The organism is Undibacterium sp. RuTC16W (genome assembly GCF_049339445.1).
GTDB lineage: Bacteria > Pseudomonadota > Gammaproteobacteria > Burkholderiales > Burkholderiaceae_D > Undibacterium.
Genome location: NZ_JBMPPE010000003.1, coordinates 57,672 through 173,014, shown reverse-complemented (window position 1 = coordinate 173,014; position 115,343 = coordinate 57,672). Strand labels below are relative to the sequence as shown.

The following is a 115,343-nucleotide window of genomic DNA, read 5'->3' as shown; positions in this document are numbered from 1 at the left end:
ACTCCGTCATGCTTGGATGCAAAGCAAACGTACGTCCTGTCTGCGTCGAATTTGGCGCGATAGGAAGAACACCGCCAGTCGTACCGACGGCGGGCAAGGCAATTGAACCAGCTTCGTTAGTCGTGCGCACTGATAAATATTGCGACCAGGATGTACTGTCGGTTGCTAACACGGTATTCGCATGATCATTCGCGCCAAACATAAACAGGCAGACCAGTGCCTTGTAGTCGTTTGGTACGGTTTGCGCGGCTGCTGACGCCATGGTTGCCAGATTCAGTGCAAAAGGTGCACCTGCGGCGCCCACGACGGACAGGGCTGAGGACATGCGCAGAAACTCGCGGCGTGACGTATTGATTTTAGAAGTCATCTTATTCTCCGGATTATTTTTGCGTCAGGTATTCTGGTGATGCCATCGTCAGGAAGATACTGAGATAGACACGATTTTTTCTGGCGGCATCAGCATTGGTTGTGCTGTTAGTCGGTATCACTACCGAATTTACGGCTGTCAGTATCTGATTGCGTAACGTTGTGCTCATCTGATTTGCGGTGAGTAGCAGGTTGATTTGATCCAGTAACTTATCTGGCGTGTCTGCGAGAGCAATCAGGCTTGTGTAGTCTGCCTTGACGTCGCGGGTTGACGTGCTGCCACTTTGTACAACACCACTTGACGAACCCACACCATTAGGGATTACGTCACGCATGAAATTGAGATAGCCGACCACTGACGTCTCACCGGTAATTTGAAATTCCGGTGCAACTAGATTAGCGCTGGCAATCGTCGTGTTCGGTGGTACGTAACCGGGGCGATAAAAATTAAATACGGTTGGTGATCGCATCGGGGTCTGACTGATTGCACTTAGTGGATCATCCAGATTGGTCAGAAGGAATCGTGTCGTCGTTGACTTTGCGCTGAAGGACCTCATCCAGTTGGCTAAACGTAAAACAGGCTCACGCAGTTTTCCTGCACTTGTAGTGGTAGGACTGGTATCTGTTCTAGCCTCTGTATCTAGTAAAACGGCCTTGATTACAGCCTTCATGTCGCCACGAACACCTTGTCCGTTATTAGCGAACACTGCGGCAACCCGTGATACATACTGTGGGCTGGGATTGCTTGTTACCAGGCGCTGAATCAACTGTTTTCCAATAAAAGGACCGACATTCTCATGATTGTAGAGTTGATCTAATGCGATTTTTAAACTTGCTTCAGGATTGGCGGCTGTCTGAGCGGGTATCGTCACTCCCAAAAATGTTTTGTCAGAAGTTGAATGATATTTGGGATAACTTTGCATAGGCTTCCAGTCCCTGTCGGGATCTGCATTACCGCCGAAAAAGCGGGTGTCGCTTTTATCTGGGCCAGCCCAGCTCCAGCCTGTAAATACTTTTGCCAAACCGGTAATGTCTGCATTGGAATAGGTTTCCAGCGGTTTGCCATTATTGAGTTTAGGTGTGCCATCCTGATTTAGTTGCGTCAGGCCGATCGTGAAAAGCTGCATCACTTCTCTAGCATAATTTTCGTCTGGAACTCGCGTTCCAGATTCTTTTTGGTTACGCAGGGAGGTCAGATAAATTCCCATCATGGGATGAAGCGAAACATTTTCCAGCAATACACGAAAATTTCCAAAAGCGCCGCTAGCCAGTGTGTCGTAGTAAGAAGCTACGCCGCGAGGATAATTGTTGACAGTACTATCTTGGAATGACACAACAAATATCTGTGACAGTGCATACGTGACCCGTTGACGTAACTGGTCGTCGCCCGTAATAGCCTGTTGCCAGAATGACTCAAAGAATTGATTTTGACTAAGTGATGTACTGGCTGGCAAAGTCGCACTAGTCGTATCCATATAGCTACGGTGCATTTTTTGCGGGGAATTAAATTGTGTATCGATCCAGCTACTGTAACCACTGGCAATAACTTTGTTGATATCGTCACTTGTTACACCAAAAGTGGTTTGGCCAAGGAACCTTGCTGCCTGCGTTGATGTCAAGGGTACGACAGGATCTGGGGTTGGCGTTGGTGTGGGAGTTGGATTCGTACTGCCGGTGCTGCCACCGGTAGCCGGACTGGTGGATCCGCCGGAACCACCGCCACATGACGCCAATAACGCGATGACCGATGTGATAACAAAAAATCTGATCAGACTGGACGACATTATTTCTCTCCGCGAGGTTTTGGCAAACTTAGACAAAATGATATTGAGTAGTTTTACAGCATGACTGGTCTAACTACGCTGTTATGTTGGTGATTTATCGTGCCGCCAAAACAGGCAAGATTAATTTCACGGCACTCTGGTTAACATAGTAAGGGTAAAACTTTGTGTCGATAAACTCTTGAAGTGTAATAAATGGTAAGTGCGATATGCTCGCCACAACCGCTTATTCTGTCTCCGCAAGAGTCTGATGAACAAATGCCGACAGGATTAATTTCGCTTGAGTCGGTACATCGATAAACTCAAATCCATGTCGGTATTCATCGCCTGTTTCAGTTGGGCTGACTGAGCGCAATATGACTTTTAAAACCAGAAACTCATCGTTGCCTGCGGCATTAACTTTGAATTTTATTGTGCCGACGTCATTCTTTTTGCCAAGTGGCTTTTTGATCACGCCTGAGGTGCCACCCATGCTCAGATCGCCCAGCGTGGCAGCTGCTGTTTGCTCCGGTTCACCTATGGTTACTGCCGCGATGATTTTTACGGTGGCGCGCGAATTCTGGCGAATTGTGGTGGAGCGTACCTGTTTTGGATATGTTAAATGCAAGTATGCATGCGGGCTAAAAACAGATTTCACTGCCGATGTAGTAAAGGCGTAAGCTCTTTTGCCAGGGAAGGCTCGGACAATAAATGTTTGGCCATCTCTGATGAGCGCGCCTTTTCCGTCGATCATGGGCGCAGTGACCAGAATTGATTTGTTTTTGACGAAGCCAATCAGCCGAACGGTGTAACGTAAATTGGCATTGTCATGCACCTGAAGATAAAAAATTTCACCTACGTGCCAACGTACGCTGTCGAGCTCAATCATTGCTTCTTTATTGAGTTCGGATGTGGGTTTTTCAGGTGCTGTTTCGGATTTGCTGTTTATCGCCGTAGCCACCGTAGTGATGGCTTTTTTTTCAACGTCAGTCCAAAGGGTATCTGAACAATAGCCGTTTTCTAACAAATCATTGAGTTGTGCTTCGTTTGACACGATGGCGCCAGATTCCAGCAACAAATTTCCCCAGGCATCGTACACTGGCCAAGGAACTGCCTGACCAATTTTGATTTCAGCTGGATTGACGGGAGTTAACGAGGACAATTCATTCATGTATCAACTTTGACGCTTATATAGAATTGGATTTTATTGTATCCTGAAATTAGCTACATCATGACGGCACAGACTTAACAGGTGTGTATAAAAAAAGCACTTGTACACACAAGTGCTTTTTTATTTGACTCCTGATTGTGCTCTGTCAATCATAGAAATAATCGCACAAATTCAATCAATCGTTATGAAGCTAATTCTGCACCAGCTTGCACGCAGTCGACAAAGTAGCCTCGTTTGCCATTGACTTCTGCCTTGACCAGACCGTGACAGTCCGTCTCGAAGCCAGGGAATTTCTCGTTGAAATCACGTACAAAGCGTAGGTAATCAACGATGGTTTTATTGAAGCGCTCACCTGGGATCAGCAGCGGAATGCCCGGTGGATAAGGGGTTAACAGGATTGCCGTCACACGGCCTTCCAGCTCTTCAATCGCCACCCGTTCGATCTCTTTGTGCGCCATTTTCGCGAATGCATCTGATGGCTTCATCGCGGGCTGCATGTCTGAGAGGTACATTTCTGTCGTCAATCTTGCTACGTCATGAGATTTGTAGGCCTCATGGATACTCTGGCATAAATCACGCAGTCCCATTCCCTCATAGGTCGGGTTGGCCGTTGCAAATTCAGGCAAGATACGCCACATTGGCTGGTTCTTGTCGTAGTCGTCCTTGAACTGTTGCAGGGCAGTCAGCAGCGTGTTCCAGCGGCCTTTCGTAATGCCGATCGTAAACATGATGAAGAAGGAATACAGACCGCATTTCTCAACGATCACGCCGTGTTCTGCCAGATATTTCGTGACGATTGATGCCGGAATTCCTGACTCCCCGAATTTGCCTTCTAGCGACAGACCCGGAGTGACAATCGTAGCTTTAATCGGATCCAGCATGTTGAAGCCCGGAGCAAGCTTGCCGAAGCCATGCCAGTCATCTTCCGCATGGATCATCCAGTCATCACGTGATCCTATGCCATCTTCTGACAGGGCATCTGGCCCCCACACCTGGAACCACCAGTCTTGTCCCCATTCCTGATCGACCTTGCGCATGGCGCGGCGGAAGTCGAGTGCTTCCAGAATCGACTCCTCGACTAATGCGGTACCGCCCGGGGCTTCCATCATCGCTGCTGCGATGTCGCAGGATGCAATAATGGAATATTGCGGGGAAGTCGAGGTATGCATCAGATAAGCTTCATTGAAGCTATCTCGGTCCAGTTTGACCGTTTCTGATTCACGTACCAGAATTTGCGAGGCTTGTGAAATACCTGCCAGCAATTTGTGTGTCGATTGAGTGGAAAAGATCATCGATTTTTTGGCGCGTGGACGGTTTTGACCAATCGCATGCATATCCTTGTAGAAGTCATGGAAAGTCGCATGTGGCAGCCACGCTTCATCGAAATGCAGGGTGTCGATTTCGCCATCCAGCAATTCTTTCAAAGTCTCGACGTTGTACAGTACGCCGTCATAGGTCGATTGTGTGATCGTCAGAATACGAGGTTTTTTATTCTTGGCTTCACGTGCGAACGGGTTGGCTTCGATCTTTTTACGGATACTTTCCATGGAAAATTCTTCCAGCGGAATCGGTCCAATGATGCCCAGATGATTACGCGTTGGCATCAGGAAAACCGGGATCGCGCCGCACATGATGATGGAGTGCAAAATCGATTTGTGGCAGTTACGATCAACGACGACGATGTCGCCTGGTGCTACCGTGGAGTGCCATACCATTTTGTTCGAGGTGGAGGTGCCGTTGGTCACGAAGTAGCAGTGATCGGCATTAAAAATACGTGCAGCATTACGCTCTGACGCGGCCACCGGACCCGTGTGGTCGAGCAACTGACCGAGTTCTTCTACCGCATTGCAAACGTCGGCGCGTAACATGTTTTCGCCAAAAAACTGGTGAAACATTTGTCCGATAGGCGATTTCAGAAATGCGACGCCGCCGGAATGCCCGGGGCAATGCCATGAGTATGAGCCGTCATTGGCGTAATGCACCAGCGCACGGAAAAACGGTGGAGCCAAGCCATCCAGATAAGACTTTGCTTCGCGGATGATGTGGCGGGCGACGAATTCCGGCGTGTCTTCAAACATATGAATGAAGCCATGCAATTCACGCAGGATGTCATTTGGGATGTGGCGCGAGGTGCGTGTTTCACCGTACAGGTAAATAGGGATGTCGGCGTTTTTGTAACGGATCTCTTCGACGAAGGCGCGCAGGGATTTTAGTGCGTAATCGGTTTCTTCGGTCGAGCCGCCACCGAACTCTTCATCGTCGATGGACAAGATAAATGCGGAGGCGCGTGATTGCTGTTGGGCGAACTGCGACAAATCACCGTAACTGGTGACGCCGAGTACTTCCATGCCTTCTTTTTCCATCGCGTCAGCAAGTGCGCGTATGCCGAGGCCAGAGGTGTTTTCAGAACGGAAATCTTCGTCAATGATGACGATCGGGAAGCGGAATTTCATGAGGTCTCCAGAGAGCTTGTTACGAGGGAGACGCCTGGGCAAGTGAAGCCGGTAGATAAAACAAATTGCCGACTTAGATCAACCGCTTGCGCGCCGAAAAATTCAAAAAGCGAATTTTCTCAGATATGGGGGCGAAGATGTGAAAAAAAATCCTCAATCATGGGCGATGGACGAAAATTTCATCCACGCGTCATATTGAGGACTCGTATTGTCAGCTTTGAGCCACGTCAGAAGCGGTAACTTGCTGCTGAAAAAATGGTAACTGGTGTTTTTTGAAACACAAAAGGGCTCTTGGCGGCATCGCCAGTCAGGTATTTTACCGAAGCGCCTGTGGTCAGTGACCAGTTCGAATCGATACTCCAGTTCCAGCTTGCGCCGACCTTGACGTCTGTCAGGCCTGCGGTTGGCGTGTATTGGTTGTATCCACTCGCCGCGGATTGTGTTGCGTTCACACCAAAATAGGATTGTGCAAATGAGGTATTCGCCCAGTTTGCACCAAAACTCGCAGACAAACGATGTTGCGTATTCAAGGACGTCGTTGCTCGTCCGCCAAGACTGAGCTGCAGTCCGTTGTGGTCAACACCGGAACCGTAACGGATAGACGAGGTGAGTGAGTAATTCTGATTAACGATGTAGTTCAGGAAGGCACCAGGCTCAATCGCAGTGCCCACATCCCCAAGTCCATGCAGTCGGTCTGAACGAGATTCATCGCGCGCAGCTTCAACGGTCATTCTGAGGCCGTATTGCAGGCTGGGGTCTTTTGAAAAATTGTAGCCGATGCCAGAAATCGTACTGGCAAAAGCACCGTTTCTCCATTGAGCATCGATTAAAGGATACGCAGCAAGGCGGCGCTCATCAGAACCAGTATAGCGAGCGGCAGAAAAAGCAGCCGCACCTAGCGAAAAATTCACATCTTTCGGTAAATAAGGACTGGGAACCAGTTGTGCATACTCTGATGTCTGTGCATGAGCCGCAAAGCTGACACAGATGAGTAGCAAGGGTAAGAGTTTTTTCATGTTATGCCCTGAATCAATCGCTTAGATATGTAACCAGGCCAGCACTGCCAATACTACACCTACTCCAGCAACGCCATATGAGGCAAATTGTAACCATTTCTTTTTGGTCAGCAAGGTAATGGCTGCCAGTGAAATGGCAATCTGTACACCGGTCATTGCTTGCGCCCAGCGATGATGCTGATGCAATGCACCCTCGGATTTGTGATCCCATTCTTGTGATTCTGCCTCTAATTTTTCGGCATTGACCTTGATCGCTTCTTTTTCGGTTTCGTATCTTGCGACCTTTGCCTTGTATTTTTCTATATCGGCACCGGGCAAGACCATCGCTAATTCGGCCAGGTTTTGCTTGCTCGACTTAGCTTGATAATAATTCCATTGATTGGCTGCCTCGGTCTTCTTGATGGCAGCCTCATTTTTGAACATTGCGGCATCGTTTTGTGTTGCACCACCTTGGTACCCAAACAAGGCACCGACGGTTGCCATAATGGCGGTCATAACCGCGATTTTGCTAGCGAAATCATCGTTACCGTGTGCTGCGTGCTCAAGTTCGTGATCATGGGGGCCGTGTACGTGAAAACCTTCACTAGACATAATGGTGATTCCTCTTTGTAATTGTTATTGACGTGGTTTATTGCTATTGCTTATGGGTATGAGAGTATGAGTTGCGTGCGTTAATTAGTCGGACTAATGACTGGGACTAACGGCGTGACTAATTATCAGGGCACGCTACAAGCGCTGATAAGTAACAAAAGCATAAGCTAATTGATTCTTTTCTGATACGAATTCTTCTCTCGCCACTTCTTTCCATTCTGCGTGATTGATTGCCGGAAAAAAAGCATCGCAATCAAAAATTTGTTGTATTTCCGTCACGATCAGGCAATTTGCCAGCGGTAGCGCTTGTTGGTAAATTTCCGCTCCTCCGATAATAAATGCGGATTGTCCCGCCACCAATGCCTGAGCCGCCGCCAATGACGCTACGGATTCGACACCGTCATGCTGCCAGTCAGAATTGCGGGTGATCACTATATTGCGCCGGTTTGGTAAAGGTCTGCCGATCGATTCAAAGGTCTTGCGTCCCATCACGATAGGGTGACCGCTGGTAGTGCGTTTGAAATGGGCAAGATCCTCAGGCAAATGCCAGGGCAGGGCGTTATTGATGCCGATGCCATTCTGGCGATCCGTCGCTACGATAATGGTGAACGATGACATAGTGATGAAATGAACTGAGTTTGACTGTAGGCGGATGCAGGCGGCGCGAATCTAAACGGCAACCGGCGCTTTGATGTGCGGATGAAACTGATAATCCATGAACTCAAAATCATCAAATTGGTAGTCAAAAATAGACTCTGGCTGACGTTTGATTTTAAGTTTTGGCAATGGCAAGGTGTTGCGTGACAATTGCTCGGCTACCTGATCCATATGATTTGAATACAGATGGCAATCACCTCCCGTCCAGATGAAATCCCCCACATCCAGCCCTGTTTGTTGAGCAACCATGTGCGTCAGCAGCGCATACGAGGCGATATTAAATGGCACACCAAGGAAGATATCGGCACTGCGCTGATACAACTGGCAGGATAATTTGCCATCAGCAACATAAAACTGAAACAGAGCGTGGCAAGGTGGTAATTTCATCTGAGGAATATCCGCGACATTCCATGCAGAGACAATCAGGCGGCGAGAGTCGGGATTGCTTTTGATCTGAGCGATTAACTGGCTGATCTGATCGATATGCTGGCCATCTGGCGCAGGCCAGTTACGCCATTGCGAGCCATAGACCGGGCCCAGATTGCCGTTTTCATCCGCCCATTCGTCCCATATTGAGACGCCGTTTTCTTTCAGGTATTTTGTGTTCGTCGAACCTGCCAAAAACCAGATTAGCTCGTGAATGATGGACTTGAGGTGGAGTTTTTTTGTCGTCAGCAGGGGAAATCCTTCCTGCAGATTAAAACGCATTTGATAGCCAAAAACAGAGACGGTACCAGTGCCGGTGCGGTCTGTTTTGGTGGTGCCATGTTGTTGCACATGGCGCATAAAGTCGAGGTATTGGCGCATGATCAGCTTTGAAAAAATTTGTGAGATTGTAACGGGTATTCGTGTCCTTGGTGCTGTGCAGAGGGCGGCTGCTCAATAGTTGATGACGAATGTACGAGGAATTTGCGATCAATTCGAGATGAGTTAGTGGTGACTAAGTGGCGATTTAGCTGTGATTAAGCGGTGAATGTCAAATACTCCCCTGAATATTCAGAGAAATACCCATCTATCCGCATATTTTATATAGGTGTTGAAAATATACTTGGTGGGAGTATGTTCAATTGTTCAGTAAAGGATCTTGCGACTCTATTTGCCCTGGAGCTGTCAGCGGAATGCTGATTTCAAAGCGTGCACCCTGACCAGCTGTGCTGGTCACACGGATTTCTCCGCCCAGTACATTGGTGATGATGTTAAAAGTGATGGAAAGACCGAGGCCGCTGCCACCCTGGCCGAACTTTGTCGTGAAAAATGGTTCAAAAATACGTTTGATAATCTCTGGCGGAATACCTTTGCCGTTATCTTCAAACACGATCAGTACATGATCGCCCTGGCGCTGCGCCATACAACGCATGTGACCTTCTGTGCATCCGTCCAGGCCGTGTGATACAGCGTTATTGACCAGATTTGTAAATACCTGACCAAGCGGGCCGGGATAGCTGTCGAGTTCTATATCCGCCGGGATATCCAGCTCCAGAGTGAATGGTGTTTTACGTAAGCTCGAGTTCAGCAGGGCGGCAAGCTCTTGCAGCATGATCAGCAGGCCAAATTGTCGCCGTTGGGCGCTCGACTGATCAACTGCGACCTGTTTAAAATCACCAACCAGACGTGCTGCATGTTGCAGTCCACGTAGCAGTAGTTTAGTCGATTCACTCGCCATCGCGGCGTAACGGGTCAAATCCGATTTCCGCATGCCGCCTTCGTCCATCATGCGGTGCAAATGCCGTGTCTCTTCTTCCAGTGTACTGGCGACCAGCAGACAATTACCCAGCGGCGTATTTAGCTCATGCGCAACACCCGCCACCATCGATCCCAGTGCCGCCATGCGCTCAATACGTGCGAGTTCGTTTTGGGCGCTGTTGACGTTGGTCAACGCCGTTTCCAGGGTCATATTCACGGTTTCGAGCTCTTGCGTGCGCTGTCTGACTTTGGACTCAAGCGTGCCGGAGTATTCAAGCAATTGCTGATTCTTCACTTCCAGTTCAGAGAATGAGCGCTGTAAGGCTTGTCTGGTCGCTTCCAGACTTAAGGCCAGGTGGCCTAACTCATCTTCCCGTTTGAGAGATATAGGCTCATTAAGCTGGCCGTTAGCGAGCCGGTCAGACTCGCCCATCAAGAGTTTGATCGGTTCAACCAGACGCCACTGCAATACCATCAAAATAAACACCACCGCAACGACCAGAGACACCAGCGCTGAGCTGGCATAGCGTTTAAATTCCGAGGCAAGATTCTCACGCAGAATGTCCTCTGCGAGGGTTAGTTCGACTTCGCCGATGATCTGTTCACCATGCTTGATCTCGCGTTTTTCGACTTTGAAAGGACCTTCCTGCGTTTTTCTGCGAATATTGTTTTTGATAAATTCTTTATGATCGGGCAGGGTAACAACGCGAATTTCTGCGACCCGAGGATCCGAGTACACCACTTCGCTGGACACATTCGCAATTTCTGGTGTGATTTGCCACAGCGGCTCACTCAAGATGACCGCAAGAATATCGGCCAGCCGCTTATGATCTGCATCAGTACGTTCGCGTGCGACGTGTTCAATACTGGTTTGATAATAGGGAATCAGCACAACAAAAGGAGCAAGAAGGCCGAACACGACAGCAAGGATGATGGCAAGCCTGAGCGTGAGCTGGCTGCGGATTGCAGATAGTAGATGTCGAAACTGCATTGCAAGATCCTTGTACATCACTTCTTGTTAGCGAGTGCTGGAGGCGTTTCTCGAAGCGTGGATGACGTGTCAGCATCAACCCGGAGCGCGCAAGACTGGCGTGCGTCTACCCTCTATGCCAGGCAATACAAATGCCGCTTTGCAGCAGATATATCAAAGGCCTTTTGATATTAAAATATTTTTTGCGCTTAGGCAAGACGCGGGTTCGATCTCCGCGGTGTTTTGCGGGTTTTTACCACTTACGGAATTATCTGGTTTCTTCTATCCATGCCATTTGTATGGCTTCCAGAATTTTTTCACCAGAGTGATTCGGATCATCGTCAAAGCCATCAAGCTCGCAGACCCAGCGATGCAGGTCGGTGAAGCGTATCTTCAGCGGATCGATACCAGGAAACTTGTCGTACAAGGCTTCCGCGATTTGAAAAGTATCTATCCATTTCATACTCGTCTCCTGCTGTTGCTCTCTGTGAATCACATCGTTCTAGTGATTCTCGCGCGCGTGATTGATGGTGTATTTAGGGATTTCGATCGTGATGTCCTCCTTGCCTAATTTTACCTGGCAAGACAGGCGTGACGTCGCTTCTAAACCCCAGGCGGCATCGAGTAAATCCTCCTCATCATCGGTGGATTCATTCAGTGATTTGAAGCCTTCACGGATGACCACATGGCAGGTAGTGCAGGCGCATGACATTTCGCAGGCATGTTCGATTTCAACATCGCTTTCGACCAGTGCTTCGCACAAGGATTTACCTTCGGCAGCGTTGATCACGGTTCCTTCAGGGCATAAAACCGGGTGAGGCAATACGATAATTTGTGGCATGGTTATCTCAATTCTTTCTTCATTCAATCTGCACCGTTATCTGATGCGCCATCACTTAATACGTCGACAGGTCGATGATTCGTATCAAACCTCATTCATTCCTTGTGCTCCTTGCTTCAGGTATGAATGAGTGACACTTAAATATCATCCAGTTTTTTACCTGCCAGAGCAGTACGCACGCTTTGATCCATTCTGCGGGCAGCGAATTCTTCCGTGCCATCAGCCAGTGCACTGATCGCTGCTTTCAGGCGATTGTGATCATGGCCTTGAGTCTGCTCGCGCACGACTTGCATCAGTCCGGTAATACTTGCGTGTTCTGCGTCACTGAGTAATGCAGAGTCACCATCTAATGCCGATTGTGTCGCTAACAAAATTCGTTCGGCTTCTACTTGTTCTTCTTTTAGTGCGCGTTGTTGCATATCCTCAGATGCCGACGCAAAAGAGTCTTGCAGCATGCGTGCAACCTCATCATCACCCAGTCCATACGACGGTTTGACGCTGATGGATGCTTCAACGCCGGAACGCAATTCACGAGCTGATACCGACAACAATCCATCCGCATCAACTTGATAGGTAATTCTGATACGGGCGGCGCCAGCTGCCATTGGCGGAATGCCACGCAGCTCAAATCGCGCCAGTGAACGACAGTCGCTGACCAGTTCTCGCTCACCCTGAACAATATGAATTGCCAGCGCTGTCTGACCGTCTTTGAATGTAGTAAATTCCTGGGCGCGAGCGCAGGGGATAGTTGAATTGCGGGGGATAACTTTTTCTGCCAGGCCGCCCATGGTTTCTACACCCAAAGACAACGGGATCACGTCCAGCAACAGCCAGTCATCGCCGGCGGCGCGATTGCCTGCCAGCAGATTCGCCTGTATCGCAGCGCCAAGGGCTACTACCTTATCCGGATCAATATTGGCCAGCGGCGTAGTCTGGAAAAAATCACCAACTACTTTGCGCACGTGTGGCATGCGGGTTGCGCCGCCCACTAACACTACGCCGTCAATATCATCGGCAGATAATTCCGCGTCACGCAGCGCTTTGCGACAAGGTGTGATCGTTTTCACGACCAGATTCTGCGTCATCTCGGAGAATACGGCGGCGCTGATTTGCAGATGAACGCTTTCGCCTGAGCTTAATTTGGCGTCGATGAAGGTTGATGGTTTGCTCGACAAAATTTCTTTGGCTTCACGCGCTTTGACCATCAGCAGGCTGGTATCTTCGTCAGATAGCGGCGCTAATCCGGCTTCCTGCAAGATCCAGCAAAACAAGCGATGATCAAAATCGTCACCGCCAAGCGCAGAATCACCACCTGTCGACAAGACTTCAAAAACACCTTTGCTCATTTTCAGAATCGAGATGTCAAAGGTGCCACCGCCGAGATCATAGACTGCATAGGTGCCTTCCGATGCGTTATCGAGACCATAGGCAATTGCTGCCGCCGTCGGTTCGTTGAGCAAGCGCAAGACATTCAGTCCTGCCAGTTTGGCAGCATCTTTGGTTGCCTGCCGCTGGGCATCGTCAAAATATGCAGGGACGGTAATGACAGCGCCAACCAGGTCATCGCCAAGCGCATCTTCCGCTTGCTGGCGCAAAGTCGCCAAAATCTGAGCAGAAATTTCAACCGGACTTTTAAGACCCGCAATCGTCTTGATCTGTAGCATCCCTGGCTCGTCATGAAAATCGTAAGGCAGATTTTCTGCGTAGGCGATATCTTTTAAGCCGCGCCCCATAAATCGCTTTACGGAGACGATGGTGTTCTTAGGATCATTGCTTTGTTCCGCCTGTGCCTTGAAGCCGATATGCGCATGGCCATTGGGCAGATAGCGCACAATCGATGGCAAAAGCGGACGACCTTCCTCATCGTTCAAGACTTCAGGAATACTATTGCGGACGGTCGCTACCAGGGAGTTAGTCGTGCCGAGGTCGATGCCTACTGCCAGTCGATGTTGGTGCGGGGCGGTGGACATGCCCGGTTCAGAAATCTGCAGTAATGCCATGATGGTATGGTGATGATGGCGAGCCATCGAAATAGGGCAATAAAATTGCCAGGTTATTCGAAATTACTTATTTGGATTATTTGTACTGATTGCTTTAGATCGCATTAGATTTCGTTCGACCGCATTAGTGATGTGAGACATGACAGAGTTAATAAAAACCCTGCAGCGAATCAGCCAGTTAATCTTCTAAGGCAGCAATGTCAGCGATATCGGCGATGAATTTTTCCAAAAACATGCAGGCACGAATCTGTTGCGCTGCCAGATTAAAGTCATGCGCATCCAGTGTGGTGCCGACCAGAATAAGTTGCTGTTTCAATGCTGCGCGCAGTTCGTTTTCTAGCCTGTCCATTGCTTGCACATCACTTGCCTGCCTCGCATCATCGAATGCTTCGCGCCATTCCATTTGCTGCATCAGGAAGGCCGCAGGCATGCTGGTATTCGATTCCGTCTGTAAATCAACGCCTTGCAGTTCACACAAATACGTCGCACGCTTTAACGGTTTTTTTAACGTTTGGTATGCTTCATTTGCGCGTGTTGCCCATTGCATGGCAACACGTTTTTCTGCATCGCTTGCCTGCACGAATTTATCGGGATGTACTTTGTTCTGCACTTCTCGATAAGCGGCGTTCAGCTTGTCCTGATCTATGACAAATTGTTGCGGCAACTGGAACAGCTCGAAATGATTCTGCATCCGCTATGAACTTTCTATTGCAGTAGCTTACAACCAGGTTAAATACGGAAACTCTCGCCGCAACCGCATTCGTCTTTGACATTGGGGTTGTAGAACTTGAAGCCTTCGTTCAAGCCCTCGCGTGCAAAATCGAGCTCGGTACCGTCGATGTAAGGCAGGCTCTTAGGATCGACAAATACTTTTACGCCATGCGATTCAAATATTTGATCATCGCTGCCGATTTCGTCGACGTATTCAAGTTTATACGCCATCCCGGAACAGCCGGTTGTACGCACACCAAAGCGCAGGCCTATCCCTTTGCCACGTCTTTCCATATAGCGGCTAACATGTTTTGCCGCTTTTTCTGTCAATGTGATTGCCATGATGGCTCCTGTACTTGATGCAAAAAATCAGGTGCTTTGTTCTGTGCCGTGCTTGGTTTTGTAATCGAGTACAGCGGCTTTGATCGCGTCTTCTGCCAAAATCGAGCAATGAATTTTGACCGGCGGTAATGCCAGTTCTTCAGCGATCTGAGTGTTCTTGATATCCAGCGCCTGATCCAGCGTTTTGCCTTTGACCCACTCGGTTACCAGAGAGGAGGACGCAATGGCGGAGCCGCAACCATAGGTTTTAAACTTGGCATCTTCGATGATGCCGTTTGCACCAACTTTGATTTGTAATTTCATGACGTCGCCACAGGCTGGCGCGCCGACCATGCCAGTACCGATAGTGTCATCACCTTTGTCGAACGCGCCGACATTGCGTGGATTTTCGTAGTGATCCAATACTTTTTCTGAGTAAGCCATTTTGATGCTCCTGACAAATCTGTTGATGCAAATATAAATACAAATAAGTACAAATGGTGCAACTGAAGCAGACTACATCGCCTGCATGAAATCAGTTGCGTTATTTAATGTGCTGCCCACTGGATAGTGCTGATGTCTATCCCGTCTTTGTACATATCCCACAGTGGCGACAGTTCGCGCAATTTAGCGACTTTGGTTTTCAGCAGATTGATCGTGAAATCAATATCTTCTTCTGTCGTGAAGCGGCCAATAGTGAAGCGGATCGAGCTGTGCGCAAGTTCATCGCTGCGGCCAAGAGCGCGCAATACATAGGATGGTTCCAGACTCGCTGATGTACAGGCGGAACCGGAGGACACAGCGATATCTTTAATCGCCATGATCAGGGATTCGCCTTCAACATAATTAAAACTGACATTCAGGTTGTGTGGGACACGATGTTCCATGTCGCCGTTGACATAGGTTTCTTCAATGTCGCTTAAGCCTTTTGCCAGACGGTCGCGCATGCTTCTGACATGAGCCAGTTCGCTGTCCATCTCTTCTTTCGCCAGGCGGAATGCTTCGCCCATGCCGGCGCATTGATGTGGTGCCAATGTGCCGGAGCGGAAGCCGCGTTCATGTCCGCCGCCATGCATTTGTGCCTCCAGGCGTACCCGTGGTTTGCGGCGGATATACAGGGCGCCGATACCTTTAGGGCCATAAGATTTGTGGGCGGAGAACGACACCAGATCGACTTTAGTATTTTCGAGGTCGATCACCACTTTACCTGTTGCCTGTGCAGCGTCCGAGTGGAACACAATGCCTTTTTCGCGGCACAGTTCACCGATTTCGGCGATGGGCTGGATGACGCCGATTTCATTATTGACCCACATCACGGATACCAGAATCGTATCCGGACGAATTGCTGCTTTGAGCTGTTCCAGCGTAATCAGACCATTATCCTGAGGTTGCAGGTAGGTCGCTTCAAAACCCTGGCGCTCCAGCTCACGGACCGTATCCAGCACGGCTTTGTGTTCGGTTTTTACCGTGATGATATGTTTGCCTTTGGATTTGTAAAACTGAGCTGCACCTTTGATGGCGAGGTTATTGCTCTCTGTCGCTCCTGAGGTCCAGATAATTTCGCGTGGATCAGCTTTGACGAGTGCGGCAACGTGACCGCGCGCTTCTTCAACGGCTGCTTCTGCGTCCCAGCCATACATGTGACTGCGTGATGCTGGATTGCCGAATTGCGCACGCAAGAACGGAATCATTTTGTCGGCAACGCGGGGATCCACTGGCGTGGTCGCCGAGTAGTCCATGTAGATAGGGAAGTGCGGTGACCTGATTGTGTCAATCAAGCTTTTTTCCAACGGGGCATTCATGCGTTACTCCAAAATGGCAACATGGTTAAGACGAATAATTTAAGAGGCAATGTGCAGATTCGGTACAGTTTTATGCTGTACCAGCACGACATTTTTTTCTGCGTTTCTCTGTTGCTGCTGATTCACTAAATCTTGTAAGGACACAGAATCCAGATAGTCGACCATCTTCACATTCAGGGTTGCCCATAATTCATGGGTCATGCAATGAATGCCGTTACTGTGATCGCTGCCGTGACAAGAGCCTTTGCCGCCGCATTGGGTGGCGTCCAGTGGTTCATCAACGGCGATAATGATGTCTGCTACGGTAATTTTTTGGGCTTTGCGTGCCAGGGTATAACCGCCGCCAGGGCCGCGCACCGATTCGACGATCTCGTGGCGACGTAATTTGCCAAACAACTGCTCAAGATACGATAAGGAAATATCCTGCCTCTGGCTGATGCCTGCCAGCGTGACAGGTCCTTTGTCCTGGCGTAATGCCAGATCAATCATTGCTGTCACAGCGAAACGGCCTTTGGTAGTCAGGCGCATGAGTGGTTTGCTCCAAGCGAAAATTCACAATACCCTGAGTGGTTGAGTATTTTATTCAAGTATAGCAAACTTGAGTGATTCTGTCAGGTATAGGCCAAAAGCGGAGTTTGCGGGAGTGAGGCCAGGAGGCTTGACGTCATAAGGAATAGACCTTTTAGAGGCTTCCAAAGAGCAAGACGCATATTGTATGCGCCTCACAGCGTGATTATAGCCTGAGAGCCTTATGGATGCTGCGGTAGGGGATACTTGTGAGCAAGCTGAGGCGTACTCGATTTGCTGACTCAACTACTTCAACGCTCGCCCGAGTGCAGATACATCTGCTCCACTTTTTCTCTGGCCCACGGTGTTTTACGTAAAAATTTCAGACTGGATTTGATGCTGGGGCCAGAGGTGAAGCAGCGGATGCTGACCTGCCTGGCCATTTCTTCCCAGCCATATAGTGCGACCAGATGAGTCAGGATCGCTTCGAGGGTGATGCCTTCAAGTGTTGGCTTTTGTGTAGTCTGGTTCATGATTGCTGATCAAATGCCTGCATGCTGAGATAGCCGGTTTGCTGTTCTACTCTCTGTAACCAAGCCCTGATTGCCGGATACGCATCCAGATCAAAGCCTCCCTCATGGGCGACGTGTGTGTAGGCATACAGACCGATATCTGCAATGGTGTAACGCTCTGCGACGAAGAACTGGTACTGTTTCAGGTGTTGCTCCATGACGTACAGAGCGTGATAGCCCGGGGTCATTTTTTGTTGCAGGCGTTCTTCATGTTCTGCCGGACGTCCAAGATAGCGCACGATGTAGCGGGCGGTCGCGATATAGGGTTCATGGCTGTACTGTTCGAAAAAAAGCCATTGTAATATTTGCGCGTGATGCAGGCGCTCGTCTGGTAGCAAAGATGAGCCTTCGGCCAGGTAATGCAAAATCGCGTTCGATTCAGCGAGGCAGGTGCCGTCGGCGAGTTCGAGCAAGGGGACTTTGCCATTCGGATTTTTTTGTAAAAAACTGTCGGTCTGCGTTTCATTATTCAGAATATTGATGCTGACCCAGTCGTGCGGAATATGAAGTTGGGTCGCCGCCAGCTTAATTTTGTAGCAATTGCCTGAATAGATATCGCCGTAGATTTTAATCGTCATGATGAAGGTGTGGGTAAATGAGCTTTGCGCTCGTTAGTGTAATCCCACCATGGCAAGGCAGGAGCACCTTCCATGAATCTGACTGCTGAAATAAAAGTATCGATCACGCAGGGATCGTGCCTGGCATTGGTCAGAATGCAGAGATCTTCATACATCACATAGGGATCGCGGCCTTTGAGTTGCTCTGGCTGGTGAATGCCTAGCAAGCGTAAATCTGCTGCGCAGGCTTTGCCAATATTAGGAATCTGTTCGAGCTGACGAGCGTCCTGGCATTGTGTCGCTTTTTTCATCGTGAGTAGTCGTGCTTGAAGGAGTGCTTCATGATGTTAGTTCACTTACTGTCGGGGTGATACCAGAGCTCGGGGCGATTAAAGGGCGCTTTGTCAGTCTTCAACAAAGGATTGTGCAGCTCAATGACGGTTCTTTGTTTAATGTCTGCGTTTTTTAGCGGGATACCTAAATGCTTCTGAAAAGTTTTTTCAAAGCTGCCATTCTTAATCATTTCTTCGAAGCCAATTTGTAAGGCCTCCGCCATTTTAGGCTCTCTTGGCGAGACGAAAAAATACATGGCAGAGGGATAGTGCAGAACAATGTTTTTATCAATGAATAAATCTAAACCCTGGTGCGTGTCAAACTCGGCCTGAATTTCAAAAATAGAGCGCGGAAAATAATCGAACCGGCCAGCTTTTAGCATGGAGAAAAGAGGCTCATACGAGTTGGAGGTTTGCACCCGCAACTCGTTATTTCTTAGTATGGATACATCGGGCCAGTCGAAACCTTGTCCTGCTGAAAATGCGCTTAAATCTTTTAGGGATCTGACCTCATGCAGCAGGTTCTTATTTGCTGTCGTAACGAAGGGAATGCGCCAGCCAATCAATCCTTTATCAATGGGTACTTTGATGGCAATGAGCTGGGATTCCCGTTCATCGGTAGTCATGGTCCACATGATGTCAATACTGCCGAGGCCTGACACCATTTCATAAATTGCCCGCGCTTGTTGCATGGGATCGTTATTGGGTACAAGCCGGTAGGACTGGCCGCTATATTTGATCGCGAGTTGTAGCAACTCAACAATATATTCGCCGTGCGGATCGGCATTTACCGACAGACGTGGATAGCGTATCGGTTTTGCTGTGTCGGCGGATACTTGGAAACACGTCGTCAGACACAGCAGCAGTATTGCCAATGACAATAACTTTCTGATTTTCATCTCATGCCACTTATGGTTATCTTGTTATATGTGTAATTTTTGAATTGGCGTTAGTAGTGTATGTCGTTCGTCTGGTGATAGCGAATTATTTGTATCTCCTATTTTGGCTTGTCTAAAAGAAAACCGCCAGCAGAGTGGCGGTTTTGTGTGCTCAATTAACATCAATCATTGTCATCGAATATTGTCATCGAATGATCATTGATCATGTTGCCTAAATATCAAAGCTAATTCCCTGCGCGAGTGGCAATGCATTGCTGTAGTTGACGGTATTGGTCGATCTGCGCATGTAGGCTTTCCATGAGTCGGAACCTGATTCGCGACCGCCGCCGGTTTCTTTTTCACCACCAAAAGCACCGCCGATTTCAGCGCCGGAAGGACCGATGTTGACATTGGCGATACCGCAATCACTGCCGCTGTCGCACATGAAGCGCTCTGCTTCACGCATGTCGGTGGTGAAGATGGACGACGACAAACCTTGCGGCACTTCGTTGTTCCAGTCGATTGCCTGTTGCAAATCGGTGTAGCGAACAATGTACATGATCGGTGCGAAAGTTTCGTGATGCATGCTCTGGGTTTGCGTTGGCATTTCTACCAGCGCTGGCTTGACGTAAAAACCGTTTTCACACCCCTCGACGATCACGCGCTCACCGCCAAATACCTGTCCTTGTTCGCTGCTTGCTGTTGCTAATGCAGTTTGCATCGCGTCAAATGCGGCGCTGTCGATGAGCGGGCCGATCAGCGTTGATTTAGTGCCAGGATTGCCGATAGGCAGACCTGCATAGATTTTTTTCAGACGCGGTACCAGTGTGTCATAGACGCTGTTGTGGACGAACAAGCGGCGCAAGGTAGTGCAGCGTTGACCTGCAGTGCCGACGGCGGAGAACGTTATTCCGCGCACGGCCATCTCCAGATCGGCGCTAGCCGTCACGATCATGGCGTTGTTACCACCCAGTTCAAGAATGGTACGTGTGAGGCGTTTGGCACATGCTTCCGCTACCTGGCGACCCATGCGGGTGCTGCCTGTTGCGCTGACCAGAGCGACACGCTTGTCGTTGACCATTTGTGCGCCGGTATTGCGGTCGCCGATGATCAGTTCTGCTAAGCCTTCTGGTGCGTCGCTGCCGAATTTAGCAACGGCTTTCATGAATAAAGCATGAGTTGCTAAAGCGGTCAGTGGTGTTTTTTCTGATGGTTTCCAGGTCACGCTATTGCCGCAAACGAAGGCCAGTGCTGCGTTCCAGGCCCATACGGCAACCGGAAAGTTGAAGGCGGAGATCACGCCGACGACGCCGAGCGGATGCCAGACTTCCATCATGCGATGGCCGGGACGTTCAGAAGCAATCGTCAGGCCATACAGTTGGCGTGACAAACCGACCGCGAAATCGCAGATGTCGATCATCTCTTGTACTTCGCCCAAGCCTTCCTGAAGAATTTTTCCGGCTTCCATCGTAACCACCAGACCGAGAGCTTCTTTGTGCTGGCGCAATTCTTCGCCAAACAGGCGGACTAATTCGCCGCGGCGCGGTGCCGGGACATTGCGCCATTGTAAAAACGCTGCTTGTGCACGGGTAATTTTGGCATTGACCTGATCGGCATTGTCAGCGCGCAAAGTCGCGAGAGTCGTGCCATTGACTGGCGATACGCTAGGGATGTCCTGCCCCTGATAGTCGGCGAGATTGACGCCAAGCTGGCTCAGGACGGTGGCGATATTCATGTTTTCCATAGTGGTCTCCAAAATGGTCTATCTGGTTCCGGCAGCGCATCTGGATAAGAGGTGCTGAGTGGAGTGATTGTGAAGGTGCTTGCTAAGCTTTGATATCTTTTACATATCAAAGAAGCGCTAACTAAGCAGGGTGAGCATTGTCATACAGTGCTCACCCATAGCGGCGATATTGTAATCGCTAACGACTCATTGCTCGTCGCCTTACGATTATTTATTGGCTTGTATTTACTAGCTTGCTGTCAGCTGACTATAGCTAGCAAGCCTCTGCCTTTATCTAGACGGCGTAGTATTGTCCGAAACGGTTTGCCAGGAAATCAGCCAGATTGGCTTGTTCCTGACGGACCATGCCGTGCTTAGGTAACTGACCGTTGACAACCATATCGACCATCGCGCAAATGCCGGATGCCGTAGTCAACTGGATCGCAGACAGCAACTGACCGTTAACAACTTGTGCGTAAATTTTCTTTGCATAGGATTCTTGTTCCAGGCGACCATCGCGCATGCCGACGACGCTGACAAAAACCAGTACCACGTCTTGCTTGGTCATCGGGATTGATGTTTCCAGTACGTCTTTCAAGATAGGGCGACGTTCGAGTTTGCCCAATTCCAGATCGCGAATCAGCATTTTGACGATATCGCGGTGACCTGGATAACGCACGGTTTTGTAGTTCAGGTTTTGTACTTTACCTTGCAGGCTTTCGCATAATGTGCCCAGACCGCCGGAGGTATTGAAGGCTTCGTAGTCGATACCGTCGAGAGAGAAATGTTCGATTTCTTCCAGTGCAGCGGTTTCGCGCAATTGACCATCAACAATCGCTTCGCATGGATTGCAGTATTCGTTGATCAGGCCGTCGGTGCTCCAGGTCAGATTGTATTTGAGCGCATTGTTCGGGAAGGTTGGCAGCGCGCCGACGCGCATACTGACATCACGCAGACTGTCGAAACGTTTTGCGACATCATTTGCAACGATGGAGATGAAGCCCGGTGCAAGGCCACATTGCGGAACGAAGGCACAATCAGCGCCTTCTGCAAGTTGCTTGACGATGCGTGTGCTTTCTACGTCTTCGGTCAGATCGAAATAGTGAGAATTCGCCGCTTTAGCTGCATTCGCGATGATTGGTGTCAGGAAATAAGGGCAGGCCGACAAAGTGACTTGGTGGCCGCGAATCAATTCAGTGACCGCGTTTTTATCGCCAAGATCCAGTTGTACGGTTTTGACGTTCGGAAAGCCTGCCTGATCTACGTATTTGAGACGTTCGACGTCACGGTCGGCTACGGTAATCAAATAGTCGCCTGTGTGGGACAGCAGGTTCAGGATGGCATCGCCGATTTTGCCTGCGCCGAGCAGAATGAGTTTAGTTGTCATGGTGTCTCCAGAGATTGTTGGGTTTAAGTCAAAACAAATCGATGGAGTGAGTTTAAAAGCAATTTTTGTCAGATAATAGAGTGTAAATTATCGTCATATTGAACTATATAACTACATTTTGACTAAAAATTACTGCAAATTGACTAAATGGTGAATGGATGAAGCCGACTCTGGATGAGATTGATAACAAAATTCTTGCTTTGTTGATGGATAACGCACGACTGCCCGTCAGTACGATTGCCAAGCAAGTCGGGATTGCCAGAACTACCGTGATTGCCCGTATCGGTGCGCTGGAGAAGCGAGGTGTAATCGCGGGTTATGGTTTGAGACTGAGTCAGACCATGTATCAACCTGCGGTGCGCGCTTATGTGGGTTTGTCAGTAGAGGCGCGCATGGCACCGGGCTTGATGAAGTATCTGCAGCAATTGCCTGAAGTTGAGACGCTCTGCGCGGTCAGTGGTGCAATTGACTATATGCTGACCCTGCGCTGCGCGACGACAGAAGTTCTGGACAAGTTGCTTGATCAGATTGGCGCGCAAGACGGTGTCAGACAAACATCGACATCGATTATTCTGAGTAAGCGCATAGACAGGGCGGCGTTGTAACGGGTAATGTCTATATACTCATCCAGAGTATATTTTAAAAGCCTTGATAAATAAGCGTGAATGAGCTTATTTTTGGTAAATGTTGGGGGAGTATGTAGTCTTATACGATATTCAGCGACCAGTGAACCAAATATCACCAGCGACATAAATCAAAAAAGGGAATGGATATAGGTAAGGCTGAATTACCGTCTCAGCAAACTTGTCAGGCAATAGTCACAATTGATTACTGTTGATGAAGGTATCGCCGGCATGGCGAAAGGTGTGGTGTCTGTTATGTCTGCAACTTCAAACCGGAAGCACATCAAGGAGCGCACATCAATAGAAGTACATCAAGAATTATTTGCTGGTTTCAGCGTCGCTTTTTTATCTTCACCAGGCAATTTCTTCGGTGTATTGCTATCGGCAAAATGCGGTGAGGTTTGCTGCAAAATCTGCAAATGTACCGAGGCTCTGTCCATACCGCCACGTTCCAGCATCACCGGTGATTGCGCGGACGCACTCGCTGCTGAGCCTTCTTGCGCCTGGCTGCTGGATTGCACTGTCGGCGCAGAGATCGCCATCGAGGCAGAATCCTGACTGAACGTGATGCCAGCCAAAAATGCCAGTGTTGCAGCGCCGAAGTAGGTAGTGTGTTTTAACATGATTGCCTGCTATTTTAAATGAATTGCGATCAACAAAACGCCTCAATGCAAAACTTTGTTACTAAATTATCTTTGATCTGGAATCTGCCAGAGATTAAACGGATTGCTGTATCGTTTTTGCGTACTTAGCTGCTGCCTGACGTTGTGCGAGTGTATCTCTGTCCATTGCGAGCTTTTGCTCTGTATTCATGCGCTTGGCAGAGATCATGACTGTCTGGATGCCAGATGCTGATTGCAGATCATACGCGAGTTTTTCATCTGCATTCAGGCGTTTTGCCGCAATCGTGACGGTTGGAATGGCCATATCGCTGTTGCTATTGATATTGCCGGATGCCGGTGCTTTGTAAGCGGACGATACGGCCAGAACGCTGGCGATCACTGCGACGGAATAGATAGCTGTACTGAATTGATTGAATGCGTTCATGATAATGCTCCTATGTATGAATGTGTGAATGTGTGAACTTGAGGTTAATTACTAAAATTGACATCTCGTGTTGCGATGTCAGCACTTTAGGCAAGTGCCCCTGTTCTTGCCAGTTACATGCGATGAAATGCATAAACTCGGGGATAAAGTAGGGTAAAAGCATGCTGGATTGCGACAGCTTCGTTAAAAAAAATGAATGAAAATAAACAAAACTGCAGGAATTGCCGGGATTTTTCTGCATTGATTTGTTTTGCATCAGCCTTGTGACGATGTCCACTAGTCCACTAGTTTTCCTTACAGAAGAGTGAAGACGATGCAATCCTCCAATCAAATCCATAAGAAATCCTTGATACAGGTCAAGTCGTTTTAATTTTAGATGCAATTGTTAATCGTTCTCATTTATAATTGCATCATTACGCCAGCCAAGAGATTCACTATCTAGCCAACAGACTCTTCTCCCAGCCAGCCATCACCTTGTTTATTGAATTGCTGAAATCGCTGACTATGAGAAAGATGTCTATGAAGTTTCCTGTTGTTACTACCTCCGCCTCCCCCATCGCTTTGCGTTTCCGTCCTGCACTGTTGCCAGCTTTGCTCGCCAGTGTCGTCATTCCTGCTTTTGCACAAACTGCTCCGGCCGCTTCATCGGATGCCACATTGCCAGAGGTGAAAATTACTGGTGCAGCAGAGCAAAAGTACAGCGTGAAACGCAGTGCTACCGGCACCAAAACAGATACCCTGCTGCGTGATACGCCGCAAGCCATCACTGTCGTGACCAAAGAGCTGATGCGCGACCAGGCAATGCAGAGCATGGCCGATGTGATCCGCTATGTTCCAGGTGTGGTCACCGCGCAAGGCGAAGGCAATCGTGACACCGCTGTATTTCGCGGTAATAGTTCGACAGGTGATTTCTATGTGGATGGAATTCGCGACGACGTTCAGTACTATCGCGATTTTTACAATATCGAGAGCGTTGAGGCCTTAAAAGGCTCAAATGCGATGATTTTTGGTCGTGGCGGTTCCGGCGGCATCATCAATCGTGTGACCAAGCAAGCCGAATGGCGCAGTATCCGCGAAGCATCGCTGACGCTGGGATCATGGAACAATCGTCGTGCTACCGCAGACGTAGGACAAGCGATCAATGAAACAGCCGCTTTCCGTGTCAATGGACTCATCGAAAATTCGGATAGCTATCGTAATGGATTTACTCTGAAGCGTTCTGGTATCAATCCAACCTTATCGATACGGGCAGGTGCCGATACCAGCGTGGTGCTGGGCTATGAACATTTTAAAGACGAACGCACAGCTGATCGTGGCGTACCGTCATTTAATGGCGTGCCACTGAATACAGATCCTTCGACTTTTTTTGGTAATGCTGCACTGAGCCAGACCTGGTCCAAAGCCGACGCTTTCACTGCGCTGATCGATCATGATTTTGGTAACGGCGTGACTTTGCGTAACCGCACCCGCTATGCGGATTACGATAAGTTTTATCAAAACGTATTTCCTGGTGCGGTGAATGCGGCTGGCACCAGCGTGGCGATCTCGGCCTACAACAATGCAACCCAGCGAACGAATATCTTCAACCAGACCGATGTCATGTTCAATCTGAACACGGGTTGGGTACAGCATAAGTTGGTCGCCGGGCTAGAACTGGGGCAGCAGACTACGGATAATTTCCGTAATACCGGTTATTTCCTGTCTGTCGGTGCGAATGCGACATCGATCAATGTGCCGGTATCAAATCCGGTAACGAATGCCACCATTACATTCAAACAAGCGGCGACCGATGCGAACAATCACGGTACGGTGACGACCAAGTCAGTGTATATCCAGGATCAGATCGAATTTTCGCCGCAATGGCAATTGATTGCGGGTGTGCGTCGCGATAATTTTGACGTTGACTTTACCAATAATCGCACCGCTGAAAATATTAAAACCACTGACACACCGGTATCGCCGCGCGTCGGCCTGGTCTATAAACCGATGACGGATGTTTCTGTTTATGCGAGCTACAGCATTGCGTTTGTGCCGCGTGCAGGGGATCAGTTGTCCTCCTTGACGGCGACCAACAAAGCCTTTGATCCGGAAGAATTTAAAAATCTCGAAGTCGGCGCCAAATGGGACATCAGTCCTGATCTGAGCACCAGTGTCGCGATCTATCAGCTTGATCGCAGTAACGTTGCGATCACCGATCCGGCGGATGCCACTAAAACGATTCTGGTCGACGGCCAGCGCAGCAAAGGTGTCGAATTCGGCATCAGCGGCAAGCTCACACGCGAGTGGAGTGTCATGGGCGGTTACGCTTATCAGGACGCTAAAATCACCAAAGCACAATCTGCAACAGTGAAGGCCGGTGCGATTCTGGCGCAAGTGCCACAGCATAGCGCATCACTCTGGAATCGTTATGATTTCAGCTCGGTTTGGGGTGCTGGCTTAGGTATCGTCTATCGCAGTAAAATTTATACCTCTACGGATAATACAGTCGTGCTCCCAGGGTTCATGCGTCTTGATGGTGCCGTGTATTACGTCGTGAATAAGAATATTAATCTGCAAGCAAATATCGAAAATTTGCTGGATAAAAAATATTACGCATCGGCGAACAGCAATAACAACATTACGCCAGGCTCGCCGCGTGCTTTGCGTGTTGGCTTAAATATGAAGTTCTGATTGGGCAAGGTAATTTAGCTCAGTGAGTTAGCTCATCAAGCCAGCTCGCTAAGCCAGCTCGCTAAGCCAGGCCGCTGGCTTGCCAGAGGTCCTGGCTATCCCAACTCTCTACTCCTCACTCTCAGCCCTCCCGTGTACGCGAGGGCTGTTTGTCTCGTCGTCTAAAACATGCCGGATAAAGTACAATCGGGTCAACCCTCTTTGATCTCCGTTATTGATCCCATCATGAAGCGTCCTCGTTTTTTACCCGACAACATGACCTTGTTGTTATTCGCTGTAGTTCTGACAGCAAGCATTTTTCCTTGTACTGGCAACGTCGCCATCGGTTTCGACTACCTGACTACGCTGATGATCGGCCTGCTGTTCTTTATGCATGGCGCTAAACTGTCGCGCGAGGCCGTCGTGGCGGGAATCACTCACTGGCGTTTACATCTGACGGTGCTGTTGTTCACCTTCGCTGTTTTTCCTCTGCTGGGGCTGCTGTTGAAACCGCTGATGCTATGGATGATTACGCCGGAGCTGTATGTCGGTATTTTATTTTTATGTGTATTGCCATCGACCGTGCAATCGTCCATTGCCTTTACTTCGGTGGCGCGGGGCAATGTCCCTGCGGCAGTGTGTAGCGCCTCAGCATCGAATCTCCTGGGTATTTTTTTGACGCCTATGCTGGTCAGCCTGATTGTAGTGGCGCATGGTGACCGTCATTCTTCCTTCGATGCGGTATTGAAAATCGTCTATCAATTGCTGGTGCCGTTTGTGCTTGGCCAAATCGTCCGGCCCTGGATTGCGGCATGGATTACCCGTCACCAGAGTGTGCTGAAAATGGTAGACCAGAGCTCTATTCTGCTAGTGGTCTACGTTGCCTTTAGTGAGGCAGTAGAGCAGGGCTTGTGGAAGCAATTGCCACCGGTGATGTTACTCAGTCTGCTCCTGATCAGCGCAGTGCTGCTGGCATTGATTATGCTGACGACGACCTATGCCAGCCGGCGTTTTGGCTTCACTAAAGAGGATGAAATTACCGTGGTATTTTGCGGATCGAAAAAAAGTCTGGCCAGTGGCGTGCCGATGGCCAAAGTCTTATTTGCCAGCCATGCAGTCGGCATGGTATTGCTCCCTTTAATGTTATTTCATCAGTTGCAGCTCATGGTCTGTGCCGTCCTCGCGCAGCGTTACGCGCGAAGACCCAAGACCCGTTAATCAGCCCGATCCAAATTTGAATAAGTCGAAGGAGTAAGGATGCCACGTTTTGCCGCCAATCTCAGCATGATGTACAACGAACATGCATTCATTGATCGCTTTGCCGCTGCCGCAAAAGATGGTTTTGCCGGCGTCGAATATCTGTTCCCTTATGAGGTCCCTGCTGCGCAATTACGCCAGCAGCTCGATGGCCACGGCTTGCAGCAAGTCTTGTTTAATCTGTCGCCGGGCGACTGGAGCAAAGGCGAGCGGGGTATTGCATCGCTTCCCGGACGAGAGGATGAATTTAAACAATCGCTGGATCAGGCACTGACCTATGCCCGTGTCTTAGGCAATGATAAGCTACATGTCATGGCGGGTTTGCTGGAGGATGAAAATGACAGGCCGCGTCATCGTGCCGTGTATTTAAAAAATCTCGCTTATGCTGCTTTACTCGCCGCCAAAGAAAACATCACGATCTTGATTGAACCTATCAATACACGTGATATTCCGGGCTATTTCCTGAATCGTCAGGATGACGCACAAGAAATCTGCGCCGAAATCGGGGTAGAGAATTTGCAGGTGCAATTTGATATCTATCATTGTCAGATTGTTGAGGGCGATATTGCGCTCAAGCTGCAGCGCGACATGCAACGCAAACATGGTGGGGTCGGCCATATTCAAATAGCTGGTGTACCGGATCGTCATGAACCTGATCTTGGTGAAATCAATTATCCCTATTTATTTACACTGATCGACCAGCTCGATTATCAAGGCTGGGTCGGTTGCGAGTATCGGCCGAAAGCCGCTACATCCGCCGGTTTGGGGTGGCTTCAGTCATGGCTTGCAAAATGAAGCGGGTCTAAACATATGGACATGTCAATTACAGGTGGTAAAGAAGAGCGTACGAAATTAAAACAATTTCATATTATGTTGAATCATGCAAACATTGTTCCAGAGCAGAGTTACCGAATGTCCGGCACGATATACCCATTAGTTTGTTATGTGAACAATATCGTAGCTTTATACGGTAGTAAAAATTATGAAGTAAGTCCAATTTTTATTTCGCGGGTGATCAATCACATGGACGATCATCCAGCCCCTCCGGCGGCATCTGCTTACTACGATATGATTGCTCGATATATACGTCAAATGACATATGTGCTAAAAAATTACTCTGAGATCAGAATTGAGACGCTAGAGCTCTTTGTTCCTGCTGAAGTTTTGCATGCGGGATCGCAAGAAATTCTTGCAAATGATGTTGGTATCCCAAAAGAGTTTTAGTTGTTAATGACGATCAATAAAAACAAAAAGTCCTTACTCAGGCGAGTAAGGACTTTTTAAATGTAAGGTACGATTAATTCAAGGCTTTAATTCAGCAGCGATTTTTATGTTATTCCTCGCCAACCTGCAGTATCAGTTTGCCGAAATTTTTACCTTCAAACAGCATCATCAAGGTGTCTGGGAACGTCTCTATTCCTTTAACGATATCTTCGCGTGTATGGAACTTTCCTTGTGCCATCCATGCGCCCATTTCTTTGACTGCATCGCCATAGCGTGCTGCATAATCGAATACGACGATACCTTCCATACGGGCACGATTGACCAGCAGGGACAGATAATTTGCAGGGCCTTTGACCGGTGTTGTGTTGTTGTACTGAGAGATTGCGCCGCAAATAATGATGCGGGCTTTCATGTTGATGCGGGTTAACATCGTATCCAGAATCTCGCCGCCGACGTTATCGAAATAAATATCGACGCCACTTGGACAATGTTCTTTCAAGCCATCTTTGACCGAACCGTTTTTATAGTCGATACAGGCGTCAAACCCTAATTCATTGACGACGAAATCGCATTTGTCCTTGCCGCCGGCGATACCGACAACGCGGCATCCCTTTTGTTTGGCGACCTGACCAACCGTCTGACCTACCGCACCGGCTGCACCGGAGACCACGACGGTCTCTCCGGCTTTTGGCATGCCGACATCGAGCAAGCCAAAGTATGCTGTCATGCCTGGCATGCCGAGAGCATTCAGATATTTTGGCAGCGGGGCGAGTTTTGGATCTACCTTGTAGAAGCCGGCGTATTTATCATCCGCTGCGCCAACCCAATAGTTTTGTACGCCGATACTGCCAGACACATAATCGCCGACCGCAAAGCGTGGTGATTTTGATTCGACTACCTTGCCCAAGCCGCCTGCACGCATGACTTCATTGATTGCTACCGGCCGGATATACGATTTGCCTTCGTTCATCCAGCCGCGCATTGCCGGGTCGAGCGACAGATAGATGGCTTGCACTGCGATTTCGCCGTCGGCAATTTCGCGTACTGGCTCGGAGGTAAATGTCCAGTCGCTATGCTTCGGCGTGCCTACCGGACGTGCGGCTAATCTAAATTGCTGATTGATACGTGTTGTTGTCATGATGTCTCCAGATTGATGGCGCAAATAGAGTGGTCTGTAAAAAACTCAATGAATTGAGGTGTACTACTATACATCAATTAGAACGGTCGTGCTTTTTAATTCGATTCTTGTTGGCTCATGCGACAATACGGCATGGCGGTATAGCGGGATGGTGATATTACGGCATCACCTTATCCCGCGTTTCCTGGAATGCACAAGATCATCAGGATCAATACAAAGCACACGTTGCCGTGCCTGTGATTACCGGCAATGTCTGCGAGTGGCTGACAAAGGGCTTACCAAGCCGCTTGTTGCCAGCTCAACTGACGTCAACAGATTATGCAGGCATCAAGCCAAACTCATTTATATTGAATTATTAACTACGCATTATGCACCCAGAATATATCCTCACCATCTCTTGTCCTGATCAGCGCGGCATTGTTCATAACGTTTCCGGTTTCTTGGCGAACCACGGTTGCAACATCATCGATTCCGCCCAGTTTGGCGATGCGCAGTCCGCATTGTTTTTTATGCGTGTCCATTTCGCGGCAGAAGATGCCAGCTTTGGTGACACGGTATTGCGTACGGATTTTGCGGCATTGGGAGTGCAGTTCAAGATGGACTGGCAATTACATGATGCGCGCCACAAACCTCGTGTGATGCTGATGGTGTCTAAAATTGGTCACTGTCTGAACGATCTGCTGTTCCGTTATAAAAGTGGATTACTGCCGGTTGAGATCAAGGCAATCGTGTCGAATCACACAGATTTTTACCAGCTCGCTGCCAGCTACAATATTCCATTTCACCATCTGCCGCTCGCTACAGGTTCGGGCGCTGATGCCAAACGTGCGCAAGAACAAAAAGTCCTGGATATTGTCAACAGCAATGACATCGAACTGGTCGTACTGGCGCGCTATATGCAAATCCTGTCGCCGGAATTATGCAATGCCCTCAAGGGTAAAGCGATCAATATTCATCACTCTTTCCTGCCGAGTTTTAAAGGCGCAAAACCTTATTATCAGGCGCATGAGCGTGGCGTTAAATTGATCGGCGCAACGGCACATTTTGTGACAGGCGACCTTGATGAGGGACCGATTATTGAGCAAGATGTCGAGCGCGTTGATCATGCGATGGAACCGGAGGCACTGACCGCTATCGGGCGCGATGTTGAATGCGTGGTATTAGCCCGGGCTGTCAAATGTTTTGTAGAGCATCGTATTTTATTGAATGGTCATAAGACGGTTGTATTCAAATAAGCATTGAATAACTAAGTCAGGGCTTACGTACAACGGTATTTGCTTAGCCCTAACCATATGAACACACAGACTGGATGCGGCTTCCAAGGGTTTTTCATGCCAACAGGCGCATTCTGCTTGCGGAGTCGTTTTGATTTTACTGTTCCGTGGGGCCGCATACTCAGACCTTTTCTCTTTATGTCTGTGGTAAGGGGAGGGCGTAGTCCTGTCAATAATGCTGTTTTTTCGATGCGCATACTTTGTTGCGTATCACTACCGGGGTGGTCTCCACCTCTTTTGTTTTTTCTAATAAAGTAGAAGTTGCATGGCACTCAAATCCACCATTTATAAAGCTGATCTGAATATCTCTGACATGGACCGCGGCTATTACGCGGATCACAGTCTGACGATTGCCCGTCATCCCTCCGAGACAGACGAACGCATGATGATACGGGTACTGGCGTTTGCTATCCACGCGAGTGAAAAACTTAGCTTTGGCAAAGGGATCTCCGATACCGAAGAACCGGATCTCTGGGAAAAAGATTACACCGATGCGATTCAGTTGTGGGTCGAAGTCGGGCAGCCTGACGATCGTCGTCTGCTCAAAGCCTGTGGCCGTTCCGAGAAGGTACTGGCGTACAGCTATGCCAGCACTAGCGATATCTGGTGGAAGCAAATGAACAGTCGCCTTGATCGCGCAAAAAATCTGCGCGTGATGAATGTGCCTGCCGCAGCCAGTCAGGCATTGGCAAAAATGGCGCAGCGAAATATGCAGCTTCAATGCACGATCCAGGATGCACAGATATGGATGACAGCAGGCGAGGACTCGGTACAGATCGATCTGGAAACGTTCAAGGCTGACTAAGTCATGCCGGATCGCATGATGCAATTTCCACCAGTGACCACGTCGGAAGACGATGGTGTACGCTTTTTGCATCTGGGTACACCGATGGTGCAGGGGGCAATGCGCTTGCGTAAGCCGGATGCGATTGAGCTCGAATATGTGCAGAACATGATGGTCTGGATGTTGTTTCAGCACACTCCTGCACATGTCGTGCAGCTTGGTCTGGGTTCGGCAGCGCTGACCAAATTCTGCTACCGCCAGTTCACGCAAAGCAAGGTCACTGCCGTTGAATTGAATCCTGCTGTCATCGCAATATGCGAAACCATGTTCGCATTGCCGCAGAATGACAACAGACTGCGCGTATTGAATGCAGACGCGATGGACTTTGTACTGGATCAGGCGCATCACGATTGCATCGACATTCTGCAGGTCGATTTGTATGATGAAATTGCGAATGGTCCCGTACTCGATAGCCCGGAGTTTTATCAGGCATGTTTCGATTGCATGACGCCGGACGGCATCATGACGACCAATGTATTTGGTGACTATGCGAGTTACGAAAAAAATATTCAGACCATGGAGCTAATATTCGACGCCGTCGTCTGGCTACCCGCTGTCGATGAAGAGAATTTGGTCGTTATCGCTTTTAAAAGCGCCCCACAAATAGATTTCAGTGACCTCTACGAGCGCGCAGGCCAGATCAAGAAAAAATACAATCTACGCGCCAAGGTATGGGTCGATGGGCTAAAGCAGTGGATGAAACTACATATGACTGAATAAACGGCGCAATGTTTCGTTGGTGCGCTGATGCACTGATCAGGCAGGGCTGACCGGATGTAAATGCGCAATCAGCGCCTCGCTCACCAGACGATTGGACGGCATCAAGGTATGCATGACGGATAGCAGAATTTCTTTCTCTGCCCACGGCGCATAGGCTTCTGAAATCGAGACCACGCCGTCGTTATCTTCATCGCCAAACGGACTATATTTACCCTTAATACCTTTATTGCCGACGATGGCGATGGTCGGTACGCTGACGGCGCCAATGGCAGACATGCGCTCTGGATTTGACAGCAATTGCCCGCAGTCGCCACTGATCAGTTGAAACGGCAGGAGATTGCGGATGCGACCGGCGACCCGTGATGCCGTGACTGGCGAACCTAGCAGAAATAATTGCCGGGGCTGACGTGTTCCCTCAGGTAGTGCATTGAGTGCGGCGCGTAACAGGACACCGCCGAGCGAGTGTCCAATCACGATGTAGTCACCTTTGGCGGCGATTGCGCTGATCTGCCTGATGAGCCGGTCTTTTATCGTCGCAAAACTTTCCAGGGCAACGAAGTAATGAAAGCCATACGTCTGCAAGCCGTGGTCGCGCAATCGTGACAGCAAGGGAAATGCAGACAAGGGCGTGCGTCCCATGCCGTGGACAAACAGGGCTTGTAAGGGCTTGCCGACTGGTTTGTTCTCTGATGGGGTCATAGACTTGTATTCTGTACATATAAAAAAGCGGGAGTATATGTAAAAACATACCGATTCCCGCAATTTTTATCTAGGTATTTAAAAATACTCTATCGGAGTATAGGTATTGTCCGAGATGCCGGCATCTGCCTTGTATGCAGCTAACCATTCAGATAATCATTCAGCGAATCATGCGCTTAAGACCTTCTTTAACCACGCGCTGATATCGTCGATTTCTTCCTGACAGACCGAGTGTTGCATCATGTATTCATGCCATTCGACCGGATAGCCCAGGGTCTTGAGCAGATCCCGTGATTGTTCGGCGCGGTCAATGTGAATCACCGGATCAGCGCGACCATGCGCAAGGTAAATCGGTGTGTGCTGGTTGGCGGCATGGCGCTCGCTGGCCACCACATCGCGCAGAGGAACATAACCAGACAGGCACAGCAGACCGGCAAGTTTTTCGGGATAACGCAATCCGGTTTGTAGTGTCATCGCGCAGCCTTGTGAAAAGCCTGCGAGGAGGATGCGGTTCGCCGGAATGCCACGGTTTTTTTCACGCTCGATCAATTGTTCTACGGCGACCTGAGAACTGCGCAAACCTTTTTCATCTTCGCGCCGGGCGATGTCTGTGCCAAGAATGTCGTACCAGGCGCGCATCACATAGCCACCGTTGATCGTCACTGGCATGGTCGGTGCGTTCGGGAACACAAAGCGGATCGCCGGACAGCCTTTGAGATTAAGCTCTTTGACGATAGGCACAAAATCATTGGCATCGGCACCGAGGCCATGCATCCAGATAATGGCGACAGTCGGGTTCGGTGCGCTTTCGAGTTCTATGGTGTCGAGTAGTTGGCTCATGTTGGACTTTGACGTAGGTTTGTTGAGGGGACGTTGTTTGATTTTGCCTGAACCAGACGTGTTTGTCTGCGCATCAGCCGTGAAGGCGAGGGTAGCGCCGGCACCGGCGCCAACACTGCCCAAGGCTAGAGCGGCAAGCCAGCGTCGTCTGGCTAGATTAAGACTGGTTTTGTTTCTCATGAACGTATCAGACTTAGTGCTGGTTGCATGGCGGTAGGGCGAGAGAATGGTCGGAGCGCAAAATTGACATCAGATAGCAGGATCAGATAGCAGGATCAGATAGCAGGATCAGATAGTCGTATCGGATAGCCGCATCCGGCATCAAGACTTGACGCGAATCGCTGATTTCGGACGAAACGCTTTGCACACCGCTTCATGTGTTTCGATATACGGGCCGCCAATCAGATCGATGCAGTAAGGAACCGCAGCAAAGATGCCGGACATCAGTTGCTTGCCATCGGCGTCTTTTAATCCTTCCAGCGTTTCTTTGATCGATTTTGGCTGACCTGGCAAATTCAGTATCAATGCCGCATGTTCGTCTGTCTCGCGTATCACCGCGACCTGACGTGACAAAATCGCCGTCGGCACGAATTGCAAGCTGATCTGACGCATCTGTTCGCCAAAACCCGGCATCTCTTTGCTTGCTACTGCGAGCGTCGCTTCCGGCGTAACATCACGACGCGACGGACCGGTGCCGCCAGTGGTGATCACCAGATGGCATTGTGCCTGGTCGACCAGCTCAATCAAGGCTTGCTCTATCGCGGCGCGTTCATCGGGAATCAGGCGGGTTTCCATGCTCCATGAACTGCTTAGCGCCTGTCCAAACCAGTCTTGCAGGGCTGGTAAGCCCTGATCTTGATAAATACCTGCCGAGGCGCGGTCAGAAATCGATACCAGACCAATTTTCAGATGATCTGGTCCATGACCATCCGCGCTGCTGCCGGAATCAGTCTTCATGCTGCTCGTGATCGCCGTCAACATCGTCAAACTCTTCTTCGTCATCGGCATCGTCAGTGTCGCCAGCATCACCAGCGGCTTTTTTCTGCGCGGCACGCTGGGCGACCTGAATTTCTTTCAGAATCTGAAAAATCTCACGATAGGCTTTTGGTGGCTTGTTCTCGGCTTGCTCTTTACGTGCATTGCGAATCAATGTGCGCAGATGCTGTACGTCGAGTTCTGGATTTTGCTCTAGCAGCTCGGTCAGGGCTTTATCATCTGTCAGCAACTTCTCGCGCTTGCGCTCCAGCGCATGCATGGCAGCCGTGTCGGATTTGGACTTACCTTTCCAGCTATCGATGGTTTTCTGGATCAGCGCGACTTCGGCTTCATCCAGAGTGCGCATTTTTTTACCGACAAACTGCAACTGGCGGCGACGGCCTTCGTGATCCTTGATCGTCTGGCATTCGAGAATCGCATCGCGCACATCTTCAGGCATCGGTACGCGTTTAACGCGGTCACGTGGCTGATCGATTAATTCTTGCCCGAGTTTTTGCAATGCATCGCTCTCGCGTTTGAGCTGGGATTTGGACGGGCGTTCGTATTCTGGCTCGAATTCGCTGGATTGGTAGCCGCACGAGCCTCTATTTGGATTTGGCATAATGTATGCGCCTTTATTCTATAAACTAATGAAACGGCTGCTATGATACCCTTTTTATCTTCGACTCCAAAGAAACCCAGCCTATGAGCAAGCCAGTTTTTACCCATACGCAAGATCAATTAAAGCAAATTGCACAAGATGTTTTGCGCTTTTCCCGCGAAAAAGGGGCTTCTGACGCCGCAGTCGAGATTAGCGAAGGTGGCGGTTTGTCGATCAGTGTACGTAAAGGCAAGGTCGAAACCATCGAGCAAAATCGCGACAAGGGCATTGGTGTGACGGTGTATATCGGGCAAAAACGCGGCAACGCGAGTACCTCCGATTTTTCCAGCGCATCGCTGCAAGCCACCGTCGATGCGGCTTACAACATCGCTCGCTTCACTGCTGAGGATGATTGCGCAGGGTTGCCCGAGGCAGACTTGCTAGAAAAACATCCGCAAGATTTAAAGCTCTGCTATCCCTGGCTGATCAGCGCCGAAGAAGCGATCGACCTCGCTGCCCGCACCGAGGCAGCAGCTTTTGCAGTGGATAAGCGGATTACGAATAGCGAAGGTGCCGGCGTCTATGCGCAGCAATCGCATTTCGTCGCAGCGAATTCACGCGGCTTCATGGGCGGCTACCCTTTTTCACGTCACACGATCTCAGTTGCACCGATTGCCGGTAAAGGCGCACGGATGCAGCGTGACGACTGGTATTCATCGCAACGCAATGCAAAAAAACTCGCATCGCCAGAAACGATAGGACGGTATGCTGCGGAGCGTGCTCTGGCACGCCTGAATGCACGTAAGCTCGATACGCGTAAGTGTCCTGTCCTGTTTGAGGCTCCTCTGGCGGCAGGCTTGCTCGGTACCTTTGTGCAGGCGGTTTCCGGCGGCGCCCTATATCGTAAATCGACGTTTTTGCTGGATAGCCTGGGGACACAGGTGTTCCCCTCACACATCGAAATTACCGAAGACCCGCATGTCATCGGCGCGGTGGGCTCGTCACCGTTTGATGATGAAGGCGTCAAGACGCAACGTCGCGATGTCGTGAAGAACGGTATCGTGCAAGGATATTTTTTATCAACCTATTCAGCCCGCAAGCTGGGAATGAAAACCACGGGTAATGCAGGCGGTTCGCATAATTTGTCGATGACATCGGCACTCACCCAGCGTAGTGATAACTTCAAAGCCATGCTGAAAAAAATGGGCACAGGCTTGCTCGTCACAGAACTGATGGGCGAGGGCGTGAATTATGTGACCGGCGATTACTCACGCGGTGCCTCCGGTTATTGGGTGGAGAACGGCGTGATTCAGTATCCGGTCGAAGAGATTACGATTGCCGGCAATATGCGCGACATGTTCCAGCAAATCGTCGCGATCGGTGCCGATACGCTGACACGCGGCACCAAACAAACTGGATCGATTTTGATCGAAAGCATGATGGTTGCCGGGAATTAGGTTCACTTCCGGCGCTATAAAAAAATAAAAACCGCTCACCACAGAGGTATGTGGAGACAGAGAAAAAGCAAGAGTTGAAACAGAACTATGCTTGTCTATCTGACTAAGCCAACGTGGTGGGGCCAGTGATCGTCGTAAAGCTTGCCGTGATCAATAAAATGATTCCGGCAACGATTATTTCCATCACAATGGATCGCCGCAATTGCGTAATGGCGCTTCGCTCACCACGCCGTAACTGAGGCGTCAGCTGGAATTTATTCCTAGCCGCGAGACCTAGCAATACCGACACGGAGATTAATTTTAGTAGTATCAATTGACCATACTCAGCTTGCCAGGCTTTTGCAGAAAACCCCTGTAGCAGGCACAACAAACTTATGCCGGCGAGTAGCAGAGTGCCGACGATGATTACGGCAAGCTTGCCAAACTGGTGGGTGATTGCCGCGACCTTGAATGTATGATGGTCATACGTAATGTGAAATAGTGGCCATAATGCGCCTACCCAAAAACTCACTGCCAGCAAATGCAACGTAACGAGTAATTGCGCCACTAGTCTGGTTGCCCCGTCTAATTCATGTACATGCCCTACTGTACTAAATGATACGGATATCAGAATGGCGGATAGCAATGGCACAGCAGGGTGTATCTTTCGTTCTCCGGCGTATGTCCATATTGCCAGCAAAAACAAGCTGGGCAAACGCAAGCTCAGGGCCAGTCCTTCCTTGGATCCCAGTACCATCTTCAGAAATTGAACATCCCACATGCCTCTGAGATCATCACTCAGCATACCGCTCATCATAAAAATCCGGGCGATTGAAAGTGCCGCAGCAATGAGCGCCATGACGCTAGTAAAGCGTTTCATGGTTTTTACTTCAGCCGCATCCAGGTAAGCAGCAAAAATCATCAAAAAAAATACGCCTCCGCTTACTGTCAGGCAGGTGGCATAGGTCATGACCTTGATCAGGATAGTGCAGATTTGCCATCCATCGATGCTGGCGAATAAATGCAGGAGCGGGGAATCCAATTTTATTTTCCGGTGACAGTAAACATGATGCTTCCTTTCATGGCGTGGCCATCATCAGACAACGTACTCCATGTGACAACGTACTTCCCCGAAGTTAAAGCCGGTAGTGGAACAGAGAAGGCTTTTGCGCTTTGTCCATTGTCTATAGTCAGCGGGATGCTCTCCTGACCTTTAAGCAATTTCAACATAGCTAACCTGGTCGGATGCCCAAAATTCAGCTGGATCGTTTTTGGTGCCACAGAAAGTATGGCGTTGTTAGCAGGTGAGGTGCTTTCCAGCATTGCATGGGCATGGGCGTGCCCTGAATTCATCAGACAAGCAGTAGCGATGACGATCAATATGCGCTGTATCATTTTTTACTCCATTCATTTTTTTGTGATTTATTTTACGGTCAGTCATGTGTGTCTTCCAGAGTCTCATCCCAAGAAGCGAGTGAGTCACTTCAGACAGGTCATGTGTCAATCATTCACTTGCTTGTGGTCGCTTACCTGCCGTCTTCGCAATAACAAATACACCGCGGGTACTACAAACATCGATAATAAAGGGGCGGTGATCATGCCACCGACCATCGGCGCTGCAATACGTTTCATGACTTCTGACCCTGTCCCTTCACCCGGCATGATCGGTACCAGGCCCGCAATTATCACGGCAACGGTCATGGCCTTAGGACGTACCCGTAAGACCGCGCCTTCACGAATAGCATCTAATAGATCCTGCTGACTATGCTGTCCGGCTTTGAGGCGATCATCCCATGCGTGCTTCAGATATAAAAGCATAATGACGCCGAATTCTGCAGAGACACCAGCCAGTGCAATAAAGCCGACGCCACTCGCTACCGATAAGTGATGGCCTAATAACCATAACAACCAGATACCGCCAGCCAGCGCAAATGGTAAGGTCGCCATAATCAGCACTGCTTCATCAACCCGTTTGAACGTCAGGTAAAGCAACACAAAAATAATTAGTAAAGTCGCAGGCACGACTATTTTTAACTTGGCAGTTGCCCGCTCCAGATATTCAAATTGTCCTGACCAGGCGATGGAATATCCGGCGGGTAATTTAACTTCTCTGGTGACAATTTCCTGCATTTCATGGACGGCGGAACTCAGATCGCGGTCACGGATATCGACGTAGACCCAACCGGACAGCCGTGCATTCTCACTCTTCAACATCGGCGGCCCGTCATTGACGCGGATATCAGCAACGTCCCCCAGGTGTATTTGCGCACCACGCTCTGTTAATACCGGTAATTGACGCAATTTCTCGACCGAATCACGCACTTCACGAGGGTAGCGCACATTGATCGGAAAGCGCTGCAAGCCCTCAACTGTTTCACCAATATTGTCTCCGCCGATGGCAGCCGATACGATACTTTGTACTTCCGTGATAGTCATGCCGTAGCGTGCGGCAGCATCCCGATTGATATTGATGTCGATATAACGACCACCGTTCAAACGTTCTGCCAGGGCTGACGACACGCCAGGTACATTCTTGATGACACGCTCGATGTCACCTGTAATTCGATCAATTTCTTTCAGGCTGGCTCCGGCAACTTTGACGCCAACCGGGCTTTTAATCCCGGTCGCCAACATGTCGATACGGTTGCGGATAGGCTGTACCCAGATATTCGACAGCCCAGGTATTTTGACGATGCGATCCAGCTCCCCGATTAACTTATCCGTTGTCATTCCAGTACGCCATTGCTCGCGTGGCTTGAATTGTATGGTCGTTTCAAACATCTCCAGTGGTGCGGGATCTGTCGCTGATTCAGCACGTCCTGCTTTACCAAAGACACTGAGAACCTCAGGAACAGTCTTGATTAGGCGATCGGTTTGTTGCAGTAGTTCAGACACCTTGCCAGCACCAATTCCCGGGAGAGCGGATGGCATATACAACAAATCTCCCTCATCCATCGGCGGCATGAATTCGCCTCCCAGCTGCGTTATTGGCCATACCGTGACGACTGCAATCAAGGCTGCAATGACCAGGGTTACTTTGGGAAAGCGCAGAACCGCTTCCAGCAAAGGACGATATAAGGTAGTGAGAAGGCGATTCAGGGGATTCCTTTGTTCATCTGGTATCTTCCCGCGGATCAGGTAGCCCATGAGTACCGGGATCAATGTCACTGCCAATCCTGCAGCGGCGGCCATCGCATAGGTTTTGGTAAAAGCGAGTGGGGCAAATAAGCGTCCCTCCTGAGCCTCCAGTGTAAATACCGGAATAAACGATAAGACGATAATCAGCAGAGAGAAGAATAAAGCAGGTCCCACCTCTGCCGCTGCATTGCCGATCACATGCCAATGTTCTTCGCCCGAGAGTTTTTCGTCGGGGTGGGCGTGATGCCAGGCTTCGATATGTTTGTGGGCATTTTCTATCATCACTACGGCCGCATCCACCATGGCCCCTACGGCAATCGCAATACCGCCCAGCGACATGATATTGGCGTTCACTCCCTGGTAATACATGATGGTAAAGGCAATCAAAATACCTGCCGGTAAGGTGATAATGGCAACCAGCGCCGAGCGCAAATGGAACAGAAAGGCCGCACAGACAATAGCGACGACAATGAATTCCTCAATTAACTTCTCTTGCAGATTTGTAACGGCACGCTTGATCAGGTGTGAGCGATCATAGGTTGTCACGATCTCCACCCCTGGAGGAAGGCTGCTTTTTAGTTGATCGAGTTTTGCTTTGACTGCGTCAATAGTCGCCAGGGCGTTTTTGCCAGAGCGCATGACGATGACGCCTCCGGCGACTTCGCCTTCACCGTTGAGATCTGCAATGCCACGCCTCATTTCCGGTCCGATCTGAATACGTGCGACATCACCCAGTTTTACGGATACACCTGCTTCTGTCGTTGTCAAAGGAATTTTTCGAAAGTCGTCGAGAGAGGCAAGATAGCCCGAGGCGCGTACCATGTATTCTGCCTCACCTAGTTCCAATACCGAGCCACCGGTTTCCTGATTTGATTTTTGTATTGCATCGATCACTTTGCCATGCGTGATGTTGTAGGCACGCAGCTTGTCAGGATCAAGCTGAATCTGGTATTGCCGTACCATGCCGCCAATACTTGCTACCTCGGAGACGTTTGCAACCGATTTCAATTCATACTTTAGGAACCAGTCCTGGAAGGCGCGCAACTGTGACAAATCCATCTTGCCGCTGCGATCGACCAGTGCATATTCATAAACCCAACCCACGCCCGTGGCGTCGGGGCCGAGTGAGGTTTTTGCCTGAGGCGGTAAGCGTGACTGCACCTGATTGAGGTACTCTAAAACACGTGAACGTGCCCAGTACAGATCCGTCCCATCTTCAAACAGGACATACACAAATGAATCACCAAAAAAAGAATATCCCCTTACGGTTTTAGCTCCCGGCACCGATAGCATAGTAGTCGTCAGCGGATAAGTAATCTGATTTTCAACGATTTGCGGCGCTTGTCCGGGATAGCTGGTACGGATGATGACTTGTGTATCGGATAAATCAGGAATCGCATCGAGTGGTGTGTGAGACAACGACCAGATACCCCATAGCGTCATCATCAAGGTAGCCAGCAAGACCAGAAAACGGTTGCTGATCGACCAGCGAATGAGTTTGGCGATCATTTTTTACCTCGCGATGATTTTTTCGATTCTGCCGACGGTATTGCCGTCGTATTTTTGGCGGCAGGTGCAGCAGCGTCTGCCAGCGGTGAGATCGCAACGATCTGATAAGTACCGCTTTTGATTTCAGAGATGTCAAAATTGACGTTGTCACCTACTGCGATATTGCGAGGTAAACCCGTAGCGGGCAGCACAAAGTCCATCGTCATGGCTTCCCACTGTAGGCTCATCATTGGCCCGTGCGACAGTGTAATCACATCTTTGCTGATTTTTTCTACTTTGCCGTTGCCATGATGAATGTTCGCTGGCACTTTCGTCTCCATAGCAGGTATCGGGTTCGACGGTACGTCCCCCATCCGCGTTGCTGTTCCCTTTAGACTGGCTTCTGAGTCAATCAGGAATTGACCGGAGATCACTACCTTTTGACCAGACTCTAATCCATTGCGGATTTCGGTCTGACCATGAGCCTCTTGTCCTGCCTCAATTGTGACCGGCAGATAGTGGCCTTCACTTTGCATCACCATCACAACGGAACGTGTCCCTGTCTGAATAATAGCCTCGGTCGGTATCAGCAGAACTTCTTTACCAGAGTCCGTGCTGAAGCTCAGTGTAGCGAACATTCCTGGCACTAACTGGCCGCCGGGGTTCGTTAATTCAACCCGGGCTTTTAACGTCCGTGTCGTTAGGTCTACCTGAGGCAGGATGGCGCTGAGTTTGCCTTTAAAGACCGTGCCCGGTAAGGACGGCGTGCGTGCTTCGACAGCAATACCTGTGCGCACCTGGGCGCTGAGGCTTTCAGGAATGTCGGCGTTGACCCAGATACTGCTCAGACCATTGATGCGAAACAAGGGTGCGCCAGTCATTACCGTCGAGCCTTCGCGTGCGGAAAGTTCTGCGATGACACCACTGATTGGTGCGGTAATAGCGATACGCGGGTATAGTTTGCCACTGACTTCGACGAGCTGGATTTGTTCATCACTCATGCCGGCAAGACGCATGCGTTGTTTTGCGCCGTCTAGCAATCCGCTGATGACGGAGGATGGCATCCGTTTCACGGTGAGAAATTCTTCCTGGGCGGCGACCCAGTCCGGAACATAGAGTTCAGCCAGAACCTGTCCTTTTTTGACCGGATCCAGTGGCGCACGGACATACAGTTTTTCAATAAAGCCATTGCTACGAGCCTGCACCAGTGCGACGTCGCGTTCGTTGTAGGCCACGCTACCCACTGCCACTATCGCCGATGACAATTTTCCTTTGGTGACTTCAGCGGTGCGAATGCCTAAATTCTGCTGAACACGGGGACTGATACTGATAGCGCTGTCATCACCTTCATCCGCATAGACAGGCACTAATTGCATATCCATAAAGGGTGATTTGCCCGGTTTATCGAATTTCTGTGCTGGCACCATAGGGTCATGCCAGTACAGCACTTTTTTGTCGCCGGTAACGCTGCCAGCACTGGCACTGGCGGGAGCTGAGGAAGCTTGTATTCCCTGTGCTATTCCAAGCCGATAGAGTCCATAACCGCTGCTTGCTAGCACGCCTGCAGCAATGAGAAACAGGAGGATGTGCTTGTGCTTCATGGTTGGTCCTTGCTCAGGGATGAGGTCATATCGTTGCTTTGCACGTCGACAGGAAATAGAAAATTAAGTTGTGCCCACAAACGTGCCGTATCCGCCTGTAGTTGCAAAAGTTGAAGCCGGATATCGACTTCAGCGCGGCGGGCAGCCAGTAGTTCCGTTAAGCTGGATTTGCCGCCACGATAGGCAGCAATAAGTGCCTGCGTGCGCTCTTGTGCTAGCGGTATCAATTCTTTTTCATAGCGGATTGCACGTTCACGGTTGGTTTGCCATTCATCGACCGTTGTTCTTGTTTCTGCAACGTGGGCGCGTAGCTGTTCATCGCGCTCAGCTTTGGTTTGCTCGGCCATCGCAAGCTTGGCTGATAACTCCCGGTTCTGGCGATTCTTCTGATCCCATTGGAAAGGGAGTGATAAACCAATAGAGATCATGTTCGAATAGGCAGGTCCCCGCTGCTGGAATGCGATTTCGACAGACCAGTCAGACTTCTTGTTTGCTTCAGCCAGTTTAACCTCAGCGTCGGCGATATCGGTCTGCCTGCTCAGCATGGCGATCTGAGGATGATGTGCTAATGTTGTCTCTAGTGATGCCAGGTCAAGACGGATGGTGTCGATGGCTGGTATGTCACCTAAAGCGACATCAGAGGGCAAGCCGGTCCAGCGAGATAACATCGTCTTCGCATTACGTAGCTTGCGCTGGATTTCGCTGGTGCGATCGTCCAATAGACTTAATGCACTACGGGCGACAAAGATATCTGCCTGACTGCCGCGGCCTGCGCGGTAGCTGCCTTCAGCTGCGTCGATTTCAATCCTGGCCTGCCCCCCTTGTTCTGCTACCAGATCCGCGATGCGTTCCGCGTAGTATCTGTCGAGCCAGGCAATGGCGGTATCGCGCTGAATAGTTGCGATGAGGGTATTTTTTTCTGCGACGGATTTATCGGCAGCCCGCTCAAAACGCGCAGCGCGCCATTGTCGTTTATCACTATCAGTGAATTCTTGCATAACACCGACACGGCGCATCGTCATGAAATCACTGGTCAGGCTGCCGCGATCAGGGCCATTGATAGGCAGATTGTCGATACCTACTTTGAGCACCGGATCGGCAAGTTGTCCGGTCGCCACCGCCATCTCACGCGAGGCAACAATTGCCTGATTTTGGGCGACGATCTGCCGGGACCGGGCAACAGCGAGTTGCTGTGCTTGCCCCAAACTTAAGGGTGACTCCATGGCCAGGGCAGAGAGCGACGATAAAACGAGTAGTCCTGTTACAAAGGCTCTACCAACAGGGAAGGGCCGCACACCATATGGTGCGGAGAGGGGAACTAACATGAAACCTCCAGACGACAGTCAATAACAGCATGCGTCAACGTAATGTGACGGCGGTAGATGAAAGGGACCGGAAGTTAAATACGGAAACAGCAGTGACGAATCGCGATGGGTGGTGCCGTGCTACGGGTGAGAAAATTAGGAGGGCCGGAAGCGTCAAGCGAGTTCGAGGGGGCGACTACCTCATCAGCGAGGTTGACCAGTATGACGATGCCGTTACTGAGGAATGGCGGAACATCCGGCAATTGCGGTTGATCGAGAGATTGCTTACTCAATGGATCTTGAGCATGGGTATGGCACAGAGCTGGCTGATCCTTATCCATCCCTGTGCAACCCGTCATCTCCATACTGTTCATCGTCGCCGATCCCGGACATGTATAAGCCGCCAAGGATAGCTGCATAAACAGCAGGCTCCACAGCATGATACATACAGCAATGATCCGTGATGGACGGGATATTTTCATAAGGGGGAAATAGTTAATCAGATCAATTATAACGATTTCTTGTTAGAGTAGCCGTAGTTGTTGATTAATCATTTCAGTGGTAAAACTTTTTAAGCGCTGACTGAACCGTATCGACTCATTTAATGTCCGTGTCCATGATGCAGATCAGGCGTATGCGGGTGCCGGTGTACCAGTGGTTCATGTGTATGTCGATGGTTATGCGCTCCTCGCGGCATGACCTCATGCGTGTGCGTATGGTGACCGTCATCATGGGTATGAGCATGTTCATGCTCTGCATAGTCGTGTTCATGGTCATGTTCGTGTTCTTCCACCAGATGTAAAACGACACCCGCAATCATCAATAGGGCTCCGCCAATCAGTAGCGGGCTGGTTTGCCTTTCGCCGAGTCCAAATGCGATGGCCGCGCCGATGAACGGTGCAGCAGCGAATATTGAGCCCGTCCGTGCTGATCCAAACTCTCGTTGAGCCAGCAAATAAAAACGCAGGCTTAAGCCATAGCCGATACCGCCGATCAGGAACAGGCCGACTCCAGCGTAAAGCGACACAATCGTTTGCCCCAGAGCTAGCGCGATGAGTAGTGAGCAACTAGCACCTACAACCGCCTTACCAAAAATGACCTGACCCGGGTTGACATCAGCCAAAGCGCGCGACAGCGTGTTGTCAATACCCCATGCAATCGTCGCTGACATCACTGCCAGTAATCCGATCATCTGCGATGTGCCCGTATCAGATTGATCAACTACTAAAAGAGCACCGCCAGCAGACAATAAGAAGACGGCCAGTAAGACTCTCTTACCTATCTGTTCACGATATAGTAAGTACGATAGTAGAACGGTAAATACGGCCTCCAGCGTTAACATCAGTGATGCTCCTACACCATTGGTATGCTGCAATCCCCAGGCAAGCGCCGCTGGTCCTGCTACCGCACCAAACAGGGCCATCAGAAACAATCTGGGCCAATGCTGTCTTTGTAGCGATGCTTCCGTCGCCTGGTCTGAGCGTAGTAAAAAACCTGCCGTGGCAGCGCCTGCATATAACAAGGCTGCCGTCATCCATCCGCCAATGCCGACGCCGATACCTTGTACGAACGGCGTACTGGCACCGAACAGGATTGCCGCCAGTAGTGCGAATATGGCACCTTTGAGTGCAGGAAATTTTTTAAATTGCATAAGGTGATGCCAGTAAAAAAGGGAAGGGCTTAATGTGATAGCTGATTTTGAGAGAAAATCGGTATTTATTTGGACTTGCGCGATGACCAATGCAGATGCGTGATCAACCATGTATCGCCTGATTTTTGCAGAAGTGCGGTTTCAGTACCTAATATCCTGACATTTTTTCCTTTGAGCTTTGCTGTCGTTTCGGTCTCTTCCCAGATCATCGCGAACTTACCGTCAATGCGCTGACTATGCTGTAATACCTTACGCATCGATGTCTTGGCAAAAGCGATATCTTCCGGTAGATGATGTCCCGCATATTCTGCCCGTGTACGTTCAACATAACCAGATTCATAGATCGTGACATCAGGGGCAAGCAGCTCTGTGGCTTTAGCCTGATCTCCTGTGGTCAATGCCGTGTAGAAAGCCGCTAACGCTTCTTGCGGCTCGCTGGCATAGCTCAAGTTTGTCAGCAAAACTAAGATAAGCAGAGGTAATACTTTACACATGTTATTCATCTCCGGATTTGGATAAAAACCTTAGCCGAGTTTGCACTGGTGGTGATTTAGTTGGATAAGAGTTACTGCAAAGAGTATTTCACGATTTACTTAAATGGTGAGTATTTGGCCTCCTGAGCGATAGAATTTGACCAGTCACAGGCGACAGCTTAGATGAGCATAGCAAAAAAGGTTTGAATAATGACTGCTTCCTCAAAAATCAGTATCGGTCTGCACTTACGCAAAAACTCAAACGGCTTATCATAGAGATACAAAAAAGAGGCGTAAGCAGTTCTGTGATACATCGATATTAAAATGAATCCGCAAGCGGAATGCGCCTGCTGGAACGAAAATGCCTTTGGTGGCCGCATATAGCGGACGGCTTATTTGTATGGTGACAGGCAATTTGTCGTTTTTCGTAAGTCCTATTGGTCTGTTGAGTGTCGTAGTTTGCGATACGTAGAAATACGCAATGCTAAACACATAGTAATTTGTTGACCATATTCTTGTTTTCTTAAGCTATTGAATTAATTGAATTTTGTATGAATTGCCAGATAAGTATTATCAGCCAGGCCGTGAATGAAGTTGGCATTTGTTGCGTTGCAATATGGACATTGATTGCGGCTTAACGGTCACGCCCATAGAATGATTTTCGGTTTTTAATTTGCTATTCATTTGCATCTTATGGCCGGAAATTTGTCCGGAGTCCTTCTCACATTGGAGACAGCATGGAACGTCGTTCCTTTCTAAAAAAAGCAGCCGTAGGCGCATCCGTCGGAGCAGCAAGCCTGCCCGCACTCGCAGCAGATACCCCGACGCTCAACTGGCGTCTGGCATCCAGCTTCCCTAAAAGCCTGGATACGATTTTTGGCGCAGCAGAAGTGTTTTGTAATCGCGTCAAAGAATTGACCGATGGTAAATTTAATATTCGTCCCTTTGCCGGTGGTGAGATTGTGCCAGGAACACAGGTTCTGGATGCGGTACAAAATGGTACGGTAGAGATCGGCCATACTGCGTCTTACTATTATTTCGGTAAAGACCCTACATTCGCTTTTGACACTGCGGTGCCTTTTGGCCTGACCTCACGTCAGCAAACTGCGTGGATGATGCACGGTAACGGCATGAAGCTGATGCGCGAATTCTTCGCTGACTATAACGTAGTGAATTTTTTGGGCGGAAATACCGGCACGCAAATGGGCGGCTGGTTCCGTAAAGAGATCAAAACGGTTGAGGATCTCAAGGGTTTGAAATTCCGTGTTGGTGGATTCGCCGGTAAAGTCATGACCAAGCTGGGAACTGTACCGCAGCAAATCGCCGGTGGTGATATTTATCCCGCCTTGGAAAAAGGCACGATTGATGCTGCCGAATGGGTAGGTCCTTACGACGATGAAAAACTTGGTTTCTACAAAGTCGCCAAGGTTTATCACTATCCTGGCTGGTGGGAAGGCGGCGCCCAGTTGTCTTTCTATGTTGGTAAGAAAGAATGGGAGAAATTGCCAAAATTATTCCAGGCAGCGATTGAGGTAGCGAGTCTGGAAGCGCATCTGGATATGCAGGCTAAATATGATGCAAAAAATCCGGCCGCTTTGGGACGCTTGTTGCAAAACAAAATTTCACTCAAACCTTTCCCGCAACCGGTGATGGAAGCCTGTTTCAAGGCAGCGCAGGAAACTTTCACAGAAGAAGCAGCCAAGAATCCTAAATTCAAAAAAGTGTACGATGACTGGGTTGCCTTCCGCAATAATCAGGGACAATGGTTCAACGTCGCTGAGCAGTCATTTGCACGTTTTAGCCTGGCACGCGCGATGAAATAAGGCTTTGCCGGTAGTGACAAAAAAACCGCACCTGGTGTGCGGTTTTTTATTACCTGAGCGATAGCGTATCAGGTGATGTCATGCTTATTCTTGATTGACCATGATCAGTTTTGATGTATCGAATCCGAGAGATTTCGCCTTATCGAGTAAGCGTTGCTGAAGTGCCGGATCTAGTCTCGGTGTACGGGATAGTAACCAGAAATAGGACTTGTCCGGGCCGCTGACCATCGAATATTGGTAGTTCGGATCCAGATCAAATACGATGTAAGAACCATAGAACGGACCGAAAAAAGAAACTTTTAAAAATCCCTGATCTGCCTGCTGTACAAAGTAGGCTTTGCCTATGGATTCTTTCCAGACATTGTCCGCTGTATTAAAGCCACGATTGAGCACCTTTAAGCCGCCATCGTCACGCAAGCTATATTCAGCACTGACTTTGCTCAGGCCCCTCTCAAACGAATGCTCCAGTCGTGCAATTTCATACCATTTGCCAAGATATTTGCCAGTATCGAAGTGTTCAACCGGTACGACATTGTCTGGCCGTGTGACACAGGCACTAAGTAAGATACATAGCAAGAGTAAGATTTTTTTCATGAAGTAATAGTCAGTTAGGGATACAGGTACGCGTTTGCTCAGATTGCAGGAAACTCAACATAAAACGTAGAGCCGACACCGACTTCTGATTCAAAGCCGATTTTTCCGTGCATTTGTTCCACCATGGTTTTGCAGATACTGAGACCTAATCCGGTGCCGCCTTTTTTCTTGATGTTCGAGCCATCGACCTGGGAGAATTTTTGGAAAATTTTATTATAAAAATCCTTGGGAATACCACAACCCTGATCATTCACAGCGATTCTGGCAATACCATTCACTCTACTTAATGAGACACTCACAGCACCACCGGCGGTTGAAAATTTGATCGCGTTTGAGATCAGGTTAATGATGATTTGCGTGAGCCGGTCTTTGTCTACATTGATCATGGAATTTTGCTGATCGGACGAATCTGGTTCTGCGCGTAATGTCACGCCATATTGTTCGGCAAATGAGCTGCTGGCAGCGATACTATCTTGCAGAATCGGTTGTAATTCGGTAGGTCGTAGTTCAAATTTCATACTGCCGGATTCGATTTTTTCAATATCGAGAATGTCGTTGATGAGTCGTAACAAGCGCTCTGAATTGCGAGATGCAATGGCGATCAGGTCTTTGGTTTTTTCAGTCAGTGTGCCAGCTAGTCCGGCGCCGATCAGGCGCAATGCACCGTTGATTGATGTCAGCGGTGTACGTAATTCATGGCTGACGGTGGCGACGAATTCGCTCTTCATTAATTCAATTTTTTTTCTTTCGGTGATGTCAAATGTCATTGCATAAAAACCTTCGACATCGCCTGCCTGATTTTTTGCCGGTATGTAGTTGAACTGGTAAGAGTGCGGGATGCCACCCACAATACGATTACTTTCAAAACTTACCGCTTCACCACCTAGCGCTGCCTTAATGTAAGGAGAAAATTCCGTATAGCGTTCTTCCCCGTTAATCTCACGCAGAGTTTTGCCCAGTAGCTCTTCTGGCTGCGCATCGTACATCGTACTGATATAAGCATTGACAAATACATGGCGCTCATTCGCATCGATATAAGTGATGATCGAAGGTAGATTGTCTGCGATGGCTTGCAGCCTGTTTTGGGCGCTTTGCTGTCGGAGTAAGGATTGCTCCAGTTCTTGCGCTTTTCTGGCGATTTCTCTGGTCCGGAGTTCTACGGTCGATTCCAGTTTTTCATTAATATCCACAAGTGCGAGCCGGCTATTTTCCTGTGCTGCGACCATGTCGGATAAAGTGACCGATAATAAATGTGCCTCATGAAAACCATAGACGATAGGAATCGTGGAGGGCAGTTGATTTGCTGCCCGGGTTTCTACGGCAGAGCTCAGCAGATTCAGCGGTTTTGACAAGCGGCGCGACAAGAAAGAGGCCAGTGCCGCCATCACCAGTCCGAGCAGGCCACCAAGTAGCAAAATATTTTTTTGTAATTGGTATGAATTTGCCATCGCGAGTGACTCGCTCTGGCGCACTAAGACGGTCCAGTTCAGACTTGGATAATTGTTGCTCTGACCTGTTTGTGCATAGCCAATCAGATAGTCTTTACCATCGGCCCATCGTTCAGATGTCGTGCCGGTTACTTTAGATTTAATATGAGTCAGGATGCCGGGGCTGAGCTTGGTTTCCTCCATCGATTTTGGCCCTAGGATCACAGCGCCATCTTCACGGATAATCAATATTTCTACGGCATATTGGCTATCGACAGGCGCGAGCAGCTTGTGTGCTGTCTCTCTCGCCCATGCCCAGCTCAGATGAACGCCCATTACACCGCGGTAGGTACCGCTTGAGTTTGTGATGGGAATTGATACGTCGACAAATCGCCATGGCTCTACACTGTAAGGTAACTTTTTTTCTAGCAGAAGCGCCGGATGATAGTCGCCTGTGTAGAGGGATTTTTGTCCATTCTTAAACCAGGGACGCTGGCTGACATCCTGATTTTCTAACAGGCCTTGTGTTGCGACCAGTACTGAGCCTTTAGGGTCTGCCAGACCGATCCAGGCATATGAAGGAAAGGTCTTTTGCAGATTGTTCAGCAGCTTTCTTGTCTCCGTCAGATCGCGGACATCTTTTACCTGGCTGAGATTGGATAATAGTTGCACATCACCGACGGCTTTTTGCATGACCAGGTCGAGAGAGTCGCGCATTTGCCACGCTAATTGCTGCAGTCGTTGTTCCGCTTCTTTTTGCGCGTAATTAAAAGCGAAATGGCTGACCAGAAGCAGTAACGAAAAAACCGTCAGTAATACGGTCGTAAAGATGCTGATCGTCAGTAAAACTGGCAGGCGTAATAGCGGAAAAGATTTTTTGATCAACATAGAATCAGGTGATGATGCCTTAGGGTATGTTAAGTAGTTCTTACTTTTCACTATTGAGTGCATGCAAATTGCTTGCTACACCTTACGCGTGACGTCACGCCTGTGCCACTCAAATACTAATATATTCAGATGAACAGCATAGCATGTGATTGAGCACTTGCCGTGTCGATTGTGTGTCCGTTCGTTATCCATGATCTACTGCTGGCAAGGGATAAAGAAAAAACCCGCCGTAGCGGGTTTGAATATCCGATGAGACTGTGGAAGCTTTTTTATTGCGTGAACTTTGGCGTTGGGGCTTCTTCTTGTTTTTCCTCTTCCTGATTATTGGCTCCCGGCGGCAAGTTAGTTACCTCACCGTTATCAACCGGTGCCTGAATATTTAATTGCACCTCTTCTTTCATATTCGATTTTTTATCGACGGAGACAATGTTAGGGAAGGTAATAATCAGCGATACCATCACCACCTGAGCAACTACGAAAGGTACGGCACCCCAGTATATGTGTGATGTTTTGACTTCTTTCGGTGCGACCGAGCGCAGATAAAACAGGGCAAAACCGAATGGTGGATGCATGAATGATGTTTGCATATTCACGCCTAGCAAGACACCGAACCAGATCAGATCTATCCCCATTTTTTCTGCCACCGGGCCGACTAGCGGCACCAGGATGAACGCCAGTTCAAAGAAATCAAGGAAGAATGCCAGCACGAAGAACAGGATATTGACCACGATCAGGAAGCCCGTATTGCCGCCTGGCAGGGAGGTTAATAAATGCTCAACCCACAGGTCGCCATTGACACCGCGGAACACCAGCGAAAACACGGTAGAGCCAATCAGGATAAACACCACAAAGCAGGACAGGCGTGAGGTCGAATTCATTGCTTGCCTGGCCAGATCCCAGGATAGACGGCGGTTCATAATCGCCAGTACCATCGCGCCAAATGCGCCCATACCACCACCTTCAGTCGGTGTCGCAATGCCGACAAAAATAGTACCGAGTACCAGGAAGATTAATGCTAGCGGCGGGATCAGAACAAAAACCACTTGCTCAGCCATTTTGGACAACAAGCCGATTTTTAATTTGCGATTGATCAGCGCCAGAACAAACGCACCGGCAATCCCTATGCCTGCGGAATAAATACCGACTTCATCGGTTGCGGCCTCTGGATGTGTCGTTCCATAATATTTGGCAAACGTAAAACTTGCTCCGACGCTAACCATGATCAAGGCCAGCAAGGACAAGACGCCGCTGTCGCCGTTTGGCTGACGCAGATTACGCGCCTCTGGCGGCAATGCCGGTACCCATTGCGGCTTGACGATGGAGATAATCAGGATGTAAACGGCATACATTAAGGTTAGCAATAAACCCGGTGCAAAAGCGGCCTGATACATATCGCCTACAGAGCGTCCCAACTGGTCTGCCATCACGATCAGGACCAGCGAAGGCGGAATGATTTGCGCCAGTGTTCCCGAGGCTGCAATCACGCCGGAGGCAACTTTTTTATCGTAGCCATACCGCAGCATGACCGGTAAGGAAATCAAACCCATCGAGATCACCGATGCGGCAACTACACCAGTGGTCGCTGCCAGTAAGGCACCGACGAAAATCACGGCATATGCGACACCGCCGCGCAGCGGGCCGAATAACTGACCGATGGTATCGAGCAGATCCTCCGCCATACCCGAACGCTCTAAAATCAATCCCATAAAGGTAAAGAAAGGAATCGCCAGCAAGGTGTCATTCGACATAATGCCAAAAATCCGGTTCGGTAAGGCTTGCAGCAACTCAGGCTTGATCAGACCAAACTCAATTCCGAGAAAGCCAAAAAATAAACCGTTCGCCGCCAAAGAAAAAGCGACAGGAAATCCCGATAACAGAAAGATCACCAGAGTGGCGAACATGATCGGTGCCATGTTCGCAATAATAAATGCCGTCATTTGTATTGTCTCCGCTATGCTTTTTTATTTGAGATTATTGGCGGCTTTGATCGCCTCAATTTCTTCTGCTGGCGTGCTCGCGTGTTTTTCGAACTCGCTGGCGTCAATCAAGCCTTGCAAGAAGCCAATACGCTTGATGAGCTCTGAAATACCTTGTAATGTCAGCATCAGGAAGCCGGTAGGGATCAGTAATTTTGCGGGCCAGACAATCAGGCCGCCAGCATTGCTTGACATCTCCTGATTACGTATTGACTCCATGGCATAAGGTGCAGCGAAGTACAGAATCAGAATTGCCATCGGCAATAAAAAGAATACGAAACCAAAAATATCGATCCAGACCTGCGTGCGCTTGGAGAAACGGCCTGCAACGACGTCAATACGGACGTGCTCATTCCTGCGCAAGGTCGCTGAGGTACCGAGCAAGAAAATCGCTGAGAATAGATACCACTGGATTTCCAGCCATCCGTTTGAGCTGATATTGAAGGCATAGCGTATCAGAGCATTGCCCGTACAGATCAGCACGGCAGCTAACAATGCCCAGCTAACTGCCTGACCGATTTTTTCATTGAGCGCGTCAATGAGTCTCGCGAAAGCGATAAGTAAGCGCATAAGGTGTCTCCCTTTAGTCTTTAAATTTTTATGGATTGCATGAGTTACTGCATCCTCTTATGGTCGGGGCAAGTATAAGACATTTCTTTTTGCAGACAAGCATCTGGTGCTCAGATGATGTCTGTTTTGGGGCTGAAAGAGACAAAAGCCGTATTTCTACTTAGGGTCTGTTTGATCGCTGTCCGTAGCTCAGCATAATCCTGATGCAAGGAAATTGACTCTGCTTATAGCGAGTCAATGCGGGGAGCTCAGTGTGAGATATGAGGAACAGGTGTAATGGACTATTTGTCTCGCACACCTGTTGTGAGTGTGACTGGACGCAGCCGCTGAGGTTCGGGTTTGCGTCAATGTTTTTGAGTCTGGCTGATGCTAATTAACTCAATTATGTCTGCTATGAAGCGAGGAGTTTGCTGCGAGCGCGTGCGATTGCTGCTTTGACCTGATTGGGTGCCGTGCCACCAATATGGTCGCGTGCGGCGACCGAGCCTTCGAGCGTCAGTACAGCGAACACATCATCATCAATCAGGTGTGAAAAAGCACGTAAATCTTGCAAACTCATATCGCTCAGATCGCAGCCTTTATCGACGCAGGTTTTGACTGCATGAGCAACTGCCTCATGTGCATCACGGAATGGCAGGCCACGTTTCACGAGGTAATCTGCCAGATCGGTTGCCGTTGCATAGCCTTGCAATGCGGCGGCGCGCATCGCCTCTGGTTTGACGGTGATGCCGCCTGCCATATCGGCAAAAATCCGTAGCGTGTCCGTGATGGTATCGACGGTATCGAATAGAGGTTCTTTGTCTTCCTGATTGTCTTTGTTGTAGGCCAGCGGCTGGCCTTTCATCAGAGTCAGCAGGGCGACCAGATGGCCGTTGACTCGTCCTGTTTTGCCGCGAGCTAATTCGGGCACATCAGGATTTTTCTTTTGCGGCATGATGGATGAGCCGGTACAAAAGCGATCCGCAATATCGATAAAGCCAACTCGCGGACTCATCCAGATCACCAGTTCTTCTGACATGCGTGAGATATGTGTCATGATCAAAGCCGATGCGGCGCAGAATTCAATTGCAAAATCACGGTCGGATACCGCATCCAGCGAATTGTGGCAGACGTCGTCAAAACCCAAGGTCTGTGCTACCCGTTCACGGTCAATTGGAAAAGTCGTGCCGGCCAGCGCCGCCGCACCCAGCGGCAGGCGATTCACCCGTTTGCGACAATCAATCATGCGCTCAGCATCGCGGCTGAACATCTCGACATACGCCAGAATATGGTGGCCAAAGGTAATTGGCTGAGCGACCTGCATATGAGTAAATCCGGGCAAGATCGTATCGGCATTTTTCTCTGCCAGATCCAGCAGGGCAGAGCGTAGATCGCCGAGCAGACCAACGATATTATCAATCGCAGCACGCACATACAGCCGGATATCGGTTGCAACCTGATCGTTGCGTGAGCGGCCTGTGTGCAGTCGCTTGCCTGCATCGCCAACCAATTCGGTCAGACGTTTTTCAATATTCAGATGAACGTCTTCCAGATCGAGCAGCCATTCAAACTTACCGGAATCGATTTCTGCCTGAATCTGCGCCATGCCACGCTGGATATCGGCATAATCCTGTGCAGTAATAATTTTTTGGGTAGCCAGCATTTCGGCGTGAGCCAGAGAGCCCAGGATGTCGAAGGATGCCATGCGGTTATCAAAGAACACCGATGCTGTGTAACGTTTTACCAGATCAGAGACAGGTTCAGAGAAACGGGCAGACCATGCCTCGCTTTTTTTAGAGAATTGTGATGTCATAGCAGAAAGTTAATGAAAAGCGAGTCGATGTACATTCGACGGATATCCAGATTAAGGGCTTACGCAACACAGTTCCAGCACGGAGCATCGACAAGGGCTATACGAAATGTGTATGGCGAGGAGATGTAACGCGGCTGGGGTTTTGTGCGTGAAGCTTGATTATAAAACACCGAGGCGGTTTTCCCTATGCATGAACAAACAAAGTACACGTCGGCGGATGTCTTGATTCCTGATTGCTGCAATATTGGCATCGTATTCCGTGTCCTGATCGTCGTGAACGTTGCTGTGTTGCTGGGCTTGCTGGCGCGCGGGCAGGGCTGGCTGCTGAATCTGCAGGAATTCATCGAGACCGCCATGCTGGTTGAAATGATCAGTCTGTTATCACTATTTGTACTCTGCGGCGTGCGCCGTCTTGCCGAGCTGGATCCTCAGCGTGATAAGTCGCCGGCATGGCTGCAACGCCTGGCATGCGGCCTGGTACCGGCATTAGTCGCCGTGTTGTTGTTACGTGCTCTGGAGCCATTTGAATGGTTTGTTTTTAGTTTTCCGCATCTGAGTGATGTTTTTACGGTCATTCTGTGTTTTATGTTTGGGCTCGCGTTCCAGCACTATTTTGAATTACGCAGCCGCGCCTTCTCTCCTGCATTGGGAGAAGCGCGTTTGCAAGCCTTGCAAGCGAGGATTCGGCCGCATTTTTTATTTAATAGCCTGAATGCTGTGCTCTCGCTGATCCGCGCGGAGCCGCGTCGTGCCGAGACTGCCCTGGAGGATCTGGCCGATCTGTTTCGCGTCCTGATGCGGGATACCCGCGACGTTACCACCTTGAAAGAAGAAATTGATTTATGCCAGCAATATCTCTCGATAGAAAAAATCCGGCTCGGCGACCGCTTGCATGTGGAGTGGGATACTGTGAATCTGGCACCGGAAGAATTGCGAGAAATTAAGATTGCGAGCCTGTTACTGCAACCCTTGCTGGAAAATGCGGTGCATTACGGTGTGGAACCATCTCTGACTACGGCCTTGATCAGTATTACCATACAGCGTAGTTTAGATAAAATAGAAATCCGTATCAGCAATCCTTTTCATGCGGATCAGGCAGTGCCCGGTGGCAATCACATGGCACTGGATAATATACGGCAGCGCTTGCTGCTGCTTTATGACATTGAGTCGCAAATGACGAATCAAATTATCAATGATCACTTCGTAGTGCAGTTGTATTTTCCGTATAAAAAATGACCAAGCCCAGCCTTTTTATTGTCGATGACGAAGCGCCTGCTAGACAAAGGCTGACAATCTTATTGTCGGATATTCAGGCAGAGTGTCCCTGTGATTTGCTCGGTGAGGCCAGCACAGCGCAAGCTGCGCTAGATGGCATACAGACACTCCGGCCAGACATCGTATTGCTTGATGTGCAGATGCCCGGCATGACAGGACTGGAGCTGGCGCAGCACTTGCAACAACGAGCTCTGGAATCAAAAAAATCAGCTTCGTCATCAGGGCAGTCCATCGCCTCGCCGTCGATTATTTTTGTCACTGCTTACGACGAGTACGCGCTGAAAGCGTTTGAAGTTCACGCCATGGATTATTTGCTCAAGCCCGTGCGTGCTACCCGGCTGGCCGAGGCGATTCGCCGGGTCAGCGAATTACGACAGGTCATCAACGCCTCCGCGGATGCCGTATTGGCACAACCCGCACTTGTTTTGCCGACCAGGCGGCAGGCATTTTCTGTACTGGAGCGCAATCGCGTTTTGCTGGTGCCGGTTGCCGATGTTTTATTTTTAAAGGCAGAGCAAAAATACGTCACCATCCACACCAGGGCGCGCAACTATCTGCTCGAGGAATCGCTGACCTCACTGGAAGAGGAAATGTCAGACCGGCTCGTCCGCGTACACCGCAACGCTCTGGTCGCACGCAATGCGATCGTAGGCGTGGAGCGTGCCACCACGATCGTCGACGCCGATAGCGAAAACGAAAAAATCTCCGAATCCTGGCAAGTGATCATGCGCGATTGTGAAGAACGCTTACCGATTTCCCGCCGGCAATGGCCAGTGATCAAGGCGCTGGTGCGGTAATTTTCTCCAATTACTATGTGAAATTGAAAAGCTAATCCGCAAGCTACATGCGCCTTCTGGCTCATTATTGGTCCATGACCCGCATGAACAATGCGGGGTCGGTTTTTGGAAGATTTCTACAACGTCCTTTTTCTGACTTTTCTTCATTGCGAAGTGAATCCACCAAGGTTTTTAGAAGCTCTCTTCTTAGCGGAAGAATCTGTTGAGGTCAAATTGGAAGAAACATATTTTTGAGCCATCAATTTGATGACACATCACCAATACTTTGTAATAGCTTGATCTTCGTGTTCGCTAAATTAGCCTCCGCTTGCAAATATCCAAGATAAATATCGTCTGCGCTACGTTGAGCATTAAGAAGCTCCAGCATTGATGCCGAGCCTTTTTTGTAACTAGTACGAACACCCTCTAACACGCGATCAGAATCACTTAATACATGCTCTTTATATTGTTGGCGATTTTGAGCGGCCGCCTGATATTGCATAAGGGTAGACCGTACATCGGTTTCTGCTTTTAACCTAACCGATCTTAGCTGTAATTCTGCTTGCGACAAGGCTGAGTGTGCCTGTAGAAGCTCTCCGCTTTGTGTTCTGGATAGCGGGATAGGGATCGTCACTGTCAGACCTAGCGTGTTGGAGCGTTCCGCAGGTGAGTTCGTGACGATACCACCAGCATTTTGAATAGCATAAATTCTTGGCGTATTCTTGATGCTCACGTTGACAACAGGATCAATCCAGCGATTTGCTCTTGCTAGCTCGACATTGTCTCGGGCATTGTCAATATTGGACTTAGCCAGTTGCACGTCATCGCGTTTTTCTAAGGCATCACGAAGTAAATTCTCTGCCTCGTCTAATTCCCGGTTGTCAGGTAATTCACACGATAAGCTTGTTCCAGGAAAAACATCAGCATAGCGCTTGCCCAAGAAATTAGATAAGGCTAATTCAGCGCTCATGCTATCGGCTTTGCTAGTGACGACATCGCTATTAAATCGATCGGCTTCCAGTTTGGATTGTATCCACTCAAGCTTGCCAATATCGCCCGCCTTGTATCGAATTTCATTGATGCGAACAATGTCGCGCATTGCCTGAAGACTAGACAGGCGGCGGGTGAGTACAGCGGAGGAGCGGCATGTTTCGACGAAGGCTGTCGACGCGTCGGTGAATAATTGTCGCTTGAAGCTTGCAACACTTGCTTCCGCTACACGGACATTGCTTTTTGCTGATTGAATTCTGGCATCCCGTTTATTTGCGGTTTCTAACGTGAACGCAATCCCCGCTATTGACGTCATCGCTGCATTGGGTTTGTTTGGTCCGTACAGCTCTTTGGAGTCAATCCCGGCTGTGAGTTGCGGATCGGGTCTCAGGCCAGCAATCGTAATACCGGCTTTTGCCGCATAGACTGATTCTTGCTGACTTTCTAAATCAAGACTATGTGCGGCAACCGCTGATAAATACTGTTGTAAATTAATTTGCTTAGTCTGTGCATGCACAGCAGGGGGCAATCCGAGTATGCAGGCGAAAGCAGCGATCAGACGTTTTAGTGGAACAGGGGTGAATTGCATGATTTATCCTTGCTGCTCTATTGCGGTGTTCTGATTACCGGCGACGCTGATGGCCGCCGTTTTATTCGCGAGACGTTGTTCTATGAGGTAGTACAGTGCCGGTAACCATACCAACGTTAGTCCCGTTGCCGTGATGAGTCCACCGACGACGACGGTTGCTAGCGGACGCTGCACGTCGCTGCCCAAACCATGGGCAATTGCGGCAGGTAACAGACCCAAGGCCGCGACGCTTGCCGTCATCAGCACGGGGCGAAAGCGTTCACGGGCACCTTTCAATACAACTTCTTTAAGCGTCAGACTACTTTCGTTACGCAGGCGATTCAGATTGGAGACCATCAGAATGCCGTCCATGACCGCCACGCCAAACAAGGCAATAAAACCGACGGCGCTTGAGACATTGAGAGTCATACCGCGCATGTGCAGTGCAAAAAGACCACCCAAAGCGCCCAACGGTACCGCCAATAAAATCAGAGCGGGCTGTCGCAAATTTCTGAATTGTCCGAATAAGAGAATAAACATTAAGGCGATGACGACAGGTAAAATCACCACCAGACGAGCTTGGGCACGTTGTTGATTCTCAAATTGGCCACCCCAGGTAATCTGGATTTTGGCATGGTCATAGTTCACTTTTGATTCCACTTGTTCTTTTGCATCATCAAGAAATGAGGCCAGGTCGCGCCCCTTTAGACCAAGACCAACAGTCAGATGGCGTTTGCCCATTTCGCGGGTGATGGTACTTTCGCCATCATCCAGCCGGATAGTCGCAACCTGAATCAAAGGGATCTTGGCACCGGTTGACGAAGTCAGTATGAGGTTACCTAATGCATCAGGATCACTACGCGATTCTTTAGTAAAACGGACGCCAATATCATAGTGGCGTTCGTCGATAAATAATTGAGCGATCGGTTTACCTGCAATACCCGTACCAATCAGATCGGTGATGTCTGCGACATTAATTCCATATCTTGCCGCTGCTGCACGGTCAACTTCTATTCTGACCTGAGGTAATGGCGGCTCTTGTTCTATGATGACGTTTTCTGCGCCAGGCACTGTTTTTAAAGTCGCCTCGACCTCTTTGGCAATACGACGAGATTCTTTAAAGTCATTCCCGTAGATTTTTGCGACAAGATCGCTGTGAGCGCCAGCCAACTTGTCCATGACTCCATCGATCATCGGTTGTGTAAAACCGACATGGGTTCCTGGTAATTGCTCAAAGCGTTGCGTCATTTTTTCGATCAGCTCTTGTTTGCTCCAGCCGGATTGCCACGTGTCGTAGGGATGTAAGGTGACGCTGACTTCAATATGAGATGGTGTCCACGGATCAGTTCCCTCATCGTTTCGTCCCAGTTGAGTCACAATGGCAGCCACTTCCTTAAATTCTAAGGTAGCACGGCGTAGTTCATTAGACATGCTGGCGGCTTTATCGAGCGAAATACCGGGTGGTAGAGTGACTTGCAACCAGATTGATCCTTCATCCAGAGTAGGCAAAAAATCCCGCCCTATGCTGGCCCCCAGCGCAACGACCGCAGCAAACGCAAAGGCAAAAGCCAGTATCGTCAGACGTGATGAATGGACTGCTTTCTCCAGCAGCGGTTGATAAAATTGACCAAGTTTTTCCAGTACCGGATTGTGAAATACCTTGCGCGGCTTTTTATAGGCTTGATAGGCCAGGCCGGGTATAAGCGTCAAAGATACTACCAAGGCTCCCAATAAGGCAAAACCGATCGCAAATGCCATTGGCGAAAATAACTTGTATTCGATGCGCTGGAACATGAACAAGGGCAAGTAGGCAGTAATGATCACAATCATGCCGAAGAAAATCGGTTTGCTTACTTGCAGGGCAGTTTGCATGACTATGCTGGCAGTCAATGGTTTGCCATCGTTTTCCTCAAATCGCCGCAAAATTTGCTCCATGACGACGATCGCACCATCGACGACGATCCCAAAATCAATCGACCCTAAAGATAGCAGGTTGGCCGGTATCTTGAAATGGTGCATAAAAATAAAGGCCGTTAGCAGGGACATCGGAATCGTTACTGCCACAATGATGGCCGCCCGGGGACTGCCGAGGAATAGCAATAACACCAATGTCACCAGGAACATCCCCTCCAGCAAAGTTTTACCGACGGTATGCAGGGTCGCATCGACTAACATGGTGCGATCCAGATAGGGAACGATCTTCACATCTTTGGGAAGAACATTCTCATTGAGATCCCTAACTGCTGCATGTACTCCCTCCAGAACTTTAGATGGATTTTGCCCTTTTAAAAGCAGAGTGATTCCCTCTACGGCATCTGGATTCTCATTTTTTCCAAGGATGCCGCTACGTTCCTGATTACCTAGTCTGACTTCACCAAGATCTTTCAATAAAACCGGTACGCCATTTTTCTGGCTCACGACAATGTTGCCTAAGTCATCCAGATTGTTGATCAGGCCAATGCCGCGCACCACAAATCCTTGCTGCCCCCGGTTCAAAATACTACCGCCAGCACTAGCGTTGTTAGCATTGATTGTCTGCGTGATTTGCGCGAGACTTAACTGATATTTACTTAATTTGTCGGGATCAAATTCCAATAAAAATTGTGTCGTAATGCCGCCAAAATTAGTCACATCTGCGACACCTGCGATTTGTTTCAGACGTGGGATGACCTTCCAGAATTGCAACTCTGAGAGTTCGCGTAAATCGCGACTTTTTGATTCCAGTGTATAGCGATAAATCTCACCGATCGGAGACGTCAGCGGATCTAATCCAGGTTGAGCTCCATAAGGCAAGGCTACTGCACTGATACGCTCTTGCAAACGTTGGCGTGACCAGTAATCTTCTACGCCATCCTGGAATACCACTGTGATCAGAGATAGGCCAAACGTACTTTTTGAGCGCATCACATGCATGCCGGGTGTGCCCATAATCTCTCTCTCAAGAGGGATGGTAATTTGTTTCTCCACTTCTTCTGCCGCCAAACCTGATACCTGCGTCACAACCTGTGAGGTTGTGTCCGCGATATCGGGATAGGCCTCAAGGGGTAATTGTTTCCAGCAGTAGATACCGTACAGCCCGACTAACAGAAATACTAACCAGACAATGCCGCGCCGGGCGAAACTGACTTTGACGATATGATCAATCATTGAGAAGTACTCCCTCTTTGATCACAATGCGCTCGCCTGACTGGAGGCCGGAAACGACTTCTATCTTGTCACCTATTTGAGCGCCTGTTTTAATAATACGGGGTTCAAAATTCCATGGTGATTTCTCTACAAAGACGCGGGTATTAAATCCGTTCTGAACTAAGGCTGTCAAAGGAATGGCGGAGGCGCGATGTGCCGAGCCGCTTAAAATCACCTTGGCGAACATACCAGGTTTAAATCGACCGGAGCGATTGTCAATCGCCACGCGGACTTTAATAGTTCGGGTTTCCGGATCGAGTATGTCGCCAATATAACGAACCTTCCCCTCAACAACATCGTTATCGAAGGCGTTAAGAATGATCTTGGCGGTTTGCCCCATAAACAGGAGCGAAGCATCTTTTTCCTGCACATTCGCCACTAGCCAGACCGTCGATAAATCGGCAATCGTCATGAGAGGAACATTCGCATCATTCCAAAAACTACCTTGTGAACCTGTTAATTCAATGACCTTGCCAGCAATAGGTGACCGTAATTGATAATGATGACCGGCGCCTGCGCTTAAGCTGGTACCAAGTTGGGACAGGCGTGCACGGGTTCTTTCAGCGTCACTGTTTGCCTGTAAAAAGTCACTCTCCGCTTGTTCATAATCCTTGCGGGCAGAGATCTCTGCATCTGCCAGCTCTTTCTGACGTTGCAGATTGCGCCTGGCCAGAGATAGTGCCGTCTGTGTTTTGCTGGCGTCGCTATATGCCAGTGCCATGTCAGCGGAGTCTATCGAAAATAGCGGATCACCTATTTTTACGCTATCGCCGAGTGTTTTGTACATTTGAATAATACGACCCGAGACTGGCGGGGTTATTTTAATTAACCTGGCAGCATCTGCCTCAATTGATCCTGGAACATGAATATTTCTTTCTATTGACTGCTCGCTTACTTCAGCAACAACAATAGATTTACGTAATGGTGAAAATTCTGGAATACGTATTAAAGATGATTCTCTTATTAATGAATTTTTATTATTGTCTGAGGGGATTTCTTTTTTTTGTGTAGGCGCATTTTCTTTACTGCAGCCAAACATCATCGTACAAACGATGGCCATTGCGGTCAGCACATATGCGCTGTGGTACTTTTTTTTACACATTTTCATTTTTCTCAATATTCTGAATCACACACGTGGCGCAGGATTCGGTCAAATTCGCGATCGGTATCATGATTCAATTTGTCGACTGTGACGGAGAATACGGATCAATTCTGTCGCAGACATGACAGGAAGCTGACAAAATCCTGACAAGCAAAATTATTGAAGAACTGACAGATCGGCTTGAGGCCAGAGAGTAAAATAAATAAATTGATAGTAGATTTTTTATTCCTTCAATGGATACCTTATGCATGTTTTATTAGTAGAAGACGATTCTGTGATCGCCGATGGCATCTGCAAACATCTCAAGGCGCAAGGCATGGCGATTGATGTCGTCAGCAACGGGATGGATGCATTCGTCGCATTACAAAGATCAGAAATTTCCTTGATGGTGCTAGATATTGGTCTTCCGGGCATTGACGGCTTCGAAGTAGTTCGCCGCTTGCGTAGCCAGGGTAACTTGCTCCCTGTATTGCTGTTAACCGCACGTGACTCCATTCAGGATCGGGTGCATGGGCTTGAACTTGGTGCTGATGATTATCTGGTTAAACCGTTTGCGATACCGGAATTAGTTGCACGCATCAAAGCTTTGGTGAGGCGCAGTGTGCCAGAGATCATTACTCTGCAACTAGCTGGTCTGCATCTGGATCAGACCTCAAAAAGAGCCAGGGTAAACGGTCAGACAGTCGAGCTTTCTGTACGCGAGTGGGCCGTGTTGGAATATATGATGCAACAAGTATCGCGGGTCGTATCAAAACAGCAGATTATTGACGCAATCTTGCCTTGGGGTGAGGACATTACATTAAATGCAGTAGAAGTATATGTGTCACGAATTCGCTCCAAAATAGCAGATGCGGGAGTCACGATCAGAACCATCCGTGGTTTTGGATATATGTTAGAGAGAGTCGAATGATGAGCTCTAGTATTCGCTTTAGTCTGTTGAAATGGTTAATCGCTCCACTGCTCATTACCAATATTCTCGGTGCCGTATTAATTTATCGTCTGGCCTGGGCGCCTGCCAATGCCGCTTTCGATGAGGGCTTAACCGATACTGCCTGGGCTCTGGTTCCCAGGCTTAAGACTGTAAATGAACAGGTCGACATTGATCTGCCTCCGCAAGCGGAGCAAGTGTTGCGTGTCGGTCATTTTGACCCGATCTACTTTATCGTGCGGACTGAAGATGGCCGAGCTATTGCCGGGGACATGGATTTCCCATTACTTCGTACGTCTATGAAGTTAGATGAACCCTTGGCATACGATGGATTGATGCGCAATGGAGATATTCGCGTCATCTCTTTGAAGACGATGCTTAATGGAAAACCCGTATTTATCGGTGTCGCTGAGACGCAAAGAAGGCGGAATAATATTCGTGCTGAGATTTTTGCCGCTTTATTATTTATGGAGGGATTGCTGGCAATCATGTCTGTTGCGATAGTTTGGTTTGCCATATCCAAAGGATTATTCCCTCTCAAAAAAATGCAATCAGATTTGAATTCCCGCAGCTATAACGACTTATCGCTGATTGATATTCATCAGGTCGCTTTGGAATTGCAGCCAGTGGTGAATGCACTCAATGACCTGCTTACAAAAGTAGATGTGGGGGCTTCCGGACAGAGAGATTTCGTAGCAAATGTCGCACATCAATTGCGGACTCCGCTTGCTGGTTTAAAAATGCAAATCGAATGGCTACAGGAGCGTTACAGGACTGAACCAGAGTCTAGTCATTCGATTCAGCTCATGATGTCTGCGACCGAGCGGCTGATTCGTCAGACGAATCAATTTCTTTCATTAGCTCGCGCTGAACCGGGCCAATTTAATCAGACGCAATTAGAAGTCGTACAGCTTGATAAGTTAGTGGAAGAGTCCGTGCAACATTTCATAGAAGAAGCCGATAAGAAAAGTATTGATCTTGGTTTTGACTTGCATCCATGCAAAATAGACGGAAATCGTTTTTTACTCAGGGATCTGATTGACAACCTCATTGACAATGCAGTTCGCTACACACCGGCTGACGGCACTATCACCGTAAGCTGTGTCAATTCAGGAAGTGCGGTGATTCTGGCTGTAGAGGATTCGGGTCCAGGTATTACGAAGTCCGAACACGAATTAATCTTTAACCGGTTTTACCGTATCAGTGACCAGACTAATGGTAGTGGCTTAGGTTTATCTATCGTGCGTGATATTGCGAACGACCATCGCGCCAAAATCAAAGTGTCGCAAGCCAGTGGTGGCGAGGGTACACTTTTTGAGGTGTTCTTTCCCGCTTGAATCTGCACGGGATGTTGATTAGGACTTACGCAAAACGACAATGCCTATCACCATGCAAATGGAAGCCGCAGGCTATATGCGGTTTCCAGAGGCATTTGGTGCCAGAAGGCGCATTCTGCTTGCGGGTTCATTTTGATATTCCATGGAGCCGTGTACTCCTACTGTTCTCTGTGTTTCTGTGCCTCTGGGGTGAGAGGCTTTAGTTTTTGCGCAAGTCTCATTGATGTATAGAGATAGCTAAGTGGATTTTTTGGCTAAAGTTTGTTGATACTCAAATTTTTTTCCAAAAACTCATACATTTCTTGATACGCCGCTTCTCTGGCAACGGGGTTGCTGCCAGTCGTTACCCCCATGCCGGGGTGAGCGCCGTTGGGGACGTCTTTGCGTAAGCGTATAGGCTGATCTGGGGCATCAAAATCATGATAGGAGTCTGGATAAATGCTGACGCTAAGCGGTGCTGGTGACAGCTTTCTTTGCAGACTCAGGCATGCTGCCGGTGGCGTCCAGTCATCGAGCTCGCCGACAAGGATGAGTAGCGGGCTATTGAGCTGATACGATTTTTTAAGATAAGCACTGCAACCCGGATAAAAAGCGACGCCTGCTCTGAAGGCAGGCAGGGCGATGCTAAGTTTGTCCTGATGTTGTTGATTCAGGGTATTCAGTGTGCTGGATCCTCCATTGGACCAGCCAAGCAGGACGACACGGTGTGGATCGACCTCTTTCTGCTGGGTTGCCCATAGCATGGCGCCTAGTGCGTCGAGACGACGATTGTCTGGTGTGATATCGCGAGTTTTGTAGAGCGTCGTGCAAATCGATCGTACGCCGCGAGCGGTGAAGCTATCGACCAGCAAGACATGGTATCCACGAGCCTGCAACAGCTCGGCCATTGCCTGATGACGGGGATGCACGTCAGTCTCATGTCCTTTCTTAGCGCTGTACAGACCGCCGCAGCCATGCAAGGCAATGACCAGTGGACGTACGCCGTCATTGCTGGCAGAGTAAAAAATGCCGTTTAATTCAATTGCTGTATCGTCTCTGGTATCAAGACTAGGGAACTGCACCGGACGACCAGCGGTCGCGGCCATCAGCGGTGTACTGATCAGCAGTAGCATTGGTAGTAGCGTCAGCAGAAGAGTGCGAATAGGTGGCATCGGCTTTCCTTGTGTGACCAACACGGGTCATCAAATTACTTCGTCAAAAATGGACTGCCAGTGAGGTTCCCGATAAGGCCCGCAATAAGGCTTCCAACAGTGCTCCCAATTGCTCTGAGTTGCAATAAACGATCTCAATAGTCTTGCAGGCATGCCAGCTGGCAAACTCCTCGACGACTTTTGCTAAGTCCTTAGCTAATGCCTGACTGATGCGGATGCCTGGTTCGAGATGCAGCGCCTTGATCTCGAAGCGGCCTTCTTTGCGATGGGCTTTGGCATCCATTCTGGCGATCAGTGCGCCATTGCGTAAGATTGGTAAGGTGAAGTAACCATATTGCCGCTTAGGTGCAGGCGTATAACATTCAAGCTTATAGTCAAAGCCGAACAATTCGATGGCGCGCTTTCTGTCCCAGACGACCGGGTCAAAAGGTGACAGGATGCGGGTGTTGGTCGTTTTGAGCGTGCCTGCTACCGCACGTTCCAGCAGTCCGGCATGATCCGGATGGACATATGTCGGCTGGTCCCAGCCGGTGACGCTTGCCCTTAGCAATAGTCCTTGTTCTGCCAGCGTCTCGGGATGGATACGCTGATCCAGTTTGGCCATGCGGAAGTAGTCAGCAACCCAACTGGCTTTTGCAATGCCGAGTGCCCGAACGGCGCGCAGTACCTGCTGTTGACGGCAGTCCTGTTGCGACAGGAGATGCTGCTTGTCTTTCCAGGTCGGATGAACACGCTCGCGTAAGTCGTAAATACGCTGGAAATTATGTCGTCTGGCGACCATGACGTCGCCCATGGTGAACAAGACTTCTAAGGCGCGTTTCTCCGGTTTCCATTCCCACCAGCCGCCAGCTTTGCCGTCGGTACGTTCAAAGTCGGCGGAGCGGGTTGCGCCGTTTTTCTTAATGTGCTGCTTGACGCGGGTAACCTGATCCTGATTTTCACTGAGCCAGCGTTGATTGTATTTCCAGCCCATTTTATGCGGCGAGATCATCTGATGCCGGTACCAGCCGTAATCTTCTATCGGTAAAAAACAAGCTTCATGGGACCAGTACTCAAAAATCTTACCTTCCTCGAGTAACTCTTCCAGCCAGGTGTGCGGGTAGTGACCGAGTCTGCTCCACAGCACCAGGTAGGGGCTGCGGGCGACGACGCTGATGGTATCGATCTGGAGCGCCGACATTTCGCGAATCACCTGCAACACATCTTGCTTTGTTGCTGGCTGATGTCTTGGTTCTAGCAAGCCCTGAGCGGCGAGGTGCAGGGCCCGTGCGGATGTCAGACTGAGATTGGGTGGCAAATCCTGCGGCAGATCTGGCAGCAGATCTGGCAGCAGATCTGATAAACGGCTGGCGGGCGATTTTGTCATGCAGGGACGTCCATAAAAAAAGCAGGATCGCTGTTTGCGTATCCTGCCCGTGTCATTGCTTAGAAGTGCTTCAGACCGATGGCGGCTTTCACTTCGTCGGTAGTCCTTGCTGCGACTTCTCTTGCTCTTTCTGTTCCTTGTTTCAGGATTTGCAACACTTGTCCGCGATCCTTGGCAAACTCTTCGCGGCGGGCGCGTATCGGCGCCAGCATATCTTGCAAGATACCTTCAAGACGAGCTTTGACTTTACTGTCTCCCAAGCCGCCTCGCACATAATGATCTTTCATTTCTTGCAGGGCGATTTTATCGGTGTCGAAGGCATCGAGATAGATAAAGGCGACGTTACCTTCGAGATGCCCCGGATCCTCTACACGCAGATGCAATGGATCGGTATACACATTTTTGACCGCTGCTTTGATCTCTGCCGCAGTGGCACCGAGGTTGATGGTGTTGCCGAGTGATTTACTCATTTTGGCTTTGCCGTCGATACCTGGTAAACGACCGATTTCAGGTACGAGTGCCTGGCATTCAACCAGGATGTCTTTTTTTGCCAGGCGGTTAAAGCGACGTACGATTTCGTTGGTCTGTTCGATCATCGGAATCTGATCATCACCGACCGGTACCAGACTCGCTTTGAATGCAGTGATATCGGCGGCCTGACTGACCGGATAAGTCAGAAATCCCGCGGGAATATCACGTTCGAAATTACGCAAAACGATTTCCTGTTTGATCGTAGGGTTGCGCTCCAGACGTGCTACCGTGACCAGATTCAGGTAATAGAAAGTCAGCTCTGTCAGCTCAGGAATTTGCGACTGAATAAAAATTGTGGATTTAGCCGGATCGATACCTACTGCCAGATAATCCAGTGCAACTTCAAGTACATTATTATGCACTTTGGCGGGATCATCCATATTGTCTGTCAAGGCCTGCGCGTCGGCCAGCATGATGTATTGCTGATATTCATGTTGATATTTGACGCGGTTGCGCAAACTGCCGACAAAATGGCCCAGATGTAAAGGACCGGTAGGGCGGTCGCCAGTCAGGATTAAATGCTGCTTGCCTGCTTCGAGTACGGTACTGCTTGAATTTTCTGCTGTTTGATTAATATCGCTCATAGTCTGCTCTGGTGATTCTGTACGGGTTCTTGTTTGATTCTTGTTTGATCATAGCGGACGGTTCCTCCGCTTCGTTTGCACATAAAAAATGCCGCGGATCTGGGCGACATGGTGATGGACTGCAGGCTGTATGCGTTCGGAGCAGATTCGCTTTGCTCCTAGCTCGCTGTTAGATTACCTGCCGTCAGCTTATCCGCCATTAGCTTACCATACCGTGGAGGGTATATTTGTCGCATCATCATACCGCCAGCCTCAATATTTTGTGACGTTGCTTGCTTCTTGCGCCAGATCCGGTTTGTGAATGATTGCCTGAAGCTGTTTTAATCTTTAGTCTCGGTGATGCTGAATACTTCACTATCCGGATCTGATCAAGGGTAGTGCGCATGATAAAATTCAGCACTATTTTATTGAAGGTTCTTGTCTTGAACGCATCTCATCCTACCAAATTAGTTATTGCTTCCCGCGAAAGCCGTCTCGCCATGTGGCAGGCAGAGCATGTCCGGGACCGGCTTGCTGCGCTGTACCCTGATTGCGAGATTGCCATTCTTGGCATGACAACGCGTGGCGATCAGATTCTGGACCGTGCTTTGTCCAAAGTCGGCGGTAAGGGTTTGTTTGTTAAGGAACTTGAAGTTGCGATGGCGGAGGGGCGTGCTGATCTGGCGGTGCATTCGCTGAAAGACGTACCGATGGATCTGCCTGAAGGTTTCGCCCTGGCGGCGGTGCTGGAACGTGAAGACCCGCGCGATGCCTTCGTGTCCAATGAATATTCTGGTCTGGAGCAGTTACCGGCAGGGGCGGTAGTCGGCACCAGCAGCCTGCGTCGTCAGGCGTTGATTGCAGCTCGGTTTCCTCATCTGATTATTCGCCCTTTGCGCGGTAATCTGGATACGCGTTTGCGTAAGCTTGATAGCGGTGAATATGCCGCGATTATTCTGGCGGCTGCGGGATTGAAGCGTCTGGGTTTACCGGAAAGAATTCGTGCTTATCTGGAGCCGGAGCAAAGTCTGCCGGCAGCAGGGCAAGGCGCTATGGCGATTGAAATTCCAGACCATCGTCCGGAATTAAAAACCTGGCTGGCTGCCTTAAACCATGCAGAAACTGAGCAGGCGGTTAGTGCTGAGCGTACCGTGTCAAAAGCGTTTGGCGGAAGTTGCCAGATTCCCTTGGCGGCATTCGCAACGATAAGCGACGGTGTAATGCAGTTGCGCGCCATGGTCGCGCTGCCTGATGGCAGTCGTATTGCGACTGCCGCGGTGAGTGCTGCGGTTCACGACGTCACTAGTGCGCAAGCCTTGGGCGCGCAGGTTGCCGAGGCACTGGCTGCACAAGATGCTGCAGCGATTTTAGCTGCCTGCAAAGTGGAACCTCTTGATACTGCTGGCTGAACTTTCCTCCTCTATGCCGAATCCTGTCGTTCTTACCCGACCTGCGGAGCAGGCGGCCGATCTTGCTGCGCGCATCGCTGCCAGCGGACGAATCCTGATTCCTTTCCCGCTACTGGAAATTCACGGCCTCACTGATTACACCGCGCTGGACAGTGTTTTGGCGAACCTGTCGGAGTTTGGCCTGATTGCGTTTGTTAGTCCGAATGCGATTCGTGCGGTTTTTTCTCGTATCACTTGCTTACCTGACCAGCTTCCTGTGGCAGTTATGGGACAGGGAAGCCTGGCGACGCTTGCTGAATTTGGAATCGGTCCGGCTCCTGCGATCGATGCAGGCTACGGGAGCAATCATCACGAGAGAGTGATTTTTTATCCGCGTAATCCTGAGCGTACCGATTCGGAAACCTTGCTCGACGAACTGGATATTCCATCGCTGCGTTTAAAAAAAGTATTGATAATTCGCGGCGAGACCGGACGTGAATTACTGGCAGATCGTTTGCGCGCACAAGGCGTTGACGTTACGCAGATAGCCGCTTACCGCCGTGCAGCTCCTGTTTTTACTTTGGAGCGTCAACAACAGTTAGTGCAACTTCTTGAGTCCAGCAACGACTGGATTGTGACGAGTTCCGAGGCCTTGCACACAGTGTTGAGCTGGGCGCAGCAGTCAGGTGGACAGAAGTTCGTGGCAAAATTGCAACATCAGCATTTGATCGTGCCGCACGTCCGCATCGCTGAAACTGCGCAAAAATCAGGATTTCAATCGATAACTCTCTCAGGTTCTGGCGACGAACATCTGCTTGTCGCGTTACAATCTCGTCTATGAACGATACGCACTCATCATCTGACACTATATCGATGGATAAAACGCCTGAAACACTTACGTCACAACCCTTACCTCAGGTTCAGCCTGACGGGACAAAGGTGCTTGGTCTGACTCAGCCAGCCTACATCGTAGCTGGCGTGCTTGCAGTTTTGCTGGCCGCTAGCTGGTGGTCATCGCAAAACCAGATCAGTGCCTTGCGCGAAGAGGTTGCCAAGCGGCTGCAAACGGCTGATACGACTAGTAGCGAAACTAAAGTGCTTGCTAAAACAGTCCAAGAAAACAGCAAAGAAATTCAAGCCAAGGTGACTTTGCTCGAAGGTAAACAAACTGAAGCTCAGGGACAACAACTCGCGCTGGAGCAGCTCTATCAGGATTTATCCAAGAACCGTGATGAATGGGCTCTGGCTGAGATCGAACAGGTGCTGGCGACGGCAAGTCAGCAACTTCAGCTGGCGGGTAATGTGCAGGGCGCTTTGATCGCGTTGCAAAATGCGGATAGCCGCTTGGCTAAATCTGAAAAACCCCAATTTATTACGATACGCCGTGCCATCGCTAAAGATATTGAGAAGCTGAAATCCTTGCCCATCCTTGATTTGACGGGCATTGCGCTGCGCCTTGATAGCGTGATTGCTCAGGTCGACCACATTCCTTTATGGGCAGACGAAAAATCAGTGGTCTCGGCAACGCCGCCGAAAGCACCTCTACGGGTTTTGCCAAGATCCGCTAATGTGAATAGAAACGGTAAGAAAACGGTAGAAGAAGAGATTCCCGAAAACACCTGGAGCATGCGTGCTCAGGATGCCTGGCAAAGTTTTTCCAGCGAGATGTGGAACGAAGTCAAACAATTGATACGTGTTCGCAATGTCGAATCACCGGATGCTTTATTGCTGAATCCTTCGCAGAGTTATTTTGCACGTGAAAATCTGAAACTCCGTTTATTAAATGCACGTCTGGCACTTTTATCCAGAAATGAAAGCACCTTCCGCAGCGATATGATTGCCGCTCAAGATGCCATTACCAAATATTTTGATACCCGCGCTAAACAGACGCAAACGGTGCAGGCTTTGCTGAGACAAGTGCAGGGTAGCAATCTGTCGATCGAAATGCCGACTCTGGCCGACAGCCTGAACGCGGTTCGTAATTACAAAGTGAAGCCTTAGGGATCGTTGAGAATATGCGTCTTTTTATCCGGCTTCTGATTTTATTTGCACTGGCAGTTGGTCTGGCTGTCGGTGCCCGTTTTAATCCTGGCAATGTGGTGTTGTTCTATCCGCCTTACAGGATAGATTTGTCACTGAATTTCTTCCTGCTCCTGATGCTGGTCTTGTTTGTGGTGATCTATCTGGTTATCCGTACCATCGTCGCGACGCAAAAAATGCCACGTAAAGTTGCGGCATATCGCCAGAGCAAACGCGAGCGTGACGGGAACAAAGCCTTGAGAGAATCGCTGAAAGCCTTATTTGAAGGGCGTTTTGGGCATGCCGAAAAAGCGGCTTTACGTGCAATCGAATTGCCAGAAAATTCTGGCGTGGCGTCCCTGATCGGCGCGCGTGCAGCCCATCATATGAGCCAGTTTGAGCGTCGCGATTCCTGGTTTGCCAGTATCGAAGAAGACGTTGCGCATAAGACCGCGCGATTAGTTACCATGACGGAATTGCTAGTCGATGAGCATAAGGCAGAGCAAGCCTTAGAGGCTGTGAAGGAGTTGAATGCAAGCGGAACGCGTCATATTCAGGTGCTACGCTGGGCATTGAAAGCGAACCAGCAAGCCAAAAGATGGCCTGAAGTATTGAAGCTTGTCAGGACTTTGGATAAGCACCGTGCATTACATCCGGCGCTGTCAAATCGTTTGCGTGAGCTCGCTTATGAAGATTTGCTTACAGAGCATGGTCATGACGTCGAGTCTATTCGTCGTGTCTGGTATGAAATTCCTGCCAATGACAGAAAAAATCGCTTCGTTGCCTTCACTGCGGCAAAAACATTTAATGCCCGCGGTCTGCACGAAGATGCGAGAGCCATCGTAGAAAAAACCTTGGCAGAGGAGTGGGATGATCGCTTGATGCGGGTCTATCGCGATGCCTCTGCTGCTGAGGGTTCTGCTGCCTTATTGTCCCAGATCGATCATTGTGAGCGCTGGACCGAGCAGCGTCCTACTGATCCGGAACTGGCGCTGACTCTAGGCACCTTGTGCCTGAAACAAAAATTATGGGGCAAGGCGCAGCGTCACATGGAGCAGGCACTCTCCGATGCGATTGAATCCCGTACTGTACGCGAGGCCAATCTCAAACTTGCGCAGCTCCATGAAGCTCTGGGGCAGACTGAGGAAGCAGCGCAGCATTATCGCCAGTGTGCGATTGCGACTTTGTTATAAGACATGTTGGCGAAGGATGTTGTTGCGCACAATTTGACACAAAAATCGTGCTTGAAAGCAGCTATAATCCAGCCCCATCACATTTTAATTTTTACTTTGAGAGAGCACTATGAGCTTGAATAACGTTCCTGCCGGCCGCGACTTGCCGAAAGATTTCAATGTCATTATTGAAATTCCGATGAATGCCGACCCGATCAAATATGAAGTCGATAAGGATACTGGCGCGATTTTTGTCGACCGTTTTATGGGTACGGCAATGCACTATCCATGTAACTACGGTTATGTGCCACAAACCATTGCAGGCGATGGCGATCCGGTCGATGTTTTGGTGATTACCCCTTTCCCGTTGATTCCAGGCGTTGTTGTACGCTGCCGTGCAATTGGCGTGCTGAAAATGACAGATGAAGCAGGTAACGATGCCAAAGTGCTGGCGGTACCTGTAGATAAAATTTTGTCGATCTACTCTCACTGGCAAAAGCCGGAAGACATGAACGAATTGCGTTTGCGTCAGATCCAGCATTTCTTTGAGCATTACAAAGATCTGGAAAAAGGTAAATGGGTCAAGGTCGAAGGCTGGGCAGGACCTGATGAAGCACATAAAGAAATTATGGATGGCGTCGCTAACTACAAGCCGTAATTTTTACGGATCCAGAGACTTTTAGCGTTAGCAAGAATCAGCATCTTTATTTGATGGATGTTGATGGCAGTAAAAAAAGCACAGATTTCTGTGCTTTTTTATTGGTCGCGCAGCCTATTTCAGTGAGTACGCTGCCACCAGGCCTATTGCTGCAATCAGTGCAACCCAACTGATCCAGGAGATACTTGGTTTGTCATCATTGCTGACATCATGACTGTTTTTGCCACCTTGTTTGCGTTTACGTTTCAAGCGTTGATCCCGTTCTAGGACTTTTTGTAAGGCATGCGCCATGTCCGCTGCGCTTGCATAACGATCCGCAGGATTTTTTTGCATCGCTTTTGAGACAATATTCGACAAACTTACGGAGACGTTCGGATTCAGTTCTGACGGCGGCCTGGCTTGTTTATGTGCGATCTGATTCAGCAGCTTGTCGAGATCGTTTGACTGAAATGGCTTCTGCTGTGTCAGCATTTCGTACATCACTGCACCTAGCGAAAACACGTCGGTCAGATTATTAACCTGTTGCCCCATTGCCTGCTCCGGCGACATGTAATTCGGCGTACCCAGAATATTGTTATTAAATAAGGTCTGTTCCGGCTTGTCCGGATTCATCAGGATGCGATTCGGGGCGCGGGCAATGCCAAAATCGACTACCTTCGGCTGCTTATTCGGTAAGATAAAAATGTTCGCCGGTTTGATGTCGCGATGTATCACGCCATTATCATGCGCGTAGGCCAGCGCTTCGGCGATTTTATGGATAATGTTTGCTGTCTCTATGCTGTCAAAGCGTTTGCCGCTGGCAAGCAATTCACGCAAATCCTTACCTTGTAAAAATTCCATGGCGATAAACGTCGTACCCCCCTCGCTGGAGGCATCAAATATGGTGACAATATTCTGATGAGATAGACGACCGGCGGCGCGAGCTTCATTAATGAATTGTTGCTCACGTTGTTTTTTATCTGCAATGCCATGGCTGGTGCCGAGGATTTTGATTGCAACGGCACGGTCAATCACCGGATCATGGCCTAAAAATACGGCGCCATTCGACCCCTTGCCTAACTTGTCCGTCAGATAAAAACGGCCAATTCGGCGCATTGGAAGTCCTTGTGCAGAACTTTGCGCGCTTGATGGAGTAGTCGATGAGGGTGTCATTGATACAGCATGCCTTGGACCGAGAAGAAATTCAAGTGTTTGCAGAATTCATTCGTTTTTTTGCTTTTACCCGCTCAGGCTTTTATTCGGGTTTTTAAAGGGGATGCGATCATTCAGCTCGTTGTAGTAATGGGCGATTCCCTCGGTTTCTCGCTCCAGGAAATGAGCAACCGCATCAGAGAACTCTGGTCGTGCTAAAAAATGGAGCGAGCAGGTTTTTTGCGGTAAAAACCCTCTCGCCATTTTATGTTCGCCTTGCGCACCACCCTCAAATATACCAATGTTGTTTGCAATGCAAAACTCAATCGCCTGATAGTAAGCGGTCTCAAAATGTAAACATGGTACCTCTTCAATGCATCCCCAATAGCGGCCGTACAGTCGTGCTTCGTCATATACCAGTAGTGATGACGCAATTCTTTTGCCATGACGTTCGGCGAAGATGAGATGAAGATGCTCGGACATGCTTGCCCCGATCCGCTGAAAAAAATCGAGATTCAGATAGGGCGAGGAATGATGATCTGCATAAGTGTGGTCATAGCAGCGTTTAAAGAATTGCCAGTCCTCCGCTCGCATATCTTTGCCTGCAATATGTTGGAAAGTCACTCCGGCATCGCTAACCTTGCGTCGCTCGGCACGAATATTTTTTCGTTTTTTTTGTTCCAATTGGGAAAGAAATTGCTCAAAATTGAGGTAATCTCTGTTTATCCAGTGAAACTGAATGCCAGTGCGAAGTAAATAACCCCTAGCTTTTAATAACTCTGCCTCTTCCTGAGCGGGGAAAAGCACATGTGCCGACGAATACGCACCGTTTGCCAGATGCTTCTCAAGCGCATCTAGTAGCGCTACCTGTGCATTCTGATCTTGAGCAAGCAGGCGATTGCCTGCAACAGGGGTAAATGGAATTGCTGACAGTAATTTAGGATAATAGTGAAAACCGTGTCTTTGATAGGCATCGGCCCAAGCCCAATCAAATACATACTCGCCGTAAGAATGCATTTTTTCATATAACGGCATAGCGGCAAGTAAATGATCTGCATCCCAAATCGTCAGATATTGAGGATGCCAGCCAGTGTCAACTGATGCGGATCCGGATTCATGCAAAGCATGCAGGAACGCATGTGACAGAAAGGGATTGCCATCAGTTTGCTGGCTAAGTAAGGCATCCCATTGGCTTGCTGATATCTCTGACAACGAATCGAGCACTCGCGTGCGATAATGTATCTGTTTCGACATGTTGTCCGTGTTATTCATAGTTCAACATCAATTCAAACTCAGTTTTCATCACTCATTTTTCAAAAGTCAGACTAGGTACCATGACAGTAAAAGTTGCAATCGCCCAGATGAACAGCGTGGTCGGTGATCTCACCGGTAATGCCGTTCAGATTATCGGCTATGTTCAGCGCGCTTATAAACAGGGCGCGGATATCGTCGTTACGCCTGAATTATCGCTGGTTGGTTATCCGCCTGAAGATTTACTGCTGCGCACTGCATTCTACGCAAAAACTCAGGAAACATTATTGAGTCTTGCGACAAGTCTGGCCAGCATGCTGGACGTACACGTGCTGATTGGATATCCGGAAGAGAGTAATGGTGCGCGTTACAACGCAGTGGCGGTATTGTGCAATGGTGCCATTATTGGCCGTTACTGGAAGCATGATTTGCCTAATGACATGGTCTTTGACGAGAAACGATATTTCTCATCCGGTAAAGATGCCTTGGTGTTCGACGTAAAAGGAACTCGTTTCGGCGTCAATATTTGCGAAGATACATGGTACCGCAATGCGCCGGGTCTGGCGCGCCAGGCTGGTGCGGAGGTATTGCTGGTACCGAATGGTTCGCCATACCATATGAGCAAGCAGCACCAGCGCTATGACGTGATGCGGGCCAATGTCACGGATCAAGGAATGTCCTTGGTCTACGCGAATCTGGTAGGTGGACAAGATGAGTTAATTTTTGACGGTAATTCTTTTGTCATGGATGAGCATGGTGCATTGCTTACCCAGCTAAAACATTGCGAAGAAGATTTGCAGATCATCGAATTTCATAGTGCGACACCTAAGATAGTTCAAGGCGGGCAAGCAGAACAGAACAGCCCGCTTAGTATAGAAGCTCAGGTGTACCAGGCACTGGTACTGGGCGTCCGTGATTATGTCGGTAAAAATGGATTCCCTAGCATCGTCCTCGGCTTATCTGGCGGCGTCGACTCGGCGCTGGTGCTGGCGATTGCCGTCGATGCATTAGGTGCTGATAAGGTCAGGGCGGTCATGATGCCGTCCCCGTACACCGCCGAAATTTCCTGGCTGGATTCTCGTGCAATGGTCGATGGCCTTGCTGTACGCTACGATGAAATCTCAATCGCCGACTGTTTCAGCGCATTTCGCACCACATTGCGCCAGGAGTTTGCCGGTTTGGCTGAAGACACTACCGAAGAAAATATTCAGGCACGGATACGCGGCACCATTTTGATGGCCTTGTCGAATAAATATGGATCCATCGTCCTGACGACGGGTAATAAGAGTGAGATGGCGGTAGGTTATTGCACTTTGTACGGTGATATGGCGGGCGGTTTTGCGGTGATCAAAGATATTGCCAAAACTCTGGTATATCGTTTATGTGCTTATCGTAACAGCCTGTCGCCAGTCATCCCTGAGCGCATCCTGACTCGTGCACCATCTGCCGAATTGAGACCAGATCAGACGGATCAGGATTCTTTGCCACCTTACGAGGTACTGGATGGCATCATGCAGCGCTACATGGAAGAAAATCAAAGTCGTGCGGAGATCGTCGCTGCCGGGTATCGTGAAGAAGACGTTGAAAGAATCACGCGCTTGATTAAAATCAACGAATACAAACGCCGCCAGGCACCAGTCGGTATCCGGGTCACACACCGCGCATTCGGCCGTGACTGGCGCTACCCGATTACGTCAAAATTCCGCGATTGAGTCAGTGTCTTTGTATCGATCATATTTCAAACTATAAAATTCAAGGATAAAAAAATGAAACAAATTACGGCAGTGATTAAACCCTTCAAACTCGATGAAGTTCGTGAGGCGCTGGCAGAAGTTGGTGTTACCGGATTGACAGTAACGGAAGTCAAAGGCTTCGGTCGTCAAAAAGGACATACCGAACTTTATCGCGGTGCTGAGTACGTCGTCGATTTTTTACCGAAAGTTAAAGTAGAGGTCGTCGTTGATGACAATGTGTGCGATCACGTTGTTGACGCGATCATTAAAGCGGCACACACCGGTAAAATCGGTGATGGCAAAATTTTTGTACAAAATGTAGAACAGGTTATCCGTATCCGTACGGGTGAAACTGGTTCTGACGCTGTTTAACCCCAATTAAACAGGTTGATTATGCAAATTATCCGTCGACGCTTGTCAATTTTTCTGGCGAGCTTTTTATTACTCGGCGTAACAGCCTCAGCGGTTGCAGAGCAGGGTGTTACTGAGCAAAAAATTATTCTGGGACAATCGGCGGCTTTCTCCGGTCCTGCAGCGCAGTTAGGTATTCAACTGCATGCCGGTGCAAAAGCCTATTTTGATCAGGTGAATTCAACTGGCGGTGTATATGGCCGTAAGATCGAAATCATCAAAATGGATGATAAATATGAGGCTGAACTTGCTGCGGCCAATACCAAAAAACTGATCGAGAACGAAGATGTTTTCGCATTGTTTGGTTACGTCGGGACGCCGACCAGTAATGCTTCGCTGCCGATTTTTACTGCAGCAAAGGTGCCATTTTTTGCCCCGTTTACGGGCGCACAATCTTTGCGTGAACCGCTGAATCGCCAGATCTTTAATATCCGGGGTTCGTACTTTGATGAGACGGAGCACCTGGTCGAGCGTTTGGTCAGAACCGGAATAAAAAACATCGCTGTGTTTTACCAGAACGATGCTTACGGCAAAGCAGGTTTGGCTGGCGTGGAGCGTGCGCTGAAAAAAATGAATGTGCAGATGGTAGAGACTGCAACGGTGGAGCGTAACAGCACCGATGTCGCCAAGGCCGTTGAAAAAATCTTGCCAAAACGTCCGGATGCGATTATCCAGATCAGTGCGTATTCTTCATGCGCTGCCTATATCAAAGAAATGCGTAAGGCAGGTTATACGGGTCAATTTTACAATGTGTCGTTTGTCGGTAGCCAGGCGCTGTCTGATGCTTTAGGCAAAGAAGGTCATGGTATTGTGATTTCCCAGGTTGTCCCTTTCCCTTGGCACGCTGCGACACCTGTCGTTGCCGAGTACACCAAAGTCATGCAAAAGGCAGGAATTAACGATCTCAATTTTTCCAGTCTGGAGGGCTTTATTGCAGCCAAAGTTTTCGTTGAAGGATTGCGTCGCTCCGGCCGCAATCTGACGCGTGAAAAATTGATTTCTTCTTTGGAATCTATTAATAGTGCGAACTATGATGTGGGTGGCTTTGATGTGAACTTTTCGTCAACCAGCCATAACGGGTCAAAATATGTCGATATGACCGTGATTTCTAAAGACGGTAAATTCCGTAATTAAATTCATGCAGACTACACTGTGTCGTTGCAATTTAATTCGATTTGATTCGATTCAACTCAATTGGTTTGAGTCGGCACAGTGCCAGCACGACGTAGTTTTTTAGCTGGATTTAAGCAGCACAATTAAAGCGCCGGAACCACCGTCCGGTGCTGTCGCCTGGCTAAATGCCAACACCTCATCTTTTTGTATCAACCAGTTTTTAACCTTGTTCTTTAAGACAGGTTCTTTATTGACTGATCCCAAACCTTTGCCGTGAATAATCCTGACGCAGCGGTGTTCATTGCGCAAGCATCGTCGTAAAAACTCACCAAGACTATCTCTAGCCTGATCGCGTCGCATCCCGTGCAGGTCAAGCTGAGCCTGTATCGTCCAGTGGCCGGTGCGGAGTTTTTTTGCGACATCGATGCCGACACCTGCCCGTGTATAGCTTAGGCCGTCATCGGTATCTAGCAGGCTGCTCGCATCGAATTCGTCGGATAGTGATTCCTGTAACGCTGCGCGCTCGTCGGCGATGTGGTGAAAAGGGATGGGTTGAGGCCGGACTACGGGAGCGGTGTGCTTGGCGGCCGTCTTCAGCGGCGCTACCTCGCCCACGCTACTGCGGAAAATATTTGCTTCCAGCTTCGCCTGATGCTCCTGCTTGGCGCGTTCAGCGTCTTCTTTTTGACGAAGCCCCTCTTGTTGTTTTAACTGCTGACCCAAGTTCTTCAGGTCAGCAAAATTTTTTAATGAAGCAGGCATGGATTGATAGGATTAACTGGATTAAGTTTCCAGATAGCGTTGCGCATCCAGCGCAGCCATACATCCCGTACCGGCGCTGGTGATGGCCTGGCGATAGATGTGATCCTGCACATCGCCGGCAGCGAATACGCCAGGGATACTGGTTGCTGTTGCCATGCCTTCGAGACCGGTTTTAGTTTTGATATAACCGTTATGCATGTCTAGCTGACCATCGAAAATACCTGTGTTAGGTTTGTGTCCGATCGCAATAAACACGCCATGTAAGGTCACGTCGCTGATGTTGCCATCTGCGGATTTGATCTTGATACCAGTGACGCCTGAATCATCACCGACGACTTCTTCCAGTGTGTGATTCCACTTGATCTCGATTTTGCCTTCGGCGACTTTTGCCATCAATCTGTCGATCAGGATTGCTTCTGCACGGAATTTATCACGGCGATGTACTACCGTGACTTTGCTTGCGATGTTCGATAAGTACAACGCTTCTTCCACCGCCGTATTACCACCACCAACGACGGCGACTTCTTTAGCGCGATAGAAAAATCCGTCACAAGTAGCGCAGGCAGAGACGCCTTTACCCATGAATGCCTGTTCAGACGGCAGACCAAGATATTGGGCAGACGCACCAGTGGCAATAATCAGCGAGTCGCAGGTGTATTCGGCCTGATCGCCGATCAAGCGGATAGGTTTTTCGTTGAGTTTGGCGGTATGGATGTAGTCAAAAATGATTTCGGTGTTAAAGCGCTCTGCGTGTTGCAAAAAGCGTTGCATCAATTCCGGTCCTTGCACGCCCATAGGATCTGCTGGCCAGTTCTCTACGTCGGTCGTAGTCATTAATTGACCGCCTTGTTCTACGCCGGTAATCAATACCGGTTTCAGGTTCGCGCGTGCCGCATATACTGCCGCTGAGTAGCCTGCAGGGCCAGAGCCAAGGATCAAGACATGAGCGTGTTTTGGAGTAGTGGTAGTTGACATAGGCTAGCCTGAAAATGATGTTGGGATGACGTACTATCAATAATAGCGTAGTAAAAAATGCTTAAAAAAACGTGCCGGAAGTTAATGCAAGATACCGTAACTTATCTGCTGATACCATTTGGAAATGGCGCTAAACAGCATAATTTCAAGAGAAATCAGTGATTTACATTCCTGCGATAAAGCCGGGCAGTGATAAGCCAAGATTATAGTCGATTACGGCGCGACGGACTTTTCACACGTATTTTGGGGAAGGGATCCGGATATTGTTTTAATGTTAAAACCGCAGAATCGAGTGGTAAGCGCAGTCAGATTTGGCGACACTTATCAAGCATGCTATCTTATGCTGGTTTTTCACTTGATTGCGTCTGGCTGTTTACCTTGAAATATGACTACTAACAATAACGAAGCCTACACACGCAACCGCAATAAAACGCCAGCCCCGCCTCTGCCGAACCGTCTGGTGATTTTATTGACTGAGGCGCGCTGGATGGTGTTTGCCGCGTTGTGCGTTTATCTGGTCTTGATTTTGTTTACGTATAACAAATTAGACCCGGCCTGGTCACATGCCAGCGTGGTCCCCAAAATTCATAATCTTGGTGGCAGGGTCGGTGCCTGGTTTGCAGATTTGTTCCTGTTTATTTTTGGTTTGTCTGCCTGGTGGTGGTCTATCGTCCTAATCCGGCTGGTATGGGAAGATTATCGTCAATTAAGCAAACGCTTTTTAGTAGAAGCTGATCAGGAAAAAACCCATCAGTACGAAAAATTCATTCAGGCCGCGGGATTTGCCTTGCTCATGATTGGCAGCATGGGCATTGAGTACCTACGTATGTATTCGCTGAAAACGCCACTGCCGCGGGCGCCTGGCGGAGTCCTTGGTGAGTTGCTTGGCAGTGCCGCCTTCAACGCTTTCGGCTTTACCGGCTCGACCTTGTTGTTACTCCTGTTTTTTGCGCTCGGACTGAGCCTGTATTTTCATGTCTCGTGGTTACAGATCGCCGAAAAAATCGGCACCGGCATTGAGGGTGTGTTTAGCTTCATTCAAAATAAATATGCAGCACGCGAGGACCGGCGCGTTGGTCAGACTGCGGCTGTCAAGCGTGAAGAAATTGTCGTCACCGAGCGTGCCAAGATTGTTGAAGCGCCGCCGATTCGCATTGAGCCGCAAGTGGTATCGGTACAAAAGTCTGAGCGGGTTGAGAAAGAACGTCAGGTCTCTTTGTTCAATGATATGCCTGATAGTCACTTGCCACCCTTGTCATTGTTAGACGAAGCACCGCCGGCGCAAGAGACAGTCAGTATCGAAACACTGGAATTTACCAGTCGCCTGATCGAGAAGAAACTCTCGGATTTTGGAGTCGATGTCAAAGTGGTTGCCGCTTATCCGGGGCCAGTCATTACCCGCTATGAAATTGATCCTGCCACTGGCGTCAAGGGCAGTCAGATTGTTGGCCTGGCACGAGACCTGGCGCGTTCTTTGTCGCTGACGTCCATCCGTGTCGTAGAGACGATTCCCGGTAAGAATTATATGGGATTGGAATTGCCTAATCCTAAGCGCCAGATCGTACGTTTAACAGAAATCCTTGGCTCCAAGGTCTATAACGACAGCGCATCCAGCCTGACCGTCGCTTTGGGTAAAGACATTGGCGGACATGCCGTGGTGGCTGATCTGGCCCGCATGCCGCATTTGCTGGTTGCCGGTACCACAGGCTCGGGTAAATCCGTCGGTATCAATGCCACGATTTTGTCGCTGCTATATAAGTCCGATCCGAATGATGTCCGCATGATACTGATCGATCCTAAGATGCTGGAGATGTCGGTGTATGAAGGCATCCCGCATTTGCTTGCACCGGTTGTCACCGATATGCGTCAGGCGGGTCATGCCCTGAACTGGGCAGTGGCAGAGATGGAGCGCCGCTACAAACTGATGTCCAAGTTAGGTGTGCGTAATCTGGCAGGTTATAACGCCAAGATTGCGGAAGCGACCAAGCGCGAAGAACATATTCCAAATCCATTTAGCCTGACGCCGGATGCTCCGGAGCCACTGGAGAAATTACCGACGATTGTCATCATCATTGACGAGCTGGCCGATCTGATGATGGTCGTCGGTAAAAAGGTCGAGGAATTAATCGCCCGTATCGCCCAGAAAGCCCGTGCCGCTGGTTTGCATCTGATTCTGGCAACTCAACGTCCTTCGGTTGACGTGATTACCGGTCTGATCAAAGCGAATATTCCTACCCGTATCGCGTTTCAGGTCAGCAGTAAAATTGACTCAAGAACGATTCTCGATCAGATGGGGGCAGAAGCCTTGCTGGGTATGGGTGATATGTTGTACATGCCGCCAGGTACCGGTTTGCCTATACGTGTACACGGCGCCTTTGTGTCAGATGAAGAAGTGCATAGAGTGGTGCAGCATCTGAAGGCGCAAGGCGAGCCAAATTATATTGAAGGCATCCTTGAAGGTGGCGTGCTGGAGGAGGCTGGAGAAGCAGGTGCCGTAGCGGGTGAGGGTGGTGGTGAAGCCGATGCACTATATGATCAGGCGGTTGCGATCGTTCTCAAGAATCGTCGTGCTTCTATCTCACTAGTACAAAGGCATTTGCGTATAGGCTACAATCGCGCCGCGCGTTTGTTGGAGCAGATGGAGACCAGCGGCGTCGTCTCTACAATGCAATCGAACGGTAATCGTGAAATCCTGGTGCCTGCCGGTAATACTGAGTAAGTTTTAACGGCAAATGTAAAGCAAGTTCAAAAAGCGTCGTCCGCGGCACTCACAAAACAGCGCCGTATATGAAATGGAATCATCGTGAAAAACCAAGTAACAGGCAATAAAAAAGGTACTAAATCAGCTCGCTGGCTGGCAGCAATCGTATTCACCTCAATCAGCACCTTAGCTTTGCCGCTCTTTGCACAAGCGACAGTAATAGAACAATTTAAAGCCTTTGCCGCCGGTAGTAAAAGCGCTAAAGGTGAGTTTGTCCAGCAGCAGGTTAAGCTGGTCGACGGGAAACCTAAAGTAACTAAAACCTCGACCGGCAACTTTGTATTTGCACGGCCTGGTAAATTTATCTGGACCTACCTCAAGCCATACGAACAAACCTTGCAGACGGATGGTGAGCAGCTCTATATCTACGACAAAGACCTGAATCAGGTGACGATCAAAAAAATTGGTAACGCCCTGAGCGCATCTCCGGCAGCGATTTTATTTGGTGGTGGAGAAATAGAAAAAAGCTTCACCCTCAAAGAGATCGGTAACAAGCTAGGACTGGACTGGCTGGAAGCCGTGCCTAAAGAAAAAGATCCCAACTTTGAGCATATCGGCATCGGTATGAAAGATGGCGTACCCGTTGCACTGGAACTGCGTGACGGCTTCGGCCAGGTGTCCTTGCTGACGCTAAAAAATATAGAAAAAAATCCGGCGATCAAAACAGATCAATTCAAATTTATCGTACCTGCCGGAGCCGATGTTTCTCGTCTATGAGTGCCCTACGTAAAAATCCGGTGCCGCTGGCGGAGCGCATGCGACCTGCCAGTCTGGATGAGGTGATCGGTCAGCAACATCTGTTAGGCGAAGGTAAACCGCTGCGCATGGCGTTCACCTCCGGTGATCCGCATTCAATGATCTTGTGGGGGCCTCCGGGCGTTGGCAAGACCACGCTGGCACGCCTGATGGCGAACGCATTTCATTCAGAATTTATCGCGTTATCGGCAGTCTTGTCGGGTGTTAAAGATATCCGTGAGGCGGTTGAGCGGGCGCAAATTTTGCAGGCTACATCGCAGCGTCGTACGATACTTTTTGTCGATGAAGTACATCGATTTAATAAAAGTCAGCAAGACGCTTTCTTGCCGCATGTGGAGAGTGGTCTCTTTACCTTTATCGGTGCAACGACAGAGAATCCTTCGTTTGAAGTCAATAGCGCTTTGCTGTCCCGTGCTGCCGTTTATGTATTGAAATTCCTGACGGATGCCGATCTGGTATCGATGGTTGATCGCGCCTGTGAACGCGAGCTTGGTGGATTGACATTTCACCCCGATGCCAAAGCCAGTCTGATCTCCAGCGCTGATGGTGATGGCCGCAAACTGTTGAATAATTTAGATATTGTCGCGCGTGCCGCTGCGGCAAAAGGGTTGCAGGAGGCCGATACGGCGCTGCTGGCGGAATGTCTGGGGGACGCGTTACGCCGCTTCGATAAAGGTGGTGATGCGTTTTACGATCAGATTTCTGCTTTACATAAATCGGTGCGCGGCTCTAATCCTGATGCTGCCTTGTATTGGATGGTGCGCATGCTCGATGGCGGCGCAGATCCACGTTATCTCGCTCGTCGCATCGTGCGCATGGCAAGTGAGGACATCGGCCTGGCCGATCCACGTGCGTTACGACTTACTTTAGATGCTGCGGAGACTTATGAGCGCCTGGGGTCTCCCGAGGGAGAGCTGGCGCTTGCGCAAGCCGTGGTGTATCTGGCCTGTGCGGCAAAATCGAATGCGGTTTATCAAGCCTATAACGCGGTACGTGCTTTCATCGCGAAAGACAAATCACGCGCGGTCCCCGAGCATTTGCGCAATGCACCGACCAAGCTGATGAAGGAACTGGGCTATGGCAAGCTGTATCGCTATGCGCATGACGAACCTGATGCATATGCAGCAGGCGAAACCTATTTGCCAGAGGGACTGGAGGGTGAGTCCTGGTATCAGCCGGTTCCGCGTGGGTTGGAAATTAAAATTGCCGATAAGCTCGCGTATTTGCGTTCGCTAGATGAAGAGGCTGGATCCGGTTCTTGACAGGCGTCAGTTTGATAATCCGCACTGTCAGTTAGCTTGTCGATATTTATCTATTCCGGCCGGGCTAAGTCAGTTTGAATTAACTCTGAATTTAATATACTCCCTCATAGTATTTTTTAATGTACCAATAAATATATGCGGATTGGGCTGTATTTTTAATAAATATGGGGGAGTATATTGTTATGGATAGCTTAAAATCTGTTTGCTGCTGATGATGATGTTACGTTGCTCCATGAAGCTGATAACCGAATCCACTGTAATCGTATCTATCTGTCCGGCCATGCGACGATCAAATGGATGGTCGTCGAAGGCAACATTGGCCCGGAACATCCGCGCACCTAGGCGTGTCATCGACGGAATATTCAATGTCCCTGCCTGATAATTCGCCATGCTCAGCCAGCTTTGCGCCTGCTTGCGATCACTGATGCTGACATCGTTCGAGCTTGCGGCGGCCAACAATTCGAGGATCCATTGATTCGAATTCTGATACATCGTTGAGTAGGGAAACGCCAGCATGTTGTAGTGTGGCTCATGCAGCTTTCTTGGCGTATCGGATTTCAGCAAGGCCACCAGCTTTTGTTGCAGCGCTGCATCTGGCAATACGATCAGAGTCTCATACGCAAAGGGTGTGTCCATGAAAAAATTACCTAAGCCCTCGTCGTACAATTGCGAATTCGCGGTGCCACATTGATTTAATTCATGGGCCACCAGCCACTTGCCATCGGGGTGGTCGCGCCAGACGATGCCCATGTGCGAATAGCGCAAATGGTATTTCGATAAATCTTGTCCGACTCGCGCAATCATTGCGATTTGCGCGCCGCTGGCATCGAGCGCGTTGCGGGTTTTTAGCGCCAGCTCCATCCCTTTCATCAGAGTGCTCGGATCAAGCGTTTTTTCCTCGCAAGAGCGGCCGGCGTAGCTGCTGGCTGATGTAAATACAGCACTTGTCAGTAGCAGGCTAGCCGTCAATTTGGCGAAAATATTCATGAGTGTGATGGCTGTAATAAGTCAGTGATTATCGGGTATCTGTACTGATACTAATGCTGATCAACTTTCTATAGCGCAGTTATCGTGCAACTGAATGGTGAACCAGGCTGCGACCGATTTCATTGGGAATGTATGCAATAGCCTGACCCGATACGACCAGCATCGTGCCCGCTGACAAGGCTGTGACCTGCACCACCGTGCCTGCAACGACTGAGGCGTTACCTATCGCTTTCCCAGTCAGCTTGACTGAGTACCTTGCGCCATCTGAGACGCCTTTAAAAACGACGATGACACCATCGGCTACTTTTTCAATAGAGACCACCAGTAAAGTCCCCGATGCTTGTATGCCCTCGGCGGATCCTTCAATCAATACTGCGCCTGACAGTGCCGACAGCAAGGACATGCCGGATGCGCCGCAGGAGGGGCAGGATTCTGCCTGCGCTGCCTGAGTCATCAAGCCGATGGCGCTGCAAGCCAGCGTCAATGCCGCTGCGCCGCTACGTATCATTGATGTGACCGGCGATGTGAAATGTGTCATACGAGTTCCTGTCAGGTGAGCGAGGCAAGTGCGTCTATTGACGATTGACTAATCGCTGCTTGCCTGTAGCCTGTTGTCTGTCGTAAAAAATTTACGCATTCAACAACAAGCCAGCGCATTATTGGTTGCGGAATTTGCCGGGTCAATTTTGATTTGAGTAGCGGCGCTTTCATCACCTTGAGGTGTCGTATTTCGATACTTGCTGTTTTTTTATGATGGTTGGTGTTCATTGGTATCGAATCGTCCGCTGCTTGACTGTCTGATTTCTTACACCGATGGTTGGGGGCTAAGGATATTGATGATCCTCGTGGTGGCGGTGGAAGTTTGGGGAATCAAGCCCGCCTTGGTACAATATACGGCTAATTATCTTTGCATTATTTTTGCATCTACCTCCTAACCTGGCTCAAGCATTCCATGATCGACATTCAACTCCTACGCAAAGACATCGACACCGTTGCCGCCCGTCTGGCGACGCGCAAGTTTCAACTGGATGTAGCGACTTTTAATGCACTCGAAGGTGAGCGCAAGCAGATACAGACGCGTACCGAAGAATTGCAGGGCAAGCGTAATTCTCTGTCTAAACAGATTGGCATGCTTAAAGGCAAAGGCGAAGATGCCTCTGCGCAGATGGCCGAGGTCAATAGTATCGCCGACGAGTTAAAAGCCTCCGAAGTACGTCTGGGTGAAGTGCAAGCGTCCATGAGCGAATTCATGTTGACGATTCCGAATCTGCCAGATGAGTCCGTGGCTGTCGGCGAAGACGAAACAGGTAACGTTGAAGTCCGTAAAGTCGGTACGCCGCCAGCATTTAATTTCGCCGTCAAGGATCATGTCGATATCGGCGCTGGCCTCGGCCTGGATTTTGAAGTGGCGGTTAAGCTGACGGGCTCTCGTTTTGCCCTGCTCAAAGGCGGTATCGCTCGTCTGCACCGTGCACTGACGCAGTTTATGCTCGACACCCAAACACTGGAGCACGGTTATACAGAATGCTATACGCCGTATATCGTGAACGCAGACTCCATGCGCGGTACTGGCCAGTTACCTAAGTTCGAAGCAGATTTGTTTGCGGTTAAAAAAGGCGGGCAAGAAGGCGAAGGCGAGACGCTGTACCTGATTCCGACGGCAGAAGTGTCATTGACCAATACGGTGCGCGACGAGATCGTCAGCCTGGAAAGTTTGCCGATCAAAATGACGGCGCACACACCATGCTTCCGTTCCGAGGCTGGCAGTGCAGGGCGCGATACGCGCGGCATGATCCGTCAGCATCAGTTTGATAAAGTCGAATTGGTACAGATTGCTCATCCGGAAAAATCTGCTGAAGCCCTGGAAGATATGGTGGGTCATGCCGAGGCAATCCTGAAAAAACTTGGACTGCCTTACCGTGTGATGAGCCTGTGTACCGGCGACATGGGATTTGGTTCGACCAAGACCTATGATCTGGAAGTCTGGTTGCCGGCACAAAATACATATCGTGAGATTTCATCGATTTCGAATATGGGTGCGTTCCAGGCGCGCCGCATGCAAGCGCGCTTCCGTAACGCCCAGGGCAAGCCCGAACTCGTGCATACGCTGAACGGTTCAGCCCTGGCGGTTGGCCGTACTCTGGTCGCGGTACTAGAGAACTATCAGCAAGCGGATGGCAGTGTGGTGATACCGGAGGCATTGCGTCCGTATATGGGAGGCGTAGAAGCCTTGTTGCCTGCGGCAAAGTAAGGCAGATAGTACGAACGACTGTACGTAATGACATGCAATGAGCGTTCAATTATTAGTCAGTTAATAGTCAGTTAATAGTCAATTAATGCTCAATTAATTCTCAGTCAGCATTGAATTAACGCTTAGTCAGCAGTCATATAATTCCTCAAAAAAGAGCCTGGATGAGCAATCATCCAGGCTCTTTTTTTCGTCACTCCTGCATATTCCTGATACGTGCTGAACGTATTTTCACTGAACTAACACCCTTGGTGTATCCGGTTAATTCCATATGAACAGACCTTGCCAAGGGCATTAGAGTTTTTATACTAATGATGTTTTTATTAAGCTATTTGTCTATGTGCCTCGATGGAGAAGCGTCGTTTTTTCACCTCATATTTTGTTGCGTTGCAAATTGACAATGAAGTCTGCTCATTCAGATACTGCGCTCCGGTCAGCTGGTATGCATCTCAACTTCACTGATTAATTTGTTCCCGTTTCTGCGTCATGGTTCTTAGGTGGATTTACTTCAAGTGGTTTTACTTGTCCATGTTTTATTCGAGGGGATGTAAATGGCGAAATTATGTAAATTATTTGCGGCAGTTTTATTTCTGTCGTTGAGTGCGATGTCCAGCATTGCCAGCGCGACCAACTACACCTTATGGGTGAATGGCCGCACCGGTGGTGGTGTGGTCGGCGATTACAACAGCTTTACGTACTGGGGACCATCGTCCACGGCAGCGGGTATCAACAAAAAGTCGGTTAACTGGGACGGCTATAACAGCATCTCTTCCCAGAACGGCAAAATCCGCGATGCGCTCGATTGCTTCTGTACCGGTTCTAACTGGTGCTATGTTGCGACTCACAGTGCCGGTGATTTGATGATGGGTTACACCATGGCGAATTATGGCGGATCGACTCGAACCGTCAAAAATGCCACGGCCAATTCATCAGGCCAGTGCGGCGATGCGGGTACCGGAACCCAAGTCGGCTGGAACATTAAATGGGTGCGTACCGCATCCGGAGCAGGTGGCGGATCAGAGTTATCTGATGCTGGCTCCTGGACAACGTCCGAGCCTCTGGTAAAAGACCTGAAGACGACCACAGCACGTGCCATGTACAACCATAATGAAACCCGTAACGTCTGGTTCTACATGTACGCTGGTGCCAAAGGGACTGTTTATTCTGGCATCTTGCCAGGCCAGGACGATGAAGCGGTTGCCTACCATAGCTCTGGCGGTGTATCCGGCTCTTCCGGTGCCGCGTTCTGCAATCCTAGCGACTGGTTTTGCAATGATTTAACGATGGGCACCGCAGCGAACGAAGGCGGCAGCGCCAAGTGGAGCTATCACTCGGTCACCTTCCGCGATGATGCTGAAGCCTATAACCACTATTCGAACGGCAACTGGCAGGGCATCATCTCCGTAGTACGAACGGCGATGGTCAGCAGTGCGATTTAGATCAAACGACACGTAATCCATTTGATGAGACTTGATTAAATTCGATTGAAATAAACGCGATTGACATCATGCGATCTAAAAAAAACGGCTCCGGGCAGGGATCAAAACAAGGATCTAAGCAAGGATCTAAGCAAGGATCAACATCCGGGCGCGGAGCCGCCCCTGAGTCATCTGGTGACCAGCGTCACTGGATCGCACGCCACTGGCGCCCGTCATTGATCGCATTGACGCTACTGGTGCTGACAGGCATCTGGTGGTTTTCTGCCGGGATAGAATCAAGTCTGGCTAACGCTGCGCCCAAACAAGTCAGTTCCACCTTCTTAAACATGCCAGAGGGGAAGGGCGACACCGGTCAACTGATATCCGCGGCAGAGCGCGAGCAACGTCTGGCCGCATTAGCGAAACAAGTAGAACTGGCAGACCATACTTTGTGCAGCTATCGTAAAGGCAGTCAGTACCCGCAAGAATCCCGCCCAATCGCGGAGCATCCTGATCAGGTCCACCCTAATCAGCCTGTCGAAGAAAGACATGCAATGCGTAAAGAAAACGGTCAGGCCGACAAGCATGTACAGATACAGACATCGCAATCCCACATTTTTTTAGCCAGCCGTGAGAGCGTGGTTTTTTCACTCAAAGCCAGCGATGAAGAAGGAAAGATGTTACCGATTTTCGTCACGCGTGCCGTGGCTCGCGGGCTGGCTTTTCAGGGTAGCAGGGAAGCGCCGCAAGTACCGGTCAGCTTTGGCGATGACGGCAATAATGGAGACCTGATTCCCGGTGATAATACCTACACAGGCACCTTGTCGCCCGCCATGACAGGCTTCGCCCAATTCAACGGCACGATCAGGCTAGAAGTGAAATATAACGTCGGTGACCGCGCAGGCCTTGTGTTCTTCGACGTGATCTATTCACCAGAAATTCCCGCTACCTGGGCTGGATCCATCCGTGAAGCTGTAGAGCAAGGCTCACTTAATTTTTATATGAAAGCCGATATCCGCCAGGCCGGACGCTATGTCGTCAGCGGTAGAATCGACGACGCCAAAGGCAAGCCATATGCCCTGGCGACTTTCAACGATGTTTTGCCGCAAGGTGTCACCGAAGTGAAGCTCACCGTATTCGGTAAATTAATGCGAGATCAGGAACCAACTTTCCCTCTCACACTCAGGGATATTGACGCGTATCTGCTCAAAGAAAACGCCGACCCCGACCGCGCCCTGATGTCACGCATCGTCGGTCCTGCATACACCTCAAAGACTTACAGCACAAAGGCCTTCTCCGACGCCGAGTGGCAAAGCCAGGAACGCTCCCGCTACCTGACTGAATTTACTAAAGACCTGGATCAGGCACAAACCGCCATGCTGGAAATGAACCCCGCAATGACAAAAGCTGCATTACCACGCAGCGATTGCACCATCGCACTGGACGCGAAACGCTAAGCAAAGCGCGACCAAACTATTAAAACCAAAGTTTCTTTGCTATAATCGCAGGCTTGCTTTTGACCATCAAAGTAAAACGGAGAGGTGGCAGAGTGGTTGAATGTACCTGACTCGAAATCAGGCGTACGTGCAAACGTATCGGGGGTTCGAATCCCCCCCTCTCCGCCAGTATTCATGCGGGTTTCCGCAGATTTAAGAAGATCGCTAAATGCGGTCTTTTTTATGTCTGCTGGGGATTTTTTGACATCCGATCACCGAATCTTACAAATTGCCTTTTTTAAAGTCTCGGTTGCCAAATGACTGTGCCGCTTTGTAGACTGCGCGCTTTTGTGGCCCAGCACTCCACCTACTGTATATAAATCAACCCCTGCATTAGTCATTTCACTTGCAGCGCTATGACGCATGTCGTGAAAATGCAAATCGTCATGTCCGCATTTTCGCGTCGCTATGCGGATCTATTTCTGTATTGTGGATCGAGCAGATTTGATAGGAATATGTTTAACATACCGTTTTAGTTTGAATTACGCAGCTTTGAATTTCATTACGGAGAATCATTCAACCAAATACTGACGACAATGCTATTTTCATCAATACCAAATTGATTAAATAGCAGTGAGTCCACTTCCTCTTCATAATGAAATCGGCTTAATTCATACACACTACCGTAACGAGTATTCTTGTTTCTGGAATCTTTTTGTTCGCGTTCTATGGCATTTTCGATTCAAGATGGCGAACCGAATTTTCCCGCTAGGTTTTGTTTGTTTTGCCAAATTTGAAATCCATCCTCCGTGCGTAAAGAGAAAGATCGAAACTTCCGTGTATTTTTTTTGCACAGTCTTTTTTAGTAAGGAAGATGCCATCTAATTTGGTCGCATGTAAATCTGTATCACCTGAGAACGATAAATCCATCGAGACGCCAGTTTGACCATCAAATACACAGATGCTACGGTCCGAATCCACTCCCCCCTATATTTTTAACCTTCGCAGCGTGAAGTTTCGCTTTTATTTCTCGATACGTTAAAGCGTTTCCCCCCCATGCAAATTTTACCTACACATTTTTGAAGATTGGCAGCAAAGGGCGATTGAGCCCAAAAAATAACCCAATAAACAAACCGATTCTGCGAAGAAATCGCCTCTCGCGCAACCCAATCGGATCAGATTGTACGTAGCGCCCCGTTGATGGCTCATAATCCCTAAAGTGGTTGTAAAATCCTTTATGGAGCCTCACTTAACCAAATGCTGACAATATTACCTTTTTTATCTATACCAAACTGATTAAATAAAAGAGAATCAGAGCCGTCTTCATAATGCAATCGTGTAATCCCAAAGATACTGTCATACCTAGTATTTTTGTAATTCGGATTCAGCGCCTCTCTATGTATGGCGTTATCGATACGAGATGGTTTACCTAGCCTTTCCGATACCAGTTTTTCAGATTGATCAATACAAAGTCCGTTCTCTGTGCAAGGAAAAAAATTCATGTGGGTTTCTAATTTTTTTTCACATAACATGCCTTTGGAAAGAAATATTCCATCTAACTTGGAATCGAAAATATTTTGATCTCCAGAAAATGTCAGTGTCGTCGAAGTATCAGATTTTTCGTCATAGATACACAAACTGCGATTATTATCGAAATCACTTAACGCCTTAACTTTATTAGGGCCAGTTTTTTTTATTAGTTGTTGATAATTGGTCGTTTTTTTTCCAATGCAATATGTGCCTACACAATTTTGCAGATTTCCTGCAAATGACGAAGACGCGCAAACAAGTGCGCAAAAAAAACTGATGGACCCGAATAAAAATTTAAGAAAATTATTCATGACTACCACCTTGAATAAATAATATATGCCTTCGTCTGGAGGTGTCTTTTTCCAGTTTTCAGAGCGAGTATAAAATGGACGAAAATATAATACACATTGGTATTGCTGATTTTACTGATCCAACATTGTTAATAGTTGGATCAGCAAATGAATTAATTAGTTTAAGTAAATTATTTGATATGGAAATATTTGATTTTTTAGATATCTCAAAATTTTTTATTTCCGTGGGAATTAACTTAAATATTCAAATAGTCAAAAATGATTCTGACGTTACGGTGTTATACAAAAAAATTGATTGGTTTTTGAATTGTAAGGATGCAAGAAATTTTGCTTCTCAAATCCGTGAATTGGTTAAATTTGAATTTCCATCGCATATTTATTTAAATTGCTCTAAAAATCAATCTATAGAAATTGTTGTGTCAAAAGATGAATATGACCCTAACATTGTTTTTAGTTGACGAGTCGGAATAGTGTGGCGATGGCTCGAGCCGAACGCCTGTCAAGGGGGAGCGCATGACTCAGATTAATGCAATTCAATCGGAGACAATTCTCAACTAGCGTGAATACCTAACCAACCCGAACAATTTAAAACGATAAATAAACTGACGTTACATACCAAATGGATGAGGGAAGAGATATACAAAGATGAATATTTATCTCACCTGACGAGAAAAAAAGGGAGTATCCAATCAAAATGCCCTTCTGCACCAAGCATTTATTAGGTGATTTACAATACACCTCCCCAGTATAAGAATGTCATATACATTCATAACCTTGATCAATTAAGATTTGACCCTCCATCTCACCCTAGTGCGGCTCGCCACAACCATCCTGTTGGGTCTGTCCGGACTATCCGGCATGACCTGCGCCATCGCCGCCCCGGTCGTGAGCATTACCGCCCCGGTGGCCAACGGCAAATACGCCTCCCCCTCCAGCATCAGGATCACCGCCAGCGCCAGCAATGTCGCCGGAGCGACCATCAGCAAAGTCCAGTACTACCAAGGCACCACTTTAGTCGCCACCGCCGCCGTCAACACCGCCCCTTACAGCGCCACCTGGAGCAATGTCACCGCCGGCATCTACAGCCTCACCGCCAAAGTTACTGACGCCCAGGGCAATGTCACCACCAGCAGTCCCGTCAGCCTCAGCGTCATCAACAACAGCGCCCCCAGCATCAGCCTGACCGCCAATCCGGCCAATGCCGCCGCCCCCGCAACAATCCTGCTCGCCGCCACTGCCAGCGACAGTGATGGCAGCATTGCCAAAGTCGACTTCTACAGCAAAGACAACAGCAGCGGCACAACCCTCCCCATTGCCACACTCACGCAAGCACCGTACAACACCAGCTGGAGCAATGTCGCCGCAGGCAGCTACAGCCTGACGGCCAAAGCCACCGACAATCTGGGTGCCAGTACCACCTCCACCAGTGTGCCGGTGACGGTCACTGCGCATGTCCCGAAAGTGTATGATATCCAGAGTGACCATCTGAACACGCCCAGAGTGATTACAGACAGTACCGGCGCAGAAGTATGGCGCTGGGACAGTGCGCCGTTTGGGGAGACGGTGGCCAATGAGAATCCGCAGAATACGGGCGTGGCGAATAACTTTAGTTTTAATCTGCGCTTCCCGGGGCAGTACTTTGATAAAGAGACTGGGTTGCACTATAACTACTTTAGGGACTACGACCCATCCACGGGGAGATATGTTCAAAGTGATCCTATTGGTTTGGGTGGGGGGATTAATACTTATGGCTATGTAGGTGGGAATCCAGTAAATAGTATTGATCCGGACGGATTGCAGATATTTGTCGTTCCCGGCCCAAGACCAGCACCACCCAGCGTACTACCGGGTGACATTCCAATCCCTGACTATAAATCGAACAATGGTGATGATTGCAAATGCAAGGCCTATACGGATGTATATGATTCTGGCCGTGGAAATGAGCCAAAACACGGTAGGGAACAACGAGGAGATAGTTCGGCAGAACCTGCGAATCCAGTTTTAGCGTTACAAAATTCAGTTGGAGCCGGAAGATGGCGGCTTGGATATGATGGATTCGGTGGTGAACTCGTTGAATTTAGGCTGACTCGAACCGATGAAGACAAATGTATTAGATACTGGCATGGCTATGTTGTTTATCAAAGAGATTTGACACCGGAAGAATGGAAGGCAGGTCGCGGCGGAGGCTTTCCTAATTGGCCGAAAAAACCTAAATAATGAATAACGAAATGTTTGCATATTCTTTGAAATTCGCTCAATTTTCTATTGATTTCGACATCAAAACACTTCGATCAATTGAATTGACACGTCGGTTCGATTCACATGGTCCTGATTTCGTATTCGCAGTTTCTGATATTTGGCTGCAAATAGGCACAACAAGGCATCTTATTATTCCTTCAAATAATCCAGGGAATTTGATTGAGGAATTGGAGGAATTTTCTGCTCAATTATTGGATCCAGTTTCGGCACCAAATTTAGAAAAATTAATTCCTCAAGGTGGATGGTGTGAGTGGATGCGTGGCTATTGGGATCGCCTCAATAATGATTGCAACACTGCCAGTGATGAAATAACTTATGAGCTGTTGATTTCATGTTCATTAATGGAAAGTCGAGAAGGTCATATTGCGGTTTATAGATACAACGGAATACCGACTATTGAAGTTGGAACTAGACCTGAGGAAGGGAGTAATTCAATAAATGTGTGGTCCAAGTTCGATTCAAAAATGATTACAAACGAAGTGCGTGCGATGCAACGATCAATAAAAATTGACATCTTGCAGTTGATGGCAAAACAAGCGTAGATACTGTCTTGCAGCAAGCGTAGCGTGCGTACCAAGTAGGATGTGCCATGCGCACCATTTAACCTCGCCAAACAGAGAGCGCCGCTGCTTTGCTCAATCGGGCGGCCAATGCCTCAGTGTGGTTTTTTTGTTATTGCTGCTGTGCCAAAAAATATATACTCCCCCTATCAATTAATAAAAACATACCTTCACCCGCATTGTTTTATTGGATGTTATAAATATACAGATAGGGAGTATGTTTTTTATTGAGATAGCGTTTGTCTTGTCCCCGTAACACTTCGTATCGTTTTCGCAAGTTTAAGAAGATCGCTAAATGCGGTCTTTTTTTGTTTTCCTCTGGTAGAGATCTGCCATCTCCTGCCGAATATCGTAAATGGCCTCGTCAGTCTTGTTTGTCGCCATGTAAGGATATGAAAATATCGCTCATGTCAGTGCTCGCCAATTGGTCCCCGGCCATATTGACCGTCGAATTTATTTTGCTTTTGCGGTATATCGGGCAGATCAAGATTCCTATTTCATTCTCTGGATTTTCTTGCTGCTTTGATTTTTGCTTTGGTCTTTCCTGTTGATGCCGCTGCACTTGCGAGGGGGAGTTAGTGCAGATGCTCCTGACACGAAAATAGTGAGTGGAAGTGTCAATAAAAAATAGGCGTATTCATTTTTCCCCTGGGTGGTTGTGGGTGACGACAAAACAGTGGTTTTCTGGACGGCTGACTTTATTTAAGTGGTCTTTAATTTATATCTGTTTTTTTTGTAGTTATGTATGCACCTTGTGCCATACAAGAAAAAAATTCTTCCACCATCTCAGATCCTGTTACGCAAGTGATTGCTTTGACTTTTACGTTTTTAGGAGGCCAAAAACCGTATTTTCTTTGATAAATAAAATTGTCTCATTCTCTACTTTTGTTGCATCAATGGCGTGTAAAATAGGCAATATATTGAGTATTGGCAATGTTTTGTTTTGTACAAATCGACGATTGCCGCCGCGACGCTGGGAATGCTTCGAATAAGACTGAAAAATTTCTGTATTCAGAACATAGGGACCTGATCGGCAATGACTGCATCGAAATTCCAGCTTGAGCCTGGCAAGGCGTCAGACGTCACTTCAACCGGTCTGATACGCCTGAGTCATTATGAGATTCGTGCGTGTCTCGGGGAGGGGGGCTTCGGTGAGGTTTATGAGGCCTGGGATAGCAAACTTTGTCGTAGTGTCGCAATCAAGCGCTTAAAAAAACTGTCTACGGATCAGCATCCTGAGGGTCTGATCAGAGAAGCTCGTTTAGCGGCATCGTTACAGCATGCTGCTTTTGTCAAAATTCATGCAATAGAAGAAGATGGTGATAGCCAGTCAATTGTGATGGAGCTGGTACCGGGTATCACGCTCAAGGAATGGGTGCAGACTCAAGGCGGGCGTCAATTACAGGATCAACCGGCCGCATTGGAATTGGTACGCCAGATTGCCGAGGCCATGCAGGAGGCGCATGCCTCGGGGTTGGTACATGGTGATTTAAAACCCTCTAATCTCATTATTGAGCCTTCAGGCAAGGTGCGCATCCTCGACTTTGGCCTGGCCAGCAAAACCGATCCACAAGCTACCAGCTCGCTCAATCAACTCGATCCGCAAGGCACCATCGCCTATATGGCACCAGAACGCTTGCTAGGCGCGCAGCCCGGTCCGCAATCGGACATCTATGCGCTGGGAGCTATCTTGTACGAACTACTGACAGGCGCGCGTCCCTACGCTGCGCTAAGCGGTCTGGCACTGGCAGCGGTGCATATGCAATCGTCATCCGATAGCTGGAATTATCCTGACACCATTTCCCCCGGACTGCTTAAGCTGATCCGTGCAATGACAGCACGTCAGCACGGACACAGGCTGGGTAGTATGCAAGAGGTTTGCATTCAGATAGCCGCCCTCGGTTCGTCAGATAAGTTGCTGATGCCCGGACGTATTACACGGATAGCGTATTGGTGGCAGCGATTGATTCAAAAACAGCGCATCGTTTTCGGCGGAATGTTGATCTCTCTCTTGCTTGTTGCCGGTATATGGCAACTTACCCCTTATCTAGCGACTTTACAAAGTTCGCTGCTACCTTATTCACAAGCGCTGGAGATGAAGAATGGTTTGGCCGCACTCCGGCTTTTTGACCGGACGGGCAGTCTGGATGCTGCCAGCAAGAACTTCACCACCATACTGGAACATAGCCCAGACAATGCAGCGGCAGTGGCGGGTTTATCCATGGTGTACAGTTTTCGGTATCTGAGCGACGGGCAGGATGAGATCTGGCTGCAGAAGGCTGACGCAAGTGCGCAGCAGGCCCTGAAATTGAATGATCAGTTGGCGTTGAGTCAGATCGCTAAGGGCTGGGTGCTGAATAACCAAGGGAGTAGTGAACTCGCACTCGTCGTCATAGACCGGGCGCTAGCCCTGGATCCGGAAAATATATTTGCGTGGTATGGCAAAACGGCAGCACTGACAAAATTACGTCGTGTCGAACAAGCCAAAACGATTGCCAGGCTGGGCTTGCAGCAGTTTCCGCAAGAGCGGGTCTTTGCGGATGAGTTAGGCGCCATATATTACGAAGAGGGTGACTATGTCGCGGCAGAACAGGCTTTCCGGCTCAGCATACAAATACAGCCGGATGCGGTCTTTGCTTACGCTAATCTTAACGCGACATTATTGCGACTGAACCGTACTGAGGAGGCTTTACAGGTCTTGCAGCAAGGCTTGCAAATACGTCCTAGTGCCCGGCTGTACACCAATTTAGGCAATGCCTTGTTTGTGCGCGGTGATTATCTCGCAGCGGCTGCTGCATTTGAAAATGCGGTATCGCCCGGCAAGGGAAACCCGGAAAAATATTTAGGCTGGGCCAATCTGGCCGATACCTTATTGTGGATCCCTGGTCGTGCTGAGCAAGCGCGGAAAGCTTATGACAAAGCCAGGTATCTATTGGCGCCGCGTCTGGAGCGCGCACCTAATGATGTGACCTTGGTGTCTCGGATGGGTTTGTATTCGGCCAGGGTGGGTGACAAATTACAGTCTGAAGAATTGATGCGACGTGCAGTGCAGTTAGCGCCAAAAAGTGCTGACGTACATTTCCGGGCAGGGCTGGCATATGAATTGCTGGGAAACAGAAAACTGGCTTTGGCAGAAATTGCCAGGGCAAAGTCTCTTGGCTATCCAGCCAAGTCAATTGAGGCCGAGCCTGATCTGATAGAGCTCAGACGCGATCCCTCTTATTTTTAATCGAAGGCATTTTTTTTGGGACTTTATCATGATTGCATATCGTTTTTTAGTCGACTTATCTATAGGCGGCCCTACGCCACCTTATCAGGTGATTAGTGGTGATTTTCATTTGCCGGCGAACACCATGCCTCCTTTGTTTAATCCGGGTGATAGCTTGCAATTTGAATTTATCGGGCGCAATACGCAAGCGTGCAAGCTCTATGCACGTCCTCTGGAGGCCAGCGAGGAGCCGGCACCATTTAAAGACGACCAATGGAGTATCAATCTGGAGAATGGGCAAGTGGTTACCATCGGTAAGCGTTTGGGTTTTTGGACTTTTACCATCGCCGGTACCTATGATGCGATCATCACTTCGGCATTGCTGGTGAAAATGCCTTTCCTGGTTGATCCCGAATGTGAGGTGGGTTCTGGTATCCGGACATAAAGCTGTTGAAATCATTCATGTTCAGCTTTGTTAATTCACTCTACATTTATCAGAACAGAGTATTGAAATCATGTGTCACAACACAGTAGTCGTATTCATGTAAATCAATACAATTTTGGTTTGACAACGCTGTGTATGAAAAATGAAGTCGTCTCATTCGCTATACTGTTCGACGCGGTTAAGTGTTCCCTGAAGCGGGTACTCTTTTTAACAGTGACTAGCCGTCTTGAATTGAGGATCAAACGGAATCAGGCGGCTTTACTCCAATAAACCTAACCTGCGCAAATGACGCCGTAAAGCTTCACTCGGCGTTTTTAGCATTGATGCGCAGCGTTCTACAACGCCAGCGTTGCTCTCCAGCGCCTGGCGTATTTCTTCCTCCGGAATTTGTTCAGCCCGCCTGATCTGCGTATGTGTTTCAAGCAGCTTGTACATTGACGGGCGCGAGATTCCTAACTCTTGTGCGGCGGCCTTGATGTGCCAATCGTTATGGTCCATCGCAATTAGGATCGTTTGCTCACCGAGTTCGGCCGGTTTTTTATGATGTGCTCTGGATACCGGAATTGGCGGCGTCGGATATGATTTTAAATCACGGCTATCGCTACGGCTGTGCTCTGATGATGCTTTCACCAGATTCTCAAAACTAACGGCTTCACCCATTTGTAAGGCAAGGACAGCACGCTTCAGAACATGTGCCAGTTGACGTATGTTCCCTGGCCAGTCGTAACTAGCCAGTTGCGTAATTAAGGATGTCGGCAAACTGACTGCGGCGTGTGCAACTTGTAATGGTGCGCTGGTATTCAACAGGTGCACAATCAATAAGCCGATGTCTTCACGTCTGGTACGCAGGGGCGGCAGGTGGATGACAAAACTTTCTAGCCGTCGTAACAGTGCTTGATTAAAAGACTCGCTGTCAAGATCCTGATCCGTGGCGGCAATGATGCGCGCGCTTGAATGTTGATCCTTATGCGCGCCCAATGGGCGGTAATCACCACCTTCCAATACTCTCAGCAACATTGGCTGCACCGTGGATGGTGTATTGCCGATTTCATCAAGAAATAAAGTTGCGCCTTCCGCTTCGGCGAACAAGCCTTTACGTGTCGTCTGCGCTCCTGTGTAAGCCCCTTTTACTGCGCCAAATAAATCTGCTGCTGCCAGTGATTCATTCAGTGCCGCCATATTAACCGTCACCAACTCTGTCGATGTGCGTTTGCTGAGAGCATGAATTGCGCGCGCGGCGATTTCTTTTCCTGTCCCTGTTTCACCCAATAGCAAAACAGGGACATCCGTCGCGGCAACCTGATGGATTTTATCGCGCGCCATGATCGCCGCGCTGCTGACACCGAGCAAGCCGCTGACAGGATTATTTTTCGGCAGACAACGCATCCAGTGTAAGCACACAAGAATGGTTCTGCCTAGTCCAAGAATCTGACCTGCCGCGATATGTTCTGCACTCAGGTAGCGTGTTTCACGGATTTCACAGCCATTAAGTTCGACCACCATTCTGCTGGCTGGCAGATGTATTTCTACGCCATTTGTACTGTCGCGCAGGATGCGGATGGGATCGCGTGAGACACCGCTATGTCCTAACGCTAAGCCATCTTTGCCAGGCTTACAAAATAAAGGCAAAAAGCGGCTCAGTTCAATAAGCCCGACACTGTTACCTCCCACAAATTGCTCGCCAATACGACTCTGATCCGTATGCCACACGATGGTCAGACCCAATAAAGGATGAGCGCCCTCGCTAATAACTTGCATAGGTGAGGTGAGAGTGAAATCGGTGTCTGTCATAGAGGGAATGCTAGTTACCAATACTACGTAATGAAACGATTTTGCAATGCTGCCAAGCCAGTTATTCCACGAGTTAGCTTGCGCCTCCGGCGCTGCCGATACGCCAATTTGCTTACCGGGGGCGAAGATATTCATGAACTATTTACATGTAAAAAAATTACTGTTGACACGTAAATAGTTGCTTATCTTACACAAAATTGACCAAAAATTCATAAAAAACCGTGTTTATCTGTTGGCATGTGATTTGCAGTCATGACTATTAAAAATAGCAACAGAATGTTTTCAGAAAAGTACGGGTCAAGTCTCAGTTTTTATTCAGTTACTTAGTTTATCTGGCAAGCAGGGGCGCAAATAACTCCTGCTAATAGCTCGCCTCATCTGTCGAACGAATTTCTCTGGAGTTACGTAGTGAATAAAAATAAACCTACCTTGTCGCCACTGCCGAATACAAGCAATCACGGCCTATTAGACGGCTTCGATGTCATATGGCAAATGACAAAAGGCGCATCTGACATCTGTGTTGCGGTTCTGGATGGCTCCGTCGATCTCACGCATCCTTGTTTTGCCGGTGCCAATCTTGAAGTCATCGAGACCATGGCATCTGATTCCAGTCATACGGCTCTCGCATCGGAACACGGTACGCATACAGCCAGCATCATCTTTGGCCAGCCTGATAGTCCGGTCGTTGGCTTTGCTCCGCATTGCCGGGGTTTGATTGTGCCTATTTTTTCAGATGCGCCTAATGGCGGTCTTGTACCTTGTAGCCAAATTGATCTGGCACGCGCTATTACGCAAGCGGTTGAGCATGGTGCGCACATTATCAATGTCAGTGGCGGTCAGTTATCTGACACTGGAGAAGCGGATGCACTGCTGCTGAACGCCATCAAACTTTGCGAAGACAAAAACGTTTTACTCGTTGCTGCAGCCGGTAACGACGGTTGCGAATGCCTGCATATTCCTGCGTCTATATCACCAACTTTGGTTGTCGGTGCATTAGATCAAAAAGGGAAGCCGATGAGCGTTAGCAACTGGGCTAAAGGCTATCAGCATCGCGGCATTATGGCTGCCGGTGCCAATATCCTGGGCGCATTACCCGGTGGTCGGGTTGGATTAAAAAGTGGCACTAGTTTTGCCACACCCATTGTGTCGTCGATCGCAGCGCTGCTGTTGAGCCGGCAACTTCAACATGGGGATCGCCCTGATCCCCGTGGCGTTTGCGCTGCACTTTTGCAAAGCGCAACACGTTGCAACACTAACGGTGATATCGACTGTCGCCGCCTTTTGACGGGGACATTACATGTTCTTGGCGCATTACAACTTATCCTTAGGAGGAAAATTATTATGTCTGAAGAAAATCTGGTTGAAGCAAGCGATACCTTGAGTAGTGTTGCTGCATCCGAATACCACAATCCAATCAACATCGTCGCCGCAGAGGTGATGACATCTGCATCGGCGGCATTCAATCCTGGCCAGGCTTCCCTGACACCAAGTCAGGCAATTACGCCATCCGATTGTGGCTGTGGCGGAGCCGCCACCGCTACTAAATCGGGTCCGGCCCTGGTCTATGCATTGGGAACAATTGGCATCGACTTCGGAACCGAGGCGCGACGAGACTCGTTTGCGCAAGCCATGCCTGGTAATGCGAATAATCCAAATGATCCCAACCAATTACTAGATTTTCTGGCCAAAAATCCTTACTACAAACAGTCGTTGATCTGGACGCTCAGCCTCGACGCCACACCAATTTATGCGATTGTCCCAACAGGGCCTTATGCGCTTGATGCGTATGAAAAATTATTCGATGCATTAAGTGGCACGATCGGTCCGCTCAAGCACACCCTGATGAATTCTTTTCCGGGTGTCGTTCTTGGTAGCGTGAAACTGATGTCCGGCCAAGTGGTGCCTTTAATTGAACCCGCCGTACGCGGTATTTTTAGCTGGAATATCGATGCGTTATGCCAAATAGTTTTTGGTACCTCGCCCGCAGCAGGAGATGTTGCGTTCACAAAATATCAGGTTGATGTCACAAGAATGACAGATTACCTGAATCGTATTTATTACAGCTATCGTAATTTGGGTGTGAGCGGTGCAGACCGGGCCTTAAATTATGCCGCGACGAATGCGATACAAGCCGCTTTAGTTTTCGAAAAAACCGGTGACATGGAATTGGACACCATCACTATTGAAAAAAGTCCTATTTGTCGGCCAGGCTCAGAGTGCTATGACATTGTCATGAGATTTTTTACTCCCTCCAATATGAACATTGCTCGTGTAGCGATGCGTTTCGGTGTCGACGTCAGCGATGTGATTCCAGTGACTGTCGGCACGATACGCCACTGGTCCGAACGCTGACTTAAGCGAGCTAACCCACGTAATTGGGTTAGCTCAACTTCTTATTGAATTATCGAATTGTTGATGTGCGTGAATTGGCATTGAGAAATGCATCTGCGTACGTCTGCAAACGGTCGTTAGCGGGAAGCGATCAATACAGTACCAGTTGGTACATTCACATCAATTGCCGTCTCCCGCAGCGGCTATATTCGAAAGAGAACTGAAATGAAAAATCTGCCACTTCAAGCATTGCCTGTGCAACGTTCTATCAGCACATCGAGTATCAGTCAAAGCGTCGCTCCTTCGGGCATCGCCTGCACTATTTGTCAAACAGGCTGCAGCCTCTTAAGCGGTTTAGCACAAACCATTTGTATGGCTGGCTGCGCAGCGACAGTTTGCTAACTATGTCGAGTTTTTAGCACCAACTTTGGCGATGCTGAACTAAGTCTGTATGAGAAGCGAATTGGCTTTTTATCCTTTCCTCATTTTGCATTGCCAATAAAAAACTGAATAAGCAGAAATCACAATATTTTATGGGGTTAAATTATGTCAACCGTTCAAACAACCAATATCAACGTTAACATTATCAATTTTCAAGAAGCCTATACCTCTCTGGGGATGGGAACTATTCCAGCAGGTACTAGCGTAGCGAATGGTGTCGCTGCCATCGAAAAAGCATTGATTGCCAATCTGATGTCCAAATGGCCTGCAAGTTACCCGGCATCCGAGCCGAATCAAGTGGACGACGGCATTATGGAACCCTGGAGTAGTAATGTTGCCGGTACCGCACCGGTATGTCTGGTGAACCAAATTACTACAGATTTTAATAGCTGGCAGCTTCCGTATAACAGCGATCTCCTGATGCAGATGGGGAATGAAATTACTACCGAGATTGCTGCTAACGGAGGGCAGACAGGATATTTTTATGGACAAACCTCTCTGGCAGGTAGCGAGAAAATATACTGGGGCGTCGCTTACGCCACGGCGGTTGTCATTGGTCCGCCAAGTAATGCTACCGGTGTGATTTATGCTTTTTCTGCGGTTCTGGGACTTAACTGATGATGGGATATCTGACCCTTTGAAAGGTAGATTTTTTTCTAAAAATCGAATCCAGTCAACAGGTAGTCAATCTTCTGATCAGTAGTCTTTACGATTACGATAAACCGAGATAATCAAAGCGTATCAAATACTTCCTTTTTTTGTAAAACTTGTTAGCCAAAAGTCGTTGGCAGGAAGATTTTTTCTCTTTGTTTTTTTCGGACAACCTCAACATTTTTTTCGTCACACAAGACGGTTAAACAGAAAAGAGAATTGAAATGAACAATTTACCAACTCAAGCATTACCAGTACAACGCTCAACCGGTGTTGCCAGTGTTAACAATATGATTGGTGCTGACGGCTATGGCGGTATTCTGGCGGCGGCATGCGGTCCTGGTGCAGTCGGTCAGGGACAATGCTTCGACCAGAACGGCCCAATCGGTGGACCAACCGCTTTTAATTGTGCAGCTTGTTGCGCTCTGCGTACGTCGACACACTGGCAAAATGCTGCCGGAGCGTTCGCAATCTGTCATTGAGAAAACATCAAGTACATCCGGAGTGATAGACGTAAGAACTGGAAGTACTTGATGCCACTGAACAGGCCGGTTCGGAAATTCGCCTGTATGCGTTTACATAGTCTTAATGGCAGTGACAAAAGAGTTGCGATCGAAAGTCATCTGCTCTAACTCGCCTTAGAGTTTCAGCGACTATCGTAATAGTGTTGATGATTCTGTTTGTGTGCCCTGACATTTTTTACTTTGGTTTGCGTGAGTAAATATCTTTGATACTTTCTTCAAAATGACTCGCCAGGTTGTTACGTTTGAGCTTGAGCGTTGGTGTGATCAGTGTGTTTTCTATGGTCCATGGTTCCAGGCTCAGAATTGCCGCTTTTGGCTGAGCATAATAGGGGAAGGACGCTGTCAATCCACGTATGCGTTTGACTACGGTGTCAACCGCCTTAGGTGATTGCAGGCTTTTGCTGTCGTCAGGATTTAGGCCTGATGAATTTGCCAGTTCGATCCAGTAACGCTGATTGAGAACGACGGCGCAGCTGATGAAAGGGTGATTTTCTCCAAAGGCATACGCTTGTTCAAATACGGAGTCGTTGGTGATTGCCAGCTCCAGATCGACCGGAGCGATTTTTTCGCCAGTGGAGGTCACGATGATTTCTTTCACGCGTCCCAAAATGCGTACCCGGCCGGACTCTATGGCGGCTTGATCCCCTGTGCGCAGCCAGCCGTCGATGAAGGTTTTTGCGGTGTCTTCATCACGCTTCCAGTAACCACGCATGACATTCGGGCCTTTTACCAAAAGCTCGGCATTGTCGCCAATCTTGACTTCTACTTCTGCAACAGGGCGCCCGACTGTTGCCGGATCGTTGTCGTCCGGGGCATTAAACGCCACTACCGGTGCGGTCTCCGTCATGCCATATCCTTGAACAATCGGAATACCTAGTCCGAGGAAGCAATGTGAGATCGCCGACGATAATGCTGCACCGCCACTAACGGCAACCCGCAGGCGTCCACCGAACTGCATTTGTAATTTTTGCGCAATCAATTTGTCGAAGATGATCCAGGCACAGGCATCGATCGCGGCGTTGAGCGCACCATCCGATAAGCGACCCTGAGCGCGACAAAATCTGCGCCAGCCTACGCTCATTGCGGTATTGAATAACCAGGATTGTAGTTTTGATAAAGCGAGTTTATTTTGTATCGCACTGAAGACGCGTTCGTAAATTCTCGGTACAGAAATCAGGATGGTCGGACGTACTTCAAGCAAGTCCTGTGGCAGTTGTTTGGTCGAGCGCGAAAATGCCACACAGGCACCGGCGGCGATAGGCAGGTAGTAACCCGCAGTACGTTCAAATGTGTGAGAGAGCGGCAAAAAGGAGAGAAAAACATCGGTGATGACCGGTGCTACACGCTGTACGACAGCTTTAACATTTGACAGCACGTTTGCGTGGGTCAGCATCACGCCTTTTGGTTTGCCTGTGGTGCCGGATGTGTACACAAGTGCGGCAAGCTCATTCGCCGCCGGCGTTTGTGCTAAGGGCATATTATTGCTGCCGGATGCCAGCCAGTCGTCTAAACTTGTTACGGGAACTGATGATATGGCGACGACAGGTGTCGATGATTTTTCGAGGACGACGACCTGGCGCAATGCAGGTAAATCGAGACCTGCTGAAGCAATATCTGCCCACTGCTCTTCACTTGCTGCCATTAGAAACGAGGCGTCGCTATCGCTCAGGATGTAAGCAATGCTGGCGGGATTGTCGAGGGCATGCATAGGCACCGGCACATATGCAAGCGCGAGACTTGCCTGATCTATACAGACGGCATGCAGGCCGTTCGGTAGCAAGATCGCTATACGAGATCCTGACGCCAGATTTAACCCAGAAAGTGCTTTAATAAAACCGACTACGCGCTCGCTGGTTTGTTGCCAGGAATAGCTCTGCCATTGCGCATGGGCCTCATCGTATTGCCGATACGCTTCGGCATCAGGTGTTTGTTGCACGCGCCACGCAAATAATGCCGGCAAGGTCTGAAGCTCAGAAAGCGGAGTGTTTTGCATAGATAAATTTGAATTTGGCATAGGCTTGTCAGAAAGATGAATTGTATCGGGAGAGTAACAGCACCGCGCACAAGCAGCTACTCTAACAGTTCGCTACGCATCGGTATTGCGCATAGTTAAATGGAATGCTGGCAGAACAGGTGGATTAGATTTTTAGTAGCGCCTTGATAGCGACAGATTCACCACAGATTCGAGATAGATTCACCATAGATTAAAAAGATTTATCAGGTTTAATAGAATTATCGTTGGTAGAAAGGGCTCGGCGCGAAACATTATGGTTTTTATTTCCTTCTGCCTGATTTATAGCAGTTCTGACTAGACTTTCGTCCTCCTTGAGGCAACAATCTGGGTTCGATTTATGCTGCGATGCTATTCGTTTAAAGCTGCTTGCATGTGTCACTGCATGCAATTGCGTGTAAGCGCAGAGCTTATTTATCTTCGCCTGCCAAACGATCAATATCAAAAGAAATCACTATCCCATATCTAACGGAGATCAGATGCAAACGCTCAAAAAAATACGCTTGTGCAGCGCTTTATTTCTCACTTTATGTAGCGCAGTATGCATCGGCGCAGAGGCCAGTAAAGACGTCGCGGATGCTAAGAAAAAATGGGATGTGAATGCGCCTGCCGGTACAGGTTCTACGGTCAATATTGATACCAGAACAGGTACCTGGATGAGTGTCGATGTGAGCCCTGACGGTAAGCAGATTGTTTTTGATCTTTTGGGTGATTTATATTTGTTGCCCATCGAGGGAGGCGACGCGAAGGCATTGACTCACAGCATCGCCTGGGAGATGCAGGCAAGGTTTTCGCCGGATGGTAAACAATTGACTTATATGTCTGATGCCGGTGGTGGCGACAATATCTGGATCATGAATGTGGACGGAACAAATGCCCATGCATTGACCAAAGAAGAGTTCCGCTTGCTCAATAATCCGGTATGGCATCCGAACGGCCAGTACATTGCTGCGCGTAAGCATTACACGGGTACCCGTTCGCTGGGATCTGGCGAAATCTGGTTGTATCACGTTGGCGGCGGCGCGGGAGTGCAGTTGAACGAGAAACCTAATTGGCAGAAAGACCTGGGTGAGCCTGCATTCTCTCCTGATGGTCGCTACGTTTATTACTCTCAGGATACGACGTCGGGTAATTCATTCGAGTACAACAAAAACTCGAATGCACAGATTTATCAGATTTTTCGTAAAGATTTAAAAGACGGTAAGACCAAGGCTTTTGTCAGCGGCCCTGGCGGTGCGGTGCGTCCAACACCATCGCCAGATGGTAAATATCTGGCGTTTGTGCGCAGAATACGCAACCAGAGCACTTTGTTCCTGAAGGATCTAGAGACCGGCGAAGAGAAGGTCGCATGGAGCGAGTTAGAACGTGATATGCAGGAGACTTGGGCAGTGCACGGTGTGTATCCGTCGATTAGCTGGCTACCCGGAAGTAAGCAATTAGTGGTCTGGGCAAAGGGTAAGCTCTGGCGTGTTGATCCATTTGCCAAGTCTTCTAAGGAAATCGCATTCCACGTAAAAGATACCAGGGAGATTCGTCCTGCGTTACGGTTCGACACCGCAGTAGCACCGGATAAATTTGATGTGCATCAATTACGATGGGTGAATGTCTCGCCACAAGGCGATAAAGTCGTGTACTCGGCGCTGGGGCAACTGTATATCCGTGATCTGCCAAACGGTACGCCGCAACGGCTGACTAAGCAGCAGGATCATTTTGAGTTCTTTCCGTATTTTTCACGTGATGGACGTAGCATTGTCTTCACCACCTGGGATGATGAAAAGCTGGGATCAGTCCGCAGTATTGATATTCGCAGCGGTCAGGAAACCGTTTTGACGAAGAAGCCGGGAAAATACCTGTCACCACAATTCTCTCCCGATGGCAAGCAAGTGACCTATGAAAAGTCGCGTGGTGGTTATCTGACCTCGCCATGGCATGGGCTGGAAACAGGTGTCTTTATTGTGAATGCTGACGGCAAATCAGCACCGCGCCTGCTCACTGATGACGGATCTGCGCCGCAATTTGGTAAAGATAATGATGTCGTTTATGTGTCTAGGATGCAGCGCTCCGGCGAGGTCGATTGGAGTACTTCGCTGGTCAGGATCGATATCAATAAAAACGAAGAGCAAGCAGTCGCCAAAGGCGAATTCACCAGTGAGTTCAGTATTTCTCCGGATGGTAACTGGCTGGCGTTTGGTGAGCGTTTTCATACGTTCGTCACACCCTTGCCGATGGCAGGGAAGCCGGTGACTATCGGGCAAAAAATGGATGGACTGCCTGTCAGACAATTGGATGTGAACGCGGGTGACTATGTGCATTGGTCCGGCGACAGCAGCAAGATTCATTTTGCGCTCGGCGATGAATTATTTAGTACCGAATTAAAAAACGCCTTCACGTTTTTACCGGGCTCACCAAAAGAAATCAGCAAGCCTGCAGAGACCGGTCTAAAAATTGGTTTTCAAGAAAAAGCCAATAAACCTATTGCAACGACCGTCATTTCAGGTGCGCGCATTGTGACCATGAAGGGAGATGAAGTCATTGATAACGGCCGCATCGTCATCAAGGAAAACCGGATTGTCGCCGTTGGCAGTGCCGCTGATATTGCAGTGCCGTCTGGCGCGACGCAGATTGACGCGGCAGGTAAAACCATTATCCCGGGCATTGTGGATGTGCACTGGCATGGGGGTATGGGCGAGAGTGAAATTATCCCTCAGCAAAGCTGGATTAACTATGCCTCGCTGGCATTTGGTGTTACGACTTTGCATGATCCGTCGAACGACACTTCAGAGATTTTTAGCCAGAGTGAATTGCAGCGCGCTGGCAAAATTGTCGGTCCGCGAATTTTCTCAACCGGGACGATTTTATATGGTGCCAAGGCAAACATCAGTGCCGTAGTTAATAATCTGGATGATGCCCTAACACATCTGAAGCGCCTGAAAGCGGCGGGTGCGATTTCGGTGAAAAGCTATAACCAACCGCGCCGCGAGCAGCGTCAGCAGGTTTTGGAAGCAGCGCGTCAGACCGGCATGATGGTCGTGCCGGAAGGCGGCTCCCTGTTTCAGCACAATATGAGTATGGTGATTGATGGCCATACCGGGATTGAGCATGCGATTCCCGTTGCGAATGCCTACGATGATGTGAAGCAGTTATGGTCGCAAACGAAGGTCGGCTACACACCGACGCTGATCGTTGGCTACGGTGGTCTGGATGGTGAACATTACTGGTATGCGCGTACCGATGTCTGGAAGCACCCGCTTTTGTCGCGCTATGTTCCGCGTACTGTGCTTGAGTCACGCAGCGTCAGGCGTGAGACGGCTCCTGAAGAAGATTTCAACGTCTTTAATGTTGCAAAGACGGCGACCGAGTTGCAGCGTGCAGGCGTGCCAGTCAATCTCGGGGCGCACGGTCAGCGTGAGGGCCTGGGTGCGCATTGGGAAATGTGGACACTGGCGCGTGGCGGTATGAGTTCGCTCGAAGCGATCCGTGTCGCGACGCTGAACGGTGCAAAATACTTGGGTATGGATAAAGATATTGGCTCACTGGAGTCCGGTAAGCTGGCCGATCTGGTGATTATCGACGGTGATGTATTGAAAGATATACGTCAATCCGACAAGATATCCCATGTGATGCTGAATGGCCGTTTGTATGACTCGGCAACGATGAATGAAGTCGGTGCGACGCCTAAAGCCCGCAAGCCGTTTTTCTTCGAAGGAAAAGATGGAGCAGGTATGCCCGTCGACACATCAGCGCATGCTGACGGGCACGGGCATTGATGCAATAAGTTTTGATATCGATGTGGCAGGCTTGGTTTTTGCCGCTTCGATGATAAACGGAAGAATAAAAAAGCCGCAATCTGCGGCTTTTTTATTGGAATGAATTTCCAGATGATGTCGTTATTTTGTTACCTGAATGAGTTACCTAAATTAATCAGTTTTCCTGCTTGAAATTGAATTCTAAAATCTTGGTTTGCGGGCTGGATATCGGAGCGTATTTCCATTGCGTCACCGCTGCAATGACTTCAGGAGGGAAGTGTTTGGCTGGCTTTGCCTGAAGAATATCCACACTGGATACTTTGCCGTCCGTTTCAATGTGAAGGCGGGCGCTGACCGTACCTTCAACGATGCCGAGTTTCTCCGCACTTTTAGGAAAACGTGGTTGCACGCTGGACAGTAGTTTGAGTGTGACAGGCTCCGGTGCTGGAGCTGGCTTAGGTGCTGCAACCGCAACGATAGGTGCCGCTGCAGGGACTTCGACCGCTTTTTGTACAACCGCTGGTGTCTGCGCGATTGTTGTTGCTGCCGCCTTGACTGAATCGCGGGAGTTGATGGCCGTTTTTGCCGCCAGTGCTTTGGCTTCTGCCGCTAGTTTGGCATCCTTAGCGTCTTTTGCCTGCTTTTCTTCTAATGCGATCTGGGCGGCAGTTTTGGTCGATGCCTGATCCATCCATTTAGTAACGTCAGCGGTTTCTTCGGTATGTCGTATCGCATTTTTGACCAGGCCTGTTGGTTGCGATGAGATGGGTTCGGCGGCTGCGGGAGGCGTGCTTGCTGCCTCTTCGCGCGGAGATGCTTTCTGGCATGCAGTAATGAACATGCTGATACAAAATAAATTGAACAGCAGAACACAAAATTTTCTTATTTCGTTTTGTACTACCTTATTCATAGCGCCCCTCATGAAAAACGGATAACAGCAGATAACTAAAACCAAGTTCCAAACACAACCAGTTCCGCACTGAAATAATGCGAAGAACAAAAAATCGCCCCATTAAAATGCGCCATCACATTGCCACAAGCTAAGATTACCACTCAAAATGTTTCAAAGTGTAAATATTAATGCTGACACGACTAAGCCCGTTTAGCAATATCCAGATTACAAAAACCTCATTGGCCGCATGCCTGCATGAGCGAGGTAACGAGTCCTTATAATACTTGCCATGCAGGAACTGTGCCAAATTCTTCTATCTACTCTTTTGCATGTTTATTCGTGGTGTAAATGTAAATTTTTCATTCAATTCGCAGAATTTTTTGATTTGACTGGAGTAATTTTGAGCAAACTCAGTCCGGTATTCTCAATTGCCATCCTGTATGGTGAGCTAAATCCATTACAATAGAGGGTTACATATATACAGTCGCATAAAAAATTACTGAGAACTGCTAAAAATGGATGTCCGGCATGTCGTACGGATCACGAGTTGTTAGAAGTTTCTGTCAATTCAGCTGCGATGAGCCGTACACCGCCTAGGAAATCCTCATGAGCATGTCAAATACCCAAGAAATCGTTGAAGAATTGCGCGCTGGTCGCATGGTAATACTGGTCGATGAAGAAGACCGCGAAAACGAAGGCGATCTGGTGTTGGCTGCCGAGTTTGTAACGCCGGAAGCGATTAATTTTATGGCGAAGTTCGGTCGTGGCCTGATTTGCCTGACGCTGACAGAAGAGCGTTGCGATGAGTTGAATCTGGCAATGATGTCGAGCCGTAACGGCACTGCCTACGGAACGAATTTCACGGTATCTATTGAGGCGGCAGAGGGGGTAACTACCGGTATTTCGGCAGCAGATCGTGCACGCACTATCCAAGTCGCGGTAGATAAAAAAATGACGGCAAATGACATCGTTCAGCCTGGTCATATCTTCCCCCTGAAGGCGCAAAAAGGTGGCGTGCTGATGCGTGCCGGTCATACCG

97 protein-coding genes, 1 tRNA gene and 1 pseudogene (2 of these 99 cut by a window edge) are annotated in these 115,343 nt (G+C 49.0%); 39 read left to right on the top strand and 60 right to left on the bottom strand.

Going from position 1 to position 115,343, the window contains the following annotated elements; all coding sequences use genetic code 11:
* The 23 genes from ACO0K4_RS07495 to ACO0K4_RS07385 form a co-directional block, all read right to left on the bottom strand.
* Positions 1 to 367, bottom strand: partial view of a DUF1501 domain-containing protein gene (locus ACO0K4_RS07495; protein WP_422956008.1) — the 5' end (the start) only. Its footprint begins 1,079 nt before the window's first position; only the first 367 of its 1,446 coding nucleotides appear in the window; it begins with the start codon at positions 365 to 367; its stop codon lies beyond the left edge, outside the window.
* A 13-nt stretch (positions 368 to 380) separates the two neighbouring features.
* Positions 381 to 2,150 (bottom strand): DUF1800 domain-containing protein, encoded by a 1,770-nt coding sequence (locus ACO0K4_RS07490; RefSeq protein WP_422956007.1) that lies wholly within the window; start codon positions 2,148 to 2,150, stop codon positions 381 to 383.
* Between the two features lie 223 nt (positions 2,151 to 2,373).
* The gene (locus ACO0K4_RS07485; RefSeq protein ID WP_422956006.1) at positions 2,374 to 3,297 is read right to left on the bottom strand and encodes a flagellar brake protein; all 924 of its coding nucleotides are present in this window, start codon (positions 3,295 to 3,297) and stop codon (positions 2,374 to 2,376) included.
* A 182-nt stretch (positions 3,298 to 3,479) separates the two neighbouring features.
* The gene (locus ACO0K4_RS07480) at positions 3,480 to 5,750 is read right to left on the bottom strand and encodes an Orn/Lys/Arg decarboxylase N-terminal domain-containing protein (RefSeq protein ID WP_422956005.1); all 2,271 of its coding nucleotides are present in this window, start codon (positions 5,748 to 5,750) and stop codon (positions 3,480 to 3,482) included.
* A 227-nt stretch (positions 5,751 to 5,977) separates the two neighbouring features.
* Positions 5,978 to 6,766, bottom strand: coding sequence for a MipA/OmpV family protein (locus ACO0K4_RS07475; protein ID WP_422956004.1), 789 nt, complete (start codon positions 6,764 to 6,766; stop codon positions 5,978 to 5,980).
* 21 nt (positions 6,767 to 6,787) lie between these two features.
* On the bottom strand, positions 6,788 to 7,357 hold the full coding sequence (locus ACO0K4_RS07470) for a DUF4337 domain-containing protein (RefSeq protein WP_422956003.1): 570 nt from the start codon (positions 7,355 to 7,357) through the stop codon (positions 6,788 to 6,790).
* A gap of 135 nt (positions 7,358 to 7,492) precedes the next feature.
* Positions 7,493 to 7,975, bottom strand: a complete 483-nt coding sequence (locus ACO0K4_RS07465; RefSeq protein WP_422956002.1) for a dihydrofolate reductase — start codon at positions 7,973 to 7,975, stop codon at positions 7,493 to 7,495.
* A gap of 51 nt (positions 7,976 to 8,026) precedes the next feature.
* Entirely contained in the window at positions 8,027 to 8,821 is a 795-nt protein-coding gene (locus ACO0K4_RS07460) for a thymidylate synthase (RefSeq protein ID WP_422956001.1), read from the bottom strand.
* Between the two features lie 256 nt (positions 8,822 to 9,077).
* Complete coding sequence (locus ACO0K4_RS07455; protein WP_422956000.1) at positions 9,078 to 10,688, bottom strand: sensor histidine kinase; 1,611 nt, start codon at positions 10,686 to 10,688, stop codon at positions 9,078 to 9,080.
* A gap of 247 nt (positions 10,689 to 10,935) precedes the next feature.
* Positions 10,936 to 11,130 (bottom strand): Fe-S cluster assembly protein IscX, encoded by a 195-nt coding sequence (iscX, locus tag ACO0K4_RS07450; RefSeq protein ID WP_422955999.1) that lies wholly within the window; start codon positions 11,128 to 11,130, stop codon positions 10,936 to 10,938.
* 39 nt (positions 11,131 to 11,169) lie between these two features.
* Positions 11,170 to 11,508: an ISC system 2Fe-2S type ferredoxin gene (gene fdx, locus ACO0K4_RS07445; RefSeq protein WP_422955998.1), complete on the bottom strand. Its 339-nt coding sequence runs from the start codon at positions 11,506 to 11,508 to the stop codon at positions 11,170 to 11,172.
* Between the two features lie 137 nt (positions 11,509 to 11,645).
* A complete protein-coding gene (gene hscA / locus ACO0K4_RS07440; RefSeq protein ID WP_422955997.1) occupies positions 11,646 to 13,508 on the bottom strand; it encodes a Fe-S protein assembly chaperone HscA in 1,863 nt (620 codons plus the stop codon).
* Between the two features lie 178 nt (positions 13,509 to 13,686).
* Entirely contained in the window at positions 13,687 to 14,199 is a 513-nt protein-coding gene (gene hscB, locus ACO0K4_RS07435; protein WP_422955996.1) for a Fe-S protein assembly co-chaperone HscB, read from the bottom strand.
* Positions 14,200 to 14,237: 38 nt separating this feature from the next.
* Positions 14,238 to 14,561 carry an iron-sulfur cluster assembly protein IscA gene (gene iscA, locus ACO0K4_RS07430; protein ID WP_422955995.1) on the bottom strand — a complete coding sequence of 108 codons (324 nt, stop codon included), beginning with the start codon at positions 14,559 to 14,561 and terminating at the stop codon, positions 14,238 to 14,240.
* A gap of 27 nt (positions 14,562 to 14,588) precedes the next feature.
* Positions 14,589 to 14,984, bottom strand: coding sequence for a Fe-S cluster assembly scaffold IscU (gene iscU / locus ACO0K4_RS07425; RefSeq protein WP_422955994.1), 396 nt, complete (start codon positions 14,982 to 14,984; stop codon positions 14,589 to 14,591).
* 104 nt (positions 14,985 to 15,088) lie between these two features.
* Positions 15,089 to 16,342: an IscS subfamily cysteine desulfurase gene (locus ACO0K4_RS07420; RefSeq protein WP_422955993.1), complete on the bottom strand. Its 1,254-nt coding sequence runs from the start codon at positions 16,340 to 16,342 to the stop codon at positions 15,089 to 15,091.
* Between the two features lie 39 nt (positions 16,343 to 16,381).
* Positions 16,382 to 16,870, bottom strand: coding sequence for a Fe-S cluster assembly transcriptional regulator IscR (gene iscR, locus ACO0K4_RS07415; protein ID WP_422955992.1), 489 nt, complete (start codon positions 16,868 to 16,870; stop codon positions 16,382 to 16,384).
* Positions 16,871 to 17,160: 290 nt separating this feature from the next.
* Positions 17,161 to 17,382 carry a VF530 family DNA-binding protein gene (locus ACO0K4_RS07410; protein WP_422955991.1) on the bottom strand — a complete coding sequence of 74 codons (222 nt, stop codon included), beginning with the start codon at positions 17,380 to 17,382 and terminating at the stop codon, positions 17,161 to 17,163.
* Positions 17,379 to 17,999, bottom strand: a complete 621-nt coding sequence (locus ACO0K4_RS07405) for a glutathione S-transferase family protein (protein ID WP_422955990.1) — start codon at positions 17,997 to 17,999, stop codon at positions 17,379 to 17,381. Before ACO0K4_RS07405 ends, ACO0K4_RS07410 begins: the two co-directional genes overlap by 4 nt.
* Positions 17,996 to 18,289, bottom strand: a complete 294-nt coding sequence (locus ACO0K4_RS07400) for a helix-hairpin-helix domain-containing protein (RefSeq protein WP_422955989.1) — start codon at positions 18,287 to 18,289, stop codon at positions 17,996 to 17,998. The genes ACO0K4_RS07405 and ACO0K4_RS07400 overlap by 4 nt, the downstream gene beginning before the upstream one ends.
* Positions 18,290 to 18,330: 41 nt before the next feature.
* Positions 18,331 to 19,209 carry a substrate-binding periplasmic protein gene (locus ACO0K4_RS07395; protein ID WP_422955988.1) on the bottom strand — a complete coding sequence of 293 codons (879 nt, stop codon included), beginning with the start codon at positions 19,207 to 19,209 and terminating at the stop codon, positions 18,331 to 18,333.
* Between the two features lie 211 nt (positions 19,210 to 19,420).
* Positions 19,421 to 20,923 (bottom strand): aldehyde dehydrogenase family protein, encoded by a 1,503-nt coding sequence (locus ACO0K4_RS07390; protein ID WP_422956277.1) that lies wholly within the window; start codon positions 20,921 to 20,923, stop codon positions 19,421 to 19,423.
* A gap of 283 nt (positions 20,924 to 21,206) precedes the next feature.
* Positions 21,207 to 22,298 carry a saccharopine dehydrogenase family protein gene (locus ACO0K4_RS07385; RefSeq protein WP_422955987.1) on the bottom strand — a complete coding sequence of 364 codons (1,092 nt, stop codon included), beginning with the start codon at positions 22,296 to 22,298 and terminating at the stop codon, positions 21,207 to 21,209.
* A 158-nt stretch (positions 22,299 to 22,456) separates the two neighbouring features.
* On the opposite strand from ACO0K4_RS07385, the gene ACO0K4_RS07380 reads away from it, so the two are divergent.
* Positions 22,457 to 22,903 (top strand): Lrp/AsnC family transcriptional regulator, encoded by a 447-nt coding sequence (locus ACO0K4_RS07380; RefSeq protein ID WP_422955986.1) that lies wholly within the window; start codon positions 22,457 to 22,459, stop codon positions 22,901 to 22,903.
* Between the two features lie 329 nt (positions 22,904 to 23,232).
* On the opposite strand, the gene ACO0K4_RS07375 is transcribed toward ACO0K4_RS07380, so the two are convergent.
* Both ACO0K4_RS07375 and ACO0K4_RS07370 read right to left on the bottom strand, forming a co-directional pair.
* On the bottom strand, positions 23,233 to 23,544 hold the full coding sequence (locus ACO0K4_RS07375; protein WP_422955985.1) for a hypothetical protein: 312 nt from the start codon (positions 23,542 to 23,544) through the stop codon (positions 23,233 to 23,235).
* A gap of 94 nt (positions 23,545 to 23,638) precedes the next feature.
* Entirely contained in the window at positions 23,639 to 23,968 is a 330-nt protein-coding gene (locus ACO0K4_RS07370; protein WP_422955984.1) for a hypothetical protein, read from the bottom strand.
* A 519-nt stretch (positions 23,969 to 24,487) separates the two neighbouring features.
* Here ACO0K4_RS07370 and ACO0K4_RS07365 point away from each other — a divergent pair.
* The 4 genes from ACO0K4_RS07365 (at position 24,488) to ACO0K4_RS07350 (ending at position 29,098) form a co-directional block, all read left to right on the top strand.
* Positions 24,488 to 26,638, top strand: a complete 2,151-nt coding sequence (locus ACO0K4_RS07365) for a TonB-dependent receptor (RefSeq protein WP_422955983.1) — start codon at positions 24,488 to 24,490, stop codon at positions 26,636 to 26,638.
* A 225-nt stretch (positions 26,639 to 26,863) separates the two neighbouring features.
* Complete coding sequence (locus ACO0K4_RS07360; RefSeq protein ID WP_422955982.1) at positions 26,864 to 27,835, top strand: bile acid:sodium symporter family protein; 972 nt, start codon at positions 26,864 to 26,866, stop codon at positions 27,833 to 27,835.
* A gap of 39 nt (positions 27,836 to 27,874) precedes the next feature.
* Positions 27,875 to 28,669 carry a 2-oxo-tetronate isomerase gene (gene otnI, locus ACO0K4_RS07355; RefSeq protein ID WP_422955981.1) on the top strand — a complete coding sequence of 265 codons (795 nt, stop codon included), beginning with the start codon at positions 27,875 to 27,877 and terminating at the stop codon, positions 28,667 to 28,669.
* 21 nt (positions 28,670 to 28,690) lie between these two features.
* A complete protein-coding gene (locus ACO0K4_RS07350) occupies positions 28,691 to 29,098 on the top strand; it encodes a hypothetical protein (protein ID WP_422955980.1) in 408 nt (135 codons plus the stop codon).
* 109 nt (positions 29,099 to 29,207) lie between these two features.
* On the opposite strand, the gene ACO0K4_RS07345 is transcribed toward ACO0K4_RS07350, so the two are convergent.
* Positions 29,208 to 30,236: an NADP-dependent oxidoreductase gene (locus ACO0K4_RS07345; protein WP_422955979.1), complete on the bottom strand. Its 1,029-nt coding sequence runs from the start codon at positions 30,234 to 30,236 to the stop codon at positions 29,208 to 29,210.
* A 365-nt stretch (positions 30,237 to 30,601) separates the two neighbouring features.
* On the opposite strand from ACO0K4_RS07345, the gene purU reads away from it, so the two are divergent.
* The 3 genes from purU (at position 30,602) to ACO0K4_RS07330 (ending at position 33,074) form a co-directional block, all read left to right on the top strand.
* Complete coding sequence (gene purU / locus ACO0K4_RS07340) at positions 30,602 to 31,471, top strand: formyltetrahydrofolate deformylase (RefSeq protein WP_422956276.1); 870 nt, start codon at positions 30,602 to 30,604, stop codon at positions 31,469 to 31,471.
* A gap of 304 nt (positions 31,472 to 31,775) precedes the next feature.
* Positions 31,776 to 32,315, top strand: a complete 540-nt coding sequence (locus ACO0K4_RS07335; protein WP_422955978.1) for a YaeQ family protein — start codon at positions 31,776 to 31,778, stop codon at positions 32,313 to 32,315.
* Between the two features lie 3 nt (positions 32,316 to 32,318).
* Positions 32,319 to 33,074 carry a spermidine synthase gene (locus ACO0K4_RS07330; RefSeq protein ID WP_422955977.1) on the top strand — a complete coding sequence of 252 codons (756 nt, stop codon included), beginning with the start codon at positions 32,319 to 32,321 and terminating at the stop codon, positions 33,072 to 33,074.
* Positions 33,075 to 33,110: 36 nt separating this feature from the next.
* Here ACO0K4_RS07330 and ACO0K4_RS07325 read toward each other — a convergent pair whose 3' ends face one another.
* The 4 genes from ACO0K4_RS07325 to yjgA form a co-directional block, all read right to left on the bottom strand.
* Positions 33,111 to 33,773: an esterase/lipase family protein gene (locus tag ACO0K4_RS07325; protein ID WP_422955976.1), complete on the bottom strand. Its 663-nt coding sequence runs from the start codon at positions 33,771 to 33,773 to the stop codon at positions 33,111 to 33,113.
* Positions 33,774 to 33,941: 168 nt separating this feature from the next.
* Positions 33,942 to 34,613 (bottom strand): alpha/beta hydrolase, encoded by a 672-nt coding sequence (locus tag ACO0K4_RS07320; protein ID WP_422956275.1) that lies wholly within the window; start codon positions 34,611 to 34,613, stop codon positions 33,942 to 33,944.
* Positions 34,614 to 34,934: 321 nt separating this feature from the next.
* Positions 34,935 to 35,570 (bottom strand): molybdopterin adenylyltransferase, encoded by a 636-nt coding sequence (gene mog, locus ACO0K4_RS07315; protein ID WP_422956274.1) that lies wholly within the window; start codon positions 35,568 to 35,570, stop codon positions 34,935 to 34,937.
* Positions 35,560 to 36,210 (bottom strand): ribosome biogenesis factor YjgA, encoded by a 651-nt coding sequence (gene yjgA, locus ACO0K4_RS07310; protein WP_422955975.1) that lies wholly within the window; start codon positions 36,208 to 36,210, stop codon positions 35,560 to 35,562. The genes mog and yjgA overlap by 11 nt, the downstream gene beginning before the upstream one ends.
* An 83-nt stretch (positions 36,211 to 36,293) precedes the next feature.
* On the opposite strand from yjgA, the gene pmbA reads away from it, so the two are divergent.
* Positions 36,294 to 37,646, top strand: coding sequence for a metalloprotease PmbA (gene pmbA, locus ACO0K4_RS07305; protein ID WP_422955974.1), 1,353 nt, complete (start codon positions 36,294 to 36,296; stop codon positions 37,644 to 37,646).
* Positions 37,647 to 37,749: 103 nt separating this feature from the next.
* On the opposite strand, the gene ACO0K4_RS07300 is transcribed toward pmbA, so the two are convergent.
* The 8 genes from ACO0K4_RS07300 to ACO0K4_RS07265 all read right to left on the bottom strand — a co-directional run bounded on the left by ACO0K4_RS07300 (position 37,750) and on the right by ACO0K4_RS07265 (position 47,301).
* On the bottom strand, positions 37,750 to 38,667 hold the full coding sequence (locus tag ACO0K4_RS07300; protein WP_422955973.1) for a copper resistance D family protein: 918 nt from the start codon (positions 38,665 to 38,667) through the stop codon (positions 37,750 to 37,752).
* A 2-nt stretch (positions 38,668 to 38,669) separates the two neighbouring features.
* Entirely contained in the window at positions 38,670 to 39,020 is a 351-nt protein-coding gene (locus ACO0K4_RS07295) for a copper resistance CopC family protein (protein WP_422955972.1), read from the bottom strand.
* A 105-nt stretch (positions 39,021 to 39,125) separates the two neighbouring features.
* A complete protein-coding gene (locus ACO0K4_RS07290; protein WP_422955971.1) occupies positions 39,126 to 42,272 on the bottom strand; it encodes an efflux RND transporter permease subunit in 3,147 nt (1,048 codons plus the stop codon).
* On the bottom strand, positions 42,269 to 43,852 hold the full coding sequence (locus tag ACO0K4_RS07285) for an efflux RND transporter periplasmic adaptor subunit (protein ID WP_422955970.1): 1,584 nt from the start codon (positions 43,850 to 43,852) through the stop codon (positions 42,269 to 42,271). Before ACO0K4_RS07285 ends, ACO0K4_RS07290 begins: the two co-directional genes overlap by 4 nt.
* Entirely contained in the window at positions 43,849 to 45,177 is a 1,329-nt protein-coding gene (locus tag ACO0K4_RS07280) for a TolC family protein (protein WP_422955969.1), read from the bottom strand. The genes ACO0K4_RS07285 and ACO0K4_RS07280 overlap by 4 nt, the downstream gene beginning before the upstream one ends.
* Before the next feature lie 74 nt (positions 45,178 to 45,251).
* Positions 45,252 to 45,596 carry a hypothetical protein gene (locus ACO0K4_RS07275; RefSeq protein ID WP_422955968.1) on the bottom strand — a complete coding sequence of 115 codons (345 nt, stop codon included), beginning with the start codon at positions 45,594 to 45,596 and terminating at the stop codon, positions 45,252 to 45,254.
* 161 nt (positions 45,597 to 45,757) lie between these two features.
* Positions 45,758 to 46,807, bottom strand: a complete 1,050-nt coding sequence (locus tag ACO0K4_RS07270) for a DMT family transporter (protein ID WP_422955967.1) — start codon at positions 46,805 to 46,807, stop codon at positions 45,758 to 45,760.
* A 65-nt stretch (positions 46,808 to 46,872) separates the two neighbouring features.
* Positions 46,873 to 47,301 (bottom strand): YybH family protein, encoded by a 429-nt coding sequence (locus ACO0K4_RS07265; protein WP_422955966.1) that lies wholly within the window; start codon positions 47,299 to 47,301, stop codon positions 46,873 to 46,875.
* A gap of 716 nt (positions 47,302 to 48,017) precedes the next feature.
* Between ACO0K4_RS07265 and ACO0K4_RS07260 the strand changes: the two genes are divergently transcribed.
* Positions 48,018 to 49,103 carry a TRAP transporter substrate-binding protein gene (locus tag ACO0K4_RS07260; RefSeq protein WP_422955965.1) on the top strand — a complete coding sequence of 362 codons (1,086 nt, stop codon included), beginning with the start codon at positions 48,018 to 48,020 and terminating at the stop codon, positions 49,101 to 49,103.
* An 84-nt stretch (positions 49,104 to 49,187) separates the two neighbouring features.
* Here the strand turns inward: ACO0K4_RS07260 and ACO0K4_RS07255 are convergent, their stop codons facing one another.
* From ACO0K4_RS07255 to argH, 5 genes are all read right to left on the bottom strand, one after another.
* A complete protein-coding gene (locus ACO0K4_RS07255) occupies positions 49,188 to 49,697 on the bottom strand; it encodes a lipocalin family protein (RefSeq protein WP_422955964.1) in 510 nt (169 codons plus the stop codon).
* A 38-nt stretch (positions 49,698 to 49,735) separates the two neighbouring features.
* Positions 49,736 to 52,012, bottom strand: coding sequence for a sensor histidine kinase (locus ACO0K4_RS07250; protein ID WP_422955963.1), 2,277 nt, complete (start codon positions 52,010 to 52,012; stop codon positions 49,736 to 49,738).
* Positions 52,013 to 52,281: 269 nt separating this feature from the next.
* Positions 52,282 to 53,949, bottom strand: a complete 1,668-nt coding sequence (locus ACO0K4_RS07245) for a TRAP transporter large permease (RefSeq protein ID WP_422955962.1) — start codon at positions 53,947 to 53,949, stop codon at positions 52,282 to 52,284.
* Between the two features lie 24 nt (positions 53,950 to 53,973).
* Positions 53,974 to 54,558 carry a TRAP transporter small permease subunit gene (locus ACO0K4_RS07240; RefSeq protein ID WP_422955961.1) on the bottom strand — a complete coding sequence of 195 codons (585 nt, stop codon included), beginning with the start codon at positions 54,556 to 54,558 and terminating at the stop codon, positions 53,974 to 53,976.
* A gap of 391 nt (positions 54,559 to 54,949) precedes the next feature.
* Complete coding sequence (argH, locus tag ACO0K4_RS07235; protein WP_422955960.1) at positions 54,950 to 56,350, bottom strand: argininosuccinate lyase; 1,401 nt, start codon at positions 56,348 to 56,350, stop codon at positions 54,950 to 54,952.
* Positions 56,351 to 56,536: 186 nt separating this feature from the next.
* On the opposite strand from argH, the gene ACO0K4_RS07230 reads away from it, so the two are divergent.
* Both ACO0K4_RS07230 and ACO0K4_RS07225 read left to right on the top strand, forming a co-directional pair.
* Complete coding sequence (locus ACO0K4_RS07230) at positions 56,537 to 57,586, top strand: sensor histidine kinase (RefSeq protein ID WP_422955959.1); 1,050 nt, start codon at positions 56,537 to 56,539, stop codon at positions 57,584 to 57,586.
* Positions 57,583 to 58,422 (top strand): LytR/AlgR family response regulator transcription factor, encoded by an 840-nt coding sequence (locus ACO0K4_RS07225; protein WP_422955958.1) that lies wholly within the window; start codon positions 57,583 to 57,585, stop codon positions 58,420 to 58,422. The genes ACO0K4_RS07230 and ACO0K4_RS07225 overlap by 4 nt, the downstream gene beginning before the upstream one ends.
* 238 nt (positions 58,423 to 58,660) lie before the next feature.
* On the opposite strand, the gene ACO0K4_RS07220 is transcribed toward ACO0K4_RS07225, so the two are convergent.
* The 3 genes from ACO0K4_RS07220 to ACO0K4_RS07210 are packed head-to-tail and all read right to left on the bottom strand — an operon-like array spanning position 58,661 to position 64,253.
* Positions 58,661 to 59,980, bottom strand: coding sequence for a TolC family protein (locus ACO0K4_RS07220; protein ID WP_422955957.1), 1,320 nt, complete (start codon positions 59,978 to 59,980; stop codon positions 58,661 to 58,663).
* 3 nt (positions 59,981 to 59,983) lie between these two features.
* Positions 59,984 to 63,106, bottom strand: a complete 3,123-nt coding sequence (locus tag ACO0K4_RS07215) for an efflux RND transporter permease subunit (protein WP_422955956.1) — start codon at positions 63,104 to 63,106, stop codon at positions 59,984 to 59,986.
* Positions 63,099 to 64,253, bottom strand: coding sequence for an efflux RND transporter periplasmic adaptor subunit (locus ACO0K4_RS07210; RefSeq protein WP_422955955.1), 1,155 nt, complete (start codon positions 64,251 to 64,253; stop codon positions 63,099 to 63,101). Before ACO0K4_RS07210 ends, ACO0K4_RS07215 begins: the two co-directional genes overlap by 8 nt.
* Before the next feature lie 238 nt (positions 64,254 to 64,491).
* On the opposite strand from ACO0K4_RS07210, the gene ACO0K4_RS07205 reads away from it, so the two are divergent.
* Together ACO0K4_RS07205 and ACO0K4_RS07200 are read left to right on the top strand one after the other, a co-directional pair.
* Positions 64,492 to 65,157 (top strand): response regulator transcription factor, encoded by a 666-nt coding sequence (locus ACO0K4_RS07205; protein ID WP_422955954.1) that lies wholly within the window; start codon positions 64,492 to 64,494, stop codon positions 65,155 to 65,157.
* A 26-nt stretch (positions 65,158 to 65,183) separates the two neighbouring features.
* Positions 65,184 to 66,512 carry a sensor histidine kinase N-terminal domain-containing protein gene (locus tag ACO0K4_RS07200; protein WP_422955953.1) on the top strand — a complete coding sequence of 443 codons (1,329 nt, stop codon included), beginning with the start codon at positions 65,184 to 65,186 and terminating at the stop codon, positions 66,510 to 66,512.
* 254 nt (positions 66,513 to 66,766) lie between these two features.
* Here ACO0K4_RS07200 and ACO0K4_RS07195 read toward each other — a convergent pair whose 3' ends face one another.
* The 3 genes from ACO0K4_RS07195 to trpS are packed head-to-tail and all read right to left on the bottom strand — an operon-like array spanning position 66,767 to position 70,144.
* Positions 66,767 to 67,663 (bottom strand): dienelactone hydrolase family protein, encoded by an 897-nt coding sequence (locus tag ACO0K4_RS07195; protein WP_422955952.1) that lies wholly within the window; start codon positions 67,661 to 67,663, stop codon positions 66,767 to 66,769.
* 43 nt (positions 67,664 to 67,706) lie between these two features.
* Positions 67,707 to 69,029 carry a winged helix-turn-helix domain-containing protein gene (locus ACO0K4_RS07190; RefSeq protein ID WP_422955951.1) on the bottom strand — a complete coding sequence of 441 codons (1,323 nt, stop codon included), beginning with the start codon at positions 69,027 to 69,029 and terminating at the stop codon, positions 67,707 to 67,709.
* A gap of 59 nt (positions 69,030 to 69,088) precedes the next feature.
* The gene (gene trpS / locus ACO0K4_RS07185) at positions 69,089 to 70,144 is read right to left on the bottom strand and encodes a tryptophan--tRNA ligase (protein ID WP_422955950.1); all 1,056 of its coding nucleotides are present in this window, start codon (positions 70,142 to 70,144) and stop codon (positions 69,089 to 69,091) included.
* A 383-nt stretch (positions 70,145 to 70,527) separates the two neighbouring features.
* Here trpS and hemC point away from each other — a divergent pair, with 383 nt between their 5' ends.
* The 5 genes from hemC (at position 70,528) to ppa (ending at position 75,360) form a co-directional block, all read left to right on the top strand.
* Complete coding sequence (hemC, locus tag ACO0K4_RS07180; protein ID WP_422955949.1) at positions 70,528 to 71,532, top strand: hydroxymethylbilane synthase; 1,005 nt, start codon at positions 70,528 to 70,530, stop codon at positions 71,530 to 71,532.
* Entirely contained in the window at positions 71,516 to 72,352 is an 837-nt protein-coding gene (locus ACO0K4_RS07175) for a uroporphyrinogen-III synthase (protein WP_422955948.1), read from the top strand. The genes hemC and ACO0K4_RS07175 overlap by 17 nt, the downstream gene beginning before the upstream one ends.
* Complete coding sequence (locus ACO0K4_RS07170) at positions 72,349 to 73,512, top strand: uroporphyrinogen-III C-methyltransferase (protein ID WP_422955947.1); 1,164 nt, start codon at positions 72,349 to 72,351, stop codon at positions 73,510 to 73,512. The genes ACO0K4_RS07175 and ACO0K4_RS07170 overlap by 4 nt, the downstream gene beginning before the upstream one ends.
* A gap of 14 nt (positions 73,513 to 73,526) precedes the next feature.
* The gene (locus ACO0K4_RS07165; RefSeq protein WP_422955946.1) at positions 73,527 to 74,723 is read left to right on the top strand and encodes a heme biosynthesis protein HemY; all 1,197 of its coding nucleotides are present in this window, start codon (positions 73,527 to 73,529) and stop codon (positions 74,721 to 74,723) included.
* Between the two features lie 109 nt (positions 74,724 to 74,832).
* A complete protein-coding gene (ppa, locus tag ACO0K4_RS07160; protein WP_422955945.1) occupies positions 74,833 to 75,360 on the top strand; it encodes an inorganic diphosphatase in 528 nt (175 codons plus the stop codon).
* 114 nt (positions 75,361 to 75,474) lie between these two features.
* Here ppa and ACO0K4_RS07155 read toward each other — a convergent pair whose 3' ends face one another.
* Together ACO0K4_RS07155 and ACO0K4_RS07150 are read right to left on the bottom strand one after the other, a co-directional pair.
* A complete protein-coding gene (locus ACO0K4_RS07155; protein WP_422955944.1) occupies positions 75,475 to 76,455 on the bottom strand; it encodes a serine/threonine protein kinase in 981 nt (326 codons plus the stop codon).
* Positions 76,456 to 76,578: 123 nt separating this feature from the next.
* Positions 76,579 to 77,745 (bottom strand): GNAT family N-acetyltransferase, encoded by a 1,167-nt coding sequence (locus ACO0K4_RS07150; protein ID WP_422955943.1) that lies wholly within the window; start codon positions 77,743 to 77,745, stop codon positions 76,579 to 76,581.
* An 80-nt stretch (positions 77,746 to 77,825) separates the two neighbouring features.
* Here ACO0K4_RS07150 and ACO0K4_RS07145 point away from each other — a divergent pair, with 80 nt between their 5' ends.
* Genes ACO0K4_RS07145 through ACO0K4_RS07135 form a run of 3 tightly spaced genes read left to right on the top strand, consistent with a single transcriptional unit; the run spans position 77,826 to position 81,020 of the window.
* Positions 77,826 to 79,454 (top strand): NAD+ synthase, encoded by a 1,629-nt coding sequence (locus ACO0K4_RS07145; RefSeq protein ID WP_422955942.1) that lies wholly within the window; start codon positions 77,826 to 77,828, stop codon positions 79,452 to 79,454.
* Positions 79,455 to 79,508: 54 nt separating this feature from the next.
* On the top strand, positions 79,509 to 79,847 hold the full coding sequence (locus ACO0K4_RS07140; RefSeq protein WP_422955941.1) for a P-II family nitrogen regulator: 339 nt from the start codon (positions 79,509 to 79,511) through the stop codon (positions 79,845 to 79,847).
* Positions 79,848 to 79,868: 21 nt separating this feature from the next.
* Complete coding sequence (locus ACO0K4_RS07135; RefSeq protein WP_422955940.1) at positions 79,869 to 81,020, top strand: ABC transporter substrate-binding protein; 1,152 nt, start codon at positions 79,869 to 79,871, stop codon at positions 81,018 to 81,020.
* 99 nt (positions 81,021 to 81,119) lie between these two features.
* Here ACO0K4_RS07135 and ACO0K4_RS07130 read toward each other — a convergent pair whose 3' ends face one another.
* Positions 81,120 to 81,761 carry a Smr/MutS family protein gene (locus tag ACO0K4_RS07130; RefSeq protein WP_422955939.1) on the bottom strand — a complete coding sequence of 214 codons (642 nt, stop codon included), beginning with the start codon at positions 81,759 to 81,761 and terminating at the stop codon, positions 81,120 to 81,122.
* A 21-nt stretch (positions 81,762 to 81,782) separates the two neighbouring features.
* Positions 81,783 to 82,736, bottom strand: coding sequence for a thioredoxin-disulfide reductase (gene trxB, locus ACO0K4_RS07125; RefSeq protein WP_422955938.1), 954 nt, complete (start codon positions 82,734 to 82,736; stop codon positions 81,783 to 81,785).
* A gap of 385 nt (positions 82,737 to 83,121) precedes the next feature.
* On the opposite strand from trxB, the gene ACO0K4_RS07120 reads away from it, so the two are divergent.
* The 3 genes from ACO0K4_RS07120 (at position 83,122) to ACO0K4_RS07110 (ending at position 87,515) form a co-directional block, all read left to right on the top strand.
* A complete protein-coding gene (locus ACO0K4_RS07120; RefSeq protein WP_422955937.1) occupies positions 83,122 to 85,455 on the top strand; it encodes a DNA translocase FtsK in 2,334 nt (777 codons plus the stop codon).
* Positions 85,456 to 85,539: 84 nt separating this feature from the next.
* The gene (lolA, locus tag ACO0K4_RS07115; protein ID WP_422955936.1) at positions 85,540 to 86,214 is read left to right on the top strand and encodes an outer membrane lipoprotein chaperone LolA; all 675 of its coding nucleotides are present in this window, start codon (positions 85,540 to 85,542) and stop codon (positions 86,212 to 86,214) included.
* Positions 86,211 to 87,515: a replication-associated recombination protein A gene (locus tag ACO0K4_RS07110; RefSeq protein ID WP_422955935.1), complete on the top strand. Its 1,305-nt coding sequence runs from the start codon at positions 86,211 to 86,213 to the stop codon at positions 87,513 to 87,515. The genes lolA and ACO0K4_RS07110 overlap by 4 nt, the downstream gene beginning before the upstream one ends.
* 180 nt (positions 87,516 to 87,695) lie before the next feature.
* Here the strand turns inward: ACO0K4_RS07110 and ACO0K4_RS07105 are convergent, their stop codons facing one another.
* Together ACO0K4_RS07105 and ACO0K4_RS07100 are read right to left on the bottom strand one after the other, a co-directional pair.
* Positions 87,696 to 88,502, bottom strand: a complete 807-nt coding sequence (locus ACO0K4_RS07105; protein ID WP_422955934.1) for a DUF2145 domain-containing protein — start codon at positions 88,500 to 88,502, stop codon at positions 87,696 to 87,698.
* 79 nt (positions 88,503 to 88,581) lie between these two features.
* Positions 88,582 to 89,040: a hypothetical protein gene (locus ACO0K4_RS07100; RefSeq protein WP_422955933.1), complete on the bottom strand. Its 459-nt coding sequence runs from the start codon at positions 89,038 to 89,040 to the stop codon at positions 88,582 to 88,584.
* A gap of 414 nt (positions 89,041 to 89,454) precedes the next feature.
* Between ACO0K4_RS07100 and serS the strand changes: the two genes are divergently transcribed.
* The 4 genes from serS (at position 89,455) to ACO0K4_RS07080 (ending at position 93,793) form a co-directional block, all read left to right on the top strand.
* Complete coding sequence (gene serS, locus ACO0K4_RS07095) at positions 89,455 to 90,753, top strand: serine--tRNA ligase (RefSeq protein ID WP_422955932.1); 1,299 nt, start codon at positions 89,455 to 89,457, stop codon at positions 90,751 to 90,753.
* 548 nt (positions 90,754 to 91,301) lie between these two features.
* The gene (locus ACO0K4_RS07090; RefSeq protein WP_422955931.1) at positions 91,302 to 92,189 is read left to right on the top strand and encodes a hypothetical protein; all 888 of its coding nucleotides are present in this window, start codon (positions 91,302 to 91,304) and stop codon (positions 92,187 to 92,189) included.
* Between the two features lie 68 nt (positions 92,190 to 92,257).
* Positions 92,258 to 93,625, top strand: coding sequence for a hypothetical protein (locus ACO0K4_RS07085; RefSeq protein ID WP_422955930.1), 1,368 nt, complete (start codon positions 92,258 to 92,260; stop codon positions 93,623 to 93,625).
* 78 nt (positions 93,626 to 93,703) lie between these two features.
* Positions 93,704 to 93,793, top strand: a tRNA-Ser gene (locus ACO0K4_RS07080).
* A gap of 83 nt (positions 93,794 to 93,876) precedes the next feature.
* Here ACO0K4_RS07080 and ACO0K4_RS07075 read toward each other — a convergent pair.
* Together ACO0K4_RS07075 and ACO0K4_RS07070 are read right to left on the bottom strand one after the other, a co-directional pair.
* Positions 93,877 to 94,056, bottom strand: a pseudogene (locus ACO0K4_RS07075) (tyrosine-type recombinase/integrase); the annotation flags it as partial.
* Positions 94,057 to 94,839: 783 nt separating this feature from the next.
* Positions 94,840 to 95,445 (bottom strand): hypothetical protein, encoded by a 606-nt coding sequence (locus ACO0K4_RS07070; RefSeq protein ID WP_422955929.1) that lies wholly within the window; start codon positions 95,443 to 95,445, stop codon positions 94,840 to 94,842.
* 74 nt (positions 95,446 to 95,519) lie between these two features.
* Between ACO0K4_RS07070 and ACO0K4_RS07065 the strand changes: the two genes are divergently transcribed.
* The 5 genes from ACO0K4_RS07065 (at position 95,520) to ACO0K4_RS07045 (ending at position 101,917) form a co-directional block, all read left to right on the top strand.
* A complete protein-coding gene (locus ACO0K4_RS07065; protein ID WP_422955928.1) occupies positions 95,520 to 95,903 on the top strand; it encodes a hypothetical protein in 384 nt (127 codons plus the stop codon).
* Positions 95,904 to 96,303: 400 nt separating this feature from the next.
* Positions 96,304 to 97,662, top strand: coding sequence for an RHS repeat-associated core domain-containing protein (locus ACO0K4_RS07060; RefSeq protein ID WP_422955927.1), 1,359 nt, complete (start codon positions 96,304 to 96,306; stop codon positions 97,660 to 97,662).
* 11 nt (positions 97,663 to 97,673) lie between these two features.
* Complete coding sequence (locus ACO0K4_RS07055; RefSeq protein ID WP_422955926.1) at positions 97,674 to 98,246, top strand: hypothetical protein; 573 nt, start codon at positions 97,674 to 97,676, stop codon at positions 98,244 to 98,246.
* A 1,054-nt stretch (positions 98,247 to 99,300) separates the two neighbouring features.
* Complete coding sequence (locus ACO0K4_RS07050; RefSeq protein WP_422955925.1) at positions 99,301 to 101,493, top strand: protein kinase domain-containing protein; 2,193 nt, start codon at positions 99,301 to 99,303, stop codon at positions 101,491 to 101,493.
* Between the two features lie 28 nt (positions 101,494 to 101,521).
* Positions 101,522 to 101,917: a hypothetical protein gene (locus ACO0K4_RS07045; protein WP_422955924.1), complete on the top strand. Its 396-nt coding sequence runs from the start codon at positions 101,522 to 101,524 to the stop codon at positions 101,915 to 101,917.
* Positions 101,918 to 102,175: 258 nt separating this feature from the next.
* Here ACO0K4_RS07045 and ACO0K4_RS07040 read toward each other — a convergent pair whose 3' ends face one another.
* Positions 102,176 to 103,843: a sigma-54-dependent transcriptional regulator gene (locus ACO0K4_RS07040; RefSeq protein ID WP_422955923.1), complete on the bottom strand. Its 1,668-nt coding sequence runs from the start codon at positions 103,841 to 103,843 to the stop codon at positions 102,176 to 102,178.
* A 273-nt stretch (positions 103,844 to 104,116) separates the two neighbouring features.
* On the opposite strand from ACO0K4_RS07040, the gene ACO0K4_RS07035 reads away from it, so the two are divergent.
* The 3 genes from ACO0K4_RS07035 to ACO0K4_RS07025 all read left to right on the top strand — a co-directional run bounded on the left by ACO0K4_RS07035 (position 104,117) and on the right by ACO0K4_RS07025 (position 107,613).
* Positions 104,117 to 106,060 (top strand): PatA/PatG family cyanobactin maturation protease, encoded by a 1,944-nt coding sequence (locus ACO0K4_RS07035; RefSeq protein WP_422955922.1) that lies wholly within the window; start codon positions 104,117 to 104,119, stop codon positions 106,058 to 106,060.
* A 525-nt stretch (positions 106,061 to 106,585) separates the two neighbouring features.
* Positions 106,586 to 107,098, top strand: a complete 513-nt coding sequence (locus ACO0K4_RS07030; protein ID WP_422955921.1) for a hypothetical protein — start codon at positions 106,586 to 106,588, stop codon at positions 107,096 to 107,098.
* A gap of 257 nt (positions 107,099 to 107,355) precedes the next feature.
* On the top strand, positions 107,356 to 107,613 hold the full coding sequence (locus ACO0K4_RS07025) for a hypothetical protein (RefSeq protein ID WP_422955920.1): 258 nt from the start codon (positions 107,356 to 107,358) through the stop codon (positions 107,611 to 107,613).
* A 217-nt stretch (positions 107,614 to 107,830) separates the two neighbouring features.
* Here ACO0K4_RS07025 and ACO0K4_RS07020 read toward each other — a convergent pair whose 3' ends face one another.
* Positions 107,831 to 109,648, bottom strand: coding sequence for an AMP-dependent synthetase/ligase (locus ACO0K4_RS07020; RefSeq protein WP_422955919.1), 1,818 nt, complete (start codon positions 109,646 to 109,648; stop codon positions 107,831 to 107,833).
* A gap of 497 nt (positions 109,649 to 110,145) precedes the next feature.
* Here ACO0K4_RS07020 and ACO0K4_RS07015 point away from each other — a divergent pair, with 497 nt between their 5' ends.
* Complete coding sequence (locus ACO0K4_RS07015) at positions 110,146 to 113,433, top strand: amidohydrolase family protein (RefSeq protein WP_422955918.1); 3,288 nt, start codon at positions 110,146 to 110,148, stop codon at positions 113,431 to 113,433.
* Between the two features lie 154 nt (positions 113,434 to 113,587).
* Here ACO0K4_RS07015 and ACO0K4_RS07010 read toward each other — a convergent pair whose 3' ends face one another.
* Entirely contained in the window at positions 113,588 to 114,322 is a 735-nt protein-coding gene (locus tag ACO0K4_RS07010; RefSeq protein WP_422955917.1) for a TonB family protein, read from the bottom strand.
* 588 nt (positions 114,323 to 114,910) lie between these two features.
* On the opposite strand from ACO0K4_RS07010, the gene ribBA reads away from it, so the two are divergent.
* Positions 114,911 to 115,343, top strand: partial view of a bifunctional 3,4-dihydroxy-2-butanone-4-phosphate synthase/GTP cyclohydrolase II gene (ribBA, locus tag ACO0K4_RS07005; RefSeq protein ID WP_422955916.1) — the start only. It continues 674 nt past the right edge of the window; only the first 433 of its 1,107 coding nucleotides appear in the window; the start codon lies at positions 114,911 to 114,913; its stop codon lies off the right edge, out of view.

Coding starts and splice junctions, on each gene's coding strand:
- ACO0K4_RS07465 (WP_422956002.1), bottom strand. CDS start 7,975: ATGTCATCGTTCACCATTATCGTAGCGACGGATCGCCAGAATGGCATC.
- ACO0K4_RS07145 (WP_422955942.1), top strand. CDS start 77,826: ATGACAGTAAAAGTTGCAATCGCCCAGATGAACAGCGTGGTCGGTGAT.
- ACO0K4_RS07360 (WP_422955982.1), top strand. CDS start 26,864: ATGAAGCGTCCTCGTTTTTTACCCGACAACATGACCTTGTTGTTATTC.
- ACO0K4_RS07090 (WP_422955931.1), top strand. CDS start 91,302: ATGGCGAAATTATGTAAATTATTTGCGGCAGTTTTATTTCTGTCGTTG.
- ACO0K4_RS07070 (WP_422955929.1), bottom strand. CDS start 95,445: ATGAATAATTTTCTTAAATTTTTATTCGGGTCCATCAGTTTTTTTTGC.
- ACO0K4_RS07015 (WP_422955918.1), top strand. CDS start 110,146: ATGCAAACGCTCAAAAAAATACGCTTGTGCAGCGCTTTATTTCTCACT.
- ACO0K4_RS07485 (WP_422956006.1), bottom strand. CDS start 3,297: ATGAATGAATTGTCCTCGTTAACTCCCGTCAATCCAGCTGAAATCAAA.
- ACO0K4_RS07255 (WP_422955964.1), bottom strand. CDS start 49,697: ATGAAAAAAATCTTACTCTTGCTATGTATCTTACTTAGTGCCTGTGTC.
- ACO0K4_RS07365 (WP_422955983.1), top strand. CDS start 24,488: ATGAAGTTTCCTGTTGTTACTACCTCCGCCTCCCCCATCGCTTTGCGT.
- ACO0K4_RS07275 (WP_422955968.1), bottom strand. CDS start 45,596: ATGCTGTGGAGCCTGCTGTTTATGCAGCTATCCTTGGCGGCTTATACA.
- pmbA (WP_422955974.1), top strand. CDS start 36,294: ATGAGCAAGCCAGTTTTTACCCATACGCAAGATCAATTAAAGCAAATT.
- ACO0K4_RS07480 (WP_422956005.1), bottom strand. CDS start 5,750: ATGAAATTCCGCTTCCCGATCGTCATCATTGACGAAGATTTCCGTTCT.
- ACO0K4_RS07130 (WP_422955939.1), bottom strand. CDS start 81,761: ATGCCTGCTTCATTAAAAAATTTTGCTGACCTGAAGAACTTGGGTCAG.
- hemC (WP_422955949.1), top strand. CDS start 70,528: ATGATAAAATTCAGCACTATTTTATTGAAGGTTCTTGTCTTGAACGCA.
- ACO0K4_RS07330 (WP_422955977.1), top strand. CDS start 32,319: ATGCCGGATCGCATGATGCAATTTCCACCAGTGACCACGTCGGAAGAC.
- ACO0K4_RS07325 (WP_422955976.1), bottom strand. CDS start 33,773: ATGACCCCATCAGAGAACAAACCAGTCGGCAAGCCCTTACAAGCCCTG.
- ACO0K4_RS07395 (WP_422955988.1), bottom strand. CDS start 19,209: ATGAAAATCAGAAAGTTATTGTCATTGGCAATACTGCTGCTGTGTCTG.
- ACO0K4_RS07170 (WP_422955947.1), top strand. CDS start 72,349: ATGAACGATACGCACTCATCATCTGACACTATATCGATGGATAAAACG.
- ACO0K4_RS07270 (WP_422955967.1), bottom strand. CDS start 46,807: ATGCAATTTAAAAAATTTCCTGCACTCAAAGGTGCCATATTCGCACTA.
- ACO0K4_RS07455 (WP_422956000.1), bottom strand. CDS start 10,688: ATGCAGTTTCGACATCTACTATCTGCAATCCGCAGCCAGCTCACGCTC.
- ACO0K4_RS07150 (WP_422955943.1), bottom strand. CDS start 77,745: ATGTCGAAACAGATACATTATCGCACGCGAGTGCTCGATTCGTTGTCA.
- iscA (WP_422955995.1), bottom strand. CDS start 14,561: ATGGCAATCACATTGACAGAAAAAGCGGCAAAACATGTTAGCCGCTAT.
- ACO0K4_RS07240 (WP_422955961.1), bottom strand. CDS start 54,558: ATGCGCTTACTTATCGCTTTCGCGAGACTCATTGACGCGCTCAATGAA.
- ACO0K4_RS07110 (WP_422955935.1), top strand. CDS start 86,211: ATGAGTGCCCTACGTAAAAATCCGGTGCCGCTGGCGGAGCGCATGCGA.
- ACO0K4_RS07280 (WP_422955969.1), bottom strand. CDS start 45,177: ATGTTAGTTCCCCTCTCCGCACCATATGGTGTGCGGCCCTTCCCTGTT.
- iscU (WP_422955994.1), bottom strand. CDS start 14,984: ATGGCTTACTCAGAAAAAGTATTGGATCACTACGAAAATCCACGCAAT.
- ACO0K4_RS07245 (WP_422955962.1), bottom strand. CDS start 53,949: ATGACGGCATTTATTATTGCGAACATGGCACCGATCATGTTCGCCACT.
- ACO0K4_RS07025 (WP_422955920.1), top strand. CDS start 107,356: ATGAACAATTTACCAACTCAAGCATTACCAGTACAACGCTCAACCGGT.
- ACO0K4_RS07040 (WP_422955923.1), bottom strand. CDS start 103,843: ATGAATATCTTCGCCCCCGGTAAGCAAATTGGCGTATCGGCAGCGCCG.
- ACO0K4_RS07350 (WP_422955980.1), top strand. CDS start 28,691: ATGTCAATTACAGGTGGTAAAGAAGAGCGTACGAAATTAAAACAATTT.
- ACO0K4_RS07405 (WP_422955990.1), bottom strand. CDS start 17,999: ATGACGATTAAAATCTACGGCGATATCTATTCAGGCAATTGCTACAAA.
- ACO0K4_RS07165 (WP_422955946.1), top strand. CDS start 73,527: ATGCGTCTTTTTATCCGGCTTCTGATTTTATTTGCACTGGCAGTTGGT.
- ACO0K4_RS07265 (WP_422955966.1), bottom strand. CDS start 47,301: ATGTGTAAAGTATTACCTCTGCTTATCTTAGTTTTGCTGACAAACTTG.
- ACO0K4_RS07375 (WP_422955985.1), bottom strand. CDS start 23,544: ATGTTAAAACACACTACCTACTTCGGCGCTGCAACACTGGCATTTTTG.
- ACO0K4_RS07390 (WP_422956277.1), bottom strand. CDS start 20,923: ATGAATATCGCCACCGTCCTGAGCCAGCTTGGCGTCAATCTCGCCGAC.
- ACO0K4_RS07050 (WP_422955925.1), top strand. CDS start 99,301: ATGACTGCATCGAAATTCCAGCTTGAGCCTGGCAAGGCGTCAGACGTC.
- ACO0K4_RS07460 (WP_422956001.1), bottom strand. CDS start 8,821: ATGCGCCAATACCTCGACTTTATGCGCCATGTGCAACAACATGGCACC.
- ppa (WP_422955945.1), top strand. CDS start 74,833: ATGAGCTTGAATAACGTTCCTGCCGGCCGCGACTTGCCGAAAGATTTC.
- yjgA (WP_422955975.1), bottom strand. CDS start 36,210: ATGCCAAATCCAAATAGAGGCTCGTGCGGCTACCAATCCAGCGAATTC.
- ACO0K4_RS07055 (WP_422955926.1), top strand. CDS start 97,674: ATGTTTGCATATTCTTTGAAATTCGCTCAATTTTCTATTGATTTCGAC.
- ACO0K4_RS07385 (WP_422955987.1), bottom strand. CDS start 22,298: ATGACAACTAAACTCATTCTGCTCGGCGCAGGCAAAATCGGCGATGCC.
- ACO0K4_RS07120 (WP_422955937.1), top strand. CDS start 83,122: ATGACTACTAACAATAACGAAGCCTACACACGCAACCGCAATAAAACG.
- mog (WP_422956274.1), bottom strand. CDS start 35,570: ATGAAGACTGATTCCGGCAGCAGCGCGGATGGTCATGGACCAGATCAT.
- ACO0K4_RS07205 (WP_422955954.1), top strand. CDS start 64,492: ATGCATGTTTTATTAGTAGAAGACGATTCTGTGATCGCCGATGGCATC.
- ACO0K4_RS07210 (WP_422955955.1), bottom strand. CDS start 64,253: ATGAAAATGTGTAAAAAAAAGTACCACAGCGCATATGTGCTGACCGCA.
- ACO0K4_RS07335 (WP_422955978.1), top strand. CDS start 31,776: ATGGCACTCAAATCCACCATTTATAAAGCTGATCTGAATATCTCTGAC.
- ACO0K4_RS07195 (WP_422955952.1), bottom strand. CDS start 67,663: ATGCCACCTATTCGCACTCTTCTGCTGACGCTACTACCAATGCTACTG.
- ACO0K4_RS07220 (WP_422955957.1), bottom strand. CDS start 59,980: ATGCAATTCACCCCTGTTCCACTAAAACGTCTGATCGCTGCTTTCGCC.
- trpS (WP_422955950.1), bottom strand. CDS start 70,144: ATGAGCGATATTAATCAAACAGCAGAAAATTCAAGCAGTACCGTACTC.
- ACO0K4_RS07010 (WP_422955917.1), bottom strand. CDS start 114,322: ATGAATAAGGTAGTACAAAACGAAATAAGAAAATTTTGTGTTCTGCTG.
- ACO0K4_RS07140 (WP_422955941.1), top strand. CDS start 79,509: ATGAAACAAATTACGGCAGTGATTAAACCCTTCAAACTCGATGAAGTT.
- ACO0K4_RS07085 (WP_422955930.1), top strand. CDS start 92,258: ATGCGATCTAAAAAAAACGGCTCCGGGCAGGGATCAAAACAAGGATCT.
- iscX (WP_422955999.1), bottom strand. CDS start 11,130: ATGAAATGGATAGATACTTTTCAAATCGCGGAAGCCTTGTACGACAAG.
- ACO0K4_RS07475 (WP_422956004.1), bottom strand. CDS start 6,766: ATGAAAAAACTCTTACCCTTGCTACTCATCTGTGTCAGCTTTGCGGCT.
- ACO0K4_RS07295 (WP_422955972.1), bottom strand. CDS start 39,020: ATGATACAGCGCATATTGATCGTCATCGCTACTGCTTGTCTGATGAAT.
- ACO0K4_RS07400 (WP_422955989.1), bottom strand. CDS start 18,289: ATGAAAAAAGCGACACAATGCCAGGACGCTCGTCAGCTCGAACAGATT.
- ACO0K4_RS07060 (WP_422955927.1), top strand. CDS start 96,304: ATGACCTGCGCCATCGCCGCCCCGGTCGTGAGCATTACCGCCCCGGTG.
- ACO0K4_RS07215 (WP_422955956.1), bottom strand. CDS start 63,106: ATGATTGATCATATCGTCAAAGTCAGTTTCGCCCGGCGCGGCATTGTC.
- ACO0K4_RS07155 (WP_422955944.1), bottom strand. CDS start 76,455: ATGCGCCGAATTGGCCGTTTTTATCTGACGGACAAGTTAGGCAAGGGG.
- trxB (WP_422955938.1), bottom strand. CDS start 82,736: ATGTCAACTACCACTACTCCAAAACACGCTCATGTCTTGATCCTTGGC.
- ACO0K4_RS07380 (WP_422955986.1), top strand. CDS start 22,457: ATGAAGCCGACTCTGGATGAGATTGATAACAAAATTCTTGCTTTGTTG.
- ACO0K4_RS07490 (WP_422956007.1), bottom strand. CDS start 2,150: ATGTCGTCCAGTCTGATCAGATTTTTTGTTATCACATCGGTCATCGCG.
- ACO0K4_RS07285 (WP_422955970.1), bottom strand. CDS start 43,852: ATGAAGCACAAGCACATCCTCCTGTTTCTCATTGCTGCAGGCGTGCTA.
- ACO0K4_RS07290 (WP_422955971.1), bottom strand. CDS start 42,272: ATGATCGCCAAACTCATTCGCTGGTCGATCAGCAACCGTTTTCTGGTC.
- ACO0K4_RS07320 (WP_422956275.1), bottom strand. CDS start 34,613: ATGAGCCAACTACTCGACACCATAGAACTCGAAAGCGCACCGAACCCG.
- ACO0K4_RS07260 (WP_422955965.1), top strand. CDS start 48,018: ATGGAACGTCGTTCCTTTCTAAAAAAAGCAGCCGTAGGCGCATCCGTC.
- ACO0K4_RS07225 (WP_422955958.1), top strand. CDS start 57,583: ATGACCAAGCCCAGCCTTTTTATTGTCGATGACGAAGCGCCTGCTAGA.
- ACO0K4_RS07230 (WP_422955959.1), top strand. CDS start 56,537: ATGCATGAACAAACAAAGTACACGTCGGCGGATGTCTTGATTCCTGAT.
- ACO0K4_RS07190 (WP_422955951.1), bottom strand. CDS start 69,029: ATGACAAAATCGCCCGCCAGCCGTTTATCAGATCTGCTGCCAGATCTG.
- serS (WP_422955932.1), top strand. CDS start 89,455: ATGATCGACATTCAACTCCTACGCAAAGACATCGACACCGTTGCCGCC.
- fdx (WP_422955998.1), bottom strand. CDS start 11,508: ATGCCACAAATTATCGTATTGCCTCACCCGGTTTTATGCCCTGAAGGA.
- ACO0K4_RS07065 (WP_422955928.1), top strand. CDS start 95,520: ATGGACGAAAATATAATACACATTGGTATTGCTGATTTTACTGATCCA.
- ACO0K4_RS07030 (WP_422955921.1), top strand. CDS start 106,586: ATGTCAACCGTTCAAACAACCAATATCAACGTTAACATTATCAATTTT.
- ACO0K4_RS07105 (WP_422955934.1), bottom strand. CDS start 88,502: ATGAATATTTTCGCCAAATTGACGGCTAGCCTGCTACTGACAAGTGCT.
- ACO0K4_RS07470 (WP_422956003.1), bottom strand. CDS start 7,357: ATGTCTAGTGAAGGTTTTCACGTACACGGCCCCCATGATCACGAACTT.
- hscB (WP_422955996.1), bottom strand. CDS start 14,199: ATGCAGAATCATTTCGAGCTGTTCCAGTTGCCGCAACAATTTGTCATA.
- ACO0K4_RS07250 (WP_422955963.1), bottom strand. CDS start 52,012: ATGTTGATCAAAAAATCTTTTCCGCTATTACGCCTGCCAGTTTTACTG.
- ACO0K4_RS07410 (WP_422955991.1), bottom strand. CDS start 17,382: ATGAACCAGACTACACAAAAGCCAACACTTGAAGGCATCACCCTCGAA.
- argH (WP_422955960.1), bottom strand. CDS start 56,350: ATGACATCACAATTCTCTAAAAAAAGCGAGGCATGGTCTGCCCGTTTC.
- ACO0K4_RS07020 (WP_422955919.1), bottom strand. CDS start 109,648: ATGCAAAACACTCCGCTTTCTGAGCTTCAGACCTTGCCGGCATTATTT.
- ACO0K4_RS07345 (WP_422955979.1), bottom strand. CDS start 30,236: ATGACAACAACACGTATCAATCAGCAATTTAGATTAGCCGCACGTCCG.
- ACO0K4_RS07045 (WP_422955924.1), top strand. CDS start 101,522: ATGATTGCATATCGTTTTTTAGTCGACTTATCTATAGGCGGCCCTACG.
- ACO0K4_RS07420 (WP_422955993.1), bottom strand. CDS start 16,342: ATGAATGCCCCGTTGGAAAAAAGCTTGATTGACACAATCAGGTCACCG.
- otnI (WP_422955981.1), top strand. CDS start 27,875: ATGCCACGTTTTGCCGCCAATCTCAGCATGATGTACAACGAACATGCA.
- iscR (WP_422955992.1), bottom strand. CDS start 16,870: ATGCGCCTGACTACCAAAGGCCGTTTCGCTGTGACAGCAATGATTGAT.
- ACO0K4_RS07370 (WP_422955984.1), bottom strand. CDS start 23,968: ATGAACGCATTCAATCAATTCAGTACAGCTATCTATTCCGTCGCAGTG.
- ACO0K4_RS07100 (WP_422955933.1), bottom strand. CDS start 89,040: ATGACACATTTCACATCGCCGGTCACATCAATGATACGTAGCGGCGCA.
- hscA (WP_422955997.1), bottom strand. CDS start 13,508: ATGGCATTACTGCAGATTTCTGAACCGGGCATGTCCACCGCCCCGCAC.
- ACO0K4_RS07135 (WP_422955940.1), top strand. CDS start 79,869: ATGCAAATTATCCGTCGACGCTTGTCAATTTTTCTGGCGAGCTTTTTA.